The 115,343-nt window shown below is 66.6% G+C and carries 96 protein-coding genes, 8 tRNA genes and 1 pseudogene (1 of these 105 running past the window's edge); 89 read left to right on the top strand and 16 right to left on the bottom strand.

Going from position 1 to position 115,343, the window contains the following annotated elements; translation table 11 throughout:
* Together RN02_RS33170 and RN02_RS05330 are read left to right on the top strand one after the other, a co-directional pair.
* A partial coding sequence (locus RN02_RS33170) for a carbohydrate porin (RefSeq protein ID WP_152623726.1) occupies positions 1–98 on the top strand: 98 nt, incomplete at its 5' end.
* Between the two features lie 381 nt (positions 99–479).
* A complete protein-coding gene (locus tag RN02_RS05330; protein WP_009620929.1) occupies positions 480–1,325 on the top strand; it encodes a D-hexose-6-phosphate mutarotase in 846 nt (281 codons plus the stop codon).
* A gap of 247 nt (positions 1,326–1,572) precedes the next feature.
* On the opposite strand, the gene RN02_RS05335 is transcribed toward RN02_RS05330, so the two are convergent.
* Positions 1,573–2,430, bottom strand: coding sequence for a MurR/RpiR family transcriptional regulator (locus RN02_RS05335; protein WP_009620931.1), 858 nt, complete (start codon positions 2,428–2,430; stop codon positions 1,573–1,575).
* Positions 2,431–2,630: 200 nt separating this feature from the next.
* Between RN02_RS05335 and zwf the strand changes: the two genes are divergently transcribed.
* Genes zwf through RN02_RS05350 form a run of 3 tightly spaced genes read left to right on the top strand, consistent with a single transcriptional unit; the run spans position 2,631 to position 5,473 of the window.
* Positions 2,631–4,100 carry a glucose-6-phosphate dehydrogenase gene (gene zwf, locus RN02_RS05340; RefSeq protein ID WP_043313473.1) on the top strand — a complete coding sequence of 490 codons (1,470 nt, stop codon included), beginning with the start codon at positions 2,631–2,633 and terminating at the stop codon, positions 4,098–4,100.
* Positions 4,087–4,803, top strand: a complete 717-nt coding sequence (gene pgl / locus RN02_RS05345; RefSeq protein ID WP_043313475.1) for a 6-phosphogluconolactonase — start codon at positions 4,087–4,089, stop codon at positions 4,801–4,803. The genes zwf and pgl overlap by 14 nt, the downstream gene beginning before the upstream one ends.
* A gap of 19 nt (positions 4,804–4,822) precedes the next feature.
* Positions 4,823–5,473, top strand: coding sequence for a bifunctional 4-hydroxy-2-oxoglutarate aldolase/2-dehydro-3-deoxy-phosphogluconate aldolase (locus RN02_RS05350; protein WP_043313476.1), 651 nt, complete (start codon positions 4,823–4,825; stop codon positions 5,471–5,473).
* Positions 5,474–5,820: 347 nt separating this feature from the next.
* On the opposite strand, the gene RN02_RS05355 is transcribed toward RN02_RS05350, so the two are convergent.
* On the bottom strand, positions 5,821–6,255 hold the full coding sequence (locus RN02_RS05355; protein ID WP_043313478.1) for an NUDIX hydrolase: 435 nt from the start codon (positions 6,253–6,255) through the stop codon (positions 5,821–5,823).
* Between the two features lie 137 nt (positions 6,256–6,392).
* On the opposite strand from RN02_RS05355, the pseudogene rluB reads away from it, so the two are divergent.
* Positions 6,393–7,583: pseudogene (gene rluB, locus RN02_RS05360) on the top strand (23S rRNA pseudouridine(2605) synthase RluB); the annotation flags it as partial.
* Positions 7,584–7,892: 309 nt separating this feature from the next.
* Here the strand turns inward: rluB and RN02_RS05365 are convergent.
* The 5 genes from RN02_RS05365 to RN02_RS05385 all read right to left on the bottom strand — a co-directional run bounded on the left by RN02_RS05365 (position 7,893) and on the right by RN02_RS05385 (position 12,719).
* Entirely contained in the window at positions 7,893–8,822 is a 930-nt protein-coding gene (locus RN02_RS05365) for a GGDEF domain-containing protein (protein WP_009620943.1), read from the bottom strand.
* 245 nt (positions 8,823–9,067) lie between these two features.
* Positions 9,068–9,811: a YciK family oxidoreductase gene (locus RN02_RS05370; protein ID WP_009620945.1), complete on the bottom strand. Its 744-nt coding sequence runs from the start codon at positions 9,809–9,811 to the stop codon at positions 9,068–9,070.
* A 90-nt stretch (positions 9,812–9,901) separates the two neighbouring features.
* The gene (gene mupP, locus RN02_RS05375) at positions 9,902–10,582 is read right to left on the bottom strand and encodes an N-acetylmuramic acid 6-phosphate phosphatase MupP (protein ID WP_099049037.1); all 681 of its coding nucleotides are present in this window, start codon (positions 10,580–10,582) and stop codon (positions 9,902–9,904) included.
* Entirely contained in the window at positions 10,579–11,277 is a 699-nt protein-coding gene (gene ubiG / locus RN02_RS05380) for a bifunctional 2-polyprenyl-6-hydroxyphenol methylase/3-demethylubiquinol 3-O-methyltransferase UbiG (RefSeq protein WP_043313483.1), read from the bottom strand. The genes mupP and ubiG overlap by 4 nt, the downstream gene beginning before the upstream one ends.
* A gap of 116 nt (positions 11,278–11,393) precedes the next feature.
* Positions 11,394–12,719: a TRZ/ATZ family hydrolase gene (locus RN02_RS05385; RefSeq protein WP_043313486.1), complete on the bottom strand. Its 1,326-nt coding sequence runs from the start codon at positions 12,717–12,719 to the stop codon at positions 11,394–11,396.
* A gap of 157 nt (positions 12,720–12,876) precedes the next feature.
* Between RN02_RS05385 and mtnA the strand changes: the two genes are divergently transcribed.
* The 39 genes from mtnA to RN02_RS05580 all read left to right on the top strand — a co-directional run bounded on the left by mtnA (position 12,877) and on the right by RN02_RS05580 (position 58,428).
* The gene (gene mtnA / locus RN02_RS05390; RefSeq protein ID WP_043313488.1) at positions 12,877–13,953 is read left to right on the top strand and encodes an S-methyl-5-thioribose-1-phosphate isomerase; all 1,077 of its coding nucleotides are present in this window, start codon (positions 12,877–12,879) and stop codon (positions 13,951–13,953) included.
* Positions 13,954–14,165: 212 nt separating this feature from the next.
* Positions 14,166–16,925: a DNA gyrase subunit A gene (gene gyrA, locus RN02_RS05395; RefSeq protein ID WP_043313489.1), complete on the top strand. Its 2,760-nt coding sequence runs from the start codon at positions 14,166–14,168 to the stop codon at positions 16,923–16,925.
* Positions 16,926–16,940: 15 nt separating this feature from the next.
* Positions 16,941–18,026, top strand: coding sequence for a 3-phosphoserine/phosphohydroxythreonine transaminase (gene serC, locus RN02_RS05400; protein WP_043313490.1), 1,086 nt, complete (start codon positions 16,941–16,943; stop codon positions 18,024–18,026).
* Positions 18,026–19,123, top strand: coding sequence for a prephenate dehydratase (gene pheA, locus RN02_RS05405; RefSeq protein ID WP_043267575.1), 1,098 nt, complete (start codon positions 18,026–18,028; stop codon positions 19,121–19,123). Before serC ends, pheA begins: the two co-directional genes overlap by 1 nt.
* Positions 19,124–19,229: 106 nt before the next feature.
* Positions 19,230–20,342, top strand: a complete 1,113-nt coding sequence (gene hisC / locus RN02_RS05410) for a histidinol-phosphate transaminase (protein ID WP_043313492.1) — start codon at positions 19,230–19,232, stop codon at positions 20,340–20,342.
* A complete protein-coding gene (locus tag RN02_RS05415; RefSeq protein ID WP_043313493.1) occupies positions 20,335–22,560 on the top strand; it encodes a bifunctional prephenate dehydrogenase/3-phosphoshikimate 1-carboxyvinyltransferase in 2,226 nt (741 codons plus the stop codon). The genes hisC and RN02_RS05415 overlap by 8 nt, the downstream gene beginning before the upstream one ends.
* Positions 22,560–23,264: a (d)CMP kinase gene (cmk, locus tag RN02_RS05420; protein WP_009620966.1), complete on the top strand. Its 705-nt coding sequence runs from the start codon at positions 22,560–22,562 to the stop codon at positions 23,262–23,264. The genes RN02_RS05415 and cmk overlap by 1 nt, the downstream gene beginning before the upstream one ends.
* 183 nt (positions 23,265–23,447) lie before the next feature.
* Complete coding sequence (locus RN02_RS05425) at positions 23,448–24,260, top strand: ABC transporter permease (RefSeq protein WP_043267570.1); 813 nt, start codon at positions 23,448–23,450, stop codon at positions 24,258–24,260.
* Positions 24,250–25,986 (top strand): GspE/PulE family protein, encoded by a 1,737-nt coding sequence (locus tag RN02_RS05430; protein WP_052267649.1) that lies wholly within the window; start codon positions 24,250–24,252, stop codon positions 25,984–25,986. The genes RN02_RS05425 and RN02_RS05430 overlap by 11 nt, the downstream gene beginning before the upstream one ends.
* Positions 25,987–25,990: 4 nt before the next feature.
* Positions 25,991–27,181 (top strand): type II secretion system F family protein, encoded by a 1,191-nt coding sequence (locus RN02_RS05435; RefSeq protein ID WP_043313495.1) that lies wholly within the window; start codon positions 25,991–25,993, stop codon positions 27,179–27,181.
* 14 nt (positions 27,182–27,195) lie between these two features.
* The gene (gene gspG, locus RN02_RS05440; protein ID WP_009620975.1) at positions 27,196–27,681 is read left to right on the top strand and encodes a type II secretion system major pseudopilin GspG; all 486 of its coding nucleotides are present in this window, start codon (positions 27,196–27,198) and stop codon (positions 27,679–27,681) included.
* A complete protein-coding gene (locus RN02_RS05445) occupies positions 27,650–28,063 on the top strand; it encodes a prepilin-type N-terminal cleavage/methylation domain-containing protein (protein ID WP_051878434.1) in 414 nt (137 codons plus the stop codon). Before gspG ends, RN02_RS05445 begins: the two co-directional genes overlap by 32 nt.
* The gene (locus RN02_RS05450) at positions 28,060–28,491 is read left to right on the top strand and encodes a PulJ/GspJ family protein (RefSeq protein ID WP_082033718.1); all 432 of its coding nucleotides are present in this window, start codon (positions 28,060–28,062) and stop codon (positions 28,489–28,491) included. Before RN02_RS05445 ends, RN02_RS05450 begins: the two co-directional genes overlap by 4 nt.
* On the top strand, positions 28,488–29,090 hold the full coding sequence (locus RN02_RS05455) for a prepilin-type N-terminal cleavage/methylation domain-containing protein (protein WP_043313500.1): 603 nt from the start codon (positions 28,488–28,490) through the stop codon (positions 29,088–29,090). The genes RN02_RS05450 and RN02_RS05455 overlap by 4 nt, the downstream gene beginning before the upstream one ends.
* Complete coding sequence (locus RN02_RS05460; protein ID WP_009620984.1) at positions 29,080–30,069, top strand: hypothetical protein; 990 nt, start codon at positions 29,080–29,082, stop codon at positions 30,067–30,069. The genes RN02_RS05455 and RN02_RS05460 overlap by 11 nt, the downstream gene beginning before the upstream one ends.
* 55 nt (positions 30,070–30,124) lie before the next feature.
* Positions 30,125–31,087 carry a hypothetical protein gene (locus RN02_RS33175; RefSeq protein WP_152623727.1) on the top strand — a complete coding sequence of 321 codons (963 nt, stop codon included), beginning with the start codon at positions 30,125–30,127 and terminating at the stop codon, positions 31,085–31,087.
* Positions 31,088–31,681 carry a hypothetical protein gene (locus RN02_RS05470; protein WP_064987624.1) on the top strand — a complete coding sequence of 198 codons (594 nt, stop codon included), beginning with the start codon at positions 31,088–31,090 and terminating at the stop codon, positions 31,679–31,681. It begins immediately after the preceding gene.
* A gap of 193 nt (positions 31,682–31,874) precedes the next feature.
* Positions 31,875–32,363: a hypothetical protein gene (locus RN02_RS33860; RefSeq protein ID WP_177331043.1), complete on the top strand. Its 489-nt coding sequence runs from the start codon at positions 31,875–31,877 to the stop codon at positions 32,361–32,363.
* Positions 32,347–34,659: a type II secretion system protein GspD gene (locus RN02_RS05480; protein WP_043313504.1), complete on the top strand. Its 2,313-nt coding sequence runs from the start codon at positions 32,347–32,349 to the stop codon at positions 34,657–34,659. The genes RN02_RS33860 and RN02_RS05480 overlap by 17 nt, the downstream gene beginning before the upstream one ends.
* Positions 34,660–35,355: 696 nt before the next feature.
* Positions 35,356–37,173 carry a hypothetical protein gene (locus tag RN02_RS05485; protein WP_009620990.1) on the top strand — a complete coding sequence of 606 codons (1,818 nt, stop codon included), beginning with the start codon at positions 35,356–35,358 and terminating at the stop codon, positions 37,171–37,173.
* Positions 37,174–37,265: 92 nt separating this feature from the next.
* Positions 37,266–38,273, top strand: coding sequence for a UDP-glucose 4-epimerase GalE (galE, locus tag RN02_RS05490; RefSeq protein ID WP_043313505.1), 1,008 nt, complete (start codon positions 37,266–37,268; stop codon positions 38,271–38,273).
* Positions 38,270–39,427, top strand: coding sequence for a glycosyltransferase family 4 protein (locus tag RN02_RS05495; RefSeq protein ID WP_324288115.1), 1,158 nt, complete (start codon positions 38,270–38,272; stop codon positions 39,425–39,427). Before galE ends, RN02_RS05495 begins: the two co-directional genes overlap by 4 nt.
* A 42-nt stretch (positions 39,428–39,469) precedes the next feature.
* A complete protein-coding gene (locus tag RN02_RS05500; RefSeq protein WP_082033719.1) occupies positions 39,470–40,696 on the top strand; it encodes an ABC transporter ATP-binding protein in 1,227 nt (408 codons plus the stop codon).
* Positions 40,697–40,721: 25 nt separating this feature from the next.
* Positions 40,722–42,389: a sulfotransferase gene (locus RN02_RS05505; protein ID WP_009620998.1), complete on the top strand. Its 1,668-nt coding sequence runs from the start codon at positions 40,722–40,724 to the stop codon at positions 42,387–42,389.
* A 78-nt stretch (positions 42,390–42,467) separates the two neighbouring features.
* Positions 42,468–43,196: a glycosyltransferase family 2 protein gene (locus tag RN02_RS05510; RefSeq protein WP_043313606.1), complete on the top strand. Its 729-nt coding sequence runs from the start codon at positions 42,468–42,470 to the stop codon at positions 43,194–43,196.
* Between the two features lie 87 nt (positions 43,197–43,283).
* Positions 43,284–44,750 (top strand): glycosyltransferase family 4 protein, encoded by a 1,467-nt coding sequence (locus tag RN02_RS05515; RefSeq protein ID WP_082033720.1) that lies wholly within the window; start codon positions 43,284–43,286, stop codon positions 44,748–44,750.
* A 4-nt stretch (positions 44,751–44,754) separates the two neighbouring features.
* Complete coding sequence (locus RN02_RS05520) at positions 44,755–45,972, top strand: glycosyltransferase family 2 protein (protein WP_177331044.1); 1,218 nt, start codon at positions 44,755–44,757, stop codon at positions 45,970–45,972.
* Positions 45,969–47,786: a glycosyltransferase family 4 protein gene (locus RN02_RS05525; RefSeq protein WP_052267650.1), complete on the top strand. Its 1,818-nt coding sequence runs from the start codon at positions 45,969–45,971 to the stop codon at positions 47,784–47,786. Before RN02_RS05520 ends, RN02_RS05525 begins: the two co-directional genes overlap by 4 nt.
* On the top strand, positions 47,783–49,042 hold the full coding sequence (locus tag RN02_RS05530; RefSeq protein WP_043313511.1) for a sulfotransferase: 1,260 nt from the start codon (positions 47,783–47,785) through the stop codon (positions 49,040–49,042). Before RN02_RS05525 ends, RN02_RS05530 begins: the two co-directional genes overlap by 4 nt.
* A gap of 229 nt (positions 49,043–49,271) precedes the next feature.
* Positions 49,272–50,954, top strand: a complete 1,683-nt coding sequence (gene rpsA, locus RN02_RS05535) for a 30S ribosomal protein S1 (protein ID WP_043267558.1) — start codon at positions 49,272–49,274, stop codon at positions 50,952–50,954.
* Between the two features lie 135 nt (positions 50,955–51,089).
* On the top strand, positions 51,090–51,374 hold the full coding sequence (ihfB, locus tag RN02_RS05540; protein WP_009621012.1) for an integration host factor subunit beta: 285 nt from the start codon (positions 51,090–51,092) through the stop codon (positions 51,372–51,374).
* Positions 51,375–51,402: 28 nt separating this feature from the next.
* A complete protein-coding gene (locus RN02_RS05545) occupies positions 51,403–51,705 on the top strand; it encodes a LapA family protein (RefSeq protein WP_043267514.1) in 303 nt (100 codons plus the stop codon).
* A 25-nt stretch (positions 51,706–51,730) separates the two neighbouring features.
* Complete coding sequence (locus RN02_RS05550) at positions 51,731–52,867, top strand: tetratricopeptide repeat protein (protein ID WP_236695159.1); 1,137 nt, start codon at positions 51,731–51,733, stop codon at positions 52,865–52,867.
* Positions 52,868–52,924: 57 nt separating this feature from the next.
* Positions 52,925–53,884: a UDP-glucose 4-epimerase family protein gene (locus RN02_RS05555; protein ID WP_043267510.1), complete on the top strand. Its 960-nt coding sequence runs from the start codon at positions 52,925–52,927 to the stop codon at positions 53,882–53,884.
* Positions 53,881–54,903, top strand: coding sequence for an MraY family glycosyltransferase (locus tag RN02_RS05560; protein WP_043313515.1), 1,023 nt, complete (start codon positions 53,881–53,883; stop codon positions 54,901–54,903). The genes RN02_RS05555 and RN02_RS05560 overlap by 4 nt, the downstream gene beginning before the upstream one ends.
* Before the next feature lie 67 nt (positions 54,904–54,970).
* Positions 54,971–56,959: a polysaccharide biosynthesis protein gene (locus RN02_RS05565; protein ID WP_009621021.1), complete on the top strand. Its 1,989-nt coding sequence runs from the start codon at positions 54,971–54,973 to the stop codon at positions 56,957–56,959.
* A 189-nt stretch (positions 56,960–57,148) separates the two neighbouring features.
* Entirely contained in the window at positions 57,149–57,472 is a 324-nt protein-coding gene (locus RN02_RS05570) for a ComEA family DNA-binding protein (protein ID WP_043313517.1), read from the top strand.
* Positions 57,473–57,770: 298 nt separating this feature from the next.
* Positions 57,771–58,079, top strand: coding sequence for a type II toxin-antitoxin system HigB family toxin (locus tag RN02_RS05575; RefSeq protein WP_043313611.1), 309 nt, complete (start codon positions 57,771–57,773; stop codon positions 58,077–58,079).
* Positions 58,069–58,428: a helix-turn-helix domain-containing protein gene (locus tag RN02_RS05580; RefSeq protein WP_009621028.1), complete on the top strand. Its 360-nt coding sequence runs from the start codon at positions 58,069–58,071 to the stop codon at positions 58,426–58,428. The genes RN02_RS05575 and RN02_RS05580 overlap by 11 nt, the downstream gene beginning before the upstream one ends.
* 145 nt (positions 58,429–58,573) lie before the next feature.
* On the opposite strand, the gene RN02_RS05585 is transcribed toward RN02_RS05580, so the two are convergent.
* Positions 58,574–58,649, bottom strand: a tRNA-Asn gene (locus RN02_RS05585).
* A 69-nt stretch (positions 58,650–58,718) separates the two neighbouring features.
* The gene (locus RN02_RS05590; protein WP_043313518.1) at positions 58,719–59,915 is read right to left on the bottom strand and encodes an amino acid aminotransferase; all 1,197 of its coding nucleotides are present in this window, start codon (positions 59,913–59,915) and stop codon (positions 58,719–58,721) included.
* Positions 59,916–60,099: 184 nt separating this feature from the next.
* On the opposite strand from RN02_RS05590, the gene uvrB reads away from it, so the two are divergent.
* Entirely contained in the window at positions 60,100–62,115 is a 2,016-nt protein-coding gene (gene uvrB / locus RN02_RS05595) for an excinuclease ABC subunit UvrB (RefSeq protein WP_009621030.1), read from the top strand.
* 15 nt (positions 62,116–62,130) lie between these two features.
* Here the strand turns inward: uvrB and RN02_RS05600 are convergent, their stop codons facing one another.
* On the bottom strand, positions 62,131–63,636 hold the full coding sequence (locus tag RN02_RS05600) for an MDR family MFS transporter (protein WP_152623728.1): 1,506 nt from the start codon (positions 63,634–63,636) through the stop codon (positions 62,131–62,133).
* A gap of 49 nt (positions 63,637–63,685) precedes the next feature.
* On the bottom strand, positions 63,686–64,720 hold the full coding sequence (locus tag RN02_RS05605; RefSeq protein WP_043313521.1) for an HlyD family secretion protein: 1,035 nt from the start codon (positions 64,718–64,720) through the stop codon (positions 63,686–63,688).
* Between the two features lie 108 nt (positions 64,721–64,828).
* Between RN02_RS05605 and RN02_RS05610 the strand changes: the two genes are divergently transcribed.
* The 10 genes from RN02_RS05610 to RN02_RS05655 all read left to right on the top strand — a co-directional run bounded on the left by RN02_RS05610 (position 64,829) and on the right by RN02_RS05655 (position 71,172).
* A complete protein-coding gene (locus tag RN02_RS05610; RefSeq protein WP_009621033.1) occupies positions 64,829–65,749 on the top strand; it encodes a LysR family transcriptional regulator in 921 nt (306 codons plus the stop codon).
* Positions 65,750–65,798: 49 nt separating this feature from the next.
* Entirely contained in the window at positions 65,799–67,283 is a 1,485-nt protein-coding gene (gltX, locus tag RN02_RS05615; RefSeq protein WP_009621034.1) for a glutamate--tRNA ligase, read from the top strand.
* A 275-nt stretch (positions 67,284–67,558) separates the two neighbouring features.
* Positions 67,559–67,634 (top strand) — tRNA-Ala (locus RN02_RS05620).
* 53 nt (positions 67,635–67,687) lie between these two features.
* Positions 67,688–67,763, top strand: a tRNA-Glu gene (locus RN02_RS05625).
* A 45-nt stretch (positions 67,764–67,808) separates the two neighbouring features.
* A tRNA-Ala gene (locus RN02_RS05630) sits at positions 67,809–67,884 on the top strand.
* Positions 67,885–67,926: 42 nt separating this feature from the next.
* A tRNA-Glu gene (locus RN02_RS05635) sits at positions 67,927–68,002 on the top strand.
* Between the two features lie 195 nt (positions 68,003–68,197).
* Positions 68,198–68,737, top strand: coding sequence for a TetR/AcrR family transcriptional regulator (locus tag RN02_RS05640; RefSeq protein WP_043313613.1), 540 nt, complete (start codon positions 68,198–68,200; stop codon positions 68,735–68,737).
* 22 nt (positions 68,738–68,759) lie between these two features.
* Positions 68,760–69,605, top strand: coding sequence for an alpha/beta fold hydrolase (locus tag RN02_RS05645; RefSeq protein ID WP_043313523.1), 846 nt, complete (start codon positions 68,760–68,762; stop codon positions 69,603–69,605).
* Positions 69,606–69,702: 97 nt separating this feature from the next.
* The gene (locus RN02_RS05650; RefSeq protein WP_043267492.1) at positions 69,703–70,146 is read left to right on the top strand and encodes an acyl-CoA thioesterase; all 444 of its coding nucleotides are present in this window, start codon (positions 69,703–69,705) and stop codon (positions 70,144–70,146) included.
* Positions 70,147–70,212: 66 nt separating this feature from the next.
* A complete protein-coding gene (locus RN02_RS05655; RefSeq protein ID WP_043313524.1) occupies positions 70,213–71,172 on the top strand; it encodes a tRNA dihydrouridine synthase in 960 nt (319 codons plus the stop codon).
* Positions 71,173–71,805: 633 nt separating this feature from the next.
* Here the strand turns inward: RN02_RS05655 and RN02_RS05660 are convergent.
* Positions 71,806–72,552: an SDR family oxidoreductase gene (locus RN02_RS05660; protein WP_043267487.1), complete on the bottom strand. Its 747-nt coding sequence runs from the start codon at positions 72,550–72,552 to the stop codon at positions 71,806–71,808.
* 145 nt (positions 72,553–72,697) lie between these two features.
* Here RN02_RS05660 and RN02_RS05665 point away from each other — a divergent pair, with 145 nt between their 5' ends.
* On the top strand, positions 72,698–73,144 hold the full coding sequence (locus RN02_RS05665) for an Hsp20 family protein (protein ID WP_043313526.1): 447 nt from the start codon (positions 72,698–72,700) through the stop codon (positions 73,142–73,144).
* Positions 73,145–73,196: 52 nt separating this feature from the next.
* Here the strand turns inward: RN02_RS05665 and RN02_RS05670 are convergent, their stop codons facing one another.
* On the bottom strand, positions 73,197–74,090 hold the full coding sequence (locus RN02_RS05670; RefSeq protein ID WP_043267485.1) for a LysR family transcriptional regulator: 894 nt from the start codon (positions 74,088–74,090) through the stop codon (positions 73,197–73,199).
* Positions 74,091–74,297: 207 nt separating this feature from the next.
* Here RN02_RS05670 and leuC point away from each other — a divergent pair, with 207 nt between their 5' ends.
* From leuC to RN02_RS05770, 20 genes are all read left to right on the top strand, one after another.
* Positions 74,298–75,725, top strand: coding sequence for a 3-isopropylmalate dehydratase large subunit (gene leuC / locus RN02_RS05675; RefSeq protein WP_043313527.1), 1,428 nt, complete (start codon positions 74,298–74,300; stop codon positions 75,723–75,725).
* An 11-nt stretch (positions 75,726–75,736) separates the two neighbouring features.
* Positions 75,737–76,381, top strand: coding sequence for a 3-isopropylmalate dehydratase small subunit (gene leuD / locus RN02_RS05680; protein WP_043313528.1), 645 nt, complete (start codon positions 75,737–75,739; stop codon positions 76,379–76,381).
* A gap of 32 nt (positions 76,382–76,413) precedes the next feature.
* Positions 76,414–77,178: a class I SAM-dependent methyltransferase gene (locus tag RN02_RS05685; protein ID WP_043313529.1), complete on the top strand. Its 765-nt coding sequence runs from the start codon at positions 76,414–76,416 to the stop codon at positions 77,176–77,178.
* Positions 77,179–77,250: 72 nt separating this feature from the next.
* Complete coding sequence (gene leuB, locus RN02_RS05690) at positions 77,251–78,333, top strand: 3-isopropylmalate dehydrogenase (protein ID WP_043313532.1); 1,083 nt, start codon at positions 77,251–77,253, stop codon at positions 78,331–78,333.
* An 83-nt stretch (positions 78,334–78,416) separates the two neighbouring features.
* The gene (gene asd, locus RN02_RS05695; protein WP_009621046.1) at positions 78,417–79,529 is read left to right on the top strand and encodes an aspartate-semialdehyde dehydrogenase; all 1,113 of its coding nucleotides are present in this window, start codon (positions 78,417–78,419) and stop codon (positions 79,527–79,529) included.
* Between the two features lie 226 nt (positions 79,530–79,755).
* Positions 79,756–80,916 (top strand): type IV pilus assembly protein FimV, encoded by a 1,161-nt coding sequence (locus RN02_RS05700; RefSeq protein WP_043313534.1) that lies wholly within the window; start codon positions 79,756–79,758, stop codon positions 80,914–80,916.
* A gap of 104 nt (positions 80,917–81,020) precedes the next feature.
* Positions 81,021–82,013 (top strand): aspartate-semialdehyde dehydrogenase, encoded by a 993-nt coding sequence (locus RN02_RS05705; protein WP_082033721.1) that lies wholly within the window; start codon positions 81,021–81,023, stop codon positions 82,011–82,013.
* A 168-nt stretch (positions 82,014–82,181) separates the two neighbouring features.
* Positions 82,182–84,998: a FimV/HubP family polar landmark protein gene (locus RN02_RS05710; RefSeq protein WP_043313538.1), complete on the top strand. Its 2,817-nt coding sequence runs from the start codon at positions 82,182–82,184 to the stop codon at positions 84,996–84,998.
* Positions 84,999–85,162: 164 nt separating this feature from the next.
* Entirely contained in the window at positions 85,163–86,017 is an 855-nt protein-coding gene (gene truA, locus RN02_RS05715) for a tRNA pseudouridine(38-40) synthase TruA (protein WP_043313540.1), read from the top strand.
* 58 nt (positions 86,018–86,075) lie between these two features.
* Positions 86,076–86,705: a phosphoribosylanthranilate isomerase gene (locus tag RN02_RS05720; RefSeq protein ID WP_043313615.1), complete on the top strand. Its 630-nt coding sequence runs from the start codon at positions 86,076–86,078 to the stop codon at positions 86,703–86,705.
* Positions 86,706–86,930: 225 nt separating this feature from the next.
* Positions 86,931–87,806 (top strand): acetyl-CoA carboxylase, carboxyltransferase subunit beta, encoded by an 876-nt coding sequence (accD, locus tag RN02_RS05725; protein ID WP_009621059.1) that lies wholly within the window; start codon positions 86,931–86,933, stop codon positions 87,804–87,806.
* Entirely contained in the window at positions 87,803–89,083 is a 1,281-nt protein-coding gene (folC, locus tag RN02_RS05730) for a bifunctional tetrahydrofolate synthase/dihydrofolate synthase (protein WP_043313542.1), read from the top strand. Before accD ends, folC begins: the two co-directional genes overlap by 4 nt.
* 28 nt (positions 89,084–89,111) lie before the next feature.
* A complete protein-coding gene (locus tag RN02_RS05735) occupies positions 89,112–89,777 on the top strand; it encodes an SPOR domain-containing protein (RefSeq protein ID WP_043313543.1) in 666 nt (221 codons plus the stop codon).
* A 91-nt stretch (positions 89,778–89,868) separates the two neighbouring features.
* On the top strand, positions 89,869–90,411 hold the full coding sequence (locus tag RN02_RS05740; protein ID WP_099049040.1) for a CvpA family protein: 543 nt from the start codon (positions 89,869–89,871) through the stop codon (positions 90,409–90,411).
* A gap of 101 nt (positions 90,412–90,512) precedes the next feature.
* Positions 90,513–92,018, top strand: a complete 1,506-nt coding sequence (purF, locus tag RN02_RS05745; RefSeq protein ID WP_043267465.1) for an amidophosphoribosyltransferase — start codon at positions 90,513–90,515, stop codon at positions 92,016–92,018.
* 13 nt (positions 92,019–92,031) lie between these two features.
* Positions 92,032–93,243 carry an O-succinylhomoserine sulfhydrylase gene (locus tag RN02_RS05750; RefSeq protein WP_043313545.1) on the top strand — a complete coding sequence of 404 codons (1,212 nt, stop codon included), beginning with the start codon at positions 92,032–92,034 and terminating at the stop codon, positions 93,241–93,243.
* 5 nt (positions 93,244–93,248) lie between these two features.
* The gene (locus RN02_RS05755) at positions 93,249–94,010 is read left to right on the top strand and encodes an SDR family oxidoreductase (RefSeq protein WP_099049102.1); all 762 of its coding nucleotides are present in this window, start codon (positions 93,249–93,251) and stop codon (positions 94,008–94,010) included.
* 517 nt (positions 94,011–94,527) lie between these two features.
* Positions 94,528–94,603 (top strand) — tRNA-Val (locus RN02_RS05760).
* Positions 94,604–94,618: 15 nt separating this feature from the next.
* Positions 94,619–94,695, top strand: a tRNA-Asp gene (locus RN02_RS05765).
* Between the two features lie 115 nt (positions 94,696–94,810).
* Positions 94,811–94,887 (top strand) — tRNA-Asp (locus RN02_RS05770).
* Between the two features lie 218 nt (positions 94,888–95,105).
* On the opposite strand, the gene RN02_RS05775 is transcribed toward RN02_RS05770, so the two are convergent.
* Both RN02_RS05775 and RN02_RS05780 read right to left on the bottom strand, forming a co-directional pair.
* Positions 95,106–96,143 (bottom strand): AraC family transcriptional regulator, encoded by a 1,038-nt coding sequence (locus RN02_RS05775; protein ID WP_009621073.1) that lies wholly within the window; start codon positions 96,141–96,143, stop codon positions 95,106–95,108.
* 2 nt (positions 96,144–96,145) lie between these two features.
* Positions 96,146–97,264 (bottom strand): carbon-nitrogen hydrolase family protein, encoded by a 1,119-nt coding sequence (locus RN02_RS05780; protein WP_043313548.1) that lies wholly within the window; start codon positions 97,262–97,264, stop codon positions 96,146–96,148.
* A 185-nt stretch (positions 97,265–97,449) separates the two neighbouring features.
* Here RN02_RS05780 and RN02_RS05785 point away from each other — a divergent pair, with 185 nt between their 5' ends.
* The 3 genes from RN02_RS05785 (at position 97,450) to RN02_RS05795 (ending at position 102,041) form a co-directional block, all read left to right on the top strand.
* A complete protein-coding gene (locus RN02_RS05785) occupies positions 97,450–99,486 on the top strand; it encodes an NADPH-dependent 2,4-dienoyl-CoA reductase (RefSeq protein WP_043313549.1) in 2,037 nt (678 codons plus the stop codon).
* A 233-nt stretch (positions 99,487–99,719) separates the two neighbouring features.
* Positions 99,720–101,099: a chromosome partitioning protein ParA gene (locus RN02_RS05790; protein WP_043313551.1), complete on the top strand. Its 1,380-nt coding sequence runs from the start codon at positions 99,720–99,722 to the stop codon at positions 101,097–101,099.
* Between the two features lie 42 nt (positions 101,100–101,141).
* On the top strand, positions 101,142–102,041 hold the full coding sequence (locus RN02_RS05795) for a 1-aminocyclopropane-1-carboxylate deaminase/D-cysteine desulfhydrase (RefSeq protein WP_082033722.1): 900 nt from the start codon (positions 101,142–101,144) through the stop codon (positions 102,039–102,041).
* A 300-nt stretch (positions 102,042–102,341) separates the two neighbouring features.
* Here the strand turns inward: RN02_RS05795 and RN02_RS05800 are convergent, their stop codons facing one another.
* A complete protein-coding gene (locus RN02_RS05800; protein ID WP_043313553.1) occupies positions 102,342–103,286 on the bottom strand; it encodes a DUF1853 family protein in 945 nt (314 codons plus the stop codon).
* A gap of 108 nt (positions 103,287–103,394) precedes the next feature.
* Here RN02_RS05800 and RN02_RS05805 point away from each other — a divergent pair, with 108 nt between their 5' ends.
* From RN02_RS05805 to flhA, 9 genes are all read left to right on the top strand, one after another.
* Complete coding sequence (locus RN02_RS05805; protein ID WP_009621081.1) at positions 103,395–104,282, top strand: NAD(+) kinase; 888 nt, start codon at positions 103,395–103,397, stop codon at positions 104,280–104,282.
* A complete protein-coding gene (locus tag RN02_RS05810; RefSeq protein ID WP_009621082.1) occupies positions 104,279–105,262 on the top strand; it encodes a metallophosphoesterase in 984 nt (327 codons plus the stop codon). The genes RN02_RS05805 and RN02_RS05810 overlap by 4 nt, the downstream gene beginning before the upstream one ends.
* The gene (locus RN02_RS05815; protein ID WP_043313555.1) at positions 105,259–106,125 is read left to right on the top strand and encodes a rhomboid family intramembrane serine protease; all 867 of its coding nucleotides are present in this window, start codon (positions 105,259–105,261) and stop codon (positions 106,123–106,125) included. Before RN02_RS05810 ends, RN02_RS05815 begins: the two co-directional genes overlap by 4 nt.
* Positions 106,126–106,368: 243 nt before the next feature.
* Positions 106,369–106,629 (top strand): YeaC family protein, encoded by a 261-nt coding sequence (locus RN02_RS05820; RefSeq protein WP_009621084.1) that lies wholly within the window; start codon positions 106,369–106,371, stop codon positions 106,627–106,629.
* Positions 106,630–106,642: 13 nt separating this feature from the next.
* A complete protein-coding gene (locus tag RN02_RS05825) occupies positions 106,643–107,488 on the top strand; it encodes a DUF2797 domain-containing protein (protein WP_043313557.1) in 846 nt (281 codons plus the stop codon).
* A 60-nt stretch (positions 107,489–107,548) separates the two neighbouring features.
* A complete protein-coding gene (pepN, locus tag RN02_RS05830) occupies positions 107,549–110,206 on the top strand; it encodes an aminopeptidase N (protein ID WP_043313559.1) in 2,658 nt (885 codons plus the stop codon).
* An 821-nt stretch (positions 110,207–111,027) separates the two neighbouring features.
* Complete coding sequence (locus tag RN02_RS05835; protein ID WP_145923863.1) at positions 111,028–112,128, top strand: YCF48-related protein; 1,101 nt, start codon at positions 111,028–111,030, stop codon at positions 112,126–112,128.
* Positions 112,129–112,142: 14 nt separating this feature from the next.
* A complete protein-coding gene (locus RN02_RS05840; protein ID WP_009621088.1) occupies positions 112,143–114,524 on the top strand; it encodes an efflux RND transporter permease subunit in 2,382 nt (793 codons plus the stop codon).
* A gap of 475 nt (positions 114,525–114,999) precedes the next feature.
* A protein-coding gene (flhA, locus tag RN02_RS05845; RefSeq protein ID WP_009621090.1) for a flagellar biosynthesis protein FlhA crosses the window boundary here: on the top strand, positions 115,000–115,343 show its 5' end (the start). 1,780 nt of this gene lie beyond the right edge of the window; 344 of the gene's 2,124 nt are visible here — the first part of the coding sequence; its start codon is at positions 115,000–115,002; its stop codon lies beyond the right edge, outside the window.

A 115,343-nucleotide genomic window follows, 5' to 3' on the forward strand; every position in this document is an offset into this window, starting at 1 on the left:
CGGTGCGGCCGAACCTGCAATACATCAAGCATCCCGGCGGCGTCTACGAGGTGGACAACGCTCTGGTTGCCGGCCTGAAGATCCAGTCCAGCTTCTGATACGCCAAACGACACGCTCCTGAGGTGCTGCTGTACTTGGCCCGCCCGCCGATATCGGGGCGGGCTTTTTGTTCGTGGGGCGCATAACCGTTCGCGGTTATCCGCCGATACGCCGGGGCCACGGCCAGCGCCCAGGTCAACCTGGGAGCCGCCGGGCAGCGAGGCTGGACGGCGGATAACGCCGTAGGCGTTATGCGCCCTACGTGACCGGCCTGGTTCGCGTGGGGCTGGTGCGCCCAGGACGAAAAAATCCGGACATGTGACTGGGGTTCTATGCTTTTCAGGTAGAATCTGCGCTTTTTTCACCAACGTGTAGTAAAACTACATAGATGTCATGCCCCGGGAGCGTCCGGGAAGGGATTGATTCAGGACCTCCGGACAATGCTCGAGCATCCGCTGCAGCGCTTCTTCCATTCCATGCGTGCCAAGCGCCCCTTCGACTGGGTGCGCTTCCAGCGCCGCGACCTGCTGCTGATCGATCATCCCCTGTGCCAGGCGGTCTTCAGCCGCCAGGGCGCGCAACTGCTGCACTTCCGGCCCCAGGGCGAGCGTTCCATGCTGTGGTGTTCCAGCCAGTGGCCGGCGCTGAGCACGGCGCCCATCCGCGGCGGCATCCCGGTGTGCTGGCCGTGGTTCGGCAGCCACCCCAGCGAGCCCGACTGGCCGCCCCACGGCTGGGCCCGCCAGCGCGAATGGCGCCTGCTCGACGCCCACGCCGACGAGAGCCTGGTGCAGGTGAGCTGGCAGCTGGACATCGAGGACTGGCACGTGCGCCTGGACGCGCGCCTGGGCCGCGAGCTGGAAATGGAACTGTCCAGCTACCACGAGGACGACAGCGACTGCCTGTTCAGCTTCGCCCTGCAACCCTACTGGCGCATCGGCTCGCTGCGCCGCAGCGTGGTCCACGGCATGGAGCTGGAGGGCGGCCAGCGCCCGGCGGCGCCGCTGCCCAACACCTGGACGCCGCGGGGCGCGGTCAAGCAGGTGCTGTACAACACCGGCGCGCTGGTGCTGGAAGACGCCGGCTGGCAGCGCCGCCTGCGCATCGACAAGAACGCCGCCGCCGGCAGCGTCATCTGGCACCCCGGCAGCCGCGCGGTGGAACAGGTGGAGCCGGGCGAGGCCGACCGCTTCCTGTGCATCGGCGCCGCCGGCTACCGCCCCGGCGGCCTGATCCTGGCCCAGGGCGAGCGCATGCGCCTGCGGCTGAAGGCCGGGTTGGTCTGACGGCCCCCGCTGCGCGGGGCTTGAGCGTAGGAACAACGGTCTTGCCGACTGCGCCAAGGCGCTCTTCGTAGGATGGGTTGAGCTTGCGATACCCATCGAACCATGGTGATGGGTATCGCTTCGCTCAACACCATCCTACGACGGTGCTCCTCCTGCCATGTAGGAGCGGACTCCGTCCGCGATCGGCCGATCCCCTGCGCCGAAATCGCGGATGAATCCGCGCCTGCGAAATCACCGCGGCGGGGTGTCAGTCTTCCTCGTCCAGCTGGTAGCGCGTCGGCACCAGGCTCTCCTTGATCCTGCGCAGGTGCGGCTGGAAGTCCACGCCGCGGCGCAGGGTCACGCCGGTGGCCAGCACGTCGAGCACCGTCAGCTGGATGATCCGCGAGGTCATCGGCATGTAGATGTCGGTGTCTTCCGGCAGCGGGATGTCCAGGGTCAGGGTGCAGACCTTGGCCAGCGGCGAGTCGGCGGCGGTCAGGCCGAGCACCGAGGCGCCGTTGTCCCGCGCCAGGCGCGCCACCTCCACCAGCTCGCGGGTGCGGCCGGTGTAGGAGATCACCACGAACAGGTCGCCGGTGTGCGCCACCGAGGCGATCATCCGCTGCATCAGCACGTCGCTCTGCGCCGACACCGCCAGGTTGAAGCGGAAGAACTTGTGCTGCGCATCCAGCGCCACCGAACTGGACGCGCCTAGGCCGAAGAAGTGGATCTGCCGGGCCTGGATCAGCAGGTCCACGGCGCGGTCCACGGCGCGCGGGTCGATCAGCTTGTAGGCGGCGTCCAGCGAAGCGATGGTGCTGCCGAAGATTTTCCGCGTGTACGCCTCGGGGCCGTCGTCCTCGGCCACTGCCTGGGTGACGAAGGCCGCGCCGCTGGCCAGGCTCTGCGCCAGCTGGATCTTCAGCTCCGGGTAGCCGCTCATGCCGAAGGAGCGGCAGAAGCGGTTCACCGTCGGCTCGCTGACACTGGCGGCCTGGGCCAGCGCGGCGATGCTGAAGCGGGTGGCCTGCTGCGGGTTCTGCAGTATCACCTCGGCGACCTTGCGTTCGGCCTTGTTCAAGTCTTCCAGGCGCGTCTGGATCTGCTCCAGCAGGTTCTTCATCCGTTCTCCTTGGTGGCCCCTGTGGGGCAATCGACGGCCGGGGACGTGCCTGCGGCCAGCGGCGCTATCCTAACGTCAGGTCGGCAGACGACCAACAGGACCGCGTCTTGGGAAAAATATGTTGTTTAATTACTACATTTTTGCCTTAATGGCCCGGTGTATTCGGCAAATGTTCCTCAAAATCTGTTTGGTAACAACAAATGCCTGATGTCCGCGTTCTGCCTTGCACCCTGGCGCTGTTCGGCGCGCTGGGCGACCTCGCCCTGCGCAAGCTGATCCCCGCCCTCTACCAGCTCGACCGCGAAGGCCTGCTCCACGGCGACACCCGCATCCTCGCCCTGGCCCGCGACGAGGGCGACCCTGCCGCCCACCTGGCCACCCTCGAGAAGCGCCTGCGCCTGGCCGTGCCGGCGCGCGAATGGGACGACGCCGTCTGGGCGCGCTTCCAGCAGCGCCTGAGCTACCTGAGCATGGACTTCCTCGACGCCGCGTCCTACCCGGCGTTGCGCGACGCGGTGCCCGCCGGCCTGCCGCTGGTGGCCTATTTCGCTACCCCGGCCGCGGTCTACGGCGGCATCTGCGAGAACCTCGCCGCCCTCGGCCTGGCCGAACGCACCCGAGTGGTGCTGGAGAAGCCCATCGGCCACGACCTGGCGTCGTCCCGCGAGGTCAACGAGGCGGTGGCGAAGTTCTTTCCGGAGAACCGCATCTATCGGATCGACCACTACCTGGGCAAGGAAACGGTACAGAACCTCATCGCCCTGCGTTTCGCCAACAGCCTGTTCGAGACGCAGTGGAACCAGAACCACATCTCCCACGTGGAAATCACCGTGGCCGAGAAGGTCGGCATCGAAGGCCGCTGGGGCTACTTCGACCAGGCCGGCCAGCTGCGCGACATGGTGCAGAACCACTTGCTGCAGCTGCTCTGCCTGATCGCCATGGACCCGCCCAGCGACCTCTCCGCCGACAGCATCCGCGACGAGAAGGTCAAGGTGCTGCGCGCCCTGGAGCCGATCCCGCCGGAGCAACTGGCCGGCCGCGTGGTGCGCGGCCAGTACACCGCCGGCTTCATCGACGGCAAGGCGGTGCCCGGTTACCTGGAAGAGGAGCACGCCAACCGCATGAGCGGCGCCGAGACCTTCGTCGCCCTGCGCGTGGACATCCGCAACTGGCGCTGGTCCGGCGTGCCCTTCTACCTGCGCACCGGCAAGCGCATGCCGCAGAAGCTGTCGCAGATCGTCATCCACTTCAAGAACCCGCCGCACTACATCTTCGCCCCGGAGCAGCGCTCGCTGATCAGCAACCGCCTGATCATCCGCCTGCAGCCGGACGAGGGCATCTCCCTGCAGGTGATGACCAAGGACCAGGGCCTGGGCAAGGGCATGCAACTGCGCACCGGCCCGCTGCAGCTGAGCTTCTCCGAGGCCTTCCAGGCTGCCCGCGTGCCGGACGCCTACGAGCGGCTGCTGCTGGAAGTGATGCAGGGCAACCAGTACCTGTTCGTGCGCAAGGACGAAGTGGAGTTCGCCTGGAAGTGGTGCGACCACCTGATCGCCGGCTGGGAACGCCTGGGCGACGCCCCCAAACCCTACGCCGCCGGCACCTGGGGACCCCAGGCGGCCGTGGCGCTGATCGCGAGAGACGGGAAGGACTGGTATGGCGACCATTGATCTGAAACTGCCGGCCGGCGTGCGCTGGACGGCCTGGGAAAGCCCGGTGGCGCAGGCCCGCGGCCTGGCCGCCAATGTGGCCGAACAACTGCGCGGGGCCATCGCCGAGCGCGGCCGCGCGCTGCTGGCGGTGTCCGGCGGGCGCAGCCCGGTGGCCTTCCTCGAAGCCCTGAGCGGCGAAGTCCTCGACTGGGACAAGGTGACCGTGACCCTCGCCGACGAGCGCTGGGTGCCGGAAGTCCATCCGGACAGCAATGCCGGCCTGGTGCGCCGCCACCTGCTCAAGGGCGCGGCGGCCAAGGCGCTGTTCTGCGGCCTGTATCACTCGGCGCCGAGCCTGGAGGAAGCGGCGGCCATCGCCGACCGCCAGGTCGCCGAGCTGGCCCTGCCCATCGACGTGCTGGTGCTGGGCATGGGCGACGACGGCCACACCGCCTCGCTGTTCCCGGCCAGCCCGGGCCTGGCCGAGGCCCTCGACCCGGCCGGCGCGCGCCATTGCCTGCCGGCCTGGGCGCCGAGCGTGCCGCACCAGCGCCTGACCCTCAGCCGCGCGCTGCTGGCCGCCTCGCGGGTGCAACTGCTGGCGATCCAGGGCGAGGCCAAGCTGGCCACCCTGAGGGCCGCGCTGGCCGCCGAAGACGAAGCAAGCATGCCGGTGAGCGCCTTCCTCCGCGCTCCCCTGTCGATCCACTGGTGTCCCTGAGGCACGGAGTTACCGCAACATGAGTCTCGAATCCCACATCCAGCGCATCGACGCCCTCGCCGAGCGCGCCCGCATCCTGCCGGTGATCACCATCGATCGCGAGCAGGACATCCTGCCCATGGCCGACGCTCTGGCCGCCGGCGGCATTACCGTGCTGGAAGTGACCCTGCGCACCCCGCTGGGCCTGACCGCCATCCGCACCCTGGCCGAGCAGCGCCCGGAATTGTGCGTGGGCGCCGGCACCGTGCTGGACCCGCAAACCTTCCGCCAGGCGGAAGAGGCCGGCGCGCAGTTCATCGTCACCCCCGGCTGCACCGAGGAACTGCTGCAGCACGCGGTGAGCCGCCCGGTGCCGCTGCTGCCCGGCGTGGCCACCGCCTCCGAGATCATGGCCGCCTATCGCCACGGCCTGCGCCGCTTCAAGCTGTTCCCGGCCAAGGTGTGCGGCGGCGTGGAAGCGCTCAAGGCCTTCGCCGGCCCCTTCCCGGAAGTGCGCTTCTGCCCCACCGGCGGGGTAGGGCCGGACAACCTGAACGACTACTACCGCCTGGACAACGTGATGTGCGTGGGGGGCACCTGGATGCTGCCCAAGGCCGCCGTCGCCAGCGGTGACTGGGCCGCGGTCGAGCGCCTGTCGCGCGAGGCCCTGGCGCTGCTCGAATCACACTGAGCTGTCCCACGATCGGACGTGCCCGGCCTTGTGCCGGGCTTTTTTATGCGTGCGGGCGGCTGCTCTTCGTAGGAGCGAGCTTGCTCGCGAACGGAGTTTCCGGTGGCGTAGGTGCCGGGTTTAAGAGCCCCCTCTCCCCAGCCCTCTCCCTGAAGGGAGAGGGGGCTTGCCCGTGCCGAGACAAGAAATGGCTTCAGCCGGTAACCTTCGGTGTTGCCGGCTGACTCCAGAACACCCAACCCTGCCCAACGGTTCCCTCTCCCTTCAGGGAGAGGGTTAGGGAGAGGGCGTTCTTCAGGGCAAGCACGAAGCCACCGACAGAACCCCATTCGCGAGCAAGCTCGCTCCTACGAAAGACCCTCTTCCAGATAATCCCGCAACCGCACCTGCAGATAGGGCACCGCCTCCCCCTCATCCAGCCCGAGGTACTCCTCCACCGCCATCAACCGCCAATACTGCCCCTCGTCGCCGAAGCGGATCGCCGCGAACTCCGCCGCCCGCAGCCGCGCCACCAGGAACCAGGCCCAGGGCGCCGGGCCGTGGGTGGCTCGGTAGCGGCGCTGCCATTCGATGCGCTCCTGGCCCAGGCGGATGGCGAACTCCTCCTCCAACTCGCGCAACGCGCATTCGGCCGGGGTTTCCTGGCCTTCGCGGCCGCCACCGGGGAAGTCCCAGCAGCCGGGGAAGGGGATGCCGGGTTTCTCGTCGCGCAGGTAGACCACCAGGTGGCCGTCGTGGAACAGCGCCAGCTTGGCGCCGGTGAAGGCGGCTTCGTCGCTCAACTCGGTTTCCCCCTGAAAGCGGCGCGAATGGCAAAAGCGGCTAGGCTTTCCCGATCACGGACGGTGCTTTGCCGCGCCCAAGCGCGTATGATGCGCGACCTTTTTCTTCGTTGCATGACACACCGGGAGGTGCCCAGATGAACGACACGCACGAAACCACCGAAATTTCCCCCGCCGGCGAGAAGCTGCAGAAGGTCCTGGCCCGTCTGGGCGTCGGCTCGCGCCGTGACGTCGAGGCCTGGATCGAGGAAGGCCGGGTCAAGGTCAACGGCGTGGTCGCCAGCCTCGGCCAGCGCGTGGAAGGCCACGACGCCATCGCCGTCGACGAGCACCTGATCCGCCGCGAGCAGGCCGAAGAGCACGTGCGCCGCGTGCTGATCTACAACAAGCCCGAGGGCGAGGTCTGCACCCGCGACGACCCGGAAGGCCGCCCGACCGTGTTCGACCGCCTGCCGCGCCTGCGCAGCGGCCGCTGGATCAACGTCGGCCGCCTGGACATCAACACCACCGGCCTGCTGCTGTTCACCACCGACGGCGAGCTGGCCAACCGCCTGATGCACCCGTCCTACGAGATGGACCGCGAGTACGCCGTGCGCGTGCGCGGCGAAGTCGACGAAGAGATGATCGAGCGCCTGAAAGCCGGCGTGATGCTCGAAGACGGCCCGGCCAAGTTCAGCGACATCCAGCAGGCGCCCGGCGGCGAAGGCTTCAACCACTGGTACCACGTGGTGGTGATGGAAGGCCGCAACCGCGAAGTGCGCCGTCTGTGGGAATCCCAGGGCGTGGTGGTGAGCCGCCTGAAGCGCGTGCGCTTCGGCCCGGTGTTCCTCACCTCCGAGCTGACCATGGGCCGCTACCGCGAGATGGACCAGCGCGAGCTGGACATCCTCAGCGAGGAGGTCGGCCTGAAGCCGGTGAAACTGCCGGAGATGACCACCAAGGCCAAGGACAAGCTCGAACGCCAGCAGCGCAAGCTGGCCAAGCCGCTGGCGCGCAGCGAGCGCCCGGATGCCGGTCGCGGCAACCGCCAGCGCAAGGAATCCTTCGGCGGCGAGCGCCCGGCCCGTGGTCCGCGTCCGGTGGCCGGCGAGCGTCCCGCCCGAGGGCCGCGTCAGGACTCCGACCGTCCGGCTCGCGCTCCGCGTCAGGATGCCGACCGTCCGGTTCGTGGTCCGCGCCAGGATGCCGACCGTCCGGTTCGTGGTCCGCGTCAGGACTCGGATCGTCCGGCTCGTGGTCCGCGCCAGGATTCCGATCGTCCGGCTCGCGGTCCGCGCCAGGATTCCGAGCGTCCGGCCCGTGGTCCGCGCCAGGATGCCGACCGTCCGGCCCGCGGCCCGCGCAAGGACTCCGACCGCCCGGCCCGTGGCCCGCGTCAGGATTCCGAGCGTCCGGCCCGCGCGCCGCGTCCGGAAGGCCGTGGCAAGGCCCCGGCCGGCGAAGCGCTGCGTTCGCGTCCGGCCAAGCCGAGCGCCGAGCGTGACGAGCGCCCGTCCAAGCCGGTGGCGCGCAAGCCGTTGAACAAGCGCCGCCCGCAGCCGGCCGGCGACGGCATGCGCCCGGGCTTCAAGCGCTAAGCGTCAGGCATGAAAAAAGGGCTCCGCGGAGCCCTTTTTTTCGTCTTCCGGAAAGTCCGCTCAGCCAGCGCAGGCCAGGCGGTTGCGGCCGTCGCGCTTGGCCGCGTAGAGCGCGGCGTCGGCCCGGTGCAGCAGGTCGTCGACGCGCTCGCCGGCGATCAGGGTGGCGCAGCCGAGGCTGACGGACAGTGGCACCGGCTTGCCATCGACGGCAAAGTCCAGCTCCTGGATGGCATGCCGCAGCCTTTCGCCGACCTGGGCGGCGCTGCTGCTGGGCGTGTTGGACAGCAGCACGAGGAACTCCTCGCCGCCGAAGCGGAAGACCATGTCGACGTTGCGCAGGCTCGCCTTGATCGCCCTGGCCACGCAGCGCAGGGCTTCGTCGCCGTGGCTGTGGCCATACTGGTCGTTGATGCGCTTGAAGTGGTCCAGGTCGAGCATCAGCACCGACAGCGGCTGCAGGCTGCGCCGCGCCAGCTCGACCTCGCGGCCCAGGGCCTGGTCCATGGCGATGCGGTTGCCGGTGCCGGTCAGCGCGTCGCGCAGGGCGGCCTGGATGGCCGCGCGGTAGAGCAGGGCGTTGCGCAGCGGGTAGAGCAGGCTGGCGATCAGGCTTTCCAGCTGGCCCAGCTCGGTCTCGTCGAAGGGGCGGCGGCGGCGGAAGGCCAGCTCGCCCAGGTATTCCCCGGCATGGTTGAGGTTGTAGGTGGCGCCGTGGCTGGCCGCTTCGCCGAACTCCAGGCGCAGGTCGGCGCTGCCGTTCTGGTAGCTCAGGTAGTCCAGCGGCAGCAGCGCCTGGATCTCCTGGAAGAACAGGCCCAGGACGCGTTCGATCTCGAGGCTGGTCTGCAACTGCACGGCGAGTTGCCGGCGCACGTCCGTCAGGCTGGCCGGGCGCCGGCCGCGCGGGCGGCCGCTCTCGACCTGGCTCAGGCGCTGGAGCTTGGCGGTATCGAAATCGATGGTGTTGGACTGCTTGGGCGGGGCCATGACGCGTGGCGACCTCTGGCGCAAAACGGCGACAGTGAGGGCTGAGCTATTTTCGTGCCAACCCGCGAAAAGTTCTGTTCTGACGGCTCAAGGGACCGTCTGGCGCGGGCTTGGTTCCGTAGGCTGGGAGTGCCCCGGAGGGTGGGATGTCAAAATGATGGCGAATTTTCCGGGGTAGCCGTAGGCTCTTTCCCTGGGCGTAGTCGGAAAACCGGCGGGGCGGCTGTCGCGCCGCCCCGCGCCGGTCAGGCCTGGGCGTCGAAGGCCTGGCCGTTGACGCCGATGCTGTCCGGGCCCATCAGGTACAGGTAGACCGGCATGATCTCGTCCGGCGCCGGGTTGTTCGCCGGGTTCTCGCCGGGGTAGGCCATGGCGCGCATGCTGGTGCGGGTGGCGCCGGGGTTGACGCTGTTGGCGCGGACGGCGTTGGTGCCGTCGCACTCGTCGGCCATCACCTGCATCAGGCCCTCGGTGGCGAACTTGGACACCGCGTAGGCGCCCCAGTAGGCGCGGCCCTTACGCCCGACGCCGCTGGAGGTGAAGATCACCGAGGCGTCGCTGGCCAGCTTGAGTAGCGGCAGCATGGCGTGGGTCAGCATGAACACCGCGTTGACGTTGACCTGCATGACGCGCATGAAGTTTTCCCCGGAGATCTGCTCGATGGGCGAGCGCAGGCCGAGGATGGAGGCGTTGTGCAGCAGGCCGTCGAGCTTGCCGCATTCCTTCTCGATGGTCGCCGCCAGCTCGTCGTACTGGTGCGGCTGGGCGGTTTCCAGGTTGAAGGGGATGACCACCGGCTGCGGGTGGCCGGCGGCCTCGATCTGGTCGTAGGTCTGGTTGAGGTTTTCTTCGCTCTTGCCCAGCAGCAGCACGGTTGCGCCGTGGGCGGCATAGGCCCGCGCGGCGGCGGCGCCGATGCCGCGGCCGGCGCCGGTGACCAGGATCACCCGGTCCTTGAGCAGGTCGGGGCGGGCGGAATAGTCGAACATGGAAACTCCTTGGGAGCGCTGGAAGCCTGAAGCCGGAAGCTTGAAGTCGAGCGGCGGAGCGCTTCCGGCTTCAGGCTTCCAGCTTCAAGCTCAGCAGGAACAAAGCGCGCGGTCGAGCACCGCCAGCAGGTCGCGCGGGTGGTCGACGATCACGTCGGCGCCCCAGTGCGCGGGGTTGTCCTCGGGGTGGATGTAGCCGTAGCGCACCGCCGCGGTCTTGGTGCCGGCGGCGCGGCCGGACTCGATGTCGCGCAGGTCGTCGCCGATGAACAGCACCTGCGCCGGGTCGATGCCCAGTTGGCTGCAGGCCAGCAGCAGCGGCTCCGGGTCGGGCTTGCTGTTGCTCACGTGGTCCGGGCAGACCAGCACCGCCGAGCGCTCGGCCAGGCCCAGCTGCTGCATGATCGGCTCGGCGAAGCGCACCGGCTTGTTGGTCACCACGCCCCAGATGAGGTTGGCCCGCTCGATGCTTTCCAGCAGCTCCGGCATGCCGTCGTACAGGCGGCTGTAGACCGCGCAGTGGTCCTGGTAGCGGTCGAGGAATTCCTGGCGCAGCGTCTCGAAGCCAGGGGCCTCCGGGTCCATGTCGAAGGTCGCGGCGACCATGGCGCGGGCGCCGCCGGAGACCACGTCGGCGATGCGCTGGGCGTCGATCGGTGGGCGGCCGTGGGCGGCGAGCATGGCCTGGCACACGGCGATGAAGTCCGGCGCGGTGTCCAGCAGGGTGCCGTCCATGTCGAAGAGAACCGCTCTGAGCTGCATCGCCGTCATTCCTCGCGCAGGGTCTGGATCATGTAGTTGACGTCGACGTCGTCGGCCAGCTTGTAGTGCCTGGTCAGCGGGTTGTAGGTCAGGCCGATGATGTCCTTGACCGCCAAGCCCGCATCGCGCGACCAGGCGCCCAGCTCGGAGGGGCGGATGAACTTCTTGAAGTCGTGGGTGCCGCGCGGCAGCAGGCGCATGACGTACTCGGCGCCGACGATGGCGAACAGGTAGGCCTTGGGGTTGCGGTTGATGGTGGAGAAGAACACCTGGCCGCCGGGCTTGACCATCTTGTGGCAGGCGCGGATTACCGAGGCCGGGTCGGGCACGTGCTCGAGCATCTCCAGGCAGGTGACCACGTCGAACTGCCCGGGCATTTCCTCGGCCAGCTGTTCGGCGGTGATGCGCCGGTATTCCACCGGCACCCCGGATTCCAACTGGTGCAGCTGGGCCACCGCCAGCGGCGCCTCGCCCATGTCGATGCCCATGACGGTGGCGCCGCGCTGGGCCATGGCCTCGCTGAGGATGCCGCCGCCGCAGCCGACGTCCAGTACCTTCTTGCCGGCCAGGCTGGCGCGCTCGTCGATCCAGTTGACGCGCAGCGGGTTGATGTCGTGCAGCGGCTTGAACTCGCTCTCGCGGTCCCACCAGCGATGGGCCAGTGCCTCGAATTTGGCGATCTCGGCGTGGTCGACGTTGCTCATGGCGTACCTTCGTTGCAAATCATGGGAAATCGTGGCGCGCAGGCCGACTATGATGCCAGCTTCGCGCGGCGGATGGGCGCGGCATGACAGATTGTCGCAGCCGCGCCCGGCAGTGTTCAGGCGCCGGCGATGCGCCGGCCCCAGGCGCCGACCTCGGCGGCCAGGCGGCCCTCGTCCAGGCGCGTCAGGCGGCCGGCGTCCAGCAGCTGCTTGCCGCTGACCCACAGGTGGCGCACGCAGTCGCGGCCGCTGGCGTAGATCAGTTGCGAAACCGGCTCGTAGACCGGTTGCTGGGCCAGCCCGGAAAGGTCGAAGGCCACCAGGTCGGCGGACTTGCCCAGTTCCAGCGAGCCGATTTCCTGCTCCAGGCCCAGGGCGCGGGCGCCGTTCAGGGTGGCCATGCGCAGCGCGCGGTGGGCGTCCAGGGCGGTGGCCTGGCCGGCCACGGCCTTGGCCAGCAGGGCGGCGGTGCGCGTCTCGCCGAGCAGGTCGAGGTCGTTGTTGCTGGCCGCGCCATCGGTGCCTATGGCGACGTTGACCCCGGCCTGCCACAGGCGTTCCACCGGGCAGAAGCCGCTGGCCAGCTTGAGGTTGGATTCCGGGCAGTGGATCACCGAGCTGTTGGTTTCCACCAGCAGCTCCAGGTCCTCGTCGCTCACCTGGGTCATGTGCACGGCCTGGAAGCGCGGCCCCAGCAGGCCCAGGCGGTGCAGCCGGGCCAGCGGGCGCTCGGCGCTCTTCTCCAGGGCCTGCTGGACCTCGAAAGCGGTCTCGTGGACGTGCATCTGGATGCCGGCGTCGAGTTCCTCGGCCAGCATCAGCACGTTCTCCAGCTTGTCGTCGCCGACCGTGTAGGGCGCGTGTGGGCCGAAGGCCACGCGGATGCGCGGGTGGTGCTTGAGGTCGTCGTGCAGCGCCACGCCCTGGCGGATCGCCTCCTCGGCGTCGCGGGCGCCGGGCATGGGGAAGTCCAGCACCGGCACGCACACCTGGGCGCGGATGCCGCTGTCGTGCACCGCCTCGCAGGTCACCCGCGGGTGGAAGTACATGTCCGAGAAGCAGCTGATGCCGCCCTTGATCTGCTCGGCGATGGCCAGCTCGCTGCCGGTGCGCACGAAGTCCTCGTCCACCCACTTCGCCTCGGCCGGCCAGATGTGCTCCTGCAGCCAGGTCATCAGCGGCAGGTCGTCGGCCAGGCCGCGGAACAGGCTCATGGCGGCGTGGCCGTGGGCGTTGACCAGGCCCGGGGCGAGCAGCATGCCCGGCAGCTCGCGGGTTTCCGCCGCCGGCTGGCGCAGGGCCTCGGCGCGCGGGGCGAGGAGGGCGATGCGGCCGTCGCGGATGCCCAGCGCATGGTCGCGCAGGACCACGCCGGCGGGTTCCACCGGGACTATCCAGGTCGGCAGCAGAAGCAGGTCGAGAGGGGCTTTGGCGTCGGGCATGGGGCGCTTCCTGCGGCGCGGGAACGGGTGGTCGGCAGTATACCCGAGCGCCTTGGCCTGCGGCTCGTTATACTCGCGGGTTTTCCCGGCCCTGGCCGGGCTCGATATCGGCGCGCCGCCCGGCGCGCCCGGACCTGATAGAAGAACGAGGTGTTCCATGCGTGAGCGACTGTTGGCGGCCGAGCGGGTCACGGCCATTGATTGGCGCAAGGGCACCCTTCGTCTGCTCGACCAGCGCCTGCTGCCGCTGGAGGAAACCTGGCTGAGCTACGACAGCGCCGCCGGCGTCGCCGAGGCCATCCGCCAGATGGTGGTGCGCGGCGCCCCGGCCATCGGCATCGCCGCGGCCTACGGCCTGGTGCTGGGCCTGCAGGCCCGCCTGAACAACGGCGGCGCCTGGCGCGAGGCCCTGGAGGACGACTTCCGCGTGCTGGCCGAATCGCGGCCCACGGCGGTCAACCTGTTCTGGGCGCTGAACCGCATGCGCGAGCGCCTCGAACGCCTGAAGCCGGGCGACGACCCGCTGCAGGTGCTGGAAGCCGAGGCCATCGCCATCCACGAGAGCGACCGCGAGGCCAACCTGACCATGGCCCAGCTCGGCGTCGAGCTGATCCGCAAGCAGCACTCCGGCCCGCAGAAGATCCTCACCCACTGCAATACCGGCGCCCTGGCCACCGGCGGCTTCGGCACCGCCCTGGGGGTGATCCGAGCGGCGCACCTGGAGGGCCTGGTCGAGCGCATCTACGCCGACGAGACCCGCCCCTGGCTGCAGGGCGCGCGCCTGACCGCCTGGGAACTGGCCAACGAGGGCGTGCCGGTGACGCTCAACGTCGACGCCGCGGCGGCGCACCTGATGAAGACCCAGAGCATCACCTGGGTCATCGTCGGCGCCGACCGCATCACCGCCAATGGCGACGTGGCGAACAAGATCGGCACCTACCAGCTGGCGATCAACGCCATGCACCACGGCGTGCGCTTCATGGTGGTGGCGCCCAGCTCGACCATCGACATGAACCTGGAAAGCGGCGAGGACATCCCCATCGAAGAGCGCAACGGCCGCGAACTCCTGGAAATCGGCGGCAAGCGGATAGCCGCCGAGGTGGATGCCTACAATCCGGTGTTCGACGTGACCCCGGCCGACCTGGTCGATGCCATCGTGACCGAGCGCGGCGTGGTCGAGCGTCCGGACACCGAGCGCATGGCCCAGTTGATGAGCCGCAAGCGCCTGCATTGAGGGCGCCCGGCGGGGATAGGTGTTCCCCCTGGCTTGTGGTAAGCTCCGACGGTTCTCAGTGGGGCCTTTTTCTGGCCCCGTCGATTGCGCGGATCATTGACCTAAGTCGTTGATTTGTTGTGAGTCGATGGCGTTCTGATGGCGCTGTCGCACTCCGCCGGGCTCGGGACGGGCGAGGCGGAGTTCCATCTGCAAAAGGAACCAGGCTTCTCATGGGCGAACTGGCCAAAGAAATCCTCCCGGTCAACATCGAAGACGAACTCCGACAGTCCTACCTCGATTACGCCATGAGCGTGATCGTCGGTCGTGCCCTGCCCGATGCACGCGATGGCCTCAAGCCCGTGCACCGCCGCGTCCTGTACGCCATGAGCGAACTGGGCAACGACTGGAACAAGCCCTACAAGAAATCCGCCCGTGTGGTCGGCGACGTGATCGGTAAATACCACCCGCACGGCGACACCGCGGTGTACGACACCATCGTGCGCATGGCCCAGCCGTTCTCGCTGCGCTACATGCTGGTGGACGGCCAGGGCAACTTCGGTTCGGTGGACGGCGACAACGCCGCGGCCATGCGCTACACCGAAGTGCGCATGGCCAAGCTGGCCCACGAGCTGCTGGCGGACCTGGACAAGGAAACCGTCGACTGGGTGCCCAACTACGACGGCACCGAGCAGATCCCGGCGGTCATGCCGACCAAGATCCCCAACCTGCTGGTCAACGGCTCCAGCGGCATCGCCGTGGGCATGGCCACCAACATCCCGCCGCACAACCTGGGCGAGGTGATCGACGGCTGCCTGGCGCTGATGGACAACCCCGAGCTGTCCGTCGACGAGCTGATGCAGTACATCCCCGGTCCCGACTTCCCGACCGCCGGCATCATCAACGGCCGCGCCGGCATCATCGAGGCCTATCGTACCGGCCGCGGGCGCATCTACATCCGCGCCCGCGCCGATATCGAGGACATGGAGAAGGGCGGCAACCGCCAGCAGATCATCATCACCGAGCTGCCCTACCAGTTGAACAAGGCGCGGCTGATCGAGAAGATCGCCGAGCTGGTGAAAGAGAAGAAGATCGAAGGCATCACCGAACTGCGCGACGAGTCCGACAAGGACGGCATGCGCGTGGTCATCGAGCTGCGCCGCGGCGAAGTCGGCGAGGTGGTGCTGAACAACCTCTACGCCCAGACCCAGCTGCAGAGCGTGTTCGGCATCAACGTGGTGGCCCTGGTCGACGGCCAGCCGCGCACGCTGAACCTCAAGGACATGCTCGAAGTCTTCATCCGCCACCGCCGCGAAGTGGTGACCCGGCGGACCGTCTACGAGCTGCGCAAGGCCCGCGAGCGCGGCCACATCCTCGAAGGCCAGGCGGTCGCCCTGTCGAACATCGACCCGGTGATCGAGCTGATCAAGACCTCGCCGACCCCGGCCGAGGCCAAGGAACGCCTGATCGCCACCCCCTGGGAATCCAGCGCGGTGGAAGCCATGGTCGAGCGCGCCGGCGCCGATGCCTGCCGTCCGGAAGACCTGGACCCGCAGTACGGCCTGCGCGAGGGCAAGTACTACCTGTCGCCGGAACAGGCCCAGGCCATCCTGGAACTGCGCCTGCACCGCCTGACCGGCCTGGAGCACGAGAAGCTCCTGTCCGAATATCAGGAAATCCTCGCCCTGATCGGCGAGCTGATCCGCATCCTGACCAACCCGCAGCGCCTGATGGAAGTCATCCGCGAGGAGCTGGAGAAGGTCAAGGCCGAGTTCGGCGATGCCCGCCGCACCGAGATCGTCGCCTCCCAGGTGGACCTGACCATCGCCGACCTCATCACCGAGGAAGAGCGCGTGGTGACCATCTCCCACGGCGGCTACGCCAAGTCGCAGCCGCTGGCCGCCTATGAGGCCCAGCGCCGCGGCGGCAAGGGCAAGTCGGCGAGCGGGGTGAAGGACGAGGACTACATCGAGCACCTGCTGGTGGCCAACAGCCACGCCACCCTGCTGCTGTTCTCCAGCAAGGGCAAGGTCTACTGGCTGCGCACCTTCGAGATCCCGGAAGCCTCGCGCACCGCGCGCGGCCGTCCGCTGGTCAACCTGCTGCCGCTGGACGAAGGCGAACGCATCACCGCCATGCTGCAGATCGACCTGGAAGCCGTGCGCGCCCAGTTCGCCGGCGAGGAAGGCGATGACGACGACGTGGTCGCCGAGCAGGTCGCCGAAGTGGTGGAAGCCGAAGAGGCCGAAGAGGGCGACGACGCCGACTTCAGCCAGGACGAGCCGACCGGCGCGTACATCTTCATGGCCACCATGAAGGGCACCGTGAAGAAGACCCCGCTGATCCAGTTCACCAAGCCGCGTTCCAACGGCCTGATCGCGCTGAAACTGGAGGAGGGCGACTCGCTGATCGCCGCCGCCATCACCGACGGCTCGAAGGACGTGATGATGTTCTCCGACGCCGGCAAGGTGATCCGCTTCAAGGAAAGCAAGGTGCGCATCATGGGCCGTAACGCCCGTGGCGTGCGCGGCATGCGCCTGGCCGAAGACCAGCGCATCATCTCCATGCTGATCCCCGAATGCCGCGAGGCGCAGATCCTCACCGCCTCCGAGCGCGGTTACGGCAAGCGCACCCCGCTGGCCGACTACCCGCGTCGCGGCCGTGGCGGCCAGGGCGTGATCGCCATGGTCATCAACGAGCGCAACGGCAAGTTGGTGGGCGCCGTGCAGGTGCTGGACGGCGAGGAGATCATGCTGATTTCCGACCAGGGCACCCTGGTCCGCACCCGCGTCGACGAAGTCCGCGGCGCAGGCCGCAACACCCAGGGCGTGATCCTCATCAAGCTGGCCGCCGACGAGACCCTGGTGGGCCTGGAGCGGGTGCAGGAGCCGACCGTGGTCGAGGGCGAGGTCGTGGACGACGAAGCGTTCGACGAGAATCAAGAAGCAGGCGAAGCCGCGGCCGAGGAAGCGCCGCAGGCCAGCGAAGACTGATTAGCGAGAGTGGATGTGAGCAAGCGAGCCTATAACTTCTGCGCAGGTCCAGCTGCGCTTCCCACCGAGGTGCTGGAGCGCGCCCGCGAAGAGCTGCTCGACTGGCAGGGCAAGGGCCTGTCGGTCATGGAGATGAGCCATCGCAGCGACGACTACGTGGCCATCGCCGAGAAGGCCGAGCAGGACCTGCGCGACCTGATGGGCGTGCCGTCGAACTATAAGGTGCTGTTCCTCCAGGGCGGCGCCAGCCAGCAGTTCGCCGAGATTCCGCTGAACCTGCTGCCCGAAGACGGCGTGGCCGACTACGTGGAAACCGGCATCTGGTCGAAGAAGGCCATCGAGGAAGCGCGCCGCTTCGGCAACGTCAACGTGGTCGCCAGCGCATCCAAGTACGACTACTTCGCCATTCCCGGGCAGAACGAGTGGAACCTGACGCCGAACGCAGCCTACCTGCACTACGCGTCCAACGAGACCATCGGCGGCCTGGAGTTCGACTGGATTCCGCAGGTCGGCGACGTGCCGCTGGTGGTGGACATGTCCTCGGACATCCTCTCGCGCCCGGTCGACGTGTCGAAGTTCGGCCTGATCTACGCCGGCGCGCAGAAGAACATCGGCCCTTCCGGCCTGGTAGTGGTCATCGTCCGTGAAGACCTGCTCGGCCGCGCCCGCAGCATCTGCCCGACCATGCTCAACTACAAGGTCGCCGCCGACAACGGCTCCATGTACAACACCCCGGCCACCTATTCCTGGTACCTCTCCGGCCTGGTCTTCCAGTGGCTGAAGGAGCAGGGCGGCGTCGAGTCCATGGAGCAGCGCAACCGCGCGAAGAAGGACCTGCTGTACTCCTTCATCGACGCCAGCGACTTCTACACCAACCCGATCCAGCCCAGCGCCCGTTCCTGGATGAACGTGCCCTTCCGCCTGGCCGACGAGAAGCTCGACAAGGCCTTCCTCGCCGGCGCCGACGCCCGTGGCCTGCTCAACCTCAAGGGCCACCGTTCGGTGGGCGGCATGCGCGCCTCCATCTACAACGCCCTGGGCCTGGACGCCATCGAGGCCCTGGTGGCCTACATGGCCGAGTTCGAGAAGGAGCACGGCTGATGAGCGACGCTGACCAGCTCAAGGCTTTGCGCGTACGCATCGACAGCCTCGACGAGAAGATCCTCGAGCTGATCAGCGAACGCGCCCGCTGCGCCACCGACGTGGCGCGGGTGAAGATGCAGTCCCTGGCCGAGGGCGAGAAGCCGGTGTTCTACCGGCCCGAGCGCGAGGCCTGGGTACTCAAGCACATCATGGAGCTGAACAAGGGCCCGCTGGGCAACGAGGAAGTGGCGCGGCTGTTCCGCGAGATCATGTCCTCCTGCCTTGCCCTGGAGCAGCCGCTCAAGGTCGCCTACCTCGGCCCCGAGGGCACCTTCACCCAGGCTGCGGCGCTCAAGCACTTCGGCCATGCGGTGATCAGCACGCCGATGGCGGCCATCGACGAAGTGTTCCGCGAAGTGGCCGCCGGCGCGGTGAACTTCGGCGTGGTGCCGGTGGAGAACTCCACCGAAGGCGCGGTGAATCACACCCTGGACAGCTTCCTCGAACACGACATGGTGATCTGCGGCGAGGTCGAGCTGCGCATCCACCACCACCTGCTGGTGGGCGAGAACACCAAGACCGACAGCATCACCCGCATCTATTCCCACGCCCAGTCCCTGGCCCAGTGCCGCAAGTGGCTGGACGCGCACTACCCGAACGTCGAGCGCGTGGCGGTGCCGAGCAACGCCGACGCCGCCAAGCGGGTGAAGAGCGAGTGGAACAGCGCGGCCATCGCCGGCGACATGGCGGCCAGCCTGTACGGCCTGGACAAGCTGCACGAGAAGATCGAGGACCGCCCGGACAACTCCACGCGCTTCCTCATCATCGGCAGCCAGGAAGTGCCGCCGACCGGCGACGACAAGACCTCGATCATCGTCTCCATGCGCAACAAGCCCGGCGCGCTGCACGAACTGCTGGTGCCGTTCCACACCAACGGCATCGACCTGACGCGCATCGAGACCCGCCCGTCGCGCAGCGGCAAGTGGACCTACGTGTTCTTCATCGACTTCGTCGGCCACCACAAGGACCCGCTGATCAAGGACGTGCTGGAGAAGATCAACGGCGAAGCCGTGGCGCTGAAGGTGCTGGGCTCCTATCCCAAGGCGGTACTCTAACAAGCGGCTGGAAGCCGGAAGCCCGAAGCTGGAAGTTGGAGTCGCGCGGTCGCTTCCAGCTTCAAGCCTCCAGCTTTCGGCTTTCGGCTCCAGCGGAGCTGAAAAAATGTCTTGCGACTTCCTCGCCCTGGCCCAGCCGGGCGTACAGAAACTCTCGCCCTACGTGCCGGGCAAGCCGGTGGACGAACTGGCCCGCGAACTGAACCTGGACCCGGCGAAGATCGTCAAGCTGGCCAGCAACGAGAACCCGCTGGGCCCCAGCGCCAAGGTGCTGGAAGCGATCCGCGGCGAACTGGCGGAAATGACCCGCTATCCCGACGGCAACGGCTTCGAGCTCAAGAGCAAGCTGGCCGCCCGCTGCGGCGTGACCACTGCCCAGGTGACCCTCGGCAACGGCTCCAACGACATCCTCGACCTGGTCGCCCGCGCCTACCTGGCGCCGGGCCTGAACGCCGTGTTCAGCCAGTACGCCTTCGCCGTCTACCCGATCTCCACCCAGGCCGTCGGCGCCGAGGGCAGGGCGGTGCCGGCGAAAGACTGGGGGCATGACCTGGAAGCCATGCTGGCGGCCATCGACGCCAACACCCGCGTGGTCTTCATCGCCAACCCGAACAACCCCACCGGCACCTGGTTCGGCCCGGATGCGCTGGAGCAGTTCCTCTCCCGCGTACCGGAAAACGTCCTGGTGGTGCTGGACGAGGCCTACATCGAGTACGCCGAGGGCGACGAGCTGCCCGACGGCCTGACGTACCTGGCCCGCTACCCGAACCTGCTGGTCTCGCGCACCTTCTCCAAGGCCTACGGCCTGGCTTCGCTGCGCGTCGGCTACGCCATCTCCTCGGCGCAGATCGCCGACGTGCTCAACCGCGTGCGCCAGCCGTTCAACGTCAATAGCCTGGCCCTGGCCGCCGCCTGCGCCGCGCTGGACGACGCCGAGTACCTGGCCGAGGGCAAGCGCATCAACGACGCCGGCATGCAGCAGCTGCAGGACGGCCTGCGCGCCCTGGGCCTGGCCTGGATCCCGTCGAAGGGCAATTTCCTCGCCGTCGACCTGCAGCGCGACGCCGGCCCGGTCTACCAGGCCCTGCTGGCGGAAGGCGTGATCGTCCGTCCGGTGGGCGGCTACGGCATGCCGCAGCACCTGCGCATCTCCATCGGCCTGCCGGAAGAGAACGCACGTTTCCTCGAAGCCTTGGCCAAGGTGCTCGCCCGTGCCTGAGGTGACGCCACGCAAGCTCCGCCGCCTGGTGGTGGTGGGGCTGGGCCTGATCGGCGGCTCCTTCGCCAAGGGGCTGCGCGAGAAAGGCCTGTTCGAAGAAGTGGTCGGCGTCGACCGCGACCCGCAGACGCGCCGCCTGGCGGTGCAGCTGGGCGTGGTCGACCGTTGCGAGGAGAGCCTGCGCGAAGGCTGCCGCGACGCCGACGTGATCCAGCTCGCCGTGCCCATCCTGGCCATGGAGAAGGTGCTCGCCGAACTGGCCGCCTTCGACCTCGGCCACGCCGTGCTCACCGACGTCGGCAGCGCCAAGGGCAACGTGGTGCGCGCGGCCCGGGTCGCCTTCGGCGAGATGCCGGCGCGCTTCGTTCCCGGCCATCCCATCGCCGGCTCCGAGCAGAGCGGGGTGGAAGCGGCCAACGGCAAACTGTTCCGCCGTCATAAAGTCATCCTCACGCCGCTGGATAATGCCGACGCGGACGCGGTCCAGTGCGTCGAGGCACTGTGGCGCGAGCTGGGCGCGGACGTCGAGCTGATGGAAGTCGAGCACCATGACGAAGTGCTCGCCGCCACCAGCCACCTGCCGCACCTGCTGGCCTTCACGCTGGTCGACTCGCTGGCCAAGCGCAGCGAAAATCTGGAAATCTTCCGTTATGCCGCCGGCGGCTTCCGCGACTTTACGCGGATCGCCGGCAGCGACCCGACGATGTGGCACGACATCTTCCTTGCCAACCGCAAGGCGGTGCTGCGCATCCTCGACGTTTTCCGCGACGACCTCGACGCCCTGCGCGAGGCCGTCGATGCAGGGGACGGGCAGCAACTGATGGGCGTGTTCACCCGCGCCCGCGTCGCCCGTGAACATTTCAGCAAAATCCTGGCCCGCCGGGCCTATGTGGACGCCATGCACAACAACGACCTGATTTACCTGGCCCAGCCGGGTGGCCGCCTGTCCGGGCGCGTACGCGTTCCGGGCGACAAGTCCATCTCCCACCGCTCGATCATGCTCGGCTCCCTGGCCGAAGGCACCACCGAGGTGGAAGGCTTCCTCGAGGGCGAGGACGCCCTGGCCACCATTCAGGCGTTCCGCGACATGGGCGTGGTCATCGAAGGCCCGCACCACGGCCGCGTGACCGTCCATGGCGTCGGCCTGCACGGCCTGAAACCGGCGCCGGGCCCCATCTACCTGGGCAACTCCGGCACCTCCATGCGCCTGCTCAGCGGCCTGCTGGCGGCGCAGCCGTTCGACAGCACCCTGACCGGCGACGCCTCGCTGACCAAACGCCCGATGAACCGCGTGGCCAAGCCGCTGCGCGAGATGGGCGCGGTGATCGAGACCGCCGCCGAAGGGCGCCCGCCACTGACCATCAAGGGCGGCCAGAAGCTGACCGGCATGCACTACGACATGCCCATGGCCAGCGCCCAGGTGAAATCCTGCCTGCTGCTCGCCGGCCTCTACGCCGCCGGTGAAACCTCGGTGACCGAGCCGGCGCCGACCCGCGATCACACCGAGCGCATGCTGCGCGGCTTCGGCTACCCGGTGGCCGGGGAAGGCAGCACCGCCAAGGTCGAAAGCGGCCACAAGCTCAGCGCCACCAACATCGAGGTACCGGCGGACATCTCCTCCGCGGCCTTCTTCCTGGTTGCGGCTAGCATCGCCGAAGGTTCGGAGATCGTCCTCGAACACGTCGGCATCAACCCGACCCGCACCGGCGTCATCGACATCCTCAAGCTGATGGGCGCCGACATCACTCTGGAGAACCAGCGTGAAGTCGGCGGCGAGCCGGTGGCCGACCTGCGCGTGCGCTCGGCCAGGCTGAAAGGCATCGACATCCCCGAGGACCTGGTGCCCCTGGCCATCGACGAGTTTCCCGTGCTGTTCGTCGCCGCCGCCAACGCAGAAGGTCGTACCGTGCTGCGCGGCGCCGAAGAGCTGCGGGTGAAGGAGTCCGACCGCATCCAGGTCATGGCCGACGGCCTGCTGGCCCTGGGCGTGAAATGCGAGCCGACCCCGGACGGCATCATCATCGACGGCGGCCCCTACGGCGGCGGCGAAGTCTGGAGCCACGGCGACCACCGCATCGCCATGTCCTTCAGCGTGGCCTCGCTGCGCGCCTCGGCGCCGATCCGCATCCACGACTGCGCCAACGTCGCCACCTCCTTCCCGAACTTCCTCGGACTGGCCGCGGGCGCCGGCATCCGCGTGGCGGAGGAGGGCAACTGATGGCCGCCTCCGACTTCGCCGCGGCCTGGCCGGTGGTCGCCATCGACGGCCCCAGCGGCTCCGGCAAGGGCACCGTGGCCGGCATCCTGGCCAAGCGCCTGGGCTGGAACCTGCTGGACTCCGGCGCGCTGTACCGCCTGCTGGCCTTCGCCGCCGGCAACCACGGCATCGACCTGACCAACGAGGAAGCCCTCAAGGTCCTGGCCGCGCACCTGGACGTGCAGTTCACCCACGCCAAGGGCGGCGAGGGCCAGCACATCATCCTCGAAGGCGAAGACGTCACCGACACCATCCGCACCGAACAGGTCGGCGCCGGCGCCTCCCAGGTCGCCGCGCTGCCGGCGGTGCGCGACGCCCTGCTGCAACGCCAGCGCGCCTTCCTCGAAGCCCCGGGCCTGGTGGCCGACGGTCGCGACATGGGTACCGTGGTGTTCCCTGGCGCGCCGCTGAAGATCTTCCTCACCGCTTCGGCCGAAGAGCGCGCCCGCCGCCGCTACCTGCAACTCAAGGGCAAGGGCGTGGACTGCGACATGGCCGCGCTCACAGAGGAAATCCGCGCCCGCGACGAACGCGACAGCCAGCGCAGCGTGGCCCCGCTGAAACCAGCCGAAGGCGCCATCGTGGTGGATTCCACCAGCATGAGCATCGAGGCGGTGGTGGACAGCATCCTTGGTGAAGTCGAGAGGCTCGGTCTGACCGACTGAGGCCTGGGAATCCTTCAGCTGCGGCAGTTTTCGGCGTCGCGTGCTTGAAGATATTTCTGAGGATGATTCCTCTTGATGCTGAGGACGTTTCTTCTAGAGACGTCTTGCCCGGGCTGCCAAACTTCCGCGCTGTTCAATAGCGCCCGCTCGACCCGAGCGGGCCGTGAATAGCGTGGAGGCCCCTTGTCCGACAGTCCCGTCCCCGCCGCACTGCATTCCTCGCAGGGCGCGTGGGTCCAGTTGTTGCTCGCACTGACCCGGCGGGAAATCCTCGCACGCTACCAGGGTGCCCTGTTCGGGCGGCTGTGGCTGCTGCTGTCGCCCTTCCTGCTGCTGGCGGTCTACACCTTCGTTTTCGGCCAGGTGCTCAAGTCGCGCTGGGGGGCGGAGCAGAGCACGGCCTCCTTCGCCTTGACGCTCTTCGCCGGGCTGCTGCTCCACGGCATGCTGGCGGACAGCCTGTCCCGCGCGGTCACGGTGATGCACAATCACCGCAACCAGGTGAAGAAGCTGGTCTTCCCGCTAGAACTCCTGCCGCTTTCGCTGGCACTCTCCGCCCTGTCGAACGCCGTCATCGGCTTTCTCGTACTGCTCCTGCTGATGCCCTGGCTCGGGCAACCGCTGGGCTGGAGCATCCTCTACCTGCCGTTGGTCCTGCTGCCCTTCGTGCTGTGCGTGTGCGGCCTCAGCTGGATCATCGCCGTGTTCGGCGCCTATTTCCGCGATACCAGCCAGTTCATCCAGTTTCTTCTCGTATTGCTGCTGTTCCTCAGCCCGGTGTTCTACCCCGTGAGCGCCTTGCCGGAAGCCTTGCGCCCCTACCTGTTGCTCAATCCGCTGAGCGTTCCGGTGGAAGCGGTGAGGGCCTGCCTGTTCGGCATGCCGATGCCGCCGATGGGCGTCCAGTTGGCTTATGCCGCCATCGCCTGTCTGTTGGCGGTGCTGGGCTGGCTGTGGTTCCGGCGTATGAAGGACGGTTTCGCCGATGTCCTCTGAACCGCTCGCCGACACCGTGCCGGCGGTCGTTGCCGATGCCCGCCCGCTGGGGCAGATGCTCATCGAGCGCGGCCTGTGCAACGCCCAGGAGTTGGAGCGCGCGCTGGAACTGCAGGCCAGGATCGGCGGGCGCCTTGGGGCGCTATTGCTGCGCTCGGGCGGTGTTTCGGAGGCGGCCCTGCTGGAAGTGCTCGCCGAACAACTGCGCCTGCCTTTGGTGGGCGTGGACCTGGAGGCCCCCGGCAACGCCGAGTTGCTGGCTTTCCTCGAAGCGACCTCCATCGGTGTGGAATGGTTCGTCGCCGAACAGGTGGTCGTCTGGAACGATGCCCAGGGCGGCCTGCTGGTCGCTTCCCGTGACCCGATGGCGTCCTTCGTCCTGGAAGTCCTGCGCTATTTCCATCCCGGGCAGCCATTGCGCACGGTGCTGTGCCGCTCCCAGGATCTCGACGCCTGGCTGGAACTGCTCAAGGAGCGCCTGCAGCAGGAGAGCCGCGAGGGGCTGCGCTTCGCCTCCGACGACATCCGCCAGCTGCGGGAAATGGCGGAGGAGGCGCCCATCGTCGAACTGGTCAACAACGTCATGAGCCAGGCGGTGGAGAAACGCGCCTCGGACATCCACATCGAGCCGCGCGAATTCAATTTCCATATCCGCTTCCGCATCGATGGCGTCCTGCAATCGCAGCTTAGCCTGCCGCGGGAGCGCTTCGCCGCGGTGGTCTCGCGGATCAAGCTGATCTCCGCCATCGACATCGCCGAACGGCGCCTGCCCCAGGACGGGCGGATGAGCACCAGAGTGGGCGGGCAGGATATGGACGTCCGCGTTTCCACGCTGCCCGGGGTGCATGGCGAGTCGGTGGTGATGCGCCTGCTGCCCAAGGCCCGCGAAGGTCTGCGCCTGGACCGCCTGGGAATGCTGGCGGACCATCTGGACCTGATGCGCGCCTGGATCGCCGAGCCCCACGGCATCGTGCTGGTCACCGGCCCGACCGGCTCCGGCAAGTCGACGACCCTCTACGGCACGCTCGAGGCCATCAACGACGGCATCCGCAAGATCATCACGGTGGAGGACCCGGTCGAGTACCAGGTGCCGAACATCACCCAGGTCCAGGCCCACGCCGACATCGGCCTGACCTTCGCCGCCGCCCTGCGCTCGATCCTGCGCCAGGACCCGGACGTGATCATGATCGGCGAGATACGCGACCTGGAGACGGCGGAGATCGCCGTGCAGTCGTCCCTCACCGGCCACCTGGTGTTCTCCACGCTGCACACCAACGATTCGCTCAGCGCTTTCACCCGCCTGATCGACATGGGCATCGAGCCGTTCCTGGTCGCCTCGCCGGTACGCGGCGTCCAGGCCCAGCGCCTGGTGCGCACTCTGTGCCGGCATTGCGCGGAGCCCTGCGAGCCCGGCCTGGCGGCAGAGGACAAGGCCACGCTGGACGCGGCGATCCAGCGCCTCTACCCCGGGCAGGCACCGAACTGGCTCCGCGCGAAGGGCTGCGAGCAGTGCCAGGGCACGGGCTATCACGGGCGGCTGGGAATCTACGAGATGGTGGACGTCGGCCCCGAACTGCAGGCGCTCATCCTGCAACAGGCGCCCGTCGAACAGATGCGCCGGCTGGCGGCCAGCCAGGGTTTCCGCAGCATGCGCGAAGACGGCTTCATCAAGGCCTGGCTGGGCCTGACCTCGCTGGACGAGGTACATCGGGTCACCAGCGGTTAACGGCATGCGCTTCGAATACCAGGCAGTGGACCGGCAAGGCCGGCGTTGCAGTGGCGACCTCGATGCCGGCTCTCGCAGCGACGCGCTTCGTCAACTGGAGGCCCAGGGCCTGACGCCCCTTAGCTTGGAGGCGGGCCAGCGTGCGCTGCAACCCGGGCGCCGGCGCCTGCGCGCGGAAGAATTGAACATGGCCCTGCACGAGTTGGCGACCCTGCTGGGGGCAGGCGTTGCCCTGGCCGACGCGGTCTCCGCCCAGGAGCGCTCGAGCAGCCATCCACGTCTCTGCGCGGCGCTGCAGAGCATGAGCGAAGGCCTGCGCCAGGGACGTTCCTTCCCTCAGGTGCTGGAGACAGCTGGCTTGCCCCTGCCGCGTTACGCCTACCAGTTGGTGGCGGCGGGCGAGCTGACCGGCAACCTGGCGGCGGCGCTGCGGGACTGCGTGACGCAGATGGAGTACGAGCGGCGCACCCGCGAGGAAGTGCGCAACGCTCTGATCTACCCGAGCGTGCTGGTGCTCAGCGGAATCGGGGCGGTCATGGTGATGTTCGTCTTCGTCGTGCCCAAGTTCGCCAACCTGCTGGAACACGCCGACAAGCTGCCTTGGCTGGCCTGGGCAGTGCTCAGCACCGGCGTCTGGAGCAAGGCCAACGCCTTGCCGCTGCTGCTCGCCGGCCTGCTGCTGGGTGCCCTGGGGCTGCCGTTGGCCAGGAGCGAGAAGGTTCGCGGCCGCTTCCTCAACGGCCTGTTGCGTTTGCCATTGCTCGGCGACTGGCTGTTGCAGGCGGAGATCGCCCAGTGGGCCAAGGTCCTCGGCACCCTGCTGGGCAACCGCGTGGCGCTGGTCGAGGCCCTGCGCCTGGCCAGCGCGGGCGTGCGCATCGGTCTGCAACGCGAGCTGCTGGAAAGGGTCACCCAGGACGTGAGGGGCGGGACTTCCCTGTCCGAGGCATTGGAACTGCGCAGGGCGATCACCGCCACGGGCGGCAACCTGGTGCGCGTCGGCGAAAGGTCCGGGCGTCTGGCCGAGATGCTCGACAGCCTCGCCGAACTCTACGAGGGGCTGGGGCGTTCGCGCATGCGCAAGGTCCTGGCGCTGATCGAGCCGCTGGCGATCCTGCTGATCGGCGCGCTGTTCGGCGTGATCATCACCGGCGTGGTGCTGGCCATCACCAGCGCCAACGACATTGTGTTCTGAAAAAGGGGAAGTGGATGCGCGACGGGCATGAGGGAAGAGGGCCCCGGCAGGGGAGCAGGAAAGTGCCGGCGCCGGGATGCGAGCGCGGTTTCACCCTGCTGGAAATGATCGTGGTGCTGGTGATCATCGGGCTGCTCATGGGGCTGGTCGGGCCACGTCTGTTCAGCCAGGCCGACAAGGCCAAGGTGCAGACCGCGGATACCCAGGTGAAGATGCTCAAGGGGGCGCTGATGACCATGCGCCTGGACATCGGCCGCCTGCCCAGCGAGCAGGAAGGGCTGGCCCTGCTCAATGCGGCGCCCGCGGACGAGCGGATCAAGGCCTTCTGGAAAGGCCCCTATCTGGACGGTGGGGTGCCGCTGGATCCCTGGAACCGCGCCTACATATATAGCAACGCGCCCAGTGCCGAACAGCCGTTCTCGCTGTACAGCCTGGGGGCCGACGGGCAGCCCGGCGGGGAAGGGGAGAATGCGGACATCGGCTTCCTGCCCCGGCAATGAGCGCTGCGGCGGTTTCACCCTGCTCGAACTGCTGGTGGTGCTGGCCCTGGTCGCCGCGGTGGGCGCCGTCGTCATGCCCAACCTGCTGAACATGCAGGAGGCCTGGCGTCGGCGTATCGACCTGCAGGACATCGCCAACCAGTTGCAGACGCTGGGCTACCGGGCCCGGCTGGAAGCCCGGCAGACCCTCATCGGGCCGGCTGGCGTCGAGCCGCCGCAGATGCTGAAGCTGCCCCAGGGCTGGACGCTGAGCGCAAGCGCGCCCGTCGTCTACCTGGCCAATGGCGTCTGCCTGGGGGGGACGCTGGAGTTGCAGCAGGGGGATGTCGCTCGGCAGTTGCAACTGGTTCCGCCGCAATGCTTGCCGGAGTTCGTCCAGTGAAGCGCGGGCGGCAAGCCGGCTTCACACTGCTGGAAGCGGTGGTCGCCCTGACGTTGCTGGCTGTGGTGGGCAGCGCGCTGCTGGCCTGGCTGGGGACGGGCTTCCGCAGCCTGGAGCGAATGAACGAGGTTCAGCGCCGCATCGATGCGACCCGCACCGGCCTGGCGTTTCTCGAGGGGCTCAACCCGATGCTCCAGCCGAGCGGCAGCGCCGCCCTTGGAAGCTACCGGCTGGACTGGGAGAGCCGGCTTCTCGCCGCTCCGCGCCCCGTCGTCAGCCGCTACAGCGGCCACCCCGGACCCTTCGACAGCGCCCTGTATCGCGTCCAGGCGACCTTGTCCGGCGAGGACCTGCCGCCGCTGCCCTTGAGCCTGGAACTGGCGGGGTACCGGATGGCTCGCCTGCCGGACGGCGGGGGTGCGCCATGAGCCGGCGCATTTCGCGGGGGCGGGAGCGGGGCTTCACCCTGCTGGAACTCATCGTGGTCCTGTTGTTGGCGGCGATGGTCACCACCCTGTTGATGCAGGGGATGGACTATGTCTCGCGGGCCAACGACAGCTTCCTGCGCCAGGGCGAGTCACGGCAACTACGGGTGTTGGCCTTCGGCTGGTTCGACGACGCGATAGCGCAGCTGGCTGCGCCGGCCAGGGGGGATGCGCCGGCTCGTTTCCGCGGCGATCCGCTCAGCTTCGAAGCCGTCTCCCTGGCCAGCGCCGAGCGTATCGAAGGCGTCCCGGTGCCCTTTGCCTTTCGCCTGGAACGGCTTGGCGAGCCGGGCCGGGAGCGGACCGCGATGATCTACGTGCGCCGGTTGCAGGCCAGCCGCTGGCCACTGCTGGAACTGCAGGGGGCTGCGCATTTTCTCTATCGCGACGAGCAGGGAGCCTGGCATGACAACTGGCCGCCCTTGCCGGTGCTGGCCGACAGCCTTCCTGCGGCGGTGGCGTTGAACGCGCCCGAGGAGCGCCTGTTCCGCCTGGCCAGGGTCGCGACGCCGCTTCGACAGGTGAATGCGGATGCGGACTGAGCGTGGCTTCGTGCTGGTCGGCGTCATCTGGTTTCTCGCCATCATGACCTTGGTGGTGGCCTCGGCCGTGACCTGGATCGAACGCTCGCTGGACGGTATCGAAAAGGAGCGTCAGGGGTTGCTGCGCGACATGACGGAGCGCTCCATGCTCAGCCGGCTGACCTGGCTGGCATCGACCCAGCGCTTGACTCTGGCCGGATTGACCACACCCGACAGCCCGGCGCCGAGCCTTGCCGACATGGATATGTCGGTCCTGCCGGTAGGGGCCGAGCTGGCCCTGGATGGCCGCGAATACTGCCTGGCCAACGGCTGGTGCTTCGCCTTCGTCGACCGCGCATCGCGTCTTGGCCTGGAGCAGGCCCCGCCGGCGGCCTTGGCCTCGTTGCTGGAAGGGCTGGGGATAGCGCCGGAGAGGATAGCGCCAATGCTGGCGGAGCTTGCCGGCCATTTGCGCGGCCCACCGGGTAGCGCCGCGCTGCGCAGCCTGCATGCCCCGCAGGAAGTCTTCGTCCTCGACAGCTGGCGCCCCTGGGAGGCCGCGTTGCGGGCTGCCGGCTGGGAGGAACTGGTCACGGTCGGCGAGCCGTCCCTGAACGTGAACACCGCCAGCGGCCAGCTCCTGCGGCTGGCCTGGCGGCTGCCGGAGGACAGCCTGGCGCTGTTGCTCGCGGCGCGCCATGAGCGGCCGTTGCGAGGCGTGGGCGACCTCGAGGGCGTGTTGGGCATGTATCTGCAGCAATTACCCGCGGAGAACTGGTCGCGCCTGGCCAGCGCCACCCTGTTCATCCGCCTGCGCCCCGCGGACGCCGTGGCGCGTTACGAATACCAACTGCGACTCGAGAGCGACGACCTGCAAGGGTCGCCCTGGCAATTTCTGCAACGGAGGTCCCTGCCGCGCAATGTCCCCATCACCGACACAGCGCCCATCCATCATGAGGCGCCTGGACTGCTTTCCGCCCCGCTTGTGGCAAGCCCATGACGCGGATGGCTCGCCCTGCCTGGAGTGGCGGCGCCAACCCCGTGGCCTGGGGCGGATGCTCCGCACGCAGTGGGTCATCGAGCGTTCGCAATGCCTGTACCGCTGCCTGGACCTGTCCCATGTGCCGGCCAGCGGGAGGGCCCAGGCCCTTGCCCTGAAGCTCGCCGGCCTGTCGCCGTTCCGCTTGCCGGGGCACTACGCGGTCTGGCGCGACGGCTGGGTGCAGCTGTGGCTCTGGGACGAACAGCAGCGCCAGCGGCTCGCCGAAGCGCAACAGGCTGCGTCCGGCTGCCTCTGCCTGCCGGAAACCCTGCTGCAGGCTCCGCCGGCGGCGACTCCAGAGCCAAGTGTTCGCCTGGTGAGCGTCCAGGACGGTGTGGACCTGCAGGTCTGGCGGGCCGGCGTGCTGCGGGCGAGCATCTTCCAGGATGGCCTGCCGCTGTCCGCGACGGCCTGGCAGGCAGTGCGAGGGGTTCCCGGCGTACGCCTGCCCGAGCGGCTGGAGGAAGAGGTACCGGCCTGCCTCGAGCGTCCCTGGGCCTCCGGCGCCAGTCTGGTGGGACGGGACTGGGAGCGCTGGTTGCCCTATGGCCTGGCGGCCACCCTGCTGGCGGGCAGCGCCTTCAACCTGACGCAGGGGGCGCAATGGTGGTGGGCCGAGCGCGGCCTGGCGGGGCAGCAGGTCGTGCTGGCCCAGCAGGTCGAGCCGGTGCTGGCGGCACGTACTCGGGCCATGCAGGCCGAGAGCGAAATCCAGGCTCTGCTGCGCTTGCAGGATGCACCTTCGCAGGTCGAACTGCTGCGCACCGTGGCGGGGCTGCTGCCGGAGGATAGCCGCCTGCTGAGCTGGCGCTTCCGGGAAAACGCGCTGGAACTGCTCATCCAGAGCAGTCGCGCGGACCCGCGGTTCTTCGTCCAGCGGCTGCAGGAGGGCGGCAGGTTCCAGGATGTCCGGGTCGAACCCTCGCCCAGGGGCGATGGCCTGCAACTGGCCATGAACATTCGACAGGGGGAATAGATGGACGCTCGATTACAAGAGGTGCTGCCCCACTGGTCCCGGCTGCGCGAGCAGTGGCGGGAACAGCCCCGCCTGCGCCTGGCGGGATGGATGATCCTGGCGCTGCTGGTCGTGCATCTGCTGTTGCTGGGCAACGACTGGCGCGAAGCCCGCCGTCAGGCGTTCGAGGAGTCGGCCAGGCGCCTGGCGCAGATGCGCGCGCTGGCCGCCCAGGAGCACTGGCCGGACCGCGCCGTCCAGGCGGAAGACGTGCGCAGCGCATTGCGCATGCGTTTGTGGCAGGCGCAGAACCCCTCGTTGGCCAGGGCCGATGTGCAGGCCTGGCTGGATGTCCAGACCAAGCAGAGTGGCCTGCAGGAGGCCCGCATCTCGGTGTTGCCGCCCCTGGACTTCGACAAGGAGGGCGTCGGCGCCCGGGTCCAGGCACAAGTGCGCGGACGTTTCGAGCCGAAGAGTTTCGGCCAACTGCTGCATGCGCTGGAAACGGCGGAGCACTGGGTGAGCATCGACGCCCTCGAGTTGAACGACCGCGGCTCGCCGTCGGTGAACCTGCAACTCACCTTCCATTTTCGTCCGAACGCAACGCCCCCTTGAGCGGATGAGCGCGGAACGCCCTGATTCGGACGGACATTCAGGCCATTCAGGCGCTGTCGATCGTTCGCAGTCCCAGGTTGGGAAACTTCCTTCATGGAAAGCGGCAAAGGCAGCATTTCTGTAATGACAGAATCCCGCCTTCAACTTGTTTCGAATGCACCTTTCCCTAGCGGTATCGATTCATCGGTTTCCTATGACTTCCTTCTTCCCCTTCCGATTGGCCTGGGCGGCGCTTGCCGGCGGCGTCCTGCTGGCGCTGCTCTGGCAGCCACGGGCAGCCATACCCGAGGCTCCGGCTGAGACTGCGCAGTGGCGGCTACCGGAGGTCCAGCCTGTCTCCCGCAATGCCAGCATTCCGGCGCAGATCGCCGGCATGGCCTGGTGGGGCAGCGCCAGGGAAGAGGCCGAGAAAGCACGCTCGGCGCGCATCAGCGTGGACGAGCAGGGCGTGGCCCGGGTCAAGGTCCAATGGCTGTTTCGCGGTGTGGTCGCCGAGGGTGGACAGCGTTTCGCCCTGATCGCCAAGGATGCCGCCGCGCCGCTGTTGCGCTATGCCCCGGGCGACCAGCTACCGGGAGGCGAACGCCTCGAACGGATCGAAGGGCAGGGCATTCGTTTCTCGCTGTCCGAGGATGGCGCAACACAGGACTTTGAAAGGAAACTCTATGCCCCCCTCGAATAATGCCCTTGCGGCCTTTCCCCGGCACCCGCTGTTGCTCGCGATCTGTCTGGGACTGCTGGGAGGCTGTGGTACGACGCAGCTGCAATTGCCCGCGCCCTTGCTGGAGCCTCGCCAGGCCATGGAGGAGAACATGCCGCAGGAGGGGGCCGAGGGAACGGTGCAGCGCCCGCAGCAATCGGCGGGGCCGCAGGTGAGCCCGACGCCAGCACCTCCCGCCGGGCCCGTGGGTGGGCTGGTGGACAAGGCCGATCGCCTGGTGCTCGATGACAAGAACGCCGACCTGCAGGTGAACATCGAGGACGTCGCCCTGCCGGGCTTCATCAACGAAGTCTTCGGCAACCTGCTGGGGTTGTCGTTCGAGATCGACGACAACCTGAAGAAACGTAACGACCGGGTCACCCTGCGCCTGGAGCAGGCGCAGACCCGGCAGACGGTCTACGACATCGCCTCGCAGGTCATGGCCAATTACGGCGTAGAGATCGTCAAGCAGGGTGGCATCCTGCGCTTCCAGGTCAAGCAGATCGGCCTGAGCCCCGAGGAGCCGCCGATCCTCGTCAGCGGCGAAGCGCTTCCTGATGTGCCCAACGCCTACCGGCCCGTGTTCCAGTTCATACCCTTGCACAACGTCGATCCCAAGGACGTGATTCCCTGGTTGAACAATGCCTACGACAAATCCGGGCTGTCGGCCTCCGCGGACAATCCGCGCGGCGGCCTGATGCTCAAGGGTATGGCGTCCCTGGTCAAGCAGGCGGCGCAGGCCGTGCGGCTGCTCGACCAGCCGTTCATGCGGGGGCAGCACAGCTTGCGCATCGACCCGGCATTCATCACATCTGCGGAGATGGCCAAACAACTGAAGACTCTGCTCGAGGCCCAGGGTTACAGCGTTGGCATCGGTGAGGCCTCCGGCAGCGTCGTGCTGGTGCCGCTGGAAAGCTCCAATGGCCTGATCGTGTTCTCCAACCAGCGTTCACTGCTGGACCTGGCCCGAGACTGGGCCGGGCAGGTGGATCGCGTCCCCCTGGCCAGCGCTGTGGATTCTGCCGGGGCTGGGGCGGAAAGCGAGGGATTGTTCTTCTACGAAGTGCGTAACACCCGCGCCACCGAAGTGGCTCGCTCGCTGCGGGCGCTGGTTTCCGGTCCGGCGGGCAGTGGTGCCTACGGGTTGACGCCGGGCTTGGGCAGCAGCGCTTCGAGCCGGGCCGCGGCGGCCTCTGGTAACAATGCCGTACCGCCACGCTCGGCGTCGGGACGTGGCGGCGGCGACATGGGTGGCGGCCAGTCCGGTGTCGCTCCGCTCGTCCGCCTTGCCGGGGCCCAGGCCTTGTTGTCGGGCGGCAGTAGCAGCCTGATGGATAGCCTGGCGGCTGGTGTGTCGGGCAGCGGCACCATAGTCGAGGACGAGAACCGTAACGCTATCCTGTTCCGTGGCCCGGCCAGGGTCTGGCAGCAGATGCAGCCGCTGCTGCGGCAACTGGACAAGCCGGCGCGCCAGGTGTTGATCGAGGTGACGGTCGCCAGTGTGACGCTGAGCGACAACCAAGAGGCGGGCCTGGAATGGTCCTTGCTGAGTGGGGCGGCGAATTCCGGCTCCAAGTTCTCTCGTGAAATATCGGCAGGGAAAGAGGGTTTCAAATACCTGATCAATACGGCCGGTGGCACGAAGGCGACACTGACCGCGCTGGCAAGTGACAAGCGGACTCGGATCCTTGCCACCCCACGGATTCTGGTGAAAAGCGGAGAACAGGCCAACATCAATGTCGGTACCGACATTCCGGTCGTGACCGGGCGGCAAACCGACGGCAGCAATACCGGCGGGAACTCCAACCTCCTGCAGTCCATCTCTTATCGTTCGACCGGCGTCATCCTCAACGTCTCTCCTGTCGTCTATTCGAACAACCGGGTGGACCTGACTGTCAGCCAGGAAGTCAGCGATGGCGGTGGAGCTGGGTCTTCTGGTAGCGAAGGTGGCGATATTTCCTCTCCCCCGATCAAGCGTACCTCGTTGGAAACTTCGCTGACCCTGCAGAGTGGCGGCTCCATTTTCATGGGGGGGTTGATCAACGAGAATGAAGCGGACAGCAATGACGGTGTCCCGTGGCTCAAGAACCTGCCGGTTCTGGGATATCTGTTCGGCAAACAGACCCGGAACACCTCCAAGGATGAGGTGGTGATGCTTATCCAGCCCTACGTCATCGACGGAGCGGAGGAGGCCAGAGAGGTCACTGAGAAACTTCGTCGGATGATCGAACCGGCGCTCGGTTGCGAGAAGTCTTTGGCTGAATGCCGCCGCCTGTAGCCAGGCGGCATCTTCGGACGGGCAGCGCTGGTCATCCATGAGCGCTTGCCCCCCCTCTCATTTGGCATTCCGAGGGGACTCCGCAGGGGCGGGGCCCCTTTTGCCGCGATGCTTCGATTCGGGCTGCAGACCCCGCATCGCATTCTCACCGCCAATTGGCAATTGGTCTCGTCCTTCTTCCATAACCCTCTTCCTACAGCGCGGGGAGAGGACTGCTTCCATTGCGTCGCACAAAGGTTGCAACTTCGGCGCTGTTTCGGTCAGCGGAGAGGGTTGTTGAAATTGCTGAATATAAAGTTTCGAATTTTCTTAGGATTTTAGTTTCCTGGTCTGTAGGCGTTTTCCATATTTTTGCTATTTGGGGTTTTGCGAGGTGTGGCCCGTTGTTTTGAGGAAGTTCCGAATATATAACGCTGCCTGAAGCTGATGCTGAATTTTGTGTTGGCTTGCGCTGTTCCAATATTCGGTCAGATATGGCTGTAAGTAGTGGAGTGGTGCGAAGTAAGTCATATGGCTATAGGCAGTTTTCCCAGTTCTGACTGGCCCGGAGCGGCTGGCCAGGGGGCGGCGAACCGTTCCTGGAGTGGGGCCCGATGCGGCCTTCCGCTTTGGGTATATATGGCCCGTATGTAATTGCCGTCGGCAAACCAGTCGTTCGACTGGATGGAAATACTAGAAAAGTTAGGAGCTTGAAAAATGTTGAAAAGAACACTGCTGAGCGCGGCTATTGTCTCTGCCATGTTCGCGGGCGCGGCCAATGCCGGCGTGGTCAGCATCGTTGTCGGTCCGAGTTCCAACGGGACCGTTCTTCAGAACTCTCCGGGGGCCGAAGATCAATATGCTCCGGGCCAGTCGAACTATAAGGAAGGCGTAAGTATCGAGACCGGCGCGAACTACACCAGCCGCGCCGCCAACATCACCATCGCCCAGGAAGTCTTCGGCAACCTCTCCGAAACCACCCAGTTCGACCTTCCCGACCTCAAGTACGCCATCGACCTGGTCAAGGCCGTCAATGTTGCACCTGGTCACACCATCAAGCTGACCCTGGATCGTACCGTGGCGCAGTTCGCCAACACGATCAGCCCCAACCAGATCCAGATCGGTACGTTGCCCGCCGGTGAAGGCTTCACCATCACCAGTGGTACCGGCGTCAATACCCTGAGCCTCACGCTGGACACCGCCGGTGCTGAGGAAATCAAGAAAGCGGCAGCCGATAACTCCATCGTTCACTTCAACTTCCGCACCAACAGCACCGCCGGCCTGCAGCCGGGGCGGATCGATCGCCTGCGCGCCGCCCTGCAAGGTGACGCGACCTTCCTGAGTCAGTCCAACGTCAGCATGATGGACGACCCGCTGAACGAGCGCCGCTTCAACGTGACCGTTTCCGCCCAGTTGGACACCACCACCGGCCCGAACGGCGGCGACGCGAAGAACAACGACTCCGCTCCGCCGCTGATGGTATTCACCTCCCTGCCGGCAGTCTATTGGGATGTCCTTAATACAAACGTCTGGGGACAGTACCAGGTTCTCCACTCGCTGGACCTGGCCAACCAGGACAAGAGCTTCGACACTTCCGTTTCCGTGCAGCCGGATGTGACCGATCCGAACAACTACGGCGCCAACTACGCCCGTCTGGGCAGCGTGCGTCTTGGCGTCAACCAGGACGTGCTCAACGAAGACGGTCGCAACGTGTTCGGCTTCAACGGCAGTGACAAGCTGCACAGCTACATCAGCGGCAATTTCAGCGGCCTCGAGTCCGTAGCTCTGACCACCGCCAACTGCCAGGCTTACGCCAACGGCACTGCCGCTGCCGACCAGATCGCCCACTCCTGGACCGGTGAGGCCCTCAAGCCCAAGCCGGGATCCAATGGCACGACCAAGCTGTCGCTGGAACTGGTGAATGGCGACGTCAACCAGACCTACAACATCTGCGTGAAGTCCAATGGCGCGGACTCCATGGTCGCCCAGCAGAGCTTCGTCGTAGGTCCGCTGAGTATCGACTTCGGTAACGTCCGCTATGTCGACCGAGTGATCAACGGTGGCGAGATCGACCACTTCTGGAAGAGCAGTTGCGTTGCCAGCCTGTTCAACCTGCCGGCCGCCAACAACGCCGATGCGTTCTTCATCCGCCTGACCAACACCAGCGACAGCGGTCGTGCCGGCAAGGTCCGTGGCGTGCTGTTCGACCAGAACGGCAAGCGTTATCCGGAAGTCGGCAGCGCCTACATCGTCGACCAGAGCGGCAAGGAGGTTCTCCAGGCCCACGAAACCGGTGTTTACAGCGTGGAGCAGGTCGCTTCCGCCTTCGGTGTCAACGGTGCCGACTGGAACGGTGCAGGTGGCCGTGCCCGCCTGGTGCTGGAAGGCGAGTTCCCCACCTGTGAGGCGCTCGGTCTGATCCGTACGCCGAACGGCACCCTGGTGAACATGACCTCCACCACCCAGGGCAACTTCAATGGCGACTCCGGTCCGTCCTCTACTGTCAACCATCGCGGTGGCAACAACCGCAACTGATCTCTGGCCCAGGTCATGAGGTTGTGGAGAGGCGGTGTGAACCGCCTCTTCACTTTTGCTTTTCGAGGCATGACGTTTTCACTGGTGTTGCGATGAAAGTGTTGGTGACAGGCGGGGCAGGTTTCATTGGCTCCCACGTGGTCGTTCACTTGCTGGAGTGGGGGAGCGATGTCGTTGTCCTGGACAACCTGGCTAACAGTTCCCTGGCCATGCTCGACAGAATGGAAGCCCTGGCCGGCAAGCCCCTGTGTTTCGTGAAGGGGGACGTTCGGGATATCTCCTTGCTTCGGGAGCTTTTCGCCGAGCATGCCATCGATGCCGTTATCCATCTGGCGGGGCTGAAATCCGTGGCGGAAAGCGTAAGGCTGCCGCTGGATTATTACTCCACCAATGTCGGCGGCATCCTGACGTTGCTGGAGGCGATGGCGGAGGCGGGAATTCATCGCCTGGTTTTCAGTTCGTCCGCCACTGTGTATGGCGACCCCGAAAGCGCCCCTGTTGCCGAAACGCATCCGGCGGGGCGTGCGGTCAACCCCTATGGCCGAAGCAAGTTCTTCGCCGAGGAAGTGATCAGGGACTTCGCCGCCACCGATCCGCGCTGGGCGGTGGCGATACTGCGCTATTTCAACCCGGCCGGCGCGCACGCCAGCGGCCTGATCGGCGAAAACCCCAAAGGCCAGCCGAACAACCTGCTGCCCATCGTCGGCCGTGTCGCCGTGGGCCTGCAGCCGGCCGTGGGGATATATGGAAATGACTACCCCACGGCAGATGGTACGGGGGTACGCGACTATGTGCATGTCTGCGACCTGGCCCAGGGACATGTGCAGGCCCTGGATTTCCTCCTCCGGCATGCCGGCGTCCGCGTCTGGAACATGGGGGTGGGCCGGGGATATTCGGTTCTGGAGGTCCTGAGGGCGTTCGAAGCGGTATGCGGCAAGCCGATACCCTACGAGGTTCGTGACCGTCGCCCGGGAGATATCGCGGAAAGCTGGGCAGATGTCGCCAAGGTCGAGCGAGAGCTGGGCTGGAAGTCCCGCAAGGACATCGGGCAGATAGTGGCCGATGTCTGGCGTTGGCAGGCGTCGGGTATGGAAGCATGATGCTTTCAGGCCGGCCTGGTGCGTGCAACCTTGGTTTCCGGCGGCTGGCGCTGGTTTCCAACCAGGCTTTCTCGATCGTCAATTTTCGCGGCGAACTGATTCGCGACATGGTTGCCAGGGGCGTGGAGGTCTATGCCTTCGCTCCCGATCATGACGAGCACAGCAGAAAGCAGATTCGCCAGTTGGGTGCAACGCCGGTCGAGGGTTACATCGGGCGCAGCGGCATGAACCCTTTCGTCGCCTTATGGGCGATCGTGAAAACCGCCTGGCGGCTCCGTTCCTTCAGGGTAGATGCCGTCTTCAGCTACTTCCCCATGCCTGTGATCCTTGGCGGGCTGGCCGCCAGGTTGGCCGGGGTTCGCATCATCTACTCGATGATCGAGGGCGCGGGCTACGTCTTCTCTGAAGTGGACGCATCGAGCCCTGCCAGAGGGTTGTTACGTGGCCTCGTGCGCGGGCTCTATCGCATTACCCTGAAGTCATCCCGGCGCGTTTTCCTGCTCAATGGCGATGACTACGCACTCTTCGTGCATGGCGGCCTGGTGGCGGCGGAGAAGGTCGTGCTGTTGCCGGGCATCGGTCTGGATCTGACGCATTTCCTACCCTCGCGGCCGCCGGTGAGCCCGGTCGTTTTCATTTTTGTCGGTCGCCTTCTGCAGCAGAAAGGTATCCAGGATTTCGTCGAGGCCGCCCGTTCGCTGAAGGCTGAGCACCCCGAGATCGAATGCATCGTTCTTGGCGACACGGACGTCAACCCGGACTCCATTCGGAGAGAGGAGATCCTCGGCTGGAGCGAGGAAGGCTCGGTGCGCTGGGTTGGCTGGGTGAGGGATGTGCGGGGTTGGCTGAACGAGTCCAGCGTCCTGGTGCTGCCTTCCTATTACCGCGAAGGCATTCCCCGCTGCATCCAGGAGGCAATGGCGCTGGGGCGACCGGTGATCACCACGGACTGGGTGGGCTGCCGGGAAAGCATCGTCGATGGCGTCAACGGCTTTCTGGTGCCGATCCGCAGCCCCACGGCCCTGACGCAGGCGATGGCTCGTTTCATCCATGACCCCCAGCTCATCCTGCGGATGGGAAGGGAGAGCCGGCGTATCGCCGAAGCACGTTATGACGTTCGTGAAATCAACAGGAAAGTGCTGGCGAGCATGTAATGGCCGGCCAATGGTAGCGAGATGAGTGTTGAGCCACGCCCCATGATCCAGGTTTCCGGACTTGGGAAATGTTTCCATCTGTTCGACAGTCCCGGCAAGCGTTTCTTGCAGGCGCTTTTGGGCAACCGCTTCAGTTTTCATCGCGAGTTCTGGGCCTTGCGCGACCTATCACTACAAATAGCGGCGGGAGAGGTCGTTGGCATCATCGGTCGCAATGGTTCCGGAAAGTCGACCTTGCTGCAGATCATCGCAGGGACCTTGCGTCCATCCCGGGGCAGGGCGCAGGTCCATGGCCGGGTGGCCGCCTTGCTGGAGTTGGGGATGGGGTTCGATCCGGAGGAAACCGGAAGGAACAACGTAATCTTCAATGCCATGTTGCTGGGCATGACGAAGGACGAGATAGCCGGGAAACTGGAGGCGATCATCGCTTTCGCGGACATAGGCGAATTCATCGATCAGCCGGTCAAGACCTATTCGAGCGGCATGTATGTCCGCCTGGCCTTCGCACTCAATGCCCATGTCGATGCCGACGTGCTGATCATCGACGAGGCCCTTGCCGTCGGCGATGCCGCTTTCCAGTTCAAGTGCCTTGACAGGCTGGATACATTGTTAGCCAAGGGCGTCACGATATTGCTGGTGTCCCATGATGTGCAGTTGATCAAGAACTATTGCACTCGAGCGATCTACCTGAAGGATGGTGGGGCCGCATTCGATGGAGACTGCGAGACGGCCTGCGAACTCTACCAGCGTGACGGCTTGATTGCTTCGGGAGTGGGAGATGGGGGCGGGCAACGGGCGGCCCATGCACTCGGTGACGGTGGGTTGGCGTTCAGCAATGGCAAGGGGCGAATCCTGAGTCTACGGCTCAATGGGGCGGGAGAGGCGGGGCATTGCTTCGAAAGCGGAGAGCGCATCGTTGTCGAGGTGTCGGCGCAGTTGTTCCAGCCGGTGGCGCGTCCCAGGCTCACCCTGATTCTGCGTGATTTGCGGGGTTACAACCTCTATGCCTTCAATAACTCGCATCAGGGAATCGAACTGCCGGTTCATGAGGATGGAAGGCTACGCGCCTGCATCAGTTTTACCGGCGACCTCCAGGCCGGCGATTACTCACTGACCCTACGGCTGGACGATGCCCGCTCGGACAACCTCTGCGAGTTGCTCGACAAACAGGTAAACGCCGCCACTCTACGTATTCTCAGTTCCCGCAAGTGTTTCGATGCGGTAGTCAACCTGCGCGGCCATTTCGAGGCACTGTCCGTTCATGACTGATAGGCATTCTCCGGTGAGGCCTGAGATGCCTTTCACTGTGGTTTTCGTCGTGCATGGCGGCGAGTTGGAGTTCAAGGCAGCCATGCTGGCGGCATCCTTGCGTGCCAGGCTTGGTTCGCAGGCCAGGCTCGTTGCCGCGCTAGCTCGCCCGGTCGCGCAGTGGGGAGAGTTGAGTTCGGAGTCGTATCGCCTGTACCGCCAACTGAATGTCGAGTTGCAGGAAATCAACAATCCGTTTGGCACTTCTTATCCCATCGGCAATAAGTTTGCCGCCCTGGCATTGGGCGAGGAGCAGGGGCATACCTTGTTCCTCGACAGCGACATGTATTGCCTGGAGGCGCTGGACTTCAATGAACTGGGCCGCTTCGACGCTGCGCTCAAGCCTGCCGACATGGCTCTGGTGCCGACCGACTCGGGCTATTGGCAGTCCTTGTACGATCTGGCGGAGCTCGAGTTGCCAGTGGCGAGGGTGCTGACCAGTTGCACCGAAGAGAGCATCCCACCTTATTACAACGCCGGGTTCATCTGGGTGCGCAACGCTCCGCGTTTCGCCTCCCGCTGGCTGAGTCTTGCTGAACGGATACGGACGGCGCCGGAGATCGCTCACAAATGGCCGTGGCTCGATCAACTGGCCTTGCCGCTGGCGCTTCGGGAGCTGGGCTATCGCACCCGTGCGTTGACCGAGCGATACAACTTCCCTTTGCATCTGAAGCCCTGGCCGGCGGAGTACAAACCGCTACTCTGCCATTATCACGAACTGGCTTCCTTCCTCCGCGAGCCGGCCCTGCTGGATGACCTGCACGGGCTGCTGCAGAACTGGCCATTGCTGGGCGAGGTTCTGTGCCGGGACTCGTACTGGGCACGGCTATTGGAAAACAGGTCGCGGAGCGAGCTGGCACGATCCGGCGTGGATCTGCTCATCACCGGATTGCCGCGTAGCGGCACCAGTTATTTCTGTCGCCTGCTTTCCGAGCGTGACGACACAGTGATCATCAACGAGCCCGCAGAGGTATTCCCGGCACTGGTGGAGGGGCCCCGTCCGTGGGGGATCCCAAGGCTTTATGCCGAGCTGCGGCGTGAGCTGCTGGCCGGTAGGCCGGTGCCGAACAAGCATCAGGGCGGCCGCTTGATCGATGACACCGCACGGGGATATGACCAGGCCACTGCATATCACGCGAACGTGCGTACTCCTGCGTTCACGCTCGGTACCAAGAATACCCTGGCGTATCTCTCGTGCCTCCCGGCGATACGTCGAGTGATGCCCCAGGTCCGCTGTGTCGCCCTGGTTCGTCATCCCTACGACTGCCTGAATTCCTGGGCTCGGACTTTCGAGCATCTACGCAATGCCGCTGTGCAGGAGCAGCCGCTAGGCCATCCGGATGACCCGGGGCTGACTGGCTGGCAGCGCAAGGCGTTGCTCGAGATCGCCCGAACGGAGTACCTGCCGTTGCGCCGGGCGCTGTGGTGGCGCTATCTCGCCCAACTGTTGCTGGATGCCGGCGATGCGCTGCGCTGGTTGCGCTATGAAGATCTGCTGGCCGCTCCCCAGGAGATGGCCAAGCGCCTTGTGGACGAGGGGGCGTTACCGACGTTGGCCCCCATGGGGTGGCGTGTAGAGATGGATCAGGAGGAGCGCGACCTCATCGCCGGAGTGGCTGGTGAAGTCGCGGAGCAATTCCAATATGTCCTGTAGAACTGGTCCGGCTGCCGCGGGATGCCTGAATGGATGCAGGGCGCTTTGTTGCGGCTGCCATATGGGGGGATGAACGCCATGCATGACTTGAGTCTGGTGATGAACTTTCATGCCGAAGGGGTTTTGGCCCAGTGGAGCCTGTGGGGATTCCAGCGTATGCGGCGGCATGCGGAAAGTGCCGGCATAAATGTGCAACTGGTAGCGGTGCTCGACTGTGCGGACGATGACACTCGGCGAATCGTCCACGACCATCCCGCGCTTTGCGCGAGTGATCAGGTGCATGAAGTCGAACACGGTGATCTCGGTCTTTCGCGCAATTCCGGAATGGAATGCGCCACCGCGAATTATGTTGGTTTCCTGGATGGCGACGATTACTGCAGTGGCAACTGGCTCACCGAGGCGTTGGCGGTCGCCCGTGCGAGCGGCGATCGAGCGGTGGTACATCCGGAATACATCGTCAGTCATGGCGCGATCCAGGCTCTGGGGCGGGTCGTCGACCAGTTGCGCGATGACTACAGCATTGCCAATTGCTTCAAGTTCCATCCCTGGGGCTCGGCGGTATTCGCCAGAAAGTCGGTGTTCCAGGCCATTCCCTACCAGCCTACCCGGGTTCGCGAAACGGGGTTCGGTTACGAAGATTGGCATTGGGGACTCGAGGTCATCGCTTCCGGTCGCATCCATACGGTGGCGGAGAAGACGGCCTTTTTCTATCGGCGCAAGCACGACTCGATGTTGATGGACATGAATGCCAGGCAGGCAGTGCTGCGTCCAAGCCGATTCTTCGAGAACTGTCGTTTCGAGATCTGAGACCGGGGAAAGGCGGATGACGGCTATGCGGGAACCCGCGGCGATAGGGTGGCAAGCGCTTATGTGGTCTGGCGCTACGAGGTGGCAATGAGTGTGAAGGCGAGGTTCAAATCCCTGCTCCTGCGTTGTGCGCGCAGGAGCTATCACCAATGCATGTCCTTGCTTCGGGGGCGCATCAGCGAGCGTCAGTTGCAGCGGATCGTTCGCCTGGGCGATAGGTTAAAGCATCGTTACCTGGTCATGCCCACCGAGATGTCGACGGCGCAGAACAGTAACGTGCTACCGGACTGGATCGTCGACGAGATGCAGGCGCTGTCGTCGATTGAACCGGCACTGTATCCCCGTGCTGAACTGTTGGCGGGGTACCGGCATTGGCAACCACCAGTCGATCCCTATCCGGCCATGCTGTATCGGGAAATGTTCGACGATCTCGTTGCCTGGGCGCCGCAGATCGTCTTTCTGGCTCCCCACCTCATGCGTGGCGGTGCGGACCTTGGCCTGTTGCACCACGTCCGCCTGTGCACGCAGCGTGGGCTGCGGGTGGTTGTGGTGCTTACCCGCGACGTATCGTCTCCCTGGGTCAGGCTCATACCGGAACAGGCCAGGGTGATCGAGTTCGGTCAACTGGCCCGCCGTGCCGGTGACGAGGATCGACGTCTGATCTTGTTGCGCCTGTTGCTCCAGACCCCGGCCCGCACTATCCATCTGATCAACTCGGAGCTCGGTTGGCAGGTCGTCGAGCGTTTCGGCAAGCCGCTGGTAGCGCTCGGCAAGCGAATATTCGCCAGCGTCTATTGCGACGACCGCGACCGCTATGGGGTCCGGTGCAGCTATTCCACGGACTATCTGCCCAGGGCCTGGAGCGCCCTGAGCGGCATTCTGTCGGACAACCGGACCTTCCTCGAGGAAATCCATCGACGCGACGGCCTGCCCGCCGAGCGGATGCATACCTTGTATTTTCCCTGTGTCCTGCCGGAGATGCGGGATCCCGTGGTAACGGGCGGGCGGCGCGTACTGTGGGCCAGCCGCATCGTTTTGCAGAAGCGTCCCGAAATGCTTCTGGAAATAGCCAAGGCCATGCCCGATGTGTCGTTCGAGGTCTATGGCGAGGCTGACCTCAGTTGTTCCGCAAAGGTACTCCATGGCCTGGCAACGTTGCCGAACCTCTACATGGGCGGTCGATTCGATAGCTTTGCCGAACTGGCCAGTGGTGGGTCGTACGACCTGTTCCTCTATACCTCTCTATATGACGGTTTGCCGAACGTCCTGCTGGAGGCAAGCGCAGCCGGCTTGCCGATCGTCGCCGAGACGGTGGGGGGAATCTCCGAACTGCTGGACGAGCGCAGTGGTTATCCGCTGCAGCCGGGGGCGGGTGCCCTGGCGTATGTCGAAGCCATACGGGCGGCGCTGGGGGATTCTGTCGAAGCCGCCGGCAGGGTGGAAAACGCCCAGGCACGCATTCGTGACCGCCACAGCTGGGCAGCGTTCGAGCGTGGGGTAGCCGCACTGCCGGGCTACCTGCCTGTGCCCGCCACCACCGCCGCTACGGTTTGAACGCATGGTCGCAAGTATGTTCGTTCGGCGGTTGCGTCATGCCGCCGACTATTCGGTTTTCCTCCTGGGGCCGTTGTTGGCTCGCCTGGCAGGGGACCCAGGCCGACAGATCCTCCGCTCGCTCCTTGGGCGGCATCGTCGAAACGAGGAGCTCACGCGCGAGGCCTGCCAGGCGCAGCCCTGGAACCCGCAGCAGCCGCTGCTCAGCGTGGTAATTCCTTGCTTCAACTATGGCGCTTACCTGCTCCAGGCGTTGCGCAGCGTGAAAGGGCAGACGCTGCAGGATATCGAAGTGATCATCGTCGATGACGGTTCCGACGAGCGGAGGACGCTCCGTCTGCTGGCCCGCTTGCAGCGCTGGACGACCCTGACGCTGCTCCGGCAAGACAATGCCGGACCCGGGGCTGCGCGCAACGCCGGTGCGGCGAAAGCCAGGGGGCGCTATGTGTGCTGCCTGGACGCCGATGACTGGCTGGCGCCCGATTACCTGGAAAAGTGCGTCATCCTGCTGGAGGCGGATGCTGGAACCCGTGTGGCGCACAGTTGGATGCAACTGTTCGGTGAGGAAGAGCGCCTGGCCAGAACGCTCGATCTGGACCCCGAACTGCTTCGTTACGTCAATCATCTCGGGGTCTCTGCGGTCTTCCATCGCGAGGACTGGCTCGCGGTGGGGGGCTTCACTCTAGAGCGCAACCAGCATGAGGATTGGGACTACTGGGTGCGCCTTGCCTGTGCGGGTGTTCGTGGCCGGGTTATCGCCGAGCCGCTGTTCTTCTACCGCCGACATGCGGGTAGCCGTCTCGCCTGGATCAACCGTCGGGCGTTGCGCGCCTATCGTGCATTGCGCCAGGCGCATCCGGCCTTTTTCGAGGCTTCCGACAGGCGCCGTCGGCTGGTCGATGGCTACCGCAAGCGAGTCGTCTTCGACCCATTGCGCAATCTTGCCCGCCCTGGGCAATACCACGCTTTCCCGGCCGTGACCCTGGTCCATCTGCGTCGCCCCGACGACGCCGAGCGTTGCAGAGCGGGCCTGCAACAGGGAGCAGCATCGCTGCAACTGATCGTCGAACATGAAGCTCCGCTGCCGCTTTGGCTGCAGCGGCAGGCGGAAATCATCTATCGCCTGCCCGCTCTGCTGGAGCCCTGCCAATGGCCTGCCTTCGTCGAGAATTTCCATAGAACTCGCAGCATCGCCGCGGTACTGCCGGAGCCGGTGTCATGAGCGATGGCGTGGCCGTATCGGGGAGGTGCGATCCACTATTGGTGATCGTCACCCGCACACCGTGCAGCGAGTCCACTCTGGAACGCATGGCGGAACTGCTCCATGGGCAGTCGCTTACTGCCTGGCGCTGGCTGGTTCGTGGCGTACAGTTGCCTTCTGACCTGATGCAGGATGAGCGCATCAGCTTCGTGACGGGCGATGAGGAAATACGGCTCTGGACCGATAGCTCCGCCTGCGTGGCCTGGATGGACCTGGATGAACCCGCTATGCCCTGGCTCTTTCCTCGGGCCTTCGAACAGCTCTGGTGGTTCCTGCGAAGTCATCCTGGCGCGGCGTTCGCTGCCTATGCCGGGCATCCCGGAGCAGATGCTCGCCTGTTCGCCCTCCGCAACCCGCCGTCGCGGCACGCGCACTGGGCGCGCGGAGCGGCCGTCGCCGGACCCCCGTCGATAATCGCTAACAATGGCGACCGGTGTTTGCTGATGCTGTTGCCCTGGTTGGAACCGGGGGGCGCCGACCGTTGTAACCTCGATATCGCCCGCTGCCTGGTCGGGCAAGGCTGGACGCTGACTGTCATCGCCACGCTGGAAGCTGCCCATGCCTGGGCGCCGCGCTTCCGCGAACTGAGTGACGATGTGATGGTGTTGCCGCGCTTTATCGCTGCCGAGTCCATAGAGGAGTTCCTCCTCTGCCTGCTCGACAGCCGCAAGCCGGGTCTGGTGCTGCTGTCCAACTGTCGCGTCGCCTACGACCTGCTCCAGGCATTGCGTATGCATTGCCCGAAGTTGCCAGTGATCGACCTGAACCATATGGAAGAGGGGTGGGGCGGCGGCGGATACCCGAGGCTGGCGGTGCGCCACGATGCCGACGTGGTTCAGCACTGGGTGGTTTCGCGACACCTTCGACAGTGGCTACTGGCGCACGGCATCGCTGCGCATCGCGTCGAGGTGCTGCACTGGTTCGCCGATGTGCAGCGCTGGCGCCCCGATGCGGACATCAGGTGGCAGTTCCGTCAGGCACTGGGAATAGGCCAGCAGACGCCAGTGATCGTCTATGCCGGTCGGCTTTGCCGGCAGAAACGACCGGACCTGTTCGTCACAAGTCTGCGTAAGTTGGCCGACACCCATCAGGACTTCATCGCCTTGGTCATTGGCGATGGGGAATTGGCTGGAGACTTGCGACGCGACCTGCAGCGCGTGCGCTTGGACGAACGGGTCCGCTTGCTGGGGTGGCTCGATGAGGAAGCCTTCCGACGAGCCTTGCAGGCCGCGGACCTGTTCTTCTTGCCATCGGAGGCGGAGGGCATAGCCTTGGTGCTGTACGAGGCCATGGCCTGTGCGCTGCCCGTGGTGGCATCGAATGTGGGGGGGCAGGCTGAGTTGGTGGACGATACCTGTGGCTATCTGGTCGAACCGGAGAGCAGGGATCCGGCCAGCGACTACGCCTCGGCCTTGAGCCGCTTGCTGAAGGATCCGGTGCTGCTGCGTGGCATGGGGGCCCGCGCCCGGGAACGCATTCTCCGGAAATTCGATTCGGCGACTTTCAGCCAGCGATTGCTCGGTTTGCTGGAAGAGGTTGTCCGCCTGCCTGTGCCGCTGCCCGTCTCTCAGCCTGTAAAGCAGCGCAACGAGGCGGTCGCTCGCCTGTATTGGCAGTGGCGCTGCCGGCGCCTGCTGGAGCGCTGGGGAGGTTGGGGCCATTCCCGCTTCCGGCGCCTGCTGGTTCTGTTCGTCAAGGTATCGCTGTACGTCGGCGTTCATGGTTCGGCCTGGTTGCGCGAGAGAGGACGGCGGAAATGGGGAAGTATCGAATGAAAAAGCGTGTCATCGTCGTTCTGGGCATGCATCGCTCAGGGACCAGTGTCCTGTCTGCGGCGTTGGAGTGCCTGGGGGTGGAGTTCGGCGACTTCCTGCTGGGCCCCAGGGACGATAACCCCAAGGGCTTCTGGGAGGACCGGGATGTCGTCGAATTGAACGAGCGCTTACATGCTCTGGCGGGCAGCCTGTCCTCTTCGCTTGGCTTTGACGTGGAGTGCCTGCTGGACGCGTCGGAGTACCCTTGCGTACGGCAGGAACTCGCTGAACTGCTGGAAGCCCGTCTGGGCAGCCATGCCCGGTTCGGTATCAAGGATCCACGCATGTCACGCCTGATGGATGTGTGGTTGCCGGTACTGGAGGAGCTTGGTGTGGAGACCGCATTCGTTCTGCCTCTGCGTAACCCACTCAGTGTGGCCGCGTCGTTATCGCGACGGGATGCCTTTCCGGTGATCAAGAGTCTGCTGCTCTGGTACGAGCACAGCTATCGGGCCCTGCGCTTTGCCTGTTCCCGGCGCATGCTGGTTGTCGATTACGACGGCTTCATGGACAGGCCGCGTGATGCTCTGCTGCGGATAGCGGAGCGGCTGGGGCTGGGTTTTGACGAGCAGGCCTATGCCAGGTTCAGCGAGCGGATACTCGCTGATGAGTTGCGCCATAGCCAGTTCGATGAGGCAGCCCTGCGTGTCCATGAGGGGGGCTTTCCGGCGCTGCTTGGCTTGCATGACCTGCTGGACAGGCTGGCGCGGGATGAAGTCCGGCCTGGCGACGGACGGTTCGAGTCTCTGTTGCAGGCTGTGGAACGTGACTTCTCCGGACTCTGGCCTTTGATGCGCCATTGCGGGAAGCAGGATGTCGAGATGTGGGAAGGAGGAGAGTATCTCCGGCGGGAAAAGAGTTATTTCGTCGCGCGCGAGGCCGAATTGGTCGGGTGGATAGCCAGCCTGGAGTCCACCGTGCAGACTGGTGAGTCGTTACGCCTCAAGGAACAGGGCTGGTTCAGACAGCAACTGGATGAATGGCAAGGCCATGCCCAGCTATTGGAAGGCCGCTTGGCGTCGACGACCGACGAGCTTTCCGAGGCATACCGCCAGGCCGCTTCGGCGCGACAACAAGTTGAGATGGCGAGACAGGAAAACATGGCCGTCCATCGGGAGTTGCAGGCGCTGTACGGCAGTTCTTCCTGGCGCGTCACAGCGCCTCTGCGTTGGGCGCGACGCCTGTTCGAGCGCCATCGGCGCATGCTGTTCGATTGACGCCTGTGACAGCGGTTGCTAACATTCCAGACCTTGTATTGGGAGGCTTTCGTCCATAGTTGGCGGAGCAACCCGTAAAAATTGAATGTGGAGTGCCCGGCTTCGGTCGGGCGCGGCCAGGGGCCGGCAGGATACCAGTCTCGATCCTGCTGGCTTCTTTTTCATCACTTGACCGCGTTCGCTGGTGGCGCGGAGCCGGGCCTACAGGCCTTTGACTACAGGTATAAACATGAGCGAAAGCTTCGCAGAACTCTTTGAAGAAAGTCTGAAATCCCTCGACATGCAGCCGGGTGCCATCATCACCGGCATCGTGGTCGACATCGACGGTGACTGGGTCACCGTGCATGCCGGCCTGAAGTCCGAGGGCGTCATCCCGGTCGAGCAGTTCTACAACGAACAGGGCGAGCTGACCATCAAGGTGGGTGACGAAGTCCACGTTGCGCTGGACGCGGTTGAAGATGGCTTCGGTGAAACCAAGCTGTCCCGCGAGAAAGCCAAGCGTGCCGAATCCTGGCTGGTTCTGGAAGCTGCCTTCAACGCTGATGAAGTGGTCAAGGGCGTAATCAACGGCAAGGTCAAGGGCGGCTTCACCGTCGACGTCAGCGGCATCCGCGCGTTCCTGCCGGGTTCCCTGGTCGATGTCCGTCCGGTGCGTGATACCACTCACCTGGAAGGCAAAGAGCTCGAGTTCAAGGTCATCAAGCTGGACCAGAAGCGCAACAACGTTGTCGTTTCCCGTCGTAGCGTCCTGGAAGCCGAGAACAGCGCCGAGCGCGAAGCCCTGCTGGAATCCCTGCAGGAAGGCCAGCAAGTCAAGGGTATCGTCAAGAACCTCACCGACTACGGCGCATTCGTGGACCTGGGCGGCGTAGACGGCCTGCTGCACATCACCGACATGGCTTGGAAGCGCATCAAGCACCCGTCGGAAATCGTCAACGTCGGCGACGAGATCGATGTCAAGGTTCTGAAGTTCGACCGCGAGCGCAACCGCGTATCCCTGGGTCTGAAGCAACTGGGCGAAGACCCGTGGGTTGCCATCAAGGCTCGTTACCCGGAAGGCACCCGCGTCATGGCCCGCGTCACCAACCTCACCGACTACGGCTGCTTCGCCGAGCTGGAAGAGGGCGTGGAAGGCCTGGTACACGTCTCCGAAATGGACTGGACCAACAAGAACATCCACCCGTCGAAAGTCGTTCAGGTTGGCGACGAAGTGGAAGTTCAGGTTCTGGACATCGACGAAGAGCGTCGTCGTATCTCCCTGGGCATCAAGCAGTGCAAATCCAACCCGTGGGAAGACTTCTCTGGCCGCTTCAACAAGGGCGACAAGATCTCCGGCACCATCAAGTCGATCACCGACTTCGGTATCTTCATCGGTCTGGAAGGCGGCATCGACGGCCTGGTTCACCTGTCCGACATCTCCTGGAACGAAGCCGGTGAAGAAGCCGTGCGTCGCTTCAAGAAGGGCGACGAGCTGGAAACCGTCATCCTCTCCGTCGATCCGGAGCGCGAGCGCATCTCCCTGGGCATCAAGCAACTGGAAGACGATCCGTTCTCCAGCTACGCCGGCCAGCACGAGAAGGGCAGCATCGTTCGCGGCATCGTCAAGGAAGTTGACGCCAAAGGCGCCGTCATCAGCCTGGGCGACGAGATCGAAGGCGTTCTGAAGGCTTCCGAAATCAGCCGCGACCGCGTCGAAGACGCCCGCAACGTGCTGAAGGAAGGCGAAGAAGTCGAAGCCAAGATCATCAGCATCGACCGCAAGAGCCGCGTCATCAGCCTCTCCATCAAGTCCAAGGACGTCGATGACGAGAAGGATGCGATGAAAGAGCTGCGTAGCAAGCAAGAAGTAGAAAACACCGGTCCGACCACCATTGGTGATCTGATTCGTGCGCAAATGGAGAATCAGGGCTAAGTCCTGATTCCTCTAAGAAAAAGGGCGACCTCGGTCGCCCTTTTTCGTTTTCCCTTCTTTAGGCTGTTCAAAGCTTGAGCTGCGTGCTAAAAGAACCTAGAGCTGATCTAGCCGCTTGAAAAAGAAGGGAAAACCATGACCAAGTCGGAGTTGATCGAGAGAATCGTCACCCATCAGGGGCAGCTTTCCGCAAAGGATGTGGAGCTGGCGATCAAGACGATGCTTGAGCAGATGTCCCAGGCTCTGGCTACCGGCGATCGCATCGAGATCCGTGGGTTCGGCAGTTTCTCTCTGCATTACCGCGCACCGCGCGTCGGCCGGAATCCGAAGACCGGCGAATCGGTGCGTCTGGATGGTAAATTCGTTCCGCACTTCAAGCCGGGCAAGGAATTGCGCGATCGGGTGAACGAGCCCGTGTAGCCGGCTAGAGAACGATCGAGGATTTTTCATGCTTCGGCTCAAACGCTTTCTGGCCTTCCTGGCTGCCATCCTGCTCTGCGCAGTAGTGGTCGTCTTCGTCCTGGAGAACCTGCAGAAGGTTCAACTGGCCTTCCTGGGCTGGCAGACGCCGGAGTGGCCGCTGGTGGTCTTCATTACCCTGTCCTTTGTCCTGGGTGGTGTCATCGGCCTGCTGCTGAGCATTCCGTTCCGGGCGCGCACGCGCCTGCATCTCTCGGGGCTGCGTTCCGAAGTGTCGCGCTTCCGCAAGGAAAACCAGGCCCTGCGCGACCAGTCGCTGAAGACCCAGTGACACCGGGATGTCCAGCGTTGTAGCAATGCTGCTGTTCGTTTTGGCCCTGGCCGTCGGTTGGTGGCTGGGGCGTCGCTCGTTGCGCCCGGGCTCTTGGCCGGCTTCGGCTGACGAGGTGTTGCGCGAGCGGGTGCGCAACATGCACAACTTGCTCGACCGGCATTCCGACGACGCGCTGGAGCGCCTTTCCCAGGGGCTTTCGCTGAACGAGGAAACACTCGAAAGCCACGTTCATGTCGGCAACCTGTTCCGCCGCCGCGGGGATATCGAGAAGGCCATCCAGATCCACCAGGAACTGTTGGACAAGGCATCGGCCAACCCCGAGCTGTCCGCGCAGATCAGTCTCGAACTCGCCCGTGATTACATCGCCGGCGGGTTGCTTGGCAGCGCCGAGCAACTGCTGGATGAACTGATGCAGCGCGATGGCCAGGCCATCTCGCTGGAAGCGCTGGACGAGTTGCGTCGCATCGCCGAGCGCGAGAAGGATTGGGCGCGTGCCGTGGCGCTCGCTGCACGCCTGGTGGGGCGGCGCCCTCAGCTGAAGACGGTGTTGGCCAACTATTATTGCGAGCAGGCTCAGGAGCGCATTCGCGCGGGTGACCGCGACGGTGCCCGCGAGCTTCTCAAGGAAGCCCGGCGGGTCGACCCCCAATGCGTGCGCGCCTTGCTGATGCGCCTGGATTGCGAGCTGTGGCAGCGCAACTTCCAGGCTGCCGACGCCTCCATCACCGAGCTCTGCGCGGCCGATGCCGGCTTTCTCGGCGAACTGCTGCCCATGCTGCGGCGCCGCGAGTGTTGTGCCGAGCCGGAAATCCTCGCCTGCCTGCGCCGTCTTGCCGAGGTGCCGGATGCATCGCCGGCGCTGCTGGCGATCCTGGCCCAGCTCGATGCGGATGGGCAGGGCTGGCGTGGCCGCTTGCTGGCCAAGGTCCAGCAGCAGCCGTCCTGGCGAGGGCTGCTGGACATGCTCGGTACGCTGGGTGGCGGAAGGGCGGACCAGGAACTGTTCACCCACATGCAGCCGATCATCCTCGGCCTGTATCGATCGATGCCGCACTATCGCTGCGGCAATTGCGGTTTCGCCGGGCGCGAACTGCACTGGCAATGTCCGGGCTGCCACGGGTGGAATACGCTCAGGCCGATCGCTGCTCCCCAGCAGTGATGCCGATGCCCGGAATCATGGATGGTGCCCTGGCGCCTTGAATCTCTAGGAGTGGTGTTGAAAGTACTTCTGACCGGTGCCACCGGTTTTGTCGGGCGGGGCATTCTCGAAACCTTTGCCGCGATACCGGGACTGCGCCTGGCGGTGGCGGTGCGTTCCCGTCTGCCTGGCGAATTTCCCGGCGTGGAGGTCCATTCCATCGATGGCTTGAACGCAACCCAGGACTGGACCTCTGCACTGGCTGGCGTGGACGTCGTGGTCCATGCCGCGGCCCGGGTGCATGTCATGCGCGAAACCGCGGGCGATCCCCTGGCCGAGTTCCGTGCGGTCAACGTCGAGGGCACCCTCAACCTGGCGCGCCAGGCCGCAGCCGCAGGGGTGCGGCGTTTCATCTTCATCAGTTCGATCAAGGTCAACGGCGAGTCGACGCCGCCCGGCCGGCCATTCCGCGCCGAGGATGCGCCGGCGCCGGCCGATCCCTACGGCCAGTCGAAGCTGGAGGCGGAAAGGGCGTTGTCGCGCCTGGCCGAAGAGTGCGCGATGGAGTGGGTGGTCATCCGCCCTCCGCTCATCTACGGCCCGGGCGTGGGGGCCAACTTCGCCAGCCTGATGCGCGTGGTGCAGCGGCAGTTGCCCCTGCCGTTCGCTCGGGTGCGCAACCGGCGGAGCCTGGTGGCCAGGGACAACCTCGTCGACCTGCTGCGCGTCTGCCTGGAGCACGAGCGTGCCGCCAACCAGGTCTTCCTGGTCAGCGATGATCACGATCTTTCCAGCGCCGAGCTGTGCCGTCGCCTGGCCGTGGCGCTCGGCGTACGCCCGCGACTGCTGCCGGTGCCGGTGGCCCTGCTGCAGGGGCTGGCCGTGCTGTTCGGGCGAGGGGCCCAGGCGCAGCGCGTGCTGGGTTCGTTGCAGGTCGATATCGGCAAGACCCGCGAGCTGCTGGGCTGGCAGCCGCCGGTGAGCATCGACCAGGCGCTCGCGACGACGGCGCGCTGGTACCGGGAGACCTGCGCATGACCTTCCTGCTGCTGTTTCTTGCACTGATGCTGGCCTGGGCCGGTACCGCCGGGGTTCGCCACTACGCTCTGGCGCGCAGCGTGATGGACGTGCCCAACGAGCGCAGCTCCCACAGTGTGCCGACGCCGAGGGGCGGCGGGGTGGCGATAGTCCTGAGCTTCCTGCTGGCGCTGCTGCTGTCCTGGGAGATGGGCCTGACCGATACGCGCGCCATGCTTGCTCTGCTGCTGTCGGGGGGCTGGATAGCCCTGGTGGGATTCATCGACGACCACCGCCACGTACCGGCGCGCTGGCGCCTGCTCGGTCATTTCCTCGGCGCGGCCTTCCTGCTCTACATGCTGGGGGGGCTGCCGGCCCTGTCGTTCGCCGGCGCTCGTTGGGACCTGGGGCTATTCGGCTCGCTGCTGGCGTTGTTCTACCTGGTGTGGCTGCTGAACCTCTACAACTTCATGGACGGCATCGACGGCATCGCCAGCCTGGAGGCGATTACCGTCTGCGGCGGCGCGGCGCTCTGCTGCTGGTTGGCGGGGGCGGGGTCGGCCGCCTGGCTGCCGCTGTTGCTCGCCGCGGCCACCGCGGGGTTCCTGGCCTGGAACTACCCGCCCGCGCGGATATTCATGGGCGATGCCGGCAGCGGCTTCCTCGGCATCATGCTGGGCGGGCTCTCGCTGCAGGCGGCCTGGCAGGCGCCGCAGTTGTTCTGGTCGTGGCTGATCCTGCTGGGCGCCTTCGTGGTCGATGCCACCTGGACCCTGGCGCGGCGCTTGCTGCGCGGCGAACGGGTTCACGAAGCGCACCGCAGCCATGCCTATCAGCGGGCTTCGCGGCGTCTTGGCCGGCATCGCGCCATCAGTTTGTCGGTGGCTGCGATCAATCTGATATGGCTGTCGCCGATCGCCGTTTTCGTGGCGCTGGGCCGAATCGACGGCGTCGCCGGTCTGTTTCTTGCCTATGCTCCATTGGTGCTGGTCGTGGCATCGCTGGGCGCCGGTGGGCCTGAAAACGGCCAACCGAAGTGAACTCCATGGGAAATGGTGGTCAATGTAACGGGAGACTGCGCTCCCGGACTGGGAAGGATGAAAGGATATGCTGCGAGAGCGCCTGCTGAGGTTGCCCCGACGTTACAAGCGAATGCTGCAGGTCGTCACGGACGTGTTCCTGGTCTGGCTGGCCCTGTGGCTTTCTTTCGTGGTGCGCCTGGGCACGGATGACCTGACCTATCCCTTCCGTGTGCATGCCTGGCTGTTCATCGCCGCGCCCTTGATCGCGATACCGCTGTTCATCCGCTTCGGCATGTACCGGGCGGTCATGCGCTACCTGGGCAACGATGCGCTGATCGCCATCTGGAAGGCGGTGACCATTTCGGCTCTGGTGCTTTCGCTGGTGGTCTACTGGAACCGCTCGGTCGTCGAGGCGGTGCCGCGTTCCCTGGTGCTCAACTATTGGTGGCTGAGCCTGCTGATGGTCGGCGGGCTGCGCCTGGCCATGCGCCAGTACTTCATGGGCGACTGGTACAGCGCGATCCAGGTCGTGCCCTTCCTCAAGCAGGATGACGGCCTGATCAAGGTCGCGGTGTACGGCGCCGGCACTGCGGGTAACCAACTGGTCGCCGCGCTGCGCATGGGGCGGGTGATGCGGCCGGTGGCCTTCATCGACGACGACGACGAGATCGCCAACCGGGTGATCGCCGGCCTGCGGGTGTTCAAGCCCAAGCATATCCAGCAGATGATCGAGGAGACCGGGGCCCAGGAAATCCTCCTGGCGATTCCTTCCGCCTCGCGGGCGCGCCGTCGCGAAATCCTCGGTCTGCTCGAACCCTATCCGCTGCACGTTCGCAGCGTGCCCGGCATCATCGACCTGGCCAACGGCCGGGTGAAGGTGGATGACATCCAGGAAGTGGACATCGCCGACCTGCTGGGGCGCGACCCGGTGGCGCCGCGCAAGGAGCTGCTGGAGCACTGCATCCGCGGCCAGGCGGTGATGGTCACCGGGGCGGGCGGCTCCATCGGCTCGGAACTGTGCCGCCAGATCCTGCCTTGCGGGCCCACGGTGATGGTGCTGTTCGAGCACTGCGAGTTCAATCTCTACCGCATCCACCAGGAACTGGAGCAGCGCGTCCGGCGGCAATCCCTGCCGGTGCAGCTCGTGCCCATCCTGGGCTCGGTGCGCAGCGCCGAGCGCCTGCTGGAGGTGCTGGGCAGCTGGAAGATCAACACCGTCTACCACGCGGCTGCCTACAAGCATGTGCCCATCGTCGAGCACAATATTTCCGAAGGGGTGCTGAACAACGTCCTGGGGACGCTGTATGCGGCCCAGGCCTCGATCCAGGCCGGCGTGCAGAACTTCGTGCTGATCTCCACCGACAAGGCTGTGCGACCGACCAACGTCATGGGCGGGACCAAGCGCCTGGCCGAGATGATCCTCCAGGCACTCAGTCTGGAGCCCGCGCCGGTGCTCTTCGGCGACAAGACCGGGGTTCACCATGTGAACAAGACCCGCTTCACCATGGTGCGTTTCGGCAACGTGCTGGGCTCGTCCGGCTCGGTCATCCCGCTGTTCCGCGAGCAGATCAAGCGTGGCGGCCCGGTGACCGTCACCCATCCGGCGATCACCCGCTACTTCATGACCATTCCCGAGGCCGCGCAGCTGGTGATCCAGGCGGGCTCCATGGGGCGCGGCGGCGACGTCTTCGTGCTCGACATGGGCCAGCCGGTGAAAATCCTCGAGCTGGCCCAGCGGATGATCCACCTTTCCGGGCTCAGCGTGCGCTCGGAGAGTTCGCCCCACGGCGACATCGCCATCGAGTTCAGTGGCTTGCGTCCCGGCGAGAAACTCTACGAGGAGCTGCTGATCGGCGATGAGGTAGGCGCCACCGAGCACCCGATGATCATGAAGGCGAACGAGGAAATGCTGCCCTGGGAGGCGTTCAAGACGGTGCTGGTCTCGCTGCTGAAGGCGGTGGAGCGGGGCGACTACGCCCAGGTGCGTATGCTGCTGCGCGAGACGGTCAACGGTTACTGCCCGGATGGCGACATCGTCGACCTGGTCCACCAGCAGCGCCGTATGGAGCCCTGACAGACCGATACCGGTGCTCGGTCGGACACTGCCTTGTTGCAGGAGGGGCTCTTCGTCCAATCGGCGAGGAAGCCCCTGATTCATTCAAAGTGTGATTTTCCCTTCTTCCCCTTGCCCCGCTCCTGTCGCTAAAGGTGAATGGCGAGCCCGTTCTGGCTCGCCATACCCAGTGACTAAAAGGAGTTGTTCATGCATAAGGCATTCGCGCTACTGCTGGTCGTGCTTTCCTCCCTTTCCCTGTCGGGCATGGCTGCCGCCGCTCCCGCGCCGGAGAAGCTGACGCCGGCGACGGTCACCATGCACGACGAGAAGGAAGGGCTGGTCAGCCTCAACACGGCGGACGCAGAGACGCTGCAAAAGCGGCTCAAGGGGATCGGCAAGGCCAAGGCCGAAGCCATAGTGGCCTATCGGCAAGCCAATGGCCCCTTCACCAGCCTGGATCAGTTGCTGGAAGTGAAGGGCATCGGCAAGGCGATCCTGGAGAGCAACCGGGAGGCGATCAGTCTCGACTGAGGCACTCCGCGATGGAAAGGCCGGTCCGGGGGGCCGGCCTTTTTCGTTGCACAGGCGGGATGACGCTTGACCCTGGCCAGCAGTGGGCATGGGGCGATCACCCTGGGAGGACAGGCCGAGGGTGTCTGGTGCTGGAGGCGTCCAGGCGACGAACCAGTGCTGTTCTCAGGGCAAGCAGAGAGCCTGCACCAGCGGGCTCGGGGTTGATGTCTGCGGGAGAGATGGGACGGGAGAGGCCGCTCTTGGCAGATGGCCGGCTCTCGATCTAGAATCTCCCGATATGGGAGAAATGAGGCAGATGCGAGTTATTGCAAAGAGCACGCTGGTGAAGTTCTGGGGGATTCCTGGCCAGGAAGATACCAAGGCCCCTTTGGAGAGTTGGTACGACGCGGCGATCAATGCTGAATGGAAGACTCCGCAGGACGTGAAGAATCAATTCGGCAGCGCGAGCATCTGCGGCAACAACCGCGTGGTGTTCAACATCGGCGGCAACAAGTATCGCCTGGTTGTGGAGATGCAGTACCGCTGCGGCATCGCCTGGGTGAAGTTCATCGGCACTCATGCCCGGTACGACCAGATAGACGTGGAGACGGTGAATGAATATTAGGCCCATCCGAAACGACGAGGACCTGCGCGCGGCTTTCCAGCGCCTGGAATCCATCTTCCAGGCGGAGGAGGGCACGGCTGAGGCTGACGAAATGGAAGTGCTGGTGACGCTGATCGAGGCGTATGAGAACAAGCACTACCCGATAGGCCCGGCCGATCCCGTCGAGGCCATCAAGTTCAGCATGGAGCAGCGAGGGCTGACGCCGCGCGACCTGGAACCTTTCATCGGCAGCAGCGGCCGTGTCTCGGAGGTGCTGAATCGCAAGCGTGGCCTCAGCCTGGCGATGATCAAGCGCCTGCATGATGGCTTGAATATCCCCTATGAGAGCCTGCTGGCCGGGGCTGCCTAGGTTGGTTCCGACGTTCAGCCATGGCTCGTTGAGGGTAGGCGTGCTGGGCCTGGGACGCTATTGAAGGGGGTTGGGCTCCTCGACGGTCCGGGGAGGCCCCCCACAAAGAAAAAGCCCCCGGCATGTGCCGAGGGCTTTTGAATTTTGGCTCCGCGACCTGGACTCGAACCAGGGACCCAATGATTAACAGTCATTTGCTCTACCGACTGAGCTATCGCGGAACAACGGGGCGTATCTTACTGATTAAAAAGGGGAAGTCAACATTCTGCCGATGACTTCCCCGATTTTTTTCAGAGCACCTGGACGATGGCGCGGGTGACGGTTTCCAGGTTGCCGTTGTTCAGCGCGGCGACGCAGATGCGGCCGGTGCCGACGGCGTAGATGCCGAACTCGTTCTTCAGGCGCTCCACCTGCTCGGCGGTCAGGCCGGAGTAGGAAAACATGCCGCGCTGCTGGGCGACGAAGCCGAAGTCGCGCTTGGCGCCCAGGGCGGCCAGTTGCTCGACCATGGCGACGCGCATGTTGCGGATGCGGCTGCGCATTTCGCCCAGCTCCTTTTCCCACAGGGCGCGCAGTTCCGGGCTGTTGAGCACGGTGGAGACGACGCTGGCGCCGTGGGTCGGCGGGTTGGAGTAGTTGGTGCGGATCACGCGCTTGACCTGGGACAGGACGCGGGCGGATTCCTCGCGGCTGTTGGTGACCACCGACAGCGCGCCGACGCGCTCGCCGTACAGCGAGAACGACTTGGAGAAGGAGCTGGAAACGAAGAAGTTCAGGCCTGATTGGGCGAACAGGCGCACCGCGGCGGCGTCTTCGTCGATGCCGTCGCCGAAGCCCTGGTAGGCGATGTCGAGGAAGGGCACGTGGCCCTTGGCCTTGAGCACGTCCAGCACCTGTTTCCAGTCGTCCAGGCTCAGGTCGACGCCGGTCGGGTTGTGGCAGCAGGCGTGCAGGACCACGATGGACTGCGAGGGCAGGGCATTGAGGTCTTCCAGCAGGCCGGCGCGGTTCACGCCGTGGCTGGCGGCGTCGTAGTAGCGGTAGTTCTGCACCGGGAAGCCGGCGGCCTCGAACAGCGCGCGGTGGTTTTCCCAGCTCGGATCGCTGATGGCCACGGTGGCGTTGGGCAGCAGACGCTTGAGGAAGTCGGCGCCGGTCTTCAGCGCGCCGGTGCCGCCCACGGCCTGGGTGGTGACCACGCGGCCTTCGGCCAGCAGCTCGGAGTCGGCGCCGAACAGCAGCTTCTGCACGCCCTGGTCATAGGCGGCGATGCCTTCGATCGGCAGGTAGCCGCGCGGAGCGTGTGCTTCGATGCGGGCTTTCTCCGCGGCCTGTACCGCGCGCAGCAACGGGAGGCGACCCTCTTCGTTGTAGTACACGCCAACGCCCAGGTTGATCTTGCCCGGGCGGGTATCGGCGTTGAAAGCTTCGTTCAGGCCCAGGATGGGGTCGCGGGGGGCCATTTCGACAGCGGAGAACAGACTCATTTTGGCAGCAGCTCTAAGGCGGGAGTGAAGATGCAATTGCAACCCCCCGCGCACGGCGCTGGGGGATGCGTCGACGGGCCGGTATTATATAGGCCTCTATGGCAGGCGGCGAGTTGATCGCGCATGCTTTCGCCTGGTTTGACGCCGCAGCCGTGCCCGCGTCACACCCCACAGCGAGGTTCCCATGTCGACATTCCAACTGGATTCGCGCTTCAAGCCGGCGGGCGACCAGCCCGAGGCGATCCGACAGATGGTCGAAGGCCTGGAAGCGGGCCTTTCGCACCAGACGCTGCTGGGGGTGACCGGCTCCGGCAAGACCTTCAGCATCGCCAACGTCATCGCCCAGGTGCAGCGCCCGACCATGGTCCTGGCGCCGAACAAGACCCTGGCCGCGCAGCTCTACGGCGAGTTCAAGACCTTCTTCCCGCACAACGCGGTGGAATACTTCGTCTCCTACTACGACTACTACCAGCCCGAAGCCTACGTCCCGTCCTCCGACACCTATATCGAGAAGGACTCGTCGATCAACGACCACATCGAGCAGATGCGCCTCTCCGCGACCAAGGCCCTGCTCGAGCGCGAGGACGCCATCATCGTCTGCACCGTGTCGTCGATCTACGGCCTGGGCGACCCGGCGTCCTACCTGAAGATGGTCCTGCACCTGGACCGCGGCGACCGCATGGACCAGCGCGAGCTGCTGCGCCGCCTGACCAGCCTGCAGTACACCCGCAACGACATGGATTTCGCCCGCGCCAGCTTCCGCGTGCGCGGCGACGTGATCGACATCTTCCCGGCGGAATCCGAGCTGGAGGCCATCCGTGTCGAACTGTTCGACGACGAGGTGGAGAGCATCTCCGCCTTCGACCCGCTGACCGGCGAGGTGATCCGCAAGCTGCCGCGCTTCACCTTCTATCCCAAGAGCCACTACGTGACGCCGCGGGAAACCCTGATGCAGGCGGTGGAGCAGATCAAGGAAGAACTCAAGGTGCGCCTGGACTACCTGCGCACCAACAACAAGCTGGTGGAGGCCCAGCGCCTGGAGCAGCGTACCCGCTTCGACCTGGAGATGATCCTCGAACTGGGCTACTGCAACGGCATCGAGAACTACTCGCGCTACCTCTCCGGGCGCGGCCCCGGCGAGCCGCCGCCGACCCTCTACGACTACCTGCCGGCCAACTCGCTGCTGGTGATCGACGAATCCCACGTCAGCGTTCCCCAGGTCGGCGCCATGTACAAGGGCGACCGTTCGCGCAAGGAAACCCTGGTGGAATACGGCTTCCGCCTGCCCTCGGCGCTGGACAACCGGCCGCTGCGCTTCGAGGAGTGGGAGGCGATCAGCCCGCAGACCATCTTCGTCTCCGCCACCCCCGGCCCCTATGAAGAGCAGCATGCCGGGCGGGTGATCGAGCAGGTGGTGCGGCCCACCGGCCTGGTCGACCCGCAGATCGAAGTGCGCCCGGCCTCCACCCAGGTCGACGACCTGCTCTCGGAAATCCGCCTGCGCGTGGCCAGCGAGGAGCGCGTGCTGGTCACCACCCTGACCAAGCGCATGGCTGAGGACCTCACCGACTACCTGGGCGACCACGACGTGCGCGTGCGCTACCTGCACTCGGACATCGACACCGTCGAGCGCATGGAAATCATCCGCGACCTGCGCACCGGCGCCTTCGACGTGCTGGTGGGTATCAACCTGCTGCGCGAGGGCCTGGACATGCCCGAGGTGTCCCTGGTGGCCATCCTCGACGCCGACAAGGAAGGCTTCCTGCGTTCCGAGCGCTCGCTGATCCAGACCATCGGCCGCGCCGCGCGCAACCTCAACGGCAAGGCGATCCTCTATGCCGACAACGTCACCGGCTCGATGCAGCGCGCCATGGACGAGACCGAGCGGCGGCGCAACAAGCAGATCGCCTTCAACGAGCAGCACGGCATCGTGCCCAAGGGCGTGAAGAAGGACATCAAGGACATCCTCGAGGGCGCCAGCGTGCCGGGCGCCAAGGGCAAGCGCCGCGGCGTGGCCAAGGTGGCGGAGGAGAGCGGGCGCTACGAGGGCGAACTGCGCTCGCCGAACGAGATCGGCAAGCGCATCCGCCAGCTCGAAGAGAAGATGTACCAGCTGGCCCGGGACCTGGAGTTCGAAGCCGCCGCCGCGGTGCGCGACGAAATCCACAAGCTGCGCGAACGCCTGGTGGAGGTCGGCTGACCTCCACCGCGGGGCTCAGTGAGCGCCGGCTCCGGCTCCAGCCTGGGCGCCCAGGCCCGCGGGCAGGGGGCGCGTCAGCAGGGCGGCCAGCATGCTCACGGCAAGGACGATGCCGATGGCGTGGAATGCATCGTTGTAGGCCATGATCGCCGCCTGCTGGTGGACGATCACGCTCACTTCGCCCAGCGCCGCCTGCTGGCTGCCCAGTTGCGCGGCCAGTTGGGCCAGGCGCTCTTCCACCGCGCCATTCATCGGCACCACCGCTTCGCGCAGGTAGTCGTAGTAGACCTTGGCGCGGCTATCCAGCAGCGTCGCCAGCAGGGCGATGCCGATGGCGCCGCCGAGGTTGCGCAGGATGTTGAACAGGCTGGAGGCGGAGCCGGCGTCCTGCGGCTGCAGGTAGGCGGTGGCGATCAGCGAGATGGTCACCATCACCATCGGCTGGCCGAGGGCGCGCAGCAGCTGGATCTGGTTGAACTGCGGACCGGCGAAGTCCGGGTTGAGCACCCCGGAGCTGAAGCTGGCCAGGCCGAACAGGCCGAAGCCCAGGGCGCACAGCAGGCGCGGCTCGATGATCTTCATCAGCTTGGGGATCAGCGGGATGAGGAACAGCTGCGGCACGCCCATCCACATGATCACCTCGCCGATCTGCATGGCGTTGTAGCCTTGGATCTGCGCCAGGTACAGCGGCAACACGTAGATCGAACCGTACAGCCCCATGCCCAGGCCGATGCTGGAGATGCTCGCCAGGCCGAAGTTGCGGTTGCGCAGGATGCCCAGGTTGATCAGCGGGTTGGGCCGCGAGGTCTGCAGGATGACGAAGAGGATCAGGCTGACCAGGGCGATGCTGCCCAGGGCGACGATCAGGTTCGACTCCAGCCAGTCCTTGCGGTGGCCTTCCTCGAGGAACACCTGCAGGCAGCCCAGGCCGATGGCCATGGTGACGATGCCGGCGTAGTCGGTGCTCTTGAGCAGTTCCCAGTGCGGTGGCTTCTTCTCCAGGCCGTAGAGCAGCCCGGCGATCATCAGCAGCCCCGGCGGGATGTTGATGTAGAAGATGTATTCCCAGCCGAAGTTCTCGGTCAGCCAGCCGCCCAGGGTGGGTCCGATGGACGGCGCGAAGGTGGCGGTGATGGCGAACAGCGCCATGCCCTTGGGCCGGTGGTGCTCCGGCAGCTTGAGCAGGCTCAGGGTGAAGGCCAGGGGGATGAGCGCGCCGCCGGTGAAACCCTGCATGGCGCGGAACACGATCATGCTCTCCAGGTTCCAGGCGAAGGAGCACAGCAGCGAGGAGAACAGGAAGCCGATCGACACCATCACCGCCAGGCGCCGCGCCGACAGCAGCTGTACCAGCCAGGCGGTGAGCGGGATCATGATGATCTCGGCCACCAGATAGGAGGTGGAGATCCACGAACCTTCCTCCAGGGTCGCGGCCAGCGCGCCCTGGATGTCCTTCAGCGAGGAGTTGGTGATCTGGATGTCCAGCACCGCCATGAAGGCGCCGAGCATCGCCGAGAGCACGGCGATCCAATCGCGCCGGGTGGGCTCCCCGGCGGGGCGGACGAGGACGTCAGCGCTCACCGAGCTGCACCTCGGCCTCGACCGACATGCCCGGGCGGATCAGGCCCTTGAGCGGGTTGTCGGCGGCGAAGGTGATCTTCACCGGGATGCGTTGCACCACCTTGGTGAAGTTGCCGGTGGCGTTGTCCGGCGGCAGCAGGCTGAACTGGGCGCCGGAGGCGGCGAAGAGGCTGTCCACGCAGCCTTCGATGGGCGTGTCGGGGAAGCTGTCGAGGACCAGCCGGGCCTTCTGCCCGGGGCGCATGTGGCCGACCTGGGTTTCCTTGAAGTTGGCCTGCACCCAGATGCCTTCGTCGGGCACCAGCGCCAGCAGCTGGCTGCCGACCTGCACGTACTGGCCCACCCGCGCGCTGCGCTGGCCGACCAGGCCGGCGACGGGCGCGCGGATCTCGGTGCGCGCCAGGTTGATCTCGGCCTGGGCGATCTCCGCCCGGGAGGCGTCGATCTGCGCCTGCAGGCGCTTGATGTCGGCATTCAGGGCGTCGATCTGGATGCGCTGGGCCTGCAGGTCGGCCTGGGCCTTGGCCACCTGCGAGCGGGCCACGTGGGAATCGGCGGTCAGGGTGGTGACGCGCTCCTCGGAAACGTAGCCGGGCTTGCGCAGGGTCTGGGCGCGGTTGAGGTCGATCTGGGTACGGCCGAAGGTGGCCTGGGTGGCGTTCAGGTCGGCCTCGCTGGCGGCGATCATGCTGCCCTGGCCCTTGAGCTTGCTGCGCGCCTGGGCCAACTCCGCCTCGTGGGTGGCGAGGGCTGCTTTGGCGCGGTCCAGGGCCAGGCGGAAGTCGGCATCTTCCAGCTTGACCAGCAACTGGCCTTTTTCCACGTGCTGGTTGTCGGTGACCAGCACCTGGTCGATGCGCGCGCCCAACTGGCTGGCGATGCGGGTGATCTCGCCCTGGACGTAGGCGTTGTCGGTGGTTTCCTGGAAGCGGCCGATGAAGTACCAGCGGCCCAGGAACGCCAGGGCGACCAGGCAGAAAATGACGAAGAAGATGCTCAGGCGGCGTTTCAATTGTGCGGGCATGATAAACGAGCGTTTGTTTGGCAGAATTTTTCCCGCCAATGTAACAGTGTTCCCGGCCGGGGCGCAGTCGCTACAATTCGGAAACTTTGTTGTTTATAAGGAACAATAATGGGGCTGGATGATGCGCTGATCTTCACCCGGGTCGTGGAGTTCCACAGTTTCACCCAGGCCGCCCACAGCCTGGGCATGCAGAAGTCCACGGTCAGCCGGCGCATCGCGCTGCTGGAAGAGCGCCTGGGCGTGCGTCTGCTCAACCGCACCACGCGCAAGCTGCGCCTGACCGAGGTGGGGCAGGCCTACTACGACCGCTGCCGGCAGATCATGCTCGACTTCGCCGAGGCCGAGCAGGCGGTGATGCAGTTGCAGCAGGAGCCTTCGGGCCTGCTGCGGATCACCGCGCCCATCGAGTTCGGCCAGCTGTACCTGGCCGAGGTGCTCGGCGATTTCATGCGTCTTTATCCGCAGATCACCGCGGAAGTGGAGCTCAGCTCGCGCACCGTCGATCCGCTGGAGGAGGGCGTGGACATCGCCATCACCGTCGGCCAGCCGGAGGACTCGACGCTGATCGCCCGTCGCCTGCTGGTGACCAGCCGCTGCCTGTGCGCCAGCCCCGGCTACCTGCAGCAGCACGGGCGGCCGCTGCACGTCGAGGACCTGGCGCGGCACCGCGCGGTGTTGCTGGCGCAGGATTCGCAGCGCTACTGGCCGCTGCTGAACGAGAGCGTGCCCTGCCAGCGCGTGCTGTCCTGCAACAATATCTCCTTCGCCCGCGAGGCGGTGCTGGCCGGGGCGGGCATCGCCTCGCTGCCGGAACTGATCGTCGACGTGGCGCTGGAAAGCGGCCGCCTGGAGCGCCTGCTGCCGGAGGTGCAACTGCCCATCGGCGAGCTCTATGCGGTCTATCCCTCGCGGCGCTTCCAGGCAATGAAGGTGAAGACCTTCCTCGACTACCTGATCCACCGCCTGCCCATCGACGAAGCCCATCGGCTGGAGCCGGGGGCGGCGCGCCTGATAACATCGCACCCATGAATGCGGGCCGCGGTCCGCATCTTTCATTCCGGTTTTCACGAGAGCTTTCATGACCACTGTCCGCACCCGCATCGCGCCGTCCCCCACCGGCGACCCGCACGTCGGCACCGCCTACATCGCGCTGTTCAACCTGTGCTTCGCCCGCCAGCACGGCGGCAAGTTCATCCTGCGCATCGAGGACACCGATCAGGTGCGTTCCACCCGCGAGTCGGAACAGCAGATCTTCGACGCCCTGCGCTGGCTGGGCATCGAATGGGACGAAGGCCCGGACGTCGGCGGCCCGCACGGCCCGTACCGGCAGAGCGAGCGCGGCGCCATCTACAAGCGGTACAGCGACGAGCTGGTGGAGAAGGGCCATGCCTTCCCCTGCTTCTGCTCTGCCGAGCGCCTGGACGCCATCCGCGCCGAGCAGCAGGCGCGCAAGGAAACCCCGCGCTACGACGGCCACTGCATGCACCTGCCCAAAGAGGAGTCGCAGCGCCGCATCGCCGCCGGCGAATCCCACGTGGTGCGCATGAAGGTGCCGACCGAAGGCGTCTGCGTGGTTCCGGACATGCTCCGCGGCGACGTCGAGATTCCGTGGGACCGCATGGACATGCAGGTGCTGATGAAGGCCGACGGCCTGCCCACCTACTTCCTGGCCAACGTGGTCGACGACCACCTGATGGGCATCACCCATGTGCTGCGCGGCGAAGAGTGGCTGCCCTCGGCGCCCAAGCTGATCAAGCTGTACGAGTACTTCGGCTGGGAGCAGCCGGTGCTCTGTTACATGCCGCTGCTGCGCAACCCGGACAAGAGCAAGCTGTCCAAGCGCAAGAACCCCACCTCCATCACCTTCTACGAGCGCATGGGCTTCCTGCCCCAGGCACTGCTGAACTACCTGGGCCGCATGGGCTGGTCGATGCCCGACGAGCGCGAGAAGTTCAGCCTGCAGGAGATGATCGACAACTTCGATCTGTCGCGCGTGTCCCTCGGCGGGCCGATCTTCGACATGGAGAAGCTGTCCTGGCTGAACGGCCAGTGGATCCGCGAGCAGTCGGTGGAGGAGTTCGCCCGCGAAGTGCAGAAGTGGGCGCTCAACCCCGAGTACCTGATGAAGATCGCCCCCCACGTGCAGGGCCGGGTGGAGAACTTCAGCCAGATCGCCCCGCTGGCCGGCTTCTTCTTCAGCGGCGGCGTGCCGCTGGACGCCAAGCTGTTCGAGCACAAGAAGCTCGACGCCACCCAGGTGCGCCAGGTCCTGCAACTGGTGCTGTGGAAGCTCGAAGCGCTGCGCCAGTGGGAGAAGGAGCGCATCACCGCGACCATCCAGGCCGTCGCCGAACACCTGGGCCTGAAGCTGCGCGACGTCATGCCGCTGATGTTCCCTGCCATCACCGGCCACGCCAGCTCGGTGTCGGTGCTCGACGCCATGGAAATCCTCGGCGCCGACCTGTCGCGCTATCGCCTGCGCCAGGCCCTGGAACTGCTGGGCGGGGCGTCGAAGAAGGAAGCCAAGGAGTGGGAGAAGATCCGCGACGCCATCGCCGGCTGACGGATCCCGCCTGACAAAAGGCCGGCCGCCTCCGGGCGCCCGGCCTTTTTCATGTCCATAATCCCTGTGGCCGGGCCGCGGCTTAAGGGGCTGAAGCCACGGCGCAGGGGAGGGGAACCGGGCTCCTTTGCTAAGTGATTGTTCTTTGGGAGAAAAAATTTAAAAAAGTCGAAAATTCTTGTTGACAGGGTTACCTCCCGCCCCTAAGATGCGCCCCGTTCCAGCGACGAACTGAACGACAGGGCGAAGCGGAACGGTAGATGTAGCGGTACTTTGGGGCTATAGCTCAGCTGGGAGAGCGCTTGCATGGCATGCAAGAGGTCGACGGTTCGATCCCGTCTAGCTCCACCAAATTACCAGTAGGTTTCGCCGCTTCGGGGCGGAGCCGAAAATCGAAGGTTTGCGTCCCCTTCGTCTAGTGGCCTAGGACACCGCCCTTTCACGGCGGTAACAGGGGTTCGAGTCCCCTAGGGGACGCCACTTATTCCAGCGACGATGCGTTCGCGTCGTCCGCCAGAGTCATCTGGGGCTATAGCTCAGCTGGGAGAGCGCTTGCATGGCATGCAAGAGGTCGACGGTTCGATCCCGTCTAGCTCCACCAAATCGCCAGAGTCCGCCAGGCGCGGATTTCCTCGAAGGATACGTCCCCTTCGTCTAGTGGCCTAGGACACCGCCCTTTCACGGCGGTAACAGGGGTTCGAGTCCCCTAGGGGACGCCAATTTTCCCGCTCTGCGGGGCCTATAGGGCCACTCAATTTTCGAGTGGCCTTTTGTTTTTTCCCCTTTCGAAAATCTTCTCGCCCGACCAGCGGTCGCCATCGCCGCTTGCCGATTTTTATTATGAGCATAATATTTCACTCATAATATTTTTGGAGCGCGTCATGAACCCGAAGACCGGCAGCAACGAAAAAGGCCTGGGTGAGAAGAAGGCCCAGACCCGTGAGCGCATTCTTTGCGCGGCCGCCGATGCTCTGGTCCGCCGCGGCCCGCTGGAGCCGAGCGTGGCCGAGGTGATGGGCGCCGCCGGGCTGACCGTCGGCGGCTTCTACGCGCACTTCCAGAGCAAGGATGCGCTGATGCTGGAGGCCTTCCGCCACCTGCTGTCTTCGCGCCGGGCCAAGCTCAAGCACTTCGACCCGGACATGCCGTTCAGCGAGCGCCGGCAACTGGTCGCGGCCTTCTACCTGTCGCGCAGGCACCGCGACAGCGAGGAGCCGGGCTGCCCCATCCCCAGTTCCCTGGGCGACATGGCGCAACTGCCGGAGAGCTTCCACGAAGCCCTGGCCGAACACCTCGAACTCATGGTCGCCGAGCTGGCCGAGCGTCCCGAGGACGCCGACACCGTGCTCGCCGACATCGCCCTGATGGTGGGTGGACTGGCATTGGCGCGGGCCCTGGGCCCGAGCGACCTGTCCGACCGTGTCCTGCGTGCCGCCAAGAAAGCGGTGGATTGAGACCTCGAAGGAGGGCCTGGCAATGAGCAGCTTGACCTGGATCCGTGGCGTTAACGCCACCCTGGGGCGTGTGGCGCCGGAATGGGCGGCGCGACGCACGCGTGAAGTCTTCATGACGCCGCGGGCTCTGCAGCCGCGCGACTGGGAGTTGCCGCTGCTGGCCAGTTCCGAGCGCATCACCCTGCGCTTCGGCCTCTCCGCGCTGCGTTGGGGCGAGGGGCCGGCGGTGCTGCTGATGCACGGCTGGGAAGGGCGGCCGACGCAGTTCGCCCACCTGATTCGCGAGCTGGTCGGCGCCGGCTACGCCGTGGTGGCGCTGGATGGCCCGGCCCATGGCCGTTCGCCGGGGCGTGAGGCCCATCCGCTGCTGTTCGCCCGTGCCTTGCTGGAAGCGGCCAGCGAGTTGCCGCCGCTGCGCGCGGTGATCGGCCATTCCATGGGCGGCGCCAGCGCCCTGCTGGCGACGCAGATGGGGCTGCGCACCGAGGCGCTGGTCAGCATTGCCGCGCCGAGCCGGGTCATCTCCGTGCTGCGTCGCTTCGCCGGCTTCATGGGACTGCCGGCCGAGGCGAGGCACCGCTTCATCCGTCAGGTCGAGGCCTACACCGGCATGCCGGCGGCGCAACTGGACGTCAGCCGCTACACGCTGAATATGCCCGGGCTGGTGGTGCACGCCGAGGATGACCCGCAAGTGCCAGTGGCAGATGCGCAGGACATCCATGCGGCCTGGCCGCGCAGCCGCCTGTTGCGCCTGGAAGGCGGCGGCCACCAGCGCGTGCTGGCCGACCCGCGCCTGAGCGACGCCGTGCTGGCGCTGCTGGAAGGCCAGGAAGAGCAGTATCTGCTGCCCATGGCGCTGGCCTCCTGACGACAGGGGAGGGGCGGGACGCCGCCGAGCCCTGTAAACTGCCGGCTTCGAACATGCGGCCGGGTCCTCGGACCCGGCCCCGGACTGGAGCAAGCGCATGGCCTGGGACCTGCCCGACCCCTTCGTCATCGACATCAGCGTGAACGCCGAGGACATCGACGGCCTCGGCCACGCCAACAACGCCGTCTACGTGAGCTGGCTGGAGCGCTGCGCCTGGCGCCATTCGCAGCGCCTGGGCCTGGACCTGGCCGAATACCGCCGGCTCGACCGCGCCATGGCGGTGGTGCGCCACGAAATCGACTACCTTGCTGCCGCCTACGAGGGCGAGGAACTGCAGATGGCCACCTGGATCGTCGAGTCCGACCAGAAGCTGCGCATGGACCGCCGCTTCCAACTGGTGCGCCCGGCCGACGGCGTGACCCTGCTGCGCGCACGCACCACTTTCGTCTGCATCGAACTGTCCAGCGGCCGGCCCAAGCGCATGCCGGTGGAGTTCATCGAAGGCTACGGCCGCGCGCTGCTCGGCGCCGCGCCGGCCTGACGGCACTTTGCGCGGGCGGCGAGTCCCCCTAGAATTCGCCGCCTTCGACAGTAAAGGTTCCCCGCCGTGCAAATTGCCCTGGCCCCGATGGAGGGGCTGGTCGACGAAATCCTCCGCGACGTGCTGACCCGCGTCGGCGGCATCGACTGGTGCGTCACCGAGTTCATCCGCGTCACCGACCGCCTGCATCCGCTGGCCACCTACGAGAAGCTGGCGCCGGAGCTGCTGCACGGCAGCCGCACCCGCGCCGGCACGCCGATGCGCGTGCAGTTCCTCGGTTCCGACCCGCAGTGTCTGGCGGAAAACGCCGCCTACGCCTGCGAGCTGGGCGCCCCGGTGATCGACCTGAACTTCGGCTGCCCGGCGAAGACGGTGAACAAGTCCCGCGGTGGGGCCGTGCTGCTCAAGGAGCCGGAGCTGATGTTCGCCATCGTCGAAGCCGTGCGCCGCGCGGTGCCGGCGCAGATCCCGGTGACCTCGAAGATGCGCCTGGGCTACGAGTCCCCGGACGGCGCGCTGGATTGCGCCCGCGCCCTGGCCGACGGCGGTTCCGCCCACGTGGTGGTCCACGCGCGGACCAAGGTCGACGGCTACAAGCCGCCGGCGCACTGGGAGTGGGTGGCGAAGGTGGCGGACGCGGTGAAGGTGCCGGTATTCGCCAACGGCGAGGTCTGGAACCTCGACGACTACCTGCGCTGCCGCGCCATCAGCGGCGTCGACGACATCATGCTGGGCCGCGGCCTGGTCTCGCGCCCCGACCTGGCCCGGCAGATAGCCGCCTGGCGCGAGGGCCGGGAAGTGCGGCCGATGCCCTGGCACGAAGTGCGCGTGCTGCTCGACGACTTCTGGCGCCAGGCCCGGCGCAAGCTGGCGCCGCGCTACGCGCCGGGGCGCCTGAAGCAGTGGCTGGGCATGCTCACCCGCAGCTACCCCGAGGCGTTGGAGCTGTTCGCGCAGATCCGCCGCGAGAGCGACTGCGAGCTGATCGACCGGTTGCTGCAGGTCGAGGTGGAAGAAGCCGCGTAGGGAGGGTTGCGCCGGTGCTCTTCGTAGGAGCGGGCCCTGCCCGCGATTTCGCGCGCAGGGCGCGCTCCTACATGGAATGGTGCGGGTGGGGCGGCGTAGGAGCGGATCCTATCCGCGAATCGTGCCGGTGGTTCCGGCTATCGCGGACAAGGTTCGCTACGCCGCCCCGCCCACGTCATTCCCATGTAGGTGCGGGGGGGGAAATGCGGTGCCTCACGGAGCGTGTAGGGGCACGGAATCGAGCGAGCAGGCCTGCGGCCCCCTCACCCCAGCCCTCTCCCGGAGGGAGAGGGGGCCGTTCGGAGTACGTTGGTGTTTCAGCGTTAGCCGGCTAGCACAGGGACCGCCGGCTGAAACCAGGGCTTCTCTCGGCACGGACTGACTCTCTCCCAGGGGGAGTGGGAGTGTTCGGAGTGCATTGGTGTTTCTGCATTGGCCGGCTAGCACAGGGATCGCCGGCTGAAACCAGGCCTCCTCTCGGCACGGACTAGCCCCCTCTCCCTCCGGGAGAGGGCTGGGGTGAGGGGAAAGCCCGAGCGCCGATGTCATCCCCCCCTGTAGGAGCGCGCCCTGCGCGCGAATCGCGGGCAGGGCCCGCTTACAGTTCGCCGTGAGGCATGACGTTTACCCGCCCTACCGCCCGCCACTGACATCGACGAATGTCCCGGTGCTGTAGCTCGACTCCTCCCCGGCCAGGAACAGGATCGCCCGCGCCACTTCCTCCGGTTCCCCGCCACGGCCCAGCGGAATGGCGCTCTTCAGCCGCTCCACGCGCCCTGGCTCGCCGCCGCTGGCGTGGATTTCCGTGTCGATCAGCCCCGGTCGCACGGCGTTCACGCGGATGCCCTCGGCGGCGACTTCCTTGGCCAGGCCGATGGTCATGCTGTCGATGGCGCCCTTGGCCGCGGCGTAGTCGATGTACTCGTTGGGCGAGCCCAGGCGCGAGGCCATGGACGACACATTGACGATGCTGCCGCCCGCGCCGCCATGGGATTTCGCCATGCGCCGCACCGCCTCGCGAGCGCAGAGGAAGCTGCCGGTGACGTTGACCGCGAACACCCGCTGCAGGCGCGCCGCGTCCATGTCTTCCAGGCGCATCTGGCGTTCCAGCATGCCGGCATTGTTCACCAGCACGTCGAGGCGGCCGAAGGCCCGGTCCAGTTCCCGGAACAGCTTCACCACTTCCTCTTCGCAGGCGACGTCCGCGGCGAAGGCCTCGGCCTGGCCACCGGCGTCGCGGATGCGCCGTACCAGCCCGTCGGCGGCTTCGCGCTGGCGGTGATAGTTGATGGCGACGGCATAGCCGCGTTCGGCGGCGAGCAGCGCGGTGGCGGCCCCTATGCCGCGGCTGGCGCCGGTGATCAGCATGACTTTGCGCATGTGGCTGTTCCTTCGACGAGTGGTCTTGAAAGGCTGCGAGGCGACCCTATCTGTATCCGTGCGGGAGGCCGAAACCGGGTCCCGCTTCCGGAGTCCTGCAGACAGGCTCCACCAATGACCTTGCTGATTATTCAGGAGATTCGCCATGAGCAACGTACTTTCTCTTGCCCCGCTGTTCCGCCAGTCGATCGGCTTCGATCGTTTCAACGACCTCTTCGAATCGGCGTTGCGCAGCGAGAACGGCAGTTCCTACCCGCCCTACAACGTCGAGAAGCACGGTGACGACCAGTACCGCATCGTCGTCGCCGCCGCCGGCCTGCAGGAAGAAGACCTGGAGCTGCAAGTGGAGCGCGATGTGCTGACCGTTAGCGGCGGCAAGCGCGAGAAGGCTGCCAGCGACGTCACCTACCTGCACCAGGGCATCGCCCAGCGCGCCTTCAAGCTGTCCTTCCGCCTCGCCGACCACATCGAGGTCCGCGGCGCATCGCTGAAGAACGGCCTGCTGAGCGTCGAGCTGGTGCGCATCGTCCCGGAAGAGGCTAAGCCCAAGCGGATCGCCATCAACGGCCAGCGCCCGGCGCTGGAGGGTTGATGACCCAGCCATGAAAAAGGCGCCGAAAGGCGCCTTTTTCTTTTCCGCCGGTTCAGACCACGCAGGCCATGGGCGCCACCGCCTGGGCGTCGAGCAGGGCCATGAAGGCCCGCGCGGCGTTGGACAGGGTGCGCTCGGTGTGCAGGATGTAGCCCAGTTGGCGGCTGAGCTGGATGTCCTGCAGCGGCAGGCGCACGACGGTCTCGTCGAGCATGGTGCGCGGCAGCACGCTCCAGGCCAGGCCGATGGAGACCATCATCTTGATGGTCTCCATATAGTTGGTGCTCATGCCGATGTTCGGCGTCAGCCCCTCGGCCTCGAACATGCGCCGCACGATGTGGTGGGTGAAGGTGTTGCCGCCGGGGAACACCGCCGGGTGCCGCGCCACGTCGGCGAGGAACACCGGGCCCTGCATGGCCAGCGGGTGCTCGGGGGCGGCGACGAAGTCCAGCGGGTCGTCCCACACCGGCACCGCGCGCACCGGCTCGGCGGTTTCCGGGGCCAGGGTGATCACCGCCAGCTCGGCGCGACCGTGGAGAATCTCCTCGTAAGCCACTTCCGAATCGAGGAACTGGATGTCCAGCGCCACCTGCGGGTGCGCCCGGGTAAAGGCGCGCAGCAGCGGCGGCAGGCGGTGCAGGCCGATGTGGTGGCTGGTGGCGAGCACCAGGCGGCCGCTGACCTCGCCGCTGAGGTTGGTCAGCGCGCGGCGTGTGTCGTCCAGCACGTTGAGGATCTGGTAGGCGCGCGGCAGCAGGGCGCGGCCGGCTTCGGTCAGGCTCACCTCGCGGCCGACGCGGTCGAACAGGCGCACGCCGAGCTGGCTTTCCAGGGCGGCGATGCGCTTGCTCACCGCCGGCTGGGTCAGGTGCAGGCGCTCGCCGGCTTCGGAAAAGCTGCCGGACTCGGCGATGGCGAGGAAGGTGTTGAGGCTGGTCAGGTCCATTTTTTGGAGCTCCAAGCGGCAAGCCGCAAGCTTCAAGAAAAAAGCTGCGGCGTTCGCTTGCAGCTTGTGGCTTGAAGCTTATAGCTGGTGGATTCCATTTGGGAATCCTTTGAATAAAAAATATGAATTTGAGTTATTCGTCGACAGACCATAGCATCATCCCCACAAGCCCAAGGGGCATAGAAATACGCTGATGAGGAATCTCTGATGGCCGGCAAGACGCTCTACGACAAACTCTGGGAACTGCACGAGGTGAAGCGCCGCGATGATGGCTCGTCGCTGATCTACATCGACCGCCACATCCTCCACGAAGTGACCTCGCCGCAGGCCTTCGAAGGCCTGCGCCTGGCCGGCCGCAAGCCGTGGCGCATCGACGCCAACATCGCCACCCCGGACCACAACGTGCCGACCACCCGCGCCGAACGCCAGGGCGGCCTCGAAGCCATCGCCGACGAAGTCTCGCGCATCCAGGTCAAGACCTTGGACGAGAACTGCGACGACTTCGGCATCCTCGAATTCAAGATGAACGACGTGCGCCAGGGCATCGTCCACGTGGTCGGCCCGGAGCAGGGCGCGACCCTGCCGGGCATGACCGTGGTCTGCGGCGACTCGCACACCTCCACCCACGGCGCCTTCGGCGCGCTGGCCCACGGCATTGGCACCTCCGAGGTCGAGCACGTGCTCGCCACCCAGTGCCTGGTGGCCAAGAAGATGAAGAACATGCAGGTGCGCGTGGAGGGCAAGCTGCCCTTCGGCGTGACCGCCAAGGACATCGTCCTCGCGGTGATCGGCAAGATCGGCACCGCCGGCGGCAACGGCCATGCCCTGGAATTCGCCGGCAGCGCCATCCGCGACCTGTCCATGGAAGGCCGCATGACCATCTGCAACATGTCCATCGAGGCCGGTGCCCGCGTGGGCATGGTGGCGGTGGACGAGAAGACCATCGAGTACGTCAAGGGCCGCCCGTTCGCGCCCCAGGGCAGCGACTGGGACAAGGCCGTGGAAGCTTGGTCGGACCTCGTGTCCGATGAAGACGCCCACTTCGACACCATCGTCGAGTTGCGCGCCGAGGACATCAAGCCGCAGGTCAGCTGGGGTACCTCGCCGGAAATGGTCCTGGCCGTCGACCAGAACGTGCCGGACCCGGCCGTCGAGGCCGACCCGGTCAAGCGCGACTCCATCGTCCGCGCCCTCAAGTACATGGGCCTGAACGCCAACCAGGCGATCACCGACATTCAGCTGGACCGCGTGTTCATCGGCTCCTGCACCAACTCGCGGATCGAAGACCTGCGCGCCGCCGCCGCCGTGGCCAAGGGCCGCAAGGTCGCCTCCAGCGTCAAGCAGGCGCTGGTGGTGCCGGGCTCGGGCCTGGTCAAGGCGCAGGCCGAGCGGGAAGGGCTGGACAAGATTTTTATCGAGGCCGGCTTCGAGTGGCGTGAACCGGGCTGCTCCATGTGCCTGGCGATGAACCCGGACCGCCTGGAGAGCGGCGAGCACTGCGCGTCCACCTCCAACCGCAACTTCGAGGGCCGCCAGGGCGCCGGTGGCCGTACCCACCTGGTGAGCCCGGCCATGGCCGCCGCCGCCGCGGTGACCGGCCGCTTCATCGACGTCCGTGAATTGATGCAGGCCTGAGGAGACCGAACATGAAAGCCTTTACCCAGCACACCGGTCTCGTCGCGCCGCTCGACCGCGCCAACGTCGACACCGACCAGATCATTCCCAAGCAATTCCTCAAGTCGATCAAGCGCACCGGCTTCGGCCCCAACCTGTTCGACGAGTGGCGCTACCTGGACGTCGGCCAGCTGAACCAGGACAACTCCAAGCGCCCGGTGAACAAGGACTTCGTGCTGAACTTCCCGCGCTACCAGGGCGCCAGCGTGCTCCTGGCCCGCGAGAACTTCGGCTGTGGCTCCTCCCGCGAGCACGCTCCGTGGGCGCTGGACGAGTACGGCTTCCGCACGGTGATCGCGCCGAGCTTCGCCGACATCTTCTTCAACAACAGCTTCAAGAACGGCCTGCTGCCGATCATCCTGAAGGACGAGGAAGTCGACGAACTCTTCCAGCAGTGCGAGGCCACCGAGGGCTACCAACTGACCGTCGACCTCGCCGCGCAGACCGTGACCCGCCCGGACGGCAAGCAGTACCGCTTCGAAGTGGACGCCTTCCGCAAGCACTGCCTGCTCAACGGCCTGGACGACATCGGCCTGACGCTGCAGGACGCGGACGCCATCCGCGACTTCGAGGCCGGCTACAGGCAGCGCCAGCCCTGGTTGTTCCGCGACGCCTGAATGGCGTCGCACTACCCCGCGAGGAGAACGTCATGACCCAGAGTCGCCACGAAGCCGTGGTCGAGCGCCAGTTCGGCGCCCAGGCCAACGCTTACCTGAACAGCGCCGTGCATGCCCAGGGCGAAGAGTTCGCCCAGCTGCGCGAGCGACTGTCGGCGAGCAGCGGCGCCCGCGTGCTGGACCTGGGTTGCGGAGCGGGGCACGTCAGCTTCCATGTCGCGCCGCTGGCCGGCGAAGTGGTGGCCTACGACCTCTCCGAGCAGATGCTCGCCGTGGTGGCCTCGGCCGCCGCCGAGCGTGGCCTGGACAACATCCGCACGCGCCAGGGCGTGGCCGAGCGCCTGCCGTTCGAGGACGGCGAGTTCGACTTCGTCTTCAGCCGCTACTCGGCGCACCACTGGCGCGACGTCGGCCAGGCCCTGCGCGAAGTGCGCCGGGTGCTGAAGCCGGGCGGCGTGGCCTGCTTCATCGACGTGGCGGCCCCCGGGCTGCCGCTGCTGGACACCCACCTGCAAGCGGTGGAAGTGCTGCGCGACACCAGCCACGTGCGCGACTATTCGCCGTCCGAGTGGGCGCGCCTGGTCGGCGAGGCGGGCCTGGCGGTCACCGCGTGCAGCCGCCAGCGCCTGCGCCTGGAGTTCACCTCCTGGGTCGAGCGCATGCGCACGCCGGAGGTGATGCGCCAGGCCATCCGCGCCCTGCAGCTTTCCGTGGGCATTGAGGTGCGCGAATATTTCGAGATCGACGCCGAGGGTTCCTTCAGCACCGACGTGCTGGTGCTCTGGGCGAACAAGTAACGGCTGCAAGCGACGAGCTGCAGGCGACAACAAGCGCCTGCAGCCTTTTACCTATTCCGAAGGAAGAAAGTGATGAGCAAACAGATTCTGGTTCTCCCCGGCGACGGTATCGGCCCGGAAATCATGGCCGAGGCGGTCAAGGTCCTGCAGCTGGCCAACGATAAATTCCAGCTGGGCTTCGAGCTGACCGAGGACGTCATCGGCGGCGCCGCCATCGACAAGCACGGCGTGCCGCTGGCCGACGAGACCCTGGAGCGCGCGCGCAAGGCCGACGCCGTGCTGCTGGGCGCCGTGGGCGGGCCGAAGTGGGACAGGATCGAGCGCGACATCCGCCCCGAGCGCGGCCTGCTGAAGATCCGTTCGCAACTGGGCCTGTTCGCCAACCTGCGCCCGGCCATCCTCTACCCGCAACTGGCCGACGCCTCCAGCCTGAAACCGGAAATCGTCGCCGGCCTGGACATCCTCATCGTCCGCGAGCTGACCGGCGGCATCTACTTCGGCGCCCCGCGCGGCACCCGCGAGCTGGAGAACGGCGAGCGCCAGTCCTACGACACCCTGCCGTACAGCGAGAGCGAGATCCGCCGCATCGCCCGCGTCGGCTTCGACATGGCCCGCGTGCGCGGCAAGAAGCTGTGTTCGGTGGACAAGGCCAACGTCCTGGCCTCCAGCCAGCTGTGGCGCGAGATCGTCGAAGAAGTGGCCAAGGACTACCCGGACATCGAGCTGAGCCACATGTACGTCGACAACGCCGCCATGCAGCTGGTGCGCGCGCCCAAGCAGTTCGACGTGATGGTCACCGACAACATGTTCGGCGACATCCTGTCGGATGAGGCTTCCATGCTCACCGGTTCCATCGGCATGCTGCCTTCAGCGTCCCTGGATGCGAACAACAAGGGCATGTACGAGCCGTGCCACGGCTCGGCGCCGGACATCGCCGGGCAGGGCATCGCCAACCCGCTGGCGACCATCCTCTCGGTGTCCATGATGCTGCGCTACAGCTTCAACCAGGGCGCCGCGGCGGACGCCATCGAGAAGGCGGTGAGCCAGGTGCTCGACCAGGGCCTGCGCACCGGCGACATCTGGTCCGAAGGCTGCAAGAAGGTCGGAACCCGCGAAATGGGCGATGCGGTAGTCGCCGCGCTGCGGAATCTGTAATCTCTCCGGTTCGCCCGCCCCTGGGCACCCGCACAGAACGGGCAGGGGCGGCGGTCCACTACTTATTCGAAGGTGTAGTAGCGATGAAGCGTGTAGGTCTGATCGGTTGGCGTGGCATGGTGGGTTCGGTGCTCATGCAGCGGATGCTGGAAGAGCGGGACTTCGACCTGATCGAGCCGGTGTTCTTCACCACCTCCAACGTCGGTGGCGAAGGTCCGTCCATCGGCAAGGACATCGCCACCCTCAAGGACGCCTACAGCATCGAGGAACTCAAGACCCTCGACGTCATCCTGACCTGCCAGGGCGGCGACTACACCAACGAAGTCTTCCCCAAGCTGCGTGAAGCCGGCTGGCAGGGCTACTGGATCGACGCCGCCTCCAGCCTGCGCATGCAGGACGATGCAGTGATCGTCCTCGACCCGGTGAACCGCCGCGTGATCGACCAGTCGCTGGACGCCGGCGCCAAGAACTACATCGGCGGCAACTGCACCGTCAGCCTGATGCTGATGGCCCTGGGCGGCCTGTTCGAAGCCGGCCTGGTCGAGTGGATGAGCGCCATGACCTACCAGGCCGCCTCCGGCGCAGGCGCGCAGAACATGCGCGAGCTGATCAAGCAGATGGGCGCGATCAACGCCGCCGTGGCCGACGACCTGGCCAACCCGGCCAGCGCCATCCTCGACATCGACCGCAAGGTCGCCGAGGCCATCCGCAGCGAAGCCCTGCCCACCGAGCACTTCGGCGCGCCCCTGGCCGGCAGCCTGATCCCCTGGATCGACAAGGAACTGCCCAACGGCCAGAGCCGCGAGGAGTGGAAGGGCCAGGCCGAGACCAACAAGATTCTCGGCCGCTTCAAGAACCCGATCCCGGTGGACGGCATCTGCGTGCGCATCGGCGCCATGCGCTGCCACAGCCAAGCGCTGACCATCAAGCTGAACAAGGACGTGCCGCTGACCGACATCGAAGGCCTGATCAGCCAGCACAACCCCTGGGTCAAGCTGATCCCCAACCAGCGCGAAGCCAGCATGCGCGAGCTGACCCCGGCCGCCGTTACCGGCACCCTGAGCGTCCCGGTCGGCCGCCTGCGCAAGCTCAACATGGGCTCGCAGTACCTCGGCGCCTTCACCGTCGGCGACCAACTGCTGTGGGGCGCGGCCGAGCCGCTGCGGCGCATGCTGCGCATCCTGCTGGAGCGCTGATCGCAGCCTCCCCGAAGACGCCGGCCCTGTGCCGGCGTCTTGCTTTGTACAGGCGGAAAAAGTCGATCACTCGACAGAACGGCGAAGTCGCCGGCGTCGGCGTCGTTTTCTGTGACGGAGCGCGGGCTGGCGCCCGGCGCCCTGTGATTATCCTCGCTGCCCGGCCCGTTCGGGCCGGCCGGTGGGTTGGGGCCGCCGGGGGAGTCATCGACAGCAGGGGATGGGGATGTTCCGCTTCGCGCATGTATTTCTGGCCGCCGCCGTCGCGGCCGCTTTCCTGCCGGCACGCGCCAGCGCGCTGGAACTGGGGGATATCGCTTCGCAGGCCGCGCTGGGCCAGACGCTGGATGCGCGGATCGAGCTGCGCGGAATGGGCGATCTCGGCGCCGAGGACCTCAAGGTCAGCCTGGTGCCGCAGCAGGAGGCCGAGCGGCTGGGCATGGAGCCCAACTACGTCTTCCTTTCCGGCTTGCGCTTCACTCCGGAGGTCGGGCGCAACGGCCGCGGGGTGATCCGCGTACAGTCCAGCGCGCCGGTGCGCGAGCCCTACGTCAACTTCGTCCTGCAGGTGGCCTGGCCGCAAGGGCGGGCCATGCGCGAATACACCCTGCTGCTCGACCCGCCGAACTACCAGGCCGTCGCCCAGACGCCCAGCGCGCCGGTCGTTTCCGCCGCGCCGTCGGCGGCCATCGCGGCGCCGGTGAAGGCGCCGGGCGTCGCCGCGTCGGCGCCCTCGGGCAGCCACCGCATCGCCGCCGGCGACACCCTGTGGGCCATCGCCTCCCGCCACCGCCCGGCCGGGGATGCCTCGGTGATGCAGACCATGCGGGCGATCCAGGCGCTGAACCCGCAGGCCTTCATCGACGGCAACGCCAACCTGCCGCGGGTCGGCGCCGTGCTGCGCCTGCCCGACGCCAGCCAGGTCCGTGCCCAGGGGCATGCCGAGGCGGTGAGCCACTTCCAGGCCCAGGAAGCCCGCTGGCGCGAACGCCCCCGCGCACTGGACGCCACCCGCAAGGCGGCGCCCGGCGCCGCGCCTGCCGTGGCGGAGGTGCGTGACCAACTGCGCCTGCAGTCCGGGCAGGCCTCGAAGCAACCCCAGGCGAAGGCCGCCGCGGAACGCCTGGCACTGTTGCAGGAAGACCTGGACAGCGCGCGCCGCCAGGGCGAGGAGCTGACCAGCCGGATCGGCGACCTGCAGAGCCAGTTGGACAAGCTGAACAAGCTCATCGAACTCAAGGATGCGCAGATCGCCACCCTGGTGGCGCGCCTGGCGGCGCAGTCGCGGCAACAGGCCGCGGGGGCTCCGGCTGAGCCGCCGGTCGCCGTGGCGGGCAGCCCAACGCCGCAGGCGGCGCCGGCCGCCGCGCAGGAAGTCGCCCGATAGGGGGAAGGCGAACGGCGATCGACGGGCACGGGCACGATTGCCTGGGCAGGGAAGGGGGCAGTAAAGTGCTGCGTCTTGTTTCCTTCTAGCCCATGGGATTTTCGATGTCCGTCGACGTTGCTGTAGTAGGGGCCACCGGTCTGGTTGGCGAAGCGCTGGTCGAATTGCTGGAAGAGCTGGATTGCCCAGTGGCCGAGCTGCACCTGCTGGCCAGCGGCGAGTCCGCCGGCAAGAGCGTGCCCTTCCGCGGTCGCAACCTGCGGGTGCGCGAGCTGGACGGTTTCTCCTTCGCCCAGGCGAAGCTGGTGCTGTTCGCCACCTCGGCCGAGGTCGCCGGCGAGCACGCCGCGCGCGCCCTGGCCCAGGGTTGCACGGTGATCGACCTGAGCGGCAGCGTGGAAGGCGCCCTGGTACTGCCGGCGCTGAACCCGGCGCGCCTGGACGAACTCAGCTTCCCGGCGCTGCTGCGCGTGCCCTGCGCCCCGGCTGCCGAGGTGGCCGAAGTGGTCGCCGCCCTGGGCGATTGCGTCGAACTGCAGGAACTGTCGCTGACCGCCTGCCTGTCCGCCTCGCAACTGGGCCGCGAAGGCGTGCAGGAGTTGGCCCGGCAGACCGCCGAGCTGCTCAACGCGCGCCCGGTGGAGCCGCGCCTCGTCGATCGCCAGTACGCCTTCAACCTGCTGGGCCTGGTCGGTGCGGCCGACGCCTCGGGCTACAGCGCCATCGAGCGGCGCCTGAACGCCGAGCTGAACGAACTGCTGCCGCAGCTGCAGGGCAGGGTGCAGGCGGATTGCCTGCTGGCCCCGGTGTTCTTCGGCGACGCCCTGAACCTCAACTTGCGCAGCGCCGTGCCGATAGCCTTGTCGGAAGTCCGGGCCGCTCTGGAGGCGGCCGAGGGCATCGAGCTGGTCGAGGACGATTACCCGACGGTGATCGGCGATGCCCTGGGCCAGGATGCCATCCACGTCGGCCGGGTGCGTCAGGGTGCCGCCGGCCCTTGCAACCTCAATTTGTGGATTGCGTCTGATAATGTGCGAAAAGGCCTGGGACTGAATGCTGCGAACCTGGCTGCATTATTGATAAAACACTATCTGTAAAAGATACTTATCGAATATTTGAAGAAGCATTCTAGCTTGGCAATACTGGCTTGGACGGCCCTGGCGGGGGGATATCCCGGCGTTTTCGACGCCGGGAATAGCGGGCGCCAGGTGTTGTTCCGAAACGCTCGAATCCAGAAGAAAGCTGTTAAAACAAGGGATTAGATTATGGTCCGGCTTCGTAAACTGGTGCAGGCAATTGCGGCTGCTTCGGCGTTGACCACCGGCATGGCGCATGCGCTGGGGTTGGGAGACATCCACCTGCACTCGGCGCTGAACCAGCCGCTGAATGCCGATATCGACGTGACGGACGTCCGCGACCTGACGGCCGGCGAGATCATTCCCAAGCTGGCTTCGCCGGAGGACTTCAGCAAGTCCGGCGTCGATCGCAACTTCTTCCTCACCGGGCTCAAGTTCACCGCGGTGGTCCAGCCCAACGGCAAGAGCGTCATCCATGTGACCTCCGACAAGCCGGTGCAGGAGCCCTACCTGAACTTCCTCGTGGAAGTGCTCTGGCCCAGTGGCCGGGTGCTTCGCGAATACACCGTGCTGCTCGACCCGCCGCTGTACTCGCCGCAGGTGGCTGCCGCCGCCGCGCCGCGTGCGCCGGTCGCCGCGCCCGCGCCCATCGCGCGCCAGCCCGTGGCCCCGGCCGCGCCCCGCGCCGTGGAGCCGGCCCCCGCGGCCAGCGCGCCGCGCCAGGCCCGCCTGGACGGTAACGAATACCGCACCGGTTCCCGCGACACCCTGTGGGAAATCGCCTCGCGCGCGCGTCCCGACGGCAGCGTGACCGTCAACCAGACCATGCTGGCGATCCAGGATCTCAACCCCGACGCCTTCATCGACGGCAACATCAACCGCCTGAAGAGCGGCCAGGTGCTGCGCCTGCCCGATGCCGAGCAGATCCGCAGCCGCTCCGCGGGCGAGGCCGACGTGCAGGTGCGCGAGCAGCGCAGCGCCTGGCGCGAAGGCCGCAGCCTGGCCGGTTCCTCCCGCCAGCTGGACGCCACCCGCCGCGCCAATGCCGGCGCTGCGCCCGAGCAGGCCGAGAGCAAGGACAACCTGCGCCTGGTCTCCGGCGAAGCCGGCAAGGCCAAGGGCTCCGACAAGGGCGCGAAGAACGGCAAGGCGCTTTCCGACAAGCTGGCCGTCACCCAGGAAAGCCTGGACAGCACCCGCCGCGAGAACGACGAACTGCAGAGCCGCATGAGCGACCTGCAGAGCCAGTTGGACAAGCTGCAGAAGCTGATCGAACTGAAGGACGCGCAACTGGCCAAGTTGCAGGGCGAGCTGGCGACTACGCCGCAGCCTGCCGCGCCGGGCTCCGCGCCCGCCGGCCAGCCGCCGGCGCCTGGCGCCGAAGCTCCGGCCGCCCCGGCAGCGGCTCCGCAGCCCGATGCCACGCCTGCCGCCCCCGCTCAACCTGCCGCGCCGGCCGCCGCCAAGCCGGCCGAACCCAAACCGGCGGCGCCCAAGCCCGCTGCACCTGCACCGGCCGCCGAAAACGAGCCGGGGCTGATCGAGGAACTGCTGGCCAACCCGACGCTGCTGGCCGCCATCGGCGGCAGCCTGGTGCTGGTCCTGCTGCTGGTGCTGCTCCTGCTGCGCCGCCGCGCGGCCCAGGCCGAGGCCGCCAAGGTCGAGCCCGCCGCGGCCGGCCCGAGCGGAACGGACGAGCCGCTGGAACTGGCTGCCGGCGAATTCGACAGCCTGAGCCTGGAAGACGAGGACGCAGCCCCGGCAAGCGCGCCGGCCGCCGGTGAAAAGGTCGCCGCGCAGACCAGCGATCCGCTGGGCGAGGCCGACATCTACATCGCCTACGGCCGCTTCAACCAGGCCGCCGAGCTGCTGCAGGGCGCCATCTACGACGAACCGCAGCGCGCCGACCTGCGCCTGAAGCTGATGGAGGTCCTGGCCGAGATCGGCGACCGCGAAGGCTTCGCCCGCCAGGAAAACGAACTGCGCGAACTGGGCGGCGCCGAACCGCAGGTGGAGCAGCTGAAGTCGCGCTACCCGGGCATGGTCGCGGCGGCTGCCGTGGCCGGCGGCCTGGCCGCGGCCGCAGCCAGCAGCGACGAGCTGGATCACTTCAGCCTCGATGACCTCGACCTGACCCACGACGGCGCTGCGCCCGCCGGCGAACCGGTCGCACAGGCCGCCGGCGACCTGGACGACGCCTTCGACCTGGGCCTGGACGACCTGCAGCTCGACGACGAGGTGCCGCACGCCGCAGCCGAGCCGCAAGCCAAGGCCGACGAACTGTCGCTGGAAGACTTCGACCTCGAAGACGACCTGCGCCTGGACGAGCCCGCCGCGGTGGCCCAGCCGGCCCAATCGGCGAAGACGGACGACGACTTCGCCTTCGACCTCGACCTGGAAGACGATCTGGCCAAGGCCGCCCCCGCGGCGCCCACGGCCAGCGACGCGCTGGACGATTTCACCCTGGACCTGCCGGACGAGCCGGCGGCCCCCGCGGCCAAGGACGAGGACTTCCTCTTCGACCTGGGCGAGGAGGGCGCCGGGCTCGCCGCGAGCGCCGACGACGACTTCAGCTTCGACCTGGGCGCCGAGAGCGAGCCCGCGGCCAAGCCGGTCGAGGGCCTGGCGGACGACTTCGACCTGTCGCTGCCCGAAGAGGCTCCCCAGGAGCTGCCGGCCGACGACAGCTTCGCGGCCCAGCTGGACCAGGTCAGCGCCGAGCTGGACAAGCTCGCCAGCGACCTCGAGCAGCCGGCCAGCCCGGCGGCGGCGCTGGAGCCCGAGATCGAGCCGTCGCTGGACTCCGCGCTGGACGAGGGCAACATGGACGACGAGTTCGACTTCCTCTCCGGCGCCGACGAGGCCGCGACCAAGCTCGACCTGGCCCGTGCCTACATCGACATGGGCGACGCCGAGGGCGCGCGCGACATCCTCGACGAGGTCATCAGCGAAGGCAGCGACCAGCAGCAGCAGGAAGCCCGCGAACTGCTCGAACGCCTGTCCTGAGCAGGTCGCAGGTAAAGCGATGGCAGCCTTCGGGCTGCCATCGTCGTTTCAGGGCGCGGACATTGCGCGCCTGGCGGCGCCGCGCCGATCGCGGCGCATCGCCCGGGCGCGGCAATCCAGGCAGAATAGCCCGCTGAATTGCCTTTTCGGGATGGCCTGAGCAGTTGAACGAGTTCGAGAGCGCGGTGGGCGAGGTCGCCACCGCTGACGTCACCAGGATCGCCCTGGGCGTCGAATACAAGGGCGCGCGCTACCGCGGCTGGCAGCGCCAGGAGGACGGCGTGCCGTCGGTGCAGGGAGCACTGGAGCGCGCCCTGTCCAAGGTGGCCGCCGAGCCGGTGAGCGTCATGTGTGCCGGCCGCACCGACGCCTCGGTGCACGGCAGTGGTCAGGTGGTGCACTTCGACACCCGCGTCAAGCGCCCGCTGAAGGCCTGGGTGATGGGCAGCAATGCCAACCTGCCGGCGGATATCAGCGTGACCTGGGCCAAGGTCATGCCGGCTGACTTCCATGCGCGCTTCTCGGCCGTGGCGCGGCGTTACCGCTACGTCATCTACAACGATCCGATCCGCCCCGCGCACATGGCCGAGGAGGTCACCTGGAACCACCGGCCGCTGGACGTCGAGCGCATGCGCGCGGCGGCGCAGAAGCTGGTCGGCACCCATGACTTCACCTCGTTCCGCGCCGTGCAGTGCCAGGCCAAGTCGCCGATCAAGACGGTGCACCACCTGCAGGTGTTGGAGCATGGCCGCTTCATCGTGCTGGACGTGCGCGCCAACGCCTTCCTCCACCACATGGTGCGCAACTTCGCCGGGGTGTTGATGACGGTCGGGGCGGGCGAGCGGGAGCCGGAATGGGTCGACGAGGTGCTGGCGGCGCGCGACCGCCGCGCCGGCGGCGTGACCGCGCACCCCTTCGGGCTCTACCTGGTGCGGGTGGAATACCCGGAAGCCTTCGAGCTGCCGCAGCGCTACCTGGGGCCACATTTCCTTTCATCTTTGCCCGATACGCTCGGCTGACGCTGTCCGGGGCATTTGCTACCATCGACGGATTGCTTTGAAGGAAGGTCGCCGCATCTTGTCCGCCGTTCGCATCAAAATCTGTGGCATTACCCGTGTCGAGGACGCCCTGGCCGCCGCCGAGGCGGGCGCCGACGGCATCGGCATGGTGTTCTACGCCAGGAGCCCGCGCGCGGTCAGCGTGCAGCAGGCGCGCGCCATAGTCGCGGCGCTGCCGCCCTTCGTCACCAGCGTGGGCCTGTTCGTCAATGCCAGCCGCTGCGAGCTGGGGGAAATCCTTGATGCGGTGCCGCTGGACATGCTGCAGTTCCACGGCGACGAGCGCGCCGCGGACTGCGAGGGCTACCACAAGCCGTACCTGAAGGCGCTGCGGGTGAAGGCCGGCGACGACATCGCCGCTCAGGCCGCGCTTTATCCCGGCGCCGCCGGCATCCTGCTGGACACCTACGTCGAGGGCGTTCCCGGTGGAACCGGCGCGGCCTTCGACTGGTCCCTGATTCCCGAAGCCCTGCCGCGCCCGCTGGTGCTGGCCGGCGGCCTGAACGCCGACAACGTCGCCGCGGCGATCCGCCAGGTGCGCCCCTATGCCGTGGACGTCAGCGGCGGGGTGGAGGCGAGCAAGGGAATCAAGGACGCCGAGAAGATCCGCGCCTTCATCCGCCGCTGCCGCGAGGCGGATTCCCGGTGAGGTGCATGTGACGGCAGGCGGTCTGCCACCGTCATTAGGAGCTGTTGACGTTTTGTCATGCCAGCGCCGACCCCGTGTCGGCCTGGCGAAGGCGCCGCCCAGGGCGCGCCGCGATTTCGAGGGGCCGTGGCCGAGCCACGGCGCCGATGGTGATTTTTTCTGCTCACGGGCAGGCGCAAGGCTTCGGGCCGCTGAGCGCACTGTCCCCGCATTGGAGAACAGAGCATGAGCAACTGGCTGGTAGACAAGCTGATCCCTTCCATCATGCGTTCCGAGGCGAAGAAGAGCTCGGTACCGGAAGGCCTTTGGCACAAGTGCCCGTCCTGCGACGCCGTGCTGTATCGGCCGGAGCTGGAAAAGACCCTGGACGTCTGCCCCAAGTGCGACCACCACATGCGCATTGGCGCGCGCACCCGCCTGGACATCTTCCTCGACGAGGAAGGCCGCGAGGAGCTGGGCGCCGAGCTGGAGCCGGTGGATCGCCTGAAGTTCCGCGACACCAAGAAGTACAAGGACCGCCTGGCCGCCGCGCAGAAGGACACCGGCGAGAAGGACGCGCTGATCGCCATGAGCGGCAAGCTGCAGGGCCTGCCCGTCGTGGCCGCGGCCTTCGAGTTCTCGTTCATGGGCGGTTCCATGGGCTCCATCGTCGGTGAGCGCTTCGTGCGCGCCGCCAACTACGCCCTGGAGCACCGCTGCCCGATGATCTGCTTCTCCGCCTCCGGCGGCGCGCGCATGCAGGAAGCGCTGATCTCGCTGATGCAGATGGCCAAGACCTCCGCCGCCCTGGCGCGCCTGCGCGAGGAAGGCATCCCGTTCATTTCCGTGCTGACCGACCCGGTCTACGGCGGCGTTTCCGCAAGCCTCGCCATGCTCGGCGACGTAATCGTCGGCGAGCCCAAGGCCCTGGTCGGCTTCGCCGGCCCGCGGGTGATCGAGCAGACCGTGCGCGAGAAGCTGCCCGAAGGCTTCCAGCGCAGCGAGTTCCTCCTCGAACACGGCGCCATCGACATGATCGTGCACCGCGCGGAAATGCGCGACCGCCTGGCCAAGCTGCTGGCCAAGTTCACCAACACCCCCAGCACCGCCCTCGCAGGATGAGCCAGCGTTCCCTGGCCGACTGGCTCGGCTACCTCGAACAGCTGCATCCCTCGGCCATCGACATGGGCCTGGAGCGCTCCCGCGAGGTGGCCGTCCGCCTCGGCCTGGGGCGCCCGGCGCCGCGCGTGGTGACCGTCACCGGCACCAACGGCAAGGGCTCCACCTGCGCCTTCCTCGCCGAGTTGCTCGGCGAGCAGGGCCTGAAGGTCGGCGTGTACGCCTCGCCGCACCTGCTGCGCTACAACGAGCGCGTGCTCATTCAGGGCCGCGAGGCCAGCGATGAAGCGCTCTGCGAAGCCTTCGCCGCGGTCGAGGCGGCGCGCGGCGAAATCTCCCTGACCTATTTCGAGATGGGCACCCTGGCGGCCTTCTGGCTGTTCGAGCGCGCCGGTCTCGATGCGGTTGTGCTGGAAGTCGGCCTTGGCGGCCGGCTGGACGCGGTGAACCTGGTGGACGCCGACGTCGCCGTGGTCACCAGCATCGGCCTCGACCATGCCGAATGGCTGGGCGACAACCGCGACAGCGTGGCCTTCGAGAAGGCCGGCATCTTCCGCGCCGGCAAGCCGGCCGTGTGCGGCGACCTGGAACCGCCGCAGCCGCTGCTGGACCAGGCCCGCGCCCTGGGTGCGCCGCTGCTGCTGCGCGGCCGCGACTTCGACCTGGCCATCGGCGAGCACGACTGGCACTGGCACGGCCGTGGCGCCGACGGCACCCCGCTGCGCCTGCACCACCTGAGCCTGCTCGACCTGCCCATGGAGAATGCCGCCCTGGCGCTGCAGGTCTATGCGCTGCTGGGCCTGCCGTGGCAGCCCGAGCGCCTGCTCACGGCCCTGCTGCGGACCCGCGTGAGCGGCCGCCTGGACCGCCGCGTGGCGACCTGGCAGGGGCAGTCGCGCCACCTGCTGCTGGACGTCGGGCACAACCCCCATGCCGCCGACTACCTGGCCCGCCGCCTTGCCGCGCGGCCGCCGCAGGGCCGGCGCCTGGCGGTTTTCGGCCTGCTTTCGGACAAGGATCTGGACGGGGTGCTGGAACCCTTGCTCGGCTTGGTGCAGGATTGGGCGGTCGCCCCCTTGCCCACGCCGCGCTCGCGCCCGGCCGGCGAGCTGGCGGCAGCCTTGCTTGCGCGCGGCGCGCAGGCCAGCGTGCATGACGACATCGCCGCGGCGCTCGAAGCACAGTGCGCGCAGGCGTCGGCGGACGATGAGATCCTGGTGTTCGGCTCCTTCTACAGCGTGGCGGATGCCCTGAGCTGGCTGGACGGCAACCAGGACTGACAAGCGGTCAAGAAACGGGGGAGTGGCAATGGCTTTGCTGGATAAGGGGCTCAAGCAGCGGATCGTCGGTGCGCTGGTGTTGCTGGCGCTGGCGGTGATCTTCCTGCCGATGCTGTTCAGCCGCCAGGACGAGGTGCGCCAGGTGACGGTCGACGCCCCGGCGATGCCGAAGACGCCGGCCATGCCTGCGGTGGAAGTGCAGCCGACGCCGGTGCCCGAACCCCAGGCCCCGGTGGCCGAAGCGCCGCAGGCCCCCGACGCTCAGCCCCAGGTCCAGGCGCCGGTGCCCAGTCCCGCGCCGACCACCGCGCCTTCCACGCCCATCGCCAGCCTGCCGCAAACGCCGGCCCAGCAGCCCGCCGCCCCGGCGCTGCGCCCTGCCCAGCAACCGGCCACGCCGCCGGCCCAGGCCGCCGCGCCCGCCGCGCCGGCCCAGCGCCTGGATGCCGACAAGCTGGCGGTGAGCTGGTCGGTGCAACTGGCCAGCCTGTCCAACCGCGCTCGCGCCGAGGAACTGCAGAAGAGCCTCCGCAGCCAGGGCTACAACGCCTACGTGCGCAGCTTCGACGGGATGAACCGGGTGTTCGTCGGGCCGGTGATCGAGCGCGCCGAGGCCGACCGCCTGAAGGCGCAGCTGAGTAAGCAGCAGAAGCTCAACGGCTTCGTGGTGCGCTTCCAGCCCGAACGCGGCTGACACCGGCGAGCGGCTCCCGATGCATCGGGGGCTCCGCTAAACCCCGGGGCTCTGCTAAAATGCGGGGCCTTTTTCGTTTCTGGGCCGCAACGTGGCATTTACCTGGGTCGATTGGACGATGATCGGCATCATCGTCATTTCCAGCCTGATCAGTCTGAGCCGCGGCTTCGTCAAGGAAGCCCTGTCCCTGCTCACCTGGATTGTCGCGGGTGCGGTCGCCTGGATGTTCGGCGGCGCGCTGGCCGAACGTCTCGCGCCTTACATCCAACTGCCCTCCGGCCGCGTCATCGCCGCCTGCGCGCTGCTTTTCGTCGTCACCCTGCTGCTGGGGGCGCTGGTCAATTTCCTCATCAGCGAACTGGTCCGGGTGACCGGCATGTCCGGCACCGACCGCGTGCTCGGCATGGCCTTCGGCGGCGCCCGCGGCGTGCTGCTGGTGGTGCTGCTGGTCGGCCTGCTGAGCCTGGCGCCGGTGCAACAGGACCCGTGGTGGCAGCAGTCGGTGCTGCTGCCGCACTTCCTGCTGGTCGCCGACTGGTCGAAGAACATCGTCCTCAACCTGGCCGGGCACTGGTTCGCCAGTGGCCAGCTGGCACCGCCGGTCGGGATGGGGAGTATGCTGCCCAGCCAGTGACGGCTGGGCCAGGGTGGCGCAGTGCGCCGCCCGACGCCGGCCCGGGTGGGGCGGCGGGAACGGAATTTTTTAGCCTGTAAACCAACTAGGGGTTGCGTCGCATGTGTGGCATCGTCGGTATCGTGGGCAAGTCGAACGTCAATCAGGCGTTGTATGACGCGCTCACCGTTCTCCAGCATCGCGGCCAGGACGCTGCCGGCATCGTCACCTGTCAGGACGACAGGCTCTACCTGCGCAAGGACAACGGCCTGGTCCGTGACGTCTTCCAGCAGCGCCACATGCAGCGCCTGGTGGGCAAGGTCGGCATCGGCCACGTGCGCTATCCGACCGCCGGCAGCTCCAGCTCCGCCGAGGCCCAGCCGTTCTACGTCAACTCGCCCTACGGCATCACCCTGGCGCACAACGGCAACCTGACCAACGTCGAGCAGCTGGCCAAGGAGATCTACGAATCCGACCTGCGCCACGTCAACACCAACTCCGACTCGGAAGTGCTGCTCAACGTCTTCGCCCATGAGCTGGCGGTGCGCAACAAGCTGCAGCCCACCGAGGAGGACGTCTTCGCCGCGGTGGCCGGCGTGCACGCCCGCTGCGTCGGCGGCTACGCCGTGGTGGCGATGATCACCGGCTACGGCATCGTCGGCTTCCGCGACCCCAACGCGATCCGCCCGATCGTCTTCGGCCAGCGCCACACCGAGAACGGCGTGGAATACATGATCGCCTCGGAAAGCGTGGCCCTGGACGTCCTCGGCTTCACCCTGATCCGCGACCTGGCGCCGGGCGAAGCGGTGTACATCACCGAGGAAGGCAAGCTGTTCACCCGCCAGTGCGCGGCCAACCCGAAATACTCGCCGTGCATCTTCGAGCACGTCTACCTGGCCCGCCCGGACTCGCTGATGGATGGCATCTCGGTGTACAAGGCGCGCCTGCGCATGGGCGAGAAGCTGGCCGAGAAGATCCTCCGCGAGCGCCCGGAGCACGACATCGACGTGGTCATCCCGATCCCCGACACCAGCCGCACCTCCGCCCTGGAGCTGGCCAACCGCCTGGGCGTGAAGTTCCGCGAAGGCTTCGTGAAGAACCGCTACATCGGCCGTACCTTCATCATGCCCGGCCAGGCCGCGCGCAAGAAGTCGGTGCGCCAGAAGCTCAACGCCATCGAGCTGGAATTCCGCGGCAAGAACGTGATGCTGGTGGACGACTCCATCGTCCGCGGCACCACCAGCAAGCAGATCATCCAGATGGCCCGCGAGGCCGGGGCGAAGAAGGTCTACTTCTGCTCCGCAGCCCCAGCCGTGCGCTACCCCAACGTCTACGGCATCGACATGCCGAGCGCCCACGAACTGATCGCCCATGACCGCAGCACCGAAGAGGTGTGCGAACTGCTCGGCGCCGACTGGCTGGTCTACCAGGACCTGTCGGACCTGATCGACGCGGTCGGCGGCGGCAAGATCAAGATCGAGCACTTCGACTGCGCGGTCTTCGACGGCCAGTACGTGACCGGCGACGTCAACGAAGCCTATCTGAACCGGATCGAGCAGGCGCGCAACGACGCGACCAAGGCCAAGGCCAACGCGGTCAGCGCCATCATCGATCTGTACAACGACTGAAGGAGAGCAGGGGATGGCACAGGAATGGGAAGCCGGTCGCCTGGACAGTGACCTGGAAGGCGCCGCCTTCGACACCCTGGCGGTACGCGCCGGGCAGCAACGCACCCCGGAGGCGGAGCACGGCGAAGCGCTGTTCCCTACCTCCAGCTACGTGTTCCGCAGCGCCGCCGACGCCGCCGCGCGCTTCGCCGGCGAGGTGCCGGGCAACGTCTACTCGCGCTACACCAACCCGACGGTGCGCACCTTCGAGGAGCGCATCGCCGCCCTGGAAGGCGCCGAGCAGGCGGTGGCCACTTCCACCGGCATGTCGGCCATCCTCTCGCTGGTGATGACCCACTGCAGCGCCGGCGACCACGTGCTGGTCTCGCGCAGCGTGTTCGGCTCGACCATCAGCCTGTTCGAGAAGTACTTCAAGCGCTTCGGCGTGCAGGTGGACTACCCGCCGCTGAGCGACCTCAAGGCCTGGGAAGCGGCGATCAAGCCGAACACCAAGCTGCTGTTCGTCGAGTCGCCGTCCAACCCCCTGGCCGAGCTGGTGGACATCGCCGCCCTGGCCGAGATCGCCCACGCCCACGGCGCGCTGCTGGCGGTGGACAACTGCTTCTGCACCCCGGCGCTGCAGCAACCGCTGAAACTCGGCGCGGACGTGGTGATCCACTCGGCGACCAAGTACATCGACGGCCAGGGCCGCAGCATGGGCGGCGTGGTCGCCGGCAGCCGCAAGCTGATGGAGGGCGTGGTCGGTTTCCTGCGCACCGCCGGCCCGACACTGAGCCCGTTCAACGCCTGGATTTTCCTCAAGGGCCTGGAAACCCTGCGCGTGCGCATGCAGGCGCATTGCGCCGCGGCCCAGGACGTGGCCGAGTGGCTGGAACAGCAGCCGGGCATCGAGCGCGTCTACTACGCCGGCCTGGCCAGCCACCCGCAGCACGAGCTGGCCAAGCGACAGCAGAAGGGCTTCGGCGCGGTGGTCAGCTTCGAGGTGAAGGGCGACAAGGCCGCGGCCTGGCGCTTCATCGACGCCACCCGGATGATCTCCATCACCACCAACCTGGGTGACACCAAGACCACCATCGCCCACCCGGCGACCACCTCCCACGGCCGCCTGTCGCCGCAGGAGCGCGAGAACGCCGGCATCCGCGACAACCTGATCCGCGTCGCGGTGGGCCTGGAGGACGTCGACGACATCAAGAAGGACCTGGCACGAGGCCTGGCGGCACTGTGAGCGACCTGGCAGCGATCATCGGCAACGGCAAGGTCGCGCTGGTCACCGGCGCGGCGCGGGGCATCGGCCTGGGGATCAGCGCCTGGCTGATCGCCGAGGGCTGGCAGGTGGTGCTGGTCGACCAGGACCGCGAGCGCGGCGCCAAGGTCGCCGAGGCGCTGGGCGACAAGGCCTGGTTCATCGCCCTGGACGTATCCCAGGAAAGCCAGGTGGCGCAGACCGTGGCCGAGGTGCTCGGGCAGTTCGGCCGCCTCGACGCGGTGGTGTGCAACGCGGCCATCGCCCGCCCGGGCGTCACGTCGCTGGAGAGCCTGACGCTCAACGAGTGGAACCGCACCCTGGCGGTGAACCTCAGCGGCCCGATGCTGCTGGCCAAGCACTGCGCGCCCTACCTGCGGGCGCACCAGGGCAGCATCGTCAACATCGCCTCGACCCGCGCGCACCAGTCCGAGCGCAGCTCCGAAGCCTACGCGGCGAGCAAGGGCGGCATCCTCGCCCTGACCCACGCGCTGGCCATGAGCCTGGGCCCGGAAATCCGCGTCAACGCGGTCAGCCCCGGCTGGATCGACGCCCGCGACCCCCGCGAGCGCCGGGCGGCGCCGCTCACCGAGCTGGACCACGACCAGCACCCGGTTGGCCGCGTCGGCACGGTGGAAGACGTCGCCGCGCTGGTGGCCTGGCTGCTGGGCGACAACGCCGGCTTCGTCACCGGCCAGGAGTTCGTCGTCGACGGCGGCATGACGCGCAAGATGATCTATCTCGACTGAGGTCGGGGGCTCCGTGACCGACCCCGAAGCGCGCCTGGGATCGAGGTCAAACGGCGGATAACGCCGTAGGCGTTATGCGCCCTACGCCAAGGTCGAGCCTGGCGTAGGGCGCATAACCGTTCGCGGTTATCCGCCGTTACACCAGGCTCATGCCCGGCGTCGCGGTCGGGCTCGAAGCGCCCGGAAAGCAGTGCTTCGTGACCGTCCCCGAAGCGCGCCTGGGATCGAGGTCAAACGGCGGATAACGCCGTAGGTGTTATGCGCCCTACGCCAAGGTCGAGCCTGGCGTAGGGCGAATAACCGTTCGCGGTTATCCGCCGTTCACAGAGCTTATGCCCGGCGTCGCGGTCGGGCTCGAAGCGCCCGGAAAGCGGATGCTCGCAGCGGCGCGCTACGCCCAACCCCAAAGGCAACTGGCTTCCCGCGTTCCCCCAAAGCACGAAATTTCAAAAAAAATCCAACCAGGGCATTGACTTAGGAAATGCCGCCGGTAGAATGCGCCCCACTTCGAGACGAAGGGTGATTAGCTCAGCTGGGAGAGCATCTGCCTTACAAGCAGAGGGTCGGCGGTTCGATCCCGTCATCACCCACCATCTCGCAAGTTACGCGCAGCGGTAGTTCAGTCGGTTAGAATACCGGCCTGTCACGCCGGGGGTCGCGGGTTCGAGTCCCGTCCGCTGCGCCATCTTCCCCCTCCTGGAGTTCATCACCCCGAACTCGCCGCCACGTAGAGTCAAGGCTCCGTAGCGACAGGCAGGATGGAAGGCCGTAATATCCTTGGACGCAAGTCCAGCCGATGCGCAGCGGTAGTTCAGTCGGTTAGAATACCGGCCTGTCACGCCGGGGGTCGCGGGTTCGAGTCCCGTCCGCTGCGCCATTTTCCAAGCCCTCAGGCAGCCATGCCTGGGGGCTTTTTCATTGCGTCGGGAAAAGTCCTCGGTCATGTGCGCTTCATCCGCGCCGGCTAGGCTGCATCCATGACCTTGTCGAACGCGATGGGAGGCAGCCATGGACGACTACCAGGAAGAACTGCTCGAAGAGCACCGCGCCGAGTGCGATTCGCCGGAGCCGGCGGACGACGCCACTGAGATGTGATCAGCCGGCCTGCCGCTGCGCGCGGCGGTATTCCCCCGGCGGCTGGCCGCTCCAGCGCTTGAAGGCGCGCTGGAAGGCTTCGGCCGAGGCGAAGCCGAGCAGGTAGGCGATCTCGCCGAAGGCCAGGTCGGTGTCGCGGATGTAGATCATCGCCAGATCGCGGCGCGTCTCGTTGAGGATGCTGCGGAACTGCGTGCCTTCCTCGGCCAGCTTGCGGCGCAGCGTCCAGGTCGGCAGCTTGAGGCGCGCGGCGACCTCTTCCAGGTCCGGCTCGCGGCCGTTGAGCAGCGGCCCCAGCAGTTGCACCACGCGTTCGCGCAGGGTGCGCGTGCGGGTGCGCAGCTCCAGTTCCTTCTCGCAGATTTCCTGCATCTGCCGCCAGGTGCTGGGGCAGTGCTCGCGGTTGCCCAGGGCCAGGCTGGCCTGGTCCAGGCGCAGGCGGTTGGCGCCGGCGGCGAACTCCACCGGGCAGCCGAAGAATTCCTCGTAGCGGGCCGCATAGTCCGGCGCCGGGTACTCGATCTCCACCCGGAGCGGGCGCAGCGGCTGCCCGGCGATGCGCGCCAGGTAGCTGAGCCAGCCGGCCAGCACCGAATCCACCACGAAGCGGTTGTAGGCATTGTACGGGCTGATGGAATAGAAGCTCAGCCAGGCGCCGCCGGCGTCCTCGGCCAGGCTGGAGCGGCCGCGGTAATTCTGCGCGTAGAGCGGTTCGAAGCGGATCAGCGCGCGGCTGGCGGCGCGCAGGTCGGGGGCTAGGGCGGCTGTGACGCCGGGCAGGCCGAGCTGCTGGATACGGCTGAACTGGCCCATGCGCAGGCCCAGGGCGGGGTCGCCGCTGAGCTGGATGGCCGCGTGGCCCAGGCGCATGTAGCGCGGGATCGACAGGCGCCCGCCGGGCTCGGCGAAGCGCGCTGCGTCCAGCCCGTACTGCAGCAGCAGCGGCTGCGCCGGCACGCCGCGGTCTTCCAGGGCGTCGGCCAGGCCGTGGACGAAGCCTATGGAGAGGTCGCCCAGTCGCATGCCCGGTTGCTTCATGGTCACAGCCAGAGGTTGATCAGGCGTGCGCCCGGGCCGTCTTCGGCGAGCCGCTGGCCGCCACGGTCGACCACCAGGCCGGGGCCGGAGCTGCCCAGATCCCACAGCTGCCCGCGGAGGAACACCGCGATGCCGGCCTGGGCGCCGCTGGCGGCCAGGCGCCCGCCGAGGGCCAGTTGCTGCCAGGCCTGGCCTTCGCTCAGCTCGCCGGGCTTGAGCTGCACGTCGGAAGGCGTGCGCGCGCCCTTGTAGCCGCGCCAGGGCTGCTGCCACTGGCCGTTGCCGGTGAGGAAGGCGGGCACCGCCAGCAGCTCGACCTTTTCCGAGGCCAGCACCGCGTAGTTGATCGGGTACCAGCTGTCGGCGCAGATCAGCACGCCCAGGCGCCCGGCCGGCGTGTCCAGCACCTGCAGGTTGTCGCTGTGGCCGGCGCGGATGAAGGGCTTCTCGTCGTCGATGGGGAAGACCTTGCGCTGCGGCTGGCCCAGCGGCCTGCCGTCGCTGCCGAACACCAGGCTGGCGTTGTACAGGCTGCCGTTGCCGGTGACCAGCACGCCGTCCTCCACCTTGGGGTTGGGCAGGACGATGGAGCCGGCCACCAGGGTGACGCCGAACTGCCGGGCCAGGCCGCCGAACAGCGTCTGGTAGTCGTGGGCCATGTCCACCGCCTTCATGCGGAACAGGGCGTCGGTGAAGCGGTCGCGGCCTTTGGCGATGAGCCAGCCGCGGGCCAGCTTCACCGGGTTGCTGACGGCCATCCACTGCATGGCCTCGGCCAGGTGCCGGGCCTGGTAGACCTCGGGCTTCTCGCCGGCGGCCACCAGCCAGGTGCCAATGTGCTCGGGGAACACCACCACCGTGCGCGGGCCGAGCAGGCCCTCGCTGCGGGCCTTCTCCAGGTAGGCCGCAAGCTTCAGGCGCAGGCGCTCGACGTTCTGGTAGTCGGGGGCGTAGAGCTCGGGCTGCACGCCCAGCAGGTTGCCGCGTGCGGAAGGCGCGCCCTGGTTGAGCACCACCTGGCTGCGCAGGTCGGACAGGTAGTGGCCCACCGGGCGGCGCTCGGCCCAGCCGGCGTAGGCGGCGAAGAGGGTGACCAGGATGAGGAATGTCAGCTTGCGCATGCGGGGCTCCGGGACTGGCCGTCAGGGTAGGGGAGCGGCGCCGGCTTGCCAAGCCGTGCTGTCATCTTCGATCAGTAAGTTGTCATTTCCGGTCATTGAGCGCGCCCGGGGCGCTGCTTAGAGTCTGCCCCATACCGACCGTGGCCCGTCCGAGGCCCCGGCACCATGCCCGATGTGGAGGAATCATGACCGCCGCCCGCTACCCGCACCTGCTCGCGCCCCTGGACCTGGGCTTCACCACCCTGCGCAACCGCACCCTGATGGGCTCGATGCACACCGGCCTGGAAGAGAAGCCCAACGGCTTCGAACGCATGGCCGCCTATTTCGCCGAGCGCGCCCGCGGCGGCGTCGGCCTGATGGTCACCGGCGGCATCGGCCCGAACGAGGAAGGCGGCGTGTACGCCGGAGCGGCCAAGCTGACCACCGCCGAGGAAGCCGAGAAACACAAGGTCGTCACCCAGGCGGTGCACGAGGCTGGCGGCAAGATCTGCATGCAGATCCTCCACGCCGGGCGCTACGCCTACAGCCCGAAATCCGTGGCGCCTAGCGCCATCCAGGCGCCGATCAACCCGTTCAAGCCGCGCGAGCTGGACGAGGAGGGCATCCAGAAGCAGATCCAGGACTTCGTCACCTGCTCGGCCCTGGCCCAGCAGGCCGGCTACGACGGCGTCGAGATCATGGGATCGGAAGGCTACTTCATCAACCAGTTCCTGGTCGCCCACACCAACCAGCGCACCGACCGCTGGGGCGGCAGCTACGAGAACCGCATGCGCCTGCCGGTGGAGATCGTCCGCCGCGTGCGCGAGGCGGTGGGGCCGAACTTCATCATCATCTACCGCCTGTCGATGCTCGACCTGGTGGAAGGCGGCAGCACCTGGGACGAGATCGTCCTGCTGGCCAAGGCCATCGAGCAGGCCGGCGCCACCCTGATCAACACCGGCATCGGCTGGCACGAGGCGCGCATCCCGACCATCGCCACCAAGGTGCCGCGCGCGGCCTTCACCAAGGTCACCGCCAAGCTGCGCGGCGAGGTGGGCATCCCGCTGGTCACCACCAACCGCATCAACACCCCGGAAGTGGCCGAGCAGGTGCTGGCCGAGGGCGACGCCGACATGGTCTCCATGGCCCGGCCGTTCCTCGCCGACCCGGACTTCGTCAACAAGGCCGCCAAAGGCCGCGCGGACGAGATCAACACCTGCATCGGCTGCAACCAGGCCTGCCTGGACCATACCTTCGGCGGCAAGCTGACCAGTTGCCTGGTCAACCCGCGCGCCTGCCACGAGACCGAGCTGAACTACATCCCCACCACCCACGTGAAGAAGATCGCCGTGGTGGGCGCCGGCCCGGCCGGCCTGGCCGCCGCCACCGTGGCCGCCGAGCGTGGCCACCAGGTGACGCTGTTCGACGCCGCCGGCGAGATCGGCGGACAGTTCAACGTGGCCAAACGCGTGCCGGGCAAGGAAGAGTTCTACGAGACCCTGCGTTACTTCAAGCGCAAGCTGGAGACCACCGGCGTCGACCTGCGCCTGAACACTCGCGTGTCGGTCGACGACCTGGCCAAGGGCGGCTTCGACGAGATCCTCCTGGCCACCGGCATCGTCCCGCGCACCCCGGCCATCCCCGGCATCGACAGCCCGAAGGTGATCAGCTACCTGGACGCCATCCTCGAGCGCAAGCCGGTGGGGCAGAAAGTGGCGGTGATCGGCGCCGGCGGCATCGGCTTCGACGTCTCCGAGTACGTCACCCACGACGGCGAGTCCACCAGCCTGGATCGCCATGCCTTCTGGAAGGAGTGGGGCATCGACGAGAACCTGGAGGCCCGCGGCGGCGTCGCCGGCATCCAGCCGCACCCGCATGCCGCGGCGCGCCAGGTGTTCCTGCTGCAGCGCAAGAAGTCCAAGGTCGGCGACGGCCTGGGCAAGACCACCGGCTGGATCCACCGCACCGGGCTGAAGAACAAGCGGGTGCAGATGCTCAACAGCGTGGAGTACCTCAAGGTCGACGACGCCGGGCTGCATATCCGTATCGCCGAGGGCGAGCCGCAGGTGCTGCCGGTGGATACCGTGATCGTCTGCGCCGGCCAGGAGCCGCTGCGCGAGCTGCACGACGGCCTGGTCGCCGCCGGGCAGAAGGTGCACCTGATCGGCGGCGCCGACGTGGCCGCCGAACTGGATGCCAAGCGCGCCATCAACCAGGGCTCGCGCCTGGCCGCCGAACTCTGATCCCTGGCCTTTGCCGCCCGGATGCGCCGTCCGGGCGGCAAAGGGCGGAGCCCGTCACAGTTTTCTGTCTGTCGTACGTCGCCTTCTTACAGCCAGCCGAGTGACTGCCAACCCAGTCACATCGCCTGCGTCACTATTTCCCCTAGACTTGCCCCGGCAGCGGTGCGTTCGAAGCCCGGCTGCCGGCCCCTGTGCGGGCCCAACCCTGTTCGCGACAGTCCAGAGGTCCCGTCATGAGCCTGCAGAAAAAGCCTCAGATGGTCGAGGCCGTGGCCTTCTTCGATGAGCGAGGCATCTGCAAGCAGATGCTCTATCCCGAATTCGAGGCCCTGCTCGACAACGTCGTGCAGATGCACGAGTTCGCCGACCAGCAGATGCGCCTGGCCTATGTGCTGATCAACGGGCGCCTGCAGGTCAAGGCGGCGGTGTTCTTCTACCTGGATTTCGACGAGAACGGCGAGGCCGACCGCGGCTGGAACCTGCCGCTGCGCCAGCTCGCCGACCGCGCCGGGCGCGGCCCGGACATGGGCGCCGGGCCGATCCGCCTGGCCTGCCGCAGCCAGTGCCCGGTGTCCTGGCACCAGATGCACCTGTGGGACCCGAGCCTGGTGACGGGCAACAACCACCTGGTGATGCTGCGCGACGCGATCCGGCGCAACCACCTCGGCCTGCTGGTGGAGGAGGAGCCCGTCGCCGTCGAGCCGCAGCGCCTGAAGGTGGCCGCCGAGCACCAGTGGTACGCGACGCCGGCGCAGGACCCGCAGGAGCAGGCCGAGAAGCTGGCCCAGGCGATGCTGGAAGAACACCGGCAGAAGACCGCCGAGCTGCTCGGCCAGCAAGCCTCGCGCCTGTCCAGCCTGAGCCAGCAGCACGAGCAGGAGCTGCAGCGCCTGCGCCTGGGCGCCGAGGAACAGGTCAAGGTGCTGCAGGCCGAACTGGCCGCGCTGCGCGAGGGGCTCAAGCGCGAGGAAGAGATCAATGCCGGCCTGCGCCGCGAGCTGGATGAGCGGGTGGACGGCTTCCAGCGCGGCCGCGAGGAACTGACCGCGCAACTGCGCAGCATCGAGCAGCAGGGGCGCGTGGAACTGGAAGAGCTGCGCACGCAGTTCGAGGGCGAGGCCGATGCGAAGGTCGCGGCGGTGATCGCCCAGTACAAGGAACAGCTGGCGCTGCGCGATGCCGAACTGAGCTACCGCAACGAACTGGACCGCCAGCTGCAGCAGGACAACGAGGCCCTGCGCCGCGAGCTGGCTGCCCAGGCGGCGCGGGCGCAGAGCGATGCGCTGCTGGAGAAGCTGACCTCGCTCGGGGTGATCTTCGTGGTCTATCATCCCGGCGCCGGGCACCTGACCATTCCGCTGCAGGACATCCCGCGCTACCAGGAAAACCTCATGGCCTACGCCGCCACCAAATGCTTCGTCTCCGAAGCCCAGTATTGCCAGTGGCTGGCCCACTACCAGCAGCCGACCTGCGACGGCCGCCTGTCCAACGGCGAACGTTGCGCGCTGCCGGTCGACCGGGTGGATACCCCGGGCCGCTTCGTCGACGGCGACAGCAACTGCTGCGCCCGGCACAAGACCAGCGGCGGCCTGCGTGGCGTGACCGCGGGCTAGGTGGCTGCCCTGCGATTCCCCGACTGGCGCCCGCTTCCCCCGTTGCAACTGGTGCGCCTCGACTGGCTGGAACAAGCTGGCGTCGAGCTGGCGCTGTTGCGCCTGGACCTGGTCGACGAGCGGGTGTCCGGCAACAAGTGGTTCAAGCTGGCGCCCTACCTGCGCCAGGCCGCCGAACAGGGCCTGGAAGGCCTGATCAGCCTGGGCGGCGCCCATTCCAACCACCTGCACGCCCTGGCCGCCGCCGGCCAGCGCTTCGGCTTCGCCACCGTCGGCCTGCTGCGCGGAAACGAGCAGGACACGCCCACGGTGCGCGACCTGCGCGCCTGGGGCATGCAACTGCACTGGCTCGGCTACGCCGGCTACCGCGAGCGCCATGCCGAAGGTTTCTGGGCGCCCTGGCGCGAACGCTACCCGCGCCTGCTGGCGGTTGACGAGGGCGGCGGCGGTTTGCCCGGCGCGCTGGGGTGCGCGCCGTTGGTGGAGCAGTTGGTTGAGCAATTGCCGGGCATCGGCTGGAACGGCTACGACCAGCTCTGGGCTGCCTGCGGTACCGGCACCACCCTGGCTGGGTTGGTGCTGGGCGAGCAGGGTATGCACCCGCTGATCGGCGCCCTGGCCGTGCCGCCTGGCCATGGCGTGGAAGCCATGCTGCCGCGGCTGCTGGCCGAGGCGGGGCATGAAGACGCCGGTTATCGCCTGCTGGACGTTAGCCGCGGCGGTTTCGGCAAGGTGGATGCCGAGCTGGTGCGCTTCCTGGCTGACTTCGAGGCCGCAACCGGCGTGCCGCTGGAGCCGCTGTACACCGGCAAGCTGCTGCTGGCCCTGCGCGACGAGGTAAGCGCCGGGCGGGTACCACGCGGCAGCCGCCTGGTCGCCGTGCACAGCGGCGGCCTGCAGGGTAGGCGGGCGATGGAAGAGCGTTTGGGGCGATTGTCATAGGGTATTCGTTCGCGCCGGCTGGATAGATCGGCGCGGATCGCGGATAAGATCCGCTTACGACCCACCCACGTCATTCGCGCGCCCTGCGCGCGGAATCGCGGGCAGGGCCCGCTCCTACAGGTGTAGGCCGTACTCCACGGCGAACACGTAGGGCACGGTTGTAGGCGCGACTGTCTTGCCGACCGCGCCGAGATGCTCTTCGTAGGATGGGTTGAGCTTGCGAAACCCATGCTGCCATGGCGATGGGTATCGCTTCGCTCAACCCATCCTACGGAACCACCCCGCCGCTCCGGGCAGCCATCAGTGGGAATAGCCGTTATGCACCCACGGCCACTGGTCGCCGACCAGGAACAGCCGTTCGGCCTCGCACCATTCCCCCTGTTGTTCCTCCAGGCGCACCAGCAACTGCGGGAAAGCATCCGCCGGCAGTTGCGCCAACCAGGCGTCGAAGCGCTCCGGCGCCCAGCTCTGCTCGGCGGTCTTGCGCGCCGGAGCCAGCCATTCGCTGCGTGGCAGCGGCTGCCAGCGCCCCGTGCCCTGGGCGCGGTACAGCGGCCAGTGACTGCGGTGCAGCCAGGAGCCGCTCAGGTGTTCGGGGTTGGCGCCCTCCGGCGCCGCGCACTCGCCGGGCCAGGGGTAGAACAGGTAGCCGCCCAGCCAGAGCGCGGCTTGCACCGGGGCGCTGCTGAAACCGGCGATCAGGGCGCGGCCGTGCGCAGTGGAGGAGAGCGGTAGCTGGTGCTCGCGCAGGTGGCGCAGCTTGTTCGCCAGGCGGTCTTCGGCGCCGGGGCCGAGCCAGTCTTCCGGGCCTTCGCGGCTGGGGCCCAGGTAGAGCTTGATGGCCAGCTCCAGGTGGTGCAGGCCGTCGTCGTCCTCCAGCAGCAGGTCCAGCTCGCCCAGGGTGCGGCCGTTGTCGCGCACCGCCAGGTTGGCGCCGAGCAGGCGCAGGTCCGGTGCCTGCTGCAGGGCGAACTGCCAGAGGCGTTCGTAGTAGCGGCCCAGGCGTTGTTGCGGCGAACGCTGCAGCCAGGCTTGCAGCGCTTCGCTGTGCCTTTCCTGTTCGCGCAGCCAGCCGCCCAGAAGCTCCGGCTCGGCCAGCCAGCGGCTCGCCGCCAGCGGATGACGCAGGGGCAGGGCGCCAGCATCCAGCAGGGGTTCGCCGAGCAGGGTCCAGGCGAGGTCGCGTACCGCGGGTTGGCGCAGTTCGGCTAGCAGCTCAGCGAGCAGGTAGGCGGTCGACTTCATCCGTGCAGCCTAGCCGAACGCCCGCGCTGGTGCGCGGGTTTGCCGCTGTTCGGGGGTTTCCCCCATAATTCCGGGCACTACCCGCTCGCACCCGCCGCCTGGAGTCTCATGGAATCCTTTCGCAACATCGGCATCATCGGCCGCCTCGGCAGCACCCAGGTGCTGGAAACCATCCGCCGGCTGAAGCGCTTCCTGACCGAGCGGCACCTGCACGTGATCCTCGAGGACACCATCGCCGAAGTGCTGCCCGGCCACGGCCTGCAGACCTGCTCGCGGAAGATCATGGGCGAGATCTGCGACCTGGTCGTCGTCGTCGGCGGCGACGGCAGCATGCTCGGCGCGGCGCGCGCGCTGGCCCGGCACAAGGTGCCGGTGCTGGGCATCAACCGCGGCAGCCTGGGCTTCCTCACCGACATCCGCCCGGACGAGCTGGAAACCAAGGTGGACGAGGTGCTCGGCGGCCAGTACATCGTCGAGAGCCGGTTCCTGCTCGACGCCCAGGTGCGCCGCCACGGCGAATCCATCGGCCAGGGCGACGCGCTCAACGACGTGGTGCTGCACCCCGGCAAGTCGACGCGGATGATCGAGTTCGAGCTGCACATCGACGGCCAGTTCGTCTGCAGCCAGAAGGCCGACGGCCTGATCGTCGCCACGCCCACCGGCTCCACCGCCTACTCGCTGTCCGCCGGCGGGCCGATCATGCATCCGAAGCTGGACGCCATCGTCATAGTGCCGATGTACCCGCACACCCTGTCGAGCCGGCCGATCGTGGTCGACGGCAACAGCGAGCTGAAGATAGTGGTGTCGCCGAACATGCAGATCTACCCGCAGGTCTCCTGCGACGGGCAGAACCACTTCACCTGCGCGCCGGGCGACATGGTCACGGTGAGCAAGAAGCCGCAGAAGCTGCGCCTGATCCACCCGATCGACCACAACTACTACGAGGTCTGCCGGACCAAGCTCGGCTGGGGCAGCCGGCTGGGGAGCAGCGAGTGAGCGAACTCGACCCGGGCCGTGGCTACGACCTGATCGGCGATGTCCACGGCTGCGCACACACCCTCGACCGCCTGCTGGAGCGGCTGGGCTACCAGTTGCACGGCGGCGTCTGGCGCCACCCGCGGCGCCAGGCGCTGTTCCTCGGCGACATCGTCGACCGCGGCCCGCGCATCCGCGAGGCCCTGCACCGGGTGCACGACATGGTCGCCGCCGGCGAGGCCCTGTGCATCATGGGCAACCACGAGTACAACCTGCTCGGCTGGTCCACCCCGGCGGCGCCGGGCAGCGGCCGCCAGTACCTGCGTGAGCACACCCCGCGGCACGCGCGGCTGATCCAGGAAACCCTCGACCAGTTCGAGGGCCACCCCGGCGACTGGCGCGACTTCCTCGGCTGGTTCCGGCGCCTGCCGCTGTTCCTCGACGCCGGGCGCTTCCGCATGGTCCACGCCTGCTGGGACAACGAGCTGATCGATTCGCTGCGCCGGCAGTTCCCCGACGGGCGCATCGACGAGGCCTTCCTGCAGTCCTCCGCCGAGCACGGCAGCTTCGCCTACCAGGTGTGCAACCGCCTGCTGCGCGGCACCGACATGCGCCTGCCCAACGGCATGACACTGACCGGCAGCGACGGCTTCACCCGCGCGTTCTTCCGCACCAAGTTCTGGGAGGAGGACCGCGAGCCGGAGACCTACGGCGACATCGTCTTCCAGCCCGACGCGCTGCCCGACGAGGTGGCCGCCGAGCGCCTGAGCGCCGAGCAGAAGTCCAGCCTGCTGAGCTACGGCGCCGACGAGCCGTTGCTGTTCGTCGGCCACTACTGGCGCCGCGGCACGCCGGCGCCGATCCGCCCGAACCTGGCCTGCCTGGACTACAGCGCGGTCATGTACGGCAAGCTGGTGGCCTACCGGCTGGACCAGGAAACGCGCCTGCAGCGCGACAAGTTCGTCTGGGTGGACGTGAAGCGTCCGGGAGAGGATGAGTGAGCGCGGTAGTGGCCATGCGCCTGCCCCTGGCGGCGGACCTCGCCGGTTTCGTCGGCCTGCTGCACCGCCTGAACCTGCCCTTCCGGGTCAGCGAGGAGGCCGGCGAACAGGTGCTCTGGGTGCCGGACGAAAGCCTCGCCGAGCAGGTGCGCGACCTCTACCGGCGCTACCCGCAGGGCGACCCCGAGCTGGCTTCCGCGGCCCAACCGCAGCGCCGCGGCCCAGGTTTCCTGGCCCAGGTGCGGGCCAGCAGGGTGACCGCCGCGGTGCTGCTGGTGACCTTCGCGGTCGCCGCCCTGACCCTGCTCGGCGGCAACCCGGACACCCTGCGCTGGTTCACCTTCCAGGACTTCCAGCTGGTCGGCAGCGACCGGGTGCTGTTCCAGCCGCTGGCCGAGGGCCTGGCGGCGGGGCAGTGGTGGCGCCTGTTCACGCCCATGCTGATCCACTTCGGCTGGCTGCACCTGGCGATGAACGCCATGTGGTACTGGGAACTGGGCCGGCGCATCGAATACCGCCAGGGCGGCGTCATGCTGCTGGGCCTGAGCCTGGGCTTCGGCCTGGTGTCCAACGTCGTGCAGTACCTGGCTTCCGGGCCGAGCCTGTTCGGCGGCCTGTCGGGCGTGCTCTACGGGCTGCTCGGGCACTGCTGGATATTCCAGCTGCTGGCGCCGACCCCGGCCTACCGCCTGCCCAGGGGCGTGGTGGCGATGATGCTGATCTGGCTGCTGGTGTGCCTGTCCGGCGTCATCGACCTGCTGGGCTTCGGCTCCATCGCCAACGGCGCCCACGTCGGCGGGCTGGCGATCGGCTGCCTGACCGGCGCGCTGGGCGGCATGCTGGCGCGCGGGCGCCAGGCCTGATCCTTGGCGCCGTAGGATGGCGTTGAGCGAAGCGATACCCATCGCCGCAACATCCAATTCATCACCGGCACCAGGGTTATCGGTTTCCCGCATGACCGCGAGCAGGCCGGCGGCCACGGCCAACCGGCGTATAACGCGGAGCGTTATACGCCCTACGTCCATGCCACCGTTTGACCTCTGTTCGTGCGCCAGGCCGCCCGGCCCGGTAGAATGCCGGTTTTGCCCCCAGCAGGAGCCGGCCCCATGTCGTCCTTCGCCGAAACCATCGAGAACATCACCCCGGAAATCTACGAGAGCCTCAAGCTCGCCGTGGAGATCGGCAAGTGGCCGGACGGCCGCAAGCTCACCCAGGAGCAGAAGGAGCTGTGCCTGCAGGCGATGATCGCCTGGGAGCTGCAGAACCTGCCCGAGGACCAGCGCACCGGCTACATGGGCCCGCAGGAGTGCGAGTCCCACGCTGAGCCGATCCCCAACATCCTCTTCTCGTCCAATTCGCTGCACTGATGGCCGGGCTTTGATGGAAGAGCTAGGACGCGGCGCCCTGAGCAAGATGTCGGCGCGCCTTGAAAGCCCCGTGCAGTACGCCTTCCGCCTCGGCGAGGCGGAAATCGCGGTCAACCCGCTGATCGGCAGGACGCTGCGCCTGGAATACCTGGGCGCCATCCACTGCTGCCATTGCGGGCGCAAGACGAAGAAGAGCTTCAGCCAGGGCTACTGCTACCCCTGCTTCACCAAGCTGGCGCAGTGCGACAGCTGCATCGTCAGCCCGGAGAAGTGCCACTACGACGAAGGCACCTGCCGCGAGCCGGCGTGGGGCGAGCGCTTCTGCATGACCGACCACGTGGTCTACCTGGCCAACTCCTCTGGCGTGAAGGTGGGCATCACCCGCGCCACCCAGGTGCCGACGCGCTGGATCGACCAGGGCGCGCGCCAGGCGCTGCCGATCCTGCGGGTGGCCACGCGCCAGCAGTCCGGGCTGGTGGAAGACCTGCTGCGCAGCCAGGTGGCCGACCGCACCAACTGGCGCGCCCTGCTCAAGGGCGAGGCCGAGCCGCTGGACCTGGCGGCCATCCGCGAGCAGTTGTTCGACCACTGCGCCGAGGGCCTGCGCGAGCTGCAGCAGCGCTTCGGCCTGCAGGCCATCCAGCCGGTGAGCGACATCGAGCCGATCGAGATCCGCTACCCGGTGCAGGCCTACCTGGCCAAGATCACCAGCTTCGATCTGGACAAGACGCCGGTGGTGGAGGGTACCCTGCAAGGCATCAAGGGCCAGTACCTGATCTTCGACACCGGCGTCATCAATATCCGTAAGTACACAGCTTATCAGCTAGCCATCAGCTATAAGCCTCAAGCGGCAAGCTGAGCCGGCGAACCACGAACTTGCGGCTTGAAGCTCGAAGCTTGAAGCTGCCCGGAGGGCCACATGCGCACTGATCAACCGAAAGTCATCTACCTCAAGGACTACCAGGCGCCCGAGTACCTGATCGACGAGACCAACCTGACCTTCGAGCTGTACGAGGACCACACCCTGGTCCACGCGCAACTGGTCATGCGGCGCAACCCCGAGCGCGGCGAGGGCCTGCCGCCGCTGGTGCTCGACGGCCAGCAGCTGGAGCTGCAATGGGTGGCCCTGGACGACCGCGTGCTTGATGAGGGCGACTACCAGCTGGACGAGAACCACCTGACCCTGCAGCCGACCGCGAAACAGTTCACCGTCGACAGCACCGTGCGCATCCACCCGGAGAAGAACACCGCCCTGGAAGGCCTGTACAAGTCCGGCAAGATGTTCTGCACCCAGTGCGAGGCCGAGGGCTTCCGCAAGATCACCTATTACCTCGACCGCCCGGACGTGATGAGCAGCTTCACCACCACCGTCTCGGCCGAGCAGCACAAGTACCCGGTGCTGCTGTCCAACGGCAACCCGGTGGCCAGCGGTTCGGAAGAGGATGGGCGGCACTGGGCCACCTGGCAGGACCCGTTCAGGAAGCCGGCCTACCTGTTCGCCCTGGTCGCCGGCGACCTCTGGGCGGTGGAAGACACCTACACCACCTTGAGCGAGCGCGAAGTCGCCCTGCGCATCTACGTCGAGCCGGAAAACATCGACAAGTGCCAGCACGCCATGGACAGCCTGAAGAAGGCCATGCGCTGGGACGAGAAGGTCTACGGCCGCGAGTACGACCTGGACATCTTCATGATCGTCGCGGTCAACGACTTCAACATGGGCGCCATGGAGAACAAGGGGCTCAACATCTTCAACTCCAGCTGCGTGCTGGCCAAGGCCGAGACCGCCACCGACGCCGCGCACCAGCGCGTCGAGGGCGTGGTGGCCCACGAATACTTCCACAACTGGTCGGGCAACCGCGTGACCTGCCGCGACTGGTTCCAGCTGTCGCTCAAGGAAGGCTTCACCGTGTTCCGCGACAGCGAGTTCTCCGCCGACATGAACTCGCGCACCGTCAAGCGCGTGGAAGACGTGGCTTTCCTGCGCACCAACCAGTTCGCCGAGGACGCCGGCCCCATGGCCCACCCGGTGCGCCCGGACTCCTTCATCGAAATCTCCAACTTCTACACCCTGACCGTCTACGAGAAGGGCTCGGAAGTGGTGCGCATGATCCACACCCTGCTCGGCGCCGAGGGCTTCCGCAAGGGCACCGACCTGTACTTCGAGCGCCATGACGGCCAGGCGGTGACCTGCGACGACTTCGTCAAGGCCATGGAAGACGCCAACGGCGTCGACCTGACGCAGTTCAAGCGCTGGTACAGCCAGGCCGGCACCCCGCGCCTGGCGGTGGAGGAAAGCTACGATGCCGCCGCCCAGAGCTACACCCTGACCTTCCGCCAGAGCTGCCCGCCGACCCCGGGCCAGAAGGACAAGCAGCCCTTCGTCATCCCGGTGGAAATGGGCCTGCTCGACCACCTGGGCAACCCGCTGCCGCTGCGCCTGGCCGGCGAGGAACACGCCCACGGCAGCAACCGCGTGTTGCAGGTGACCGAGGCCGAGCAATCCTTCACCTTCGTCGGCCTGGCCGAGAAGCCGCTGCCGTCGCTGCTGCGCGGCTTCTCCGCGCCGGTGAAGCTGAGCTTCCCCTACGACCGCGACCAGCTGATGTTCCTCATGCAGTACGACGAGGACGGCTTCAACCGCTGGGAAGCCGGCCAGCAGCTGTCGGTGCAGGTGCTCCAGGAGCTGATCGGCCAGCACCAGCGCGGCGAGCAGCTGGTGCTCGACGAGCGCCTGATCGCTGCCTTCCACACCCTGCTGCAGGACAACGCCCTGGACCAGGCGATGGTCGCCGAGATGCTCTCGCTGCCCAGCGAGGCCTACCTCACCGAGCTGAGCGAAGTGGCCGACGTCGAGGCCATCCACGCCGCCCGCGAGTTCGCCCGCAAGCGCATCGCCGAGGCCCTGCGCGAGCCGCTGTGGCAGCGTTACCAGGCCAACCGCGAGGCCTCGCGCAAGACGCCGTACCTGGCCGAGGCCGAGCACATCGCCCGGCGCAGCCTGCAGAACATCGCGCTGTCCTACCTGATGCTGGTGGGCGGCGACGAAGTGCTGGCGGCTTGCCTTGAGCAGTACGAGGGCTGCGACAACATGACCGAACGCCTCAGCGCCCTGGCGGTGCTGGTCAACTCGCCGTACGACGACGAGAAGGCCAAGGGCCTGGAAATGTTCGCCGACTACTTCAAGGACAACCCGCTGGTGATGGACCAGTGGTTCAGCGTGCAGGCCGGCTGCACCCTGCCCGGCGGCCTGGAACGCGTGCAGGCGCTGATGGGCCACCCGGCCTTCACCCTGAAGAACCCGAACAAGATCCGCGCCCTGATCGGCGCCTTCGCCAACCAGAACCTGGTCAACTTCCACCGCGCCGACGGGGCGGGCTACCGCTTCCTGGCCGACCAGGTGATCACCCTCAACGCGCTCAACCCGCAGATCGCCTCGCGCCTGCTGGCGCCGCTGACCCGCTGGCGCAAATACGCCCCGGCGCGCCAGGCCCTGATGCGCGCCGAGCTGGAGCGCATCCTGGCCTCCGGCGAGCTGTCCAGCGACGTCTACGAGGTGGTCAGCAAGAGCCTCGCCTGACGCTGCTCTTGGCTGACGAAAAAAGGTGTTATCGGCCCTGCCGGTAACACCTTTTTTTCGCCTGTGGATTTGCGGGCGCAGCGCCGGGACGCTTTTCGTAGGATGGGTTGAGCCTGCGATACCCATCGGACCCTGGCGATGGGTATCGCTTCGCTCAACACCATCCTACGGTGCCCTCCTGCCAGGCAGGGGCAAGGGTTTCGCCGACAGCGCCGAGGTGCTTTTCGTAGGATGGGTTGAGCCTGCGAAACCCATGCTGTCGTGGTGATGGGTATCGCTGCGCTCAACGCCATCATACGGCGGTGCTCCTTTTGCCATGCAGAAGCAACTGCCTCGCCGCAGCGCCGAGGCGCTTTTCGTAGGATGGGTTGAGCTTGCGATACCCATCGGACCATGGCGATGGGTATCGCTTCGCTCAACGCCATCCTACGGTTCTCCGGACGGCCCCCTCTCCCGCTTGCGGGAGAGGGTTGGGGAGAGGGCGCTCTTAACCTCAACGCACACAGCCGCCGGCAACTCCCGTTCGCGAGCAAGCTCGCTCCTACGGGAAAGCATCCGCCCGCCGACCGAGCCAAGCTCCCAAGTGTTCCCGCGAGCGCTTCCAGGTACCCGGAAATACCCGGAGTGTTACCGTCGGTATCTTTTTTCCTGTGCGCTGGAGGCCGCGTGGCTACTGGGCTGCAGCTTTCCCTAGTCCTTTTGGATGACTCCCGCTGCGCTTAACAAAAGATAACGTGCCTTTAATTGTCAGGCTGCAGAAAGGCTGGCATATAACGACCACTCCCTATCCGCCTGCAATAAAAACAAAGAGGTAAGGCTATATGCGTGAGCATCTGCGGCACGCCACCGGCGAGCTGTCCGTGCGTTCGTCCGGGCTCTCGGTTTCCGCCACCCCGTCACCCCTGCGCAAATCGCTTTCGCTGCTCGGCGCGTTCTCGCTGCTGTGGCTGGCGGCCGCGCCGCTGCATGCCGGCGCGAGCGAAGCCCCGGCCAGCGACACCGATGGCTACGCCATCGCCTCGGCCAAGGCCCCGAGCAGCCTGCTGCTGAGCGTCAGCCACGCCGGCAAGCGCCTGGTGGCGGTCGGCGACCGCGGGCACATCCTCTATTCCGACGACAACGGCAAGACCTGGACCCAGGCCAAGGTGCCGACCCGCCAGCTGCTGACCGCGGTGTTCTTCGTCAACGACAAGAAGGGCTGGGCGGTCGGCCACGACGCGCAGATCCTCGCCAGCGAAGACGGCGGCGCCACCTGGACGCGCCAGTTCGAAGACCTCAAGCGCGAAGCGCCGCTGCTGGACGTGTGGTTCCAGGACGAGAACCACGGCCTGGCCGTGGGCGCCTACGGCGCCATGCTGGAAACCCACGACGGCGGCAAGAGCTGGGAAGACGTCAGCGAGCGCCTGGACAACGAGGACCAGTTCCACCTCAACGGCATCGCCGCGGTGAAGGATTCCGGCCTGCTGGTGGTGGGCGAATCCGGCAGCCTGTTCCGCTCGAAGGACTGGGGCGCCACCTGGGAGAAACTGCAGGGCCCCTACGAGGGTTCGCTGTTCGGCGCCGTCGGCACCGCCCAGCCCGGCACCGTGCTGATCTACGGCCTGCGCGGGCACCTGTTCCGCTCCACCGACTTCGGCGACACCTGGCAACAGGTGGCGCTGCCCATCGCCGGTGACGGCACCCTGGAGTTCGGCCTGGCCGAAGGCTCGCTGCTGCCCGACGGCAGCATCGCCGTGGTCGGCAACAGCGGCAGCGTGCTGGTGAGCAAGGACGACGGGCGCACCTTCAACATCTTCAACCGGCCCGACCGCCTGGCGCTGGCCGGGGTCGGCGCGGCCGGCGACGGCAACCTGGTCCTGGTCGGCCAGGGCGGCATCCACCTGGCTTCGGCGACCGGCGCCGAGCTGACAGAACAACAATGAGCCGGGGAAGCGCTATGAACGCAGTCAACTCGCATCACCAGGACAAGGCGACCCTGCTCGAACGCCTGATCTTCAACAACCGTCCGATCGTTATCATCCTCTGCCTGCTGGCGACCCTGTTCCTCGCCTTCCAGGCGACCCAGGTGCGGCCGTCCACCAGCTTCGAGAAGATGATCCCGCTCAAGCACCCGTTCATCCAGAACATGCTGAGCCACATCAACGACCTCTCCAACCTTGGCAACACCGTGCGCATCTCGGTGGAAGCGGTGAACGGCGACATCTTCACCAAGGAATACATGGACACCCTGCGGCAGATCCATGACGAGGTGTTCTACATCCCCGGCGTCGACCGCTCCGGCCTGAAGTCGCTGTGGAGCCCCAGCGTGCGCTGGACCGAGGTGACGGAAGAGGGCTTCGCCGGCGGCGAGGTCATCCCGCAGACCTACGACGGCTCGGCCAAGGCCCTGGACAAGCTGCGCGACAACGTCCTCAAATCCGGCCAGATCGGCCGCCTGGTGGCGAACAACTTCAAGTCCAGCATCGTCGACGTGCCGCTGCTGGAGGTCTACCCCGACGCCCAGGACCAGAGCAAGCTGCTGAAGCTGGACTACCGCCAGTTCTCCCATGAGCTGGAAGAGAAGATCCGCGACAAGTACCAGGCGCAGAACCCCAACGTGAAGATCCACATCGTCGGCTTCGCCAAGAAGGTCGGCGACCTGATCGACGGTCTGGTCATGGTGGTGGGCTTCTTCGGCATCTGCTTCGTCATCACCCTGGTGCTGCTGCTGTGGTTCACCAAGTGCGTGCGCTCGACCATCGCCGTGCTCTCCACCACCCTGGTGGCGGTGATCTGGCAGCTCGGCCTGCTGCACACCATCGGCTTCGGGCTGGACCCGTACTCGATGCTGGTGCCCTTCCTGATCTTCGCCATCGGCATTTCCCACGGGGTGCAGAAGATCAACGGCATCGCCCTGCAGTCCAGTGACGCGGAAACCCCGCTGCTGGCCGCGCGGCGCACCTTCCGCCAGCTGTTCCTGCCGGGCATGATCGCCATCCTCGCCGACGCCGTGGGCTTCATCACCCTGCTGGTGATCGACATCGGGGTGATCCGCGAACTGGCCATCGGCGCTTCCATCGGCGTGGCGGTGATCGTCTTCACCAACCTGATCCTGCTGCCGGTGGCGATCTCCTACATCGGCATCAGCAAGCGCGCCGTGGAGCGCAGCAAGAAGGACGCCGTGCGCGAGCATCCGTTCTGGCGCCTGCTGTCCAACTTCGCCAGCGCCAAGGTGGCGCCCATCTCCATCCTGATCGCCCTGGTGATGTTCGCCGGCGGCCTCTGGCAGGGCCACCACCTGAAGATCGGCGACCTCGACCAGGGCGCGCCGGAACTGCGCCCGGACTCGCGCTACAACCAGGACAACGACTTCATCATCCGCAACTACTCCACCAGCTCCGACGTGCTGGTGGTGATGGTCGAGTCGGCGGCCGAGGGCTGCTCCAGCCACCAGACGCTGCAGGCCATCGACGAGCTGTCGTGGAAGCTGGAGAACACCGAGGGCGTGCAGTCGGCCATCTCCCTGGTCACCGTGTCCAAGCAGGTGATCAAAGGCATGAACGAGGGCAACCTGAAATGGGAAACCCTGTCGCGCAACAAGGACGTGCTGAACAACTCCATCAGCCGCGCCGACGGCCTGTACAACAGCGCCTGCTCGCTGGCGCCGCTGCTGGTATTCCTCAACGACCACAAGGCCGAGACCCTCGACCGCGCCGTGCACGCCGTGCAGGAGTTCGCCAAGGACCACGAGAAGGATGACCTGAAGTTCAAGCTCGCCGCGGGCAACGCCGGCATCGAGGCGGCCACCAACGAGGTGATCAAGCAGTCCGAGCTGATCATCCTGGTGCTGGTGTACATCTGCGTGGCGGTCATGTGCATGATCACCTTCCGCTCCTTCACCGCGACCCTCTGCATCGTCCTGCCGCTGATCCTCACCTCGGTGCTGGGCAACGCGCTGATGGCCACCCTCGGCATCGGCGTGAAGGTGGCGACGCTGCCGGTGATCGCGCTGGGCGTGGGCATCGGCGTGGACTACGGGATCTACATCTACACCCGCCTGGAGACCTTCCTGCGCCAGGGCCTGTCGCTGCAGGAGGCCTACTACGAGACGCTGAAGTCCACCGGCAAGGCCGTACTGTTCACCGGCCTGTGCCTGGCCATCGGCGTGGCCACCTGGATCTTCTCGGCGATCAAGTTCCAGGCCGACATGGGCCTGATGCTGACCTTCATGCTGCTGTGGAACATGTTCGGCGCGCTCTGGCTGCTGCCGGCCCTGGCCCGCTTCCTGATCAACCCGGAGAAGGTCCGGGCGAAGAAGGCCTCGATCCTGGTCCACTGATCCTGGCGTGACCCAGAAAACCGCGGCTCCGGCCGCGGTTTTTTTTGCCCGTCGGGGCGAGGGCGGGTCCACAGACGGGAAATATCCGAACGTGTAGGAGCGGGCCCTGCCCGCGAATCGCGCGCAGGGCGCGCTCCTACAAGGAAGCGCTGCCGAGGTGCTTTTCGTAGGCGCGAGCTTGCTCGCGAACGGGGTTTGCAGGGGACTTTAGGTGCTGGGCTTTAGAGCGCCCTCTCCCCAACCCTCTCCCGCAAGCGGGAGAGGGGGCTGTCCTGGGCGGCCGGAAAATCCGCAGCAATCCTGATACTCCTGGCTACGTCGCCACTCCCGCCGTTGGCCTTGGCCGCCCCCCGGGATTTCGTCGGAAATCCGCGCCACACCTGGCCTCGGCAAAGTTGGAACACTTCCTGCAAATACCCTGTCGGCGCCACTCTCGGCGTCAAAAGTTTGTTGTACCAGGGTAGGGGAGTTCGGGGTGGATCGTACGCAATTGATCGGAACAGTGCGCAGCAACCTGGCCGGCCTGGGCCGTGGCAACCTGGGCGTGCCGCTGCTGCTGCTGGCGATGCTGGGCATGATGACCCTGCCGATCCCGCCGTTCCTGCTGGACGTGCTCTTCACCTTCAACATCGCCCTGTCCATCGTCGTCCTGCTGGTCTGCGTGTACGCCCTGCGCCCGCTGGACTTCGCCGTGTTCCCGACCATCCTGCTGGTCGCCACCCTGCTGCGCCTGGCGCTGAACGTCGCCTCCACCCGCGTGGTGCTGCTCCACGGCCACGACGGCCACGCCGCCGCCGGCAAGGTGATCCAGGCCTTCGG

The sequence above is a fragment of the Pseudomonas sp. PI1 genome, assembly GCF_000812405.1.
GTDB lineage: Bacteria > Pseudomonadota > Gammaproteobacteria > Pseudomonadales > Pseudomonadaceae > Pseudomonas > Pseudomonas citronellolis.

Excerpts from the sequence above, each read along its gene's own strand:
- RN02_RS05330 (WP_009620929.1), top strand. The coding sequence starts at position 480 with ATGCTCGAGCATCCGCTGCAGCGCTTCTTCCATTCCATGCGTGCCAAG.
- RN02_RS05335 (WP_009620931.1), bottom strand. The coding sequence starts at position 2,430 with ATGAAGAACCTGCTGGAGCAGATCCAGACGCGCCTGGAAGACTTGAAC.
- zwf (WP_043313473.1), top strand. The coding sequence starts at position 2,631 with ATGCCTGATGTCCGCGTTCTGCCTTGCACCCTGGCGCTGTTCGGCGCG.
- pgl (WP_043313475.1), top strand. The coding sequence starts at position 4,087 with ATGGCGACCATTGATCTGAAACTGCCGGCCGGCGTGCGCTGGACGGCC.
- RN02_RS05350 (WP_043313476.1), top strand. The coding sequence starts at position 4,823 with ATGAGTCTCGAATCCCACATCCAGCGCATCGACGCCCTCGCCGAGCGC.
- RN02_RS05365 (WP_009620943.1), bottom strand. The coding sequence starts at position 8,822 with ATGGCCCCGCCCAAGCAGTCCAACACCATCGATTTCGATACCGCCAAG.
- RN02_RS05370 (WP_009620945.1), bottom strand. The coding sequence starts at position 9,811 with ATGTTCGACTATTCCGCCCGCCCCGACCTGCTCAAGGACCGGGTGATC.
- mupP (WP_099049037.1), bottom strand. The coding sequence starts at position 10,582 with ATGACGGCGATGCAGCTCAGAGCGGTTCTCTTCGACATGGACGGCACC.
- ubiG (WP_043313483.1), bottom strand. The coding sequence starts at position 11,277 with ATGAGCAACGTCGACCACGCCGAGATCGCCAAATTCGAGGCACTGGCC.
- RN02_RS05385 (WP_043313486.1), bottom strand. The coding sequence starts at position 12,719 with ATGCCCGACGCCAAAGCCCCTCTCGACCTGCTTCTGCTGCCGACCTGG.
- mtnA (WP_043313488.1), top strand. The coding sequence starts at position 12,877 with ATGCGTGAGCGACTGTTGGCGGCCGAGCGGGTCACGGCCATTGATTGG.
- gyrA (WP_043313489.1), top strand. The coding sequence starts at position 14,166 with ATGGGCGAACTGGCCAAAGAAATCCTCCCGGTCAACATCGAAGACGAA.
- pheA (WP_043267575.1), top strand. The coding sequence starts at position 18,026 with ATGAGCGACGCTGACCAGCTCAAGGCTTTGCGCGTACGCATCGACAGC.
- hisC (WP_043313492.1), top strand. The coding sequence starts at position 19,230 with ATGTCTTGCGACTTCCTCGCCCTGGCCCAGCCGGGCGTACAGAAACTC.
- cmk (WP_009620966.1), top strand. The coding sequence starts at position 22,560 with ATGGCCGCCTCCGACTTCGCCGCGGCCTGGCCGGTGGTCGCCATCGAC.
- RN02_RS05430 (WP_052267649.1), top strand. The coding sequence starts at position 24,250 with ATGTCCTCTGAACCGCTCGCCGACACCGTGCCGGCGGTCGTTGCCGAT.
- RN02_RS05435 (WP_043313495.1), top strand. The coding sequence starts at position 25,991 with ATGCGCTTCGAATACCAGGCAGTGGACCGGCAAGGCCGGCGTTGCAGT.
- gspG (WP_009620975.1), top strand. The coding sequence starts at position 27,196 with ATGCGCGACGGGCATGAGGGAAGAGGGCCCCGGCAGGGGAGCAGGAAA.
- RN02_RS05445 (WP_051878434.1), top strand. The coding sequence starts at position 27,650 with ATGCGGACATCGGCTTCCTGCCCCGGCAATGAGCGCTGCGGCGGTTTC.
- RN02_RS05455 (WP_043313500.1), top strand. The coding sequence starts at position 28,488 with ATGAGCCGGCGCATTTCGCGGGGGCGGGAGCGGGGCTTCACCCTGCTG.
- RN02_RS05460 (WP_009620984.1), top strand. The coding sequence starts at position 29,080 with ATGCGGACTGAGCGTGGCTTCGTGCTGGTCGGCGTCATCTGGTTTCTC.
- RN02_RS33175 (WP_152623727.1), top strand. The coding sequence starts at position 30,125 with ATGCTCCGCACGCAGTGGGTCATCGAGCGTTCGCAATGCCTGTACCGC.
- RN02_RS05470 (WP_064987624.1), top strand. The coding sequence starts at position 31,088 with ATGGACGCTCGATTACAAGAGGTGCTGCCCCACTGGTCCCGGCTGCGC.
- RN02_RS33860 (WP_177331043.1), top strand. The coding sequence starts at position 31,875 with ATGACTTCCTTCTTCCCCTTCCGATTGGCCTGGGCGGCGCTTGCCGGC.
- RN02_RS05480 (WP_043313504.1), top strand. The coding sequence starts at position 32,347 with ATGCCCCCCTCGAATAATGCCCTTGCGGCCTTTCCCCGGCACCCGCTG.
- RN02_RS05485 (WP_009620990.1), top strand. The coding sequence starts at position 35,356 with ATGTTGAAAAGAACACTGCTGAGCGCGGCTATTGTCTCTGCCATGTTC.
- galE (WP_043313505.1), top strand. The coding sequence starts at position 37,266 with ATGAAAGTGTTGGTGACAGGCGGGGCAGGTTTCATTGGCTCCCACGTG.
- RN02_RS05495 (WP_324288115.1), top strand. The coding sequence starts at position 38,270 with ATGATGCTTTCAGGCCGGCCTGGTGCGTGCAACCTTGGTTTCCGGCGG.
- RN02_RS05500 (WP_082033719.1), top strand. The coding sequence starts at position 39,470 with ATGATCCAGGTTTCCGGACTTGGGAAATGTTTCCATCTGTTCGACAGT.
- RN02_RS05505 (WP_009620998.1), top strand. The coding sequence starts at position 40,722 with ATGCCTTTCACTGTGGTTTTCGTCGTGCATGGCGGCGAGTTGGAGTTC.
- RN02_RS05510 (WP_043313606.1), top strand. The coding sequence starts at position 42,468 with ATGCATGACTTGAGTCTGGTGATGAACTTTCATGCCGAAGGGGTTTTG.
- RN02_RS05515 (WP_082033720.1), top strand. The coding sequence starts at position 43,284 with ATGAGTGTGAAGGCGAGGTTCAAATCCCTGCTCCTGCGTTGTGCGCGC.
- RN02_RS05520 (WP_177331044.1), top strand. The coding sequence starts at position 44,755 with ATGGTCGCAAGTATGTTCGTTCGGCGGTTGCGTCATGCCGCCGACTAT.
- RN02_RS05525 (WP_052267650.1), top strand. The coding sequence starts at position 45,969 with ATGAGCGATGGCGTGGCCGTATCGGGGAGGTGCGATCCACTATTGGTG.
- RN02_RS05530 (WP_043313511.1), top strand. The coding sequence starts at position 47,783 with ATGAAAAAGCGTGTCATCGTCGTTCTGGGCATGCATCGCTCAGGGACC.
- rpsA (WP_043267558.1), top strand. The coding sequence starts at position 49,272 with ATGAGCGAAAGCTTCGCAGAACTCTTTGAAGAAAGTCTGAAATCCCTC.
- ihfB (WP_009621012.1), top strand. The coding sequence starts at position 51,090 with ATGACCAAGTCGGAGTTGATCGAGAGAATCGTCACCCATCAGGGGCAG.
- RN02_RS05545 (WP_043267514.1), top strand. The coding sequence starts at position 51,403 with ATGCTTCGGCTCAAACGCTTTCTGGCCTTCCTGGCTGCCATCCTGCTC.
- RN02_RS05550 (WP_236695159.1), top strand. The coding sequence starts at position 51,731 with ATGCTGCTGTTCGTTTTGGCCCTGGCCGTCGGTTGGTGGCTGGGGCGT.
- RN02_RS05560 (WP_043313515.1), top strand. The coding sequence starts at position 53,881 with ATGACCTTCCTGCTGCTGTTTCTTGCACTGATGCTGGCCTGGGCCGGT.
- RN02_RS05565 (WP_009621021.1), top strand. The coding sequence starts at position 54,971 with ATGCTGCGAGAGCGCCTGCTGAGGTTGCCCCGACGTTACAAGCGAATG.
- RN02_RS05570 (WP_043313517.1), top strand. The coding sequence starts at position 57,149 with ATGCATAAGGCATTCGCGCTACTGCTGGTCGTGCTTTCCTCCCTTTCC.
- RN02_RS05575 (WP_043313611.1), top strand. The coding sequence starts at position 57,771 with ATGCGAGTTATTGCAAAGAGCACGCTGGTGAAGTTCTGGGGGATTCCT.
- RN02_RS05580 (WP_009621028.1), top strand. The coding sequence starts at position 58,069 with ATGAATATTAGGCCCATCCGAAACGACGAGGACCTGCGCGCGGCTTTC.
- RN02_RS05590 (WP_043313518.1), bottom strand. The coding sequence starts at position 59,915 with ATGAGTCTGTTCTCCGCTGTCGAAATGGCCCCCCGCGACCCCATCCTG.
- uvrB (WP_009621030.1), top strand. The coding sequence starts at position 60,100 with ATGTCGACATTCCAACTGGATTCGCGCTTCAAGCCGGCGGGCGACCAG.
- RN02_RS05605 (WP_043313521.1), bottom strand. The coding sequence starts at position 64,720 with ATGCCCGCACAATTGAAACGCCGCCTGAGCATCTTCTTCGTCATTTTC.
- RN02_RS05610 (WP_009621033.1), top strand. The coding sequence starts at position 64,829 with ATGGGGCTGGATGATGCGCTGATCTTCACCCGGGTCGTGGAGTTCCAC.
- gltX (WP_009621034.1), top strand. The coding sequence starts at position 65,799 with ATGACCACTGTCCGCACCCGCATCGCGCCGTCCCCCACCGGCGACCCG.
- RN02_RS05645 (WP_043313523.1), top strand. The coding sequence starts at position 68,760 with ATGAGCAGCTTGACCTGGATCCGTGGCGTTAACGCCACCCTGGGGCGT.
- RN02_RS05650 (WP_043267492.1), top strand. The coding sequence starts at position 69,703 with ATGGCCTGGGACCTGCCCGACCCCTTCGTCATCGACATCAGCGTGAAC.
- RN02_RS05660 (WP_043267487.1), bottom strand. The coding sequence starts at position 72,552 with ATGCGCAAAGTCATGCTGATCACCGGCGCCAGCCGCGGCATAGGGGCC.
- RN02_RS05665 (WP_043313526.1), top strand. The coding sequence starts at position 72,698 with ATGAGCAACGTACTTTCTCTTGCCCCGCTGTTCCGCCAGTCGATCGGC.
- RN02_RS05670 (WP_043267485.1), bottom strand. The coding sequence starts at position 74,090 with ATGGACCTGACCAGCCTCAACACCTTCCTCGCCATCGCCGAGTCCGGC.
- leuC (WP_043313527.1), top strand. The coding sequence starts at position 74,298 with ATGGCCGGCAAGACGCTCTACGACAAACTCTGGGAACTGCACGAGGTG.
- leuD (WP_043313528.1), top strand. The coding sequence starts at position 75,737 with ATGAAAGCCTTTACCCAGCACACCGGTCTCGTCGCGCCGCTCGACCGC.
- RN02_RS05685 (WP_043313529.1), top strand. The coding sequence starts at position 76,414 with ATGACCCAGAGTCGCCACGAAGCCGTGGTCGAGCGCCAGTTCGGCGCC.
- leuB (WP_043313532.1), top strand. The coding sequence starts at position 77,251 with ATGAGCAAACAGATTCTGGTTCTCCCCGGCGACGGTATCGGCCCGGAA.
- asd (WP_009621046.1), top strand. The coding sequence starts at position 78,417 with ATGAAGCGTGTAGGTCTGATCGGTTGGCGTGGCATGGTGGGTTCGGTG.
- RN02_RS05700 (WP_043313534.1), top strand. The coding sequence starts at position 79,756 with ATGTTCCGCTTCGCGCATGTATTTCTGGCCGCCGCCGTCGCGGCCGCT.
- RN02_RS05705 (WP_082033721.1), top strand. The coding sequence starts at position 81,021 with ATGTCCGTCGACGTTGCTGTAGTAGGGGCCACCGGTCTGGTTGGCGAA.
- RN02_RS05710 (WP_043313538.1), top strand. The coding sequence starts at position 82,182 with ATGGTCCGGCTTCGTAAACTGGTGCAGGCAATTGCGGCTGCTTCGGCG.
- accD (WP_009621059.1), top strand. The coding sequence starts at position 86,931 with ATGAGCAACTGGCTGGTAGACAAGCTGATCCCTTCCATCATGCGTTCC.
- folC (WP_043313542.1), top strand. The coding sequence starts at position 87,803 with ATGAGCCAGCGTTCCCTGGCCGACTGGCTCGGCTACCTCGAACAGCTG.
- RN02_RS05735 (WP_043313543.1), top strand. The coding sequence starts at position 89,112 with ATGGCTTTGCTGGATAAGGGGCTCAAGCAGCGGATCGTCGGTGCGCTG.
- purF (WP_043267465.1), top strand. The coding sequence starts at position 90,513 with ATGTGTGGCATCGTCGGTATCGTGGGCAAGTCGAACGTCAATCAGGCG.
- RN02_RS05750 (WP_043313545.1), top strand. The coding sequence starts at position 92,032 with ATGGCACAGGAATGGGAAGCCGGTCGCCTGGACAGTGACCTGGAAGGC.
- RN02_RS05775 (WP_009621073.1), bottom strand. The coding sequence starts at position 96,143 with ATGAAGCAACCGGGCATGCGACTGGGCGACCTCTCCATAGGCTTCGTC.
- RN02_RS05780 (WP_043313548.1), bottom strand. The coding sequence starts at position 97,264 with ATGCGCAAGCTGACATTCCTCATCCTGGTCACCCTCTTCGCCGCCTAC.
- RN02_RS05785 (WP_043313549.1), top strand. The coding sequence starts at position 97,450 with ATGACCGCCGCCCGCTACCCGCACCTGCTCGCGCCCCTGGACCTGGGC.
- RN02_RS05790 (WP_043313551.1), top strand. The coding sequence starts at position 99,720 with ATGAGCCTGCAGAAAAAGCCTCAGATGGTCGAGGCCGTGGCCTTCTTC.
- RN02_RS05800 (WP_043313553.1), bottom strand. The coding sequence starts at position 103,286 with ATGAAGTCGACCGCCTACCTGCTCGCTGAGCTGCTAGCCGAACTGCGC.
- RN02_RS05805 (WP_009621081.1), top strand. The coding sequence starts at position 103,395 with ATGGAATCCTTTCGCAACATCGGCATCATCGGCCGCCTCGGCAGCACC.
- RN02_RS05820 (WP_009621084.1), top strand. The coding sequence starts at position 106,369 with ATGTCGTCCTTCGCCGAAACCATCGAGAACATCACCCCGGAAATCTAC.
- RN02_RS05825 (WP_043313557.1), top strand. The coding sequence starts at position 106,643 with ATGGAAGAGCTAGGACGCGGCGCCCTGAGCAAGATGTCGGCGCGCCTT.
- pepN (WP_043313559.1), top strand. The coding sequence starts at position 107,549 with ATGCGCACTGATCAACCGAAAGTCATCTACCTCAAGGACTACCAGGCG.
- RN02_RS05835 (WP_145923863.1), top strand. The coding sequence starts at position 111,028 with ATGCGTGAGCATCTGCGGCACGCCACCGGCGAGCTGTCCGTGCGTTCG.
- RN02_RS05840 (WP_009621088.1), top strand. The coding sequence starts at position 112,143 with ATGAACGCAGTCAACTCGCATCACCAGGACAAGGCGACCCTGCTCGAA.